Here is a 115343-nt window from a genome sequence, read left to right as displayed (position 1 = left end):
CCGACCAAACGTGTAATCACTTCATCGGGCGTCATGTTTTGCAGCGTTGAACTGTGTACCGTAAGGCCATCGCGCAGAATGGTGATGTGCTGGCATAGCGCAAAAATCTCTGCCATGCGATGGCTGATATAGACCACTGAAATACCTTGCGCCTGCAACTGGCGCACAATCGTAAACAGCGTTTGAGCCTCTGGTTCGGTTAGCGCGGCGGTGGGTTCATCCAGAATGAGCAGGCGACAATCCAGCGTCAGCGCTTTGGCGATCTCCACCAGTTGCTGCTGAGAGAGAGAAAGTTCACCCACTTTTTGAGTCACCGCTATCGGCGCGAGTCGATTCATCACCTGCTGCGCTTTATCACGTAGTACTTTATGCGGCATGAGCACGCCGCGCTGGCCAGCGGCATGCGCCATCCAAATGTTTTCATAAATGCTGATATCAGGACAAAGAGCAATTTCCTGATGTACCAGACCAATGCCAAGACTCTGTGCTTCACGTGGTGAGCGAATGGTCACGGCCTTGCCACACAGCAATATCTCGCCACCATCTGGACGCAAAATGCCATCAATAATGTTCATCAACGTTGATTTTCCAGCGCCATTCTCTCCGGCCAGCGCATGAATTTCTCCCGCGCGGAGCGTGAGATCTACCCCCTGTAAAGCCCGTACCGCGCCAAAACTTTTAGTGATGCCACGTAATTCCAATAGTGCTGTCATAATCGTCGCCTTACTCATTGATGCCTTTAGTGCCGCGGCGTTTCAGATAAGCATCCCAGCGGAAATCATCGGCGTTGTCTTTAGTCACCACCGCATAACCGTTATCAAGGATTGGGAAGGCAAAAGGATTGGTCCCGTTGCGTTTGGCATCATTCATCGGATCGATCAGTTCAGGATGAGCAGCAAGAAACAAGGTCATAAAACCCATATAGCCCTGGATGCCCTGATTTGGATTGATTGCGCCAAATACCTGACCGCTTTTAATCATATCCAGCACCTTAGCGTTGACATCCACGGTCATCACTTTCACTTTGCCGCCGTTTTCAGCCACTGCCTGCGCAGCACCAATCGCAGAGCTGGCTTCCGGCATAAAGATGCCTTTCAGATTGGGGTTCGCCTGCAACATTGAGAGTACGGCGTTATAGGCTTTCGAAGGGTCCTGATTCGTCGCAGCGCGTGCGACTAATTTGCTGTCAGGAAAAGCGGTTTTCATCTCATTAATAAACGCAGTGACACGCCTATCGTGATTATCCTGACCGGGGTTTTCCAGCACCGCAAATTCGGCACCTTTACCCATTGCTTTCCCTAGTTCGTCGGCTGCGGCTTTACCCTCACGGAAATTGTCTGAGGTGATATAAGCGACGCGTTTACTGTTAGGCGAATCGGCGGCAAACGTCACCACTGGAATGCCCATTTCAGCAGCACGATTAATGGGCTCAATAAAGGGGTCAGGATTCATCGGATGAAGAAAAATACCGGCGGGTTTTTGTGCCAGGATTTGTTCAAAGCTTGAGAGTTGCTGGTTAACGTCATAAGCGGGTGTGCCACCGTATACGGTCTTACAGCCCAGCTGATGCGCAGCCTGCTTGAACATTTCGTAAACCGGGAACCAATACTCTACGCCTGTCACCATCACGTTCATGTAGTAAGTTTCGCCGGGTTTACAGCGAAATTGAGGCGCATCCGCTGCTTGCGTGATGCTGGTGAAACTGCCCGCCATGAACAAACTGGCGAGTAGAACAGTGATTTTTTTCATGTTTATTCCCCGGAACTGACGCTGAATGTGTATGGCTCAGCCGTGACGACAAAACGCGGAAAAACGAGCCGGGGTTGACCTTGAAAATTATTTCTTATGCATGAAATAATTTTCAAAAGGTATAAAAGCTGGTGGGGAAAAGATCAAACGTTGGTTAATGAATTGTTTCTGACTTGTGAGTGCGTTCACTAATTGCGCAAGGGGCTCTTACCGCTTTACACATTTAGTGACGAAAGCTATTTACGCATCCAGCGCTGCAAACGTGCCAACTGGGACGTTCAGCCAGGAAAGAGGAAACCTGGCCTGCAGTGATAATAAAAATCGCATTCACCGTCAGGCTAATCACGATTGAACATCAATGCAAAATAGGAATTAATTAATGCTCATCACGTTTAGTGGATTACCCGGCACCGGCAAAAGCACCATTGCGCGCTTATTAGCGCAGCAGATCGGCGCGGTGTATTTACGCGTCGATACTATCGAACAGGCGTTGCGATCGGGTGAAGAGAGCGAGAAAGCGATCGGGCCGGAAGGATATTTCGTTATCTACGGATTGGCACGCGACAATTTGCTGCTCGGTTCCACAGTCATTACCGACTCGGTTAACGACCTGCAACTGATCCGCAACGCTTATCGCGATATCGCCTTGTTGAGCGGTGCGCCGCTGCTGGAAGTCGAAGTAATCTGTTCCGATCGTAACAAACATCGCTTTCGCGTCGAAAATCGCGCTTCCGATATTAAAGGTTTGAAGCTGCCGGATTGGCAGGCAGTTGAACAGCGCGAATATCAAGCCTGGGAGCGCGATCATGTGCAGCTTGATAGCGCCTTACTCTCGGCGCAGCAGTCCGTGGATGCCATTCTGCAAGCGCTGCATAAAACGTCACAATCCTGATCTTTCAGTGGTGGCGTAAAACGCGCCGCCACTTTCACCTGAAACCCATTCTTCGATCTTAATGTGATCAACCTCCGGATTCGGCGGTCGCATTATTGTTTATTGCTGCGCATTTGTTATGAATGAAGCTTACTTTAGTTTCGAATGAAAAGAACAAGTTAACGAATCGGAGCATGTCATGAATCATACTTTCACTTCATTGCAACAACCTGATGATTTCAAACATAACGTTCGCCTGTTGAAAAGGGTGTTAAGAGAGCAGATCGGCGATGTCGAAGGTCTGTTTGAACAAGTCAGAAGCAAAATCGTCAGCGAAATTGCAGCCGCTCGCGCGGAAGAGGCGCAAAACGGCAGCGCGTGGCCGCAGGTCAGCCAGCAGGATATTGCGGCAGGACGTATCACCGATGAGGTGAAGGATCATATTCGTCGGCGCGGTTGTGTGGTAGTGAAGCAGACATTCCCGCGCGATCAGGCGCTGGCCTGGGATGAATCAATGCTTAAGTACCTCGATGACAACGATTTCGACAGCGTCTACCAAGGGCCGGGCGATAACTTCTTCGGCAATCTTGATGCGTCACGTCCGGAAATCTATCCGATTTACTGGAGCGATGCGCAGATGTCAGCGCGTCAAAGCGAGGCAATGGCCCAGACGCAATCCTTCCTCAATCGCTTGTGGACGTTTGAGTCGCGCGGCACACGCTGGTTTGAACCTGACGTTAGCATCATTTATCCCGATCGTATTCGTCGTCGCTTGCCAGGCACCACCTCCAAAGGTCTTGGCGCGCACACCGATTCAGGCGCATTGGAGCGTTGGTTACTTCCAGCATATCAGCAGGTGTTCAGCAAAATTTTCACCAACCAGTTTGATCAATACGATCCCTGGGATGCGGCGCATCGCACTGAAGTGAATGAGTATCAATCGGGGACTACCACCAAGTGCTCGGTATTCCGTACCTTCCAGGGCTGGACCGCGCTGTCGGATATGCAGATTGGTCAGGGCTTGCTGCATGTGGTGCCGGTGCCGGAAGCGATGGCCTATTTGTTGCTGCGTCCGTTGTTGAAAGATGTACCGGAAGATGAGCTTTGCGGCGTTGCGCCGGGCAAAGTGCTGCCGGTTTCAGCGCAGTGGCATCCGGAATTGATTGAGGGCTTGTGTTCGATTCCCGCGCTGCAGGCTGGCGATTCGGTTTGGTGGCACTGCGATGTGATCCACTCGGTCGCGCCGGTAGAGGATCAGCAAGGCTGGGGCAATGTGATGTACATTCCCGCCGCACCGCTGTGTGAGAAAAATGCCGCATACGCGACAAAAGTGGCGCAGGCGCTGGCCAGCGGTGCGTCGCCTGGCGATTTCCCGCAGGAGGATTATGAAACGCAGTGGCGCGATCGCTTCACCCTCGACGCGCTGAATGCCAATGGTCGCCGCAGTCTGGGATTGGGCTAAATTTCTGGTAAGCTTGACAAAAATTTCACAGCAGCGGGTGTTATGAACGCACGTCATCAGCAGATTATCCAATTGGTCAGCGAGCGCGGCAGCGTCAGCGTAAATGAGCTGGCGCACACCACCGGCGTCTCAGAAGTGACGGTGCGTCAGGATCTCAATCTTCTGGAGAAAGGCGGCTTTCTGCGCCGCGTGCACGGTTCCGCCGTGGCGCCAGAAAGTGATGATGTTGGCGCGCGTATGCAAACCCGCTTCGCGGTGAAAAAGCGTCTGGCCGAGTACGCGGCGTCGCTGGTGAACAGCGGTGAAACGGTGTTTATCGAAGGCGGCAGTACTAACGCCTTGCTGGCGCGTGAACTGAGTGAACGCAACGATATCACCATCATTACCGTGAGCCATTACATCGCCGGATTGCTGCGCGAAAAGGGCGGCGATGTGATCATCCTTGGCGGCCTGTTCCAGAAAAGCAGTGAATCGGTGGTGGGGCCGCTGACGCGTCTGTGTATTCAGCACCTCAATTTCCACAAGGCGTTTATTGGGATTGATGGCTGGGATGCAGTCACCGGCTTTACCGGCCGCGATATGCTGCGCTGTGACGTGGTCAACGCCATCATGGAAAAGCCTACACACACCATCGCGCTGACGGATTCCTCAAAGTTTGGCCAGATTCATCCGTTTGCGCTGGCACCGCTTCAGCCGTTTAACCAACTGATCACCGATGCCGAACTGGAGGCGAGCTATCAAAAAGCGCTGCGTGAGAAGGGCGTGGAAGTGAGTTTGGTCTAGCTCACGCAATCAGCTATTCAAGTGAAAAAGGATTGATGAACTGCCTGTGCCACAAGCTTTCCCGATCCACCTTGCTCAAATCGGCTTCATCACAAACATGATGCCAATAGGTTTCAATCGACGTTTTTATCAGCATGAAATGCGCATGCGCGTCAGCGCGACTCAAAGCAAAGTGATGAGCGGCATCCAGGCAGCTGCTCATACGACTCAGATTATTGTTGCCACTAATCAACATCGCCTGCGAGGCTTCGTTGCCAGCACGACCTTGCGGGCAAATGTCATAAGCAGGCGTGAGACTGAAGCTGTTACCATCCCAAAAGGCGGCATGATTGCGGGCATGGTCATCGGTGTTGCCGCTGAGAATATTGAAGCAAAGCCGTTTATACAGCTCTAGCAAAGTCTCTTTGGGCGCGGCAAAACGTTGACGAATAATTTCAGCGAGTGTTTCGTAGCTGGCATAGCGCGCCAGCATATCGTCGAGTTCAAATAGGGTCAGCGCCGAAAGCATCACTTTTCGCGTCCATCCATCGGCTTTATGTTCGCGGTCAAAGCGCTCAATCATGATCACATCGCGTCCTGCTGCTTTGACTAACGTCACCGGAGCGACATGCAATCCTGCCAACTGCGCCAACCGCATCGCCAGGAATTCGCCTTTCACCACGTTCCAGATATCCGCACTGGCAGAAAATTTCGCGATGTATTTTTTTCCCTCGGCCTCGATCAGCGCTTTTGGCCGCGCGCCACCGATCGACGTCCCATGGAAAAGCGCCTGATCCAGTTCGGGTGTTAGCGGCACGCCTTTTTCAACCCGATCAGCCGACTCCAGTAATTCAGGAAGGGTGACATTTGCAGTTGAGCGCGGAATGTATTCCGTTGCTGAGTGCTGGAAATCCAGGGCACCAATGCGATCTGAACCGGACTCAATGAGATACGTCAGCTCATCGAGTATTCCGGTATCGACGTTCGCGCCTTTCCGTCCCATTCGACGGTTGATAATGACACGGCGTCCCCAGGCATCAGGTGCGCTGTCACGGATACATCCCGCAATGTTTAACCCATTCAGCGGCGGAATAACGCCAGTCCGCAGAGGAAGTTCATTGGGATTGAGCGGAATGCGGTTTTCTCGCTGCAGATAACTACGACCATAGTTAAAAAGCAGCGTATCGCCTTCAGCCTCAAGCCTGCCCGCCACCACTGGTGATGTTTCACCAGGCAGCCATATCCATACGTAAGCGTCTCTAAAACGCGCTTCAGAAGTCATCCTTCACCTTCCTGCTACTCTTTTTTTTACTGGTGTGTTTGGGTAACAGCTTGAGCTTTTCTTCAACACGATTTCGATGACTGACCAATGATGGCAAACTCACCTCTGCATCAAACAGGGGAATGCCCAATATGGCCGCAATCTCGAAATAACTGCCAATCTGACATTTCACGTCGCCTTGCTCAATGCGATGTAAAGTCCCACGCGAAATACCGGCTCTTTCTGCTAACTCAGATACTGGAATTTGCTTCTCGATACGTTCAGCACGAATCAAGGAAGCTAATAGTGCAATCGCTTCCTGAGCATAGCGTGAGGTGGGTGAAGTGATAGAAGCCATGACTTGTTCCATACAGGGTACCAATAAACGTAATTTGTACTATATATGGAACATCTTAGCCTGATGTGAAGGATTTTTTCAACGGCGCATAATGTCAGAGATGTTCACTGTGTAGTACCAATTACGCTTATTGGTACTACACAGTGAACATTTCATCATTGCAATTCAGCCCACCAATGCCTGCGCGGTGACCTCATCCGTGATCAAACCGGTCACCAGACCGCTGGCCAGCACTGCGCGAATCGCGGCGACCTTACTGGCGCCGCCCGCCAGGGCGACAATCTCTGCGCGATGCGAGAGATCGAGATCCACCGACAACGTGCGGGCCGTTAAGTTGGTGTGAATCATCTGTCCGTTGGCATCGAAGAAGTGGCCCAGCAGCTCGCCGACCGCGCCGGATGAGGAGATATCATTGATCTCCGCTTCATCAATCATGCCGGCTTCAACCAGCTGAGCCGCGGGTTCCACGGTGCCAATTCCCACCAGTTTGACTTCACTCTGCGCCGCCATGGCAAACACCTCGCTCACGCCGCGCTGCGCCAGTAACACTTCGCGATCTTCCTGGGTATTGGCAAAGAAAGGCACGGGCATCATGTAGGCCTGCGCACCGGTTTTCTCGGCGATGCGGTGCATAACGTCGTGAGGATTGAGCGCGTAGTTGCGGGTTAAACAGCCGAGCAGCGAGACAAAGCGCATATGCGGCGCATCAATACGTGGCAATTGATGGATGGCGGCGGAAAGGGTGCGACCATGCCCCAGACCTAAGGTGGTAGAAGGCGACGCGGTGATCAGGTTACGCAGGTAATCCGCGCCCGCCATGCCCAGCGCGCGCACCGGCAAGCCTTCTTCGCCAAGATCGGGGGCGACATGACAGAAGTTAAGCGCGAATTTCGCGCGCAGACGATCTTCTAGTGCGACGCAGGCGACGATATCACCATCAATCGACACCTTCACCGCGCCTTCCGCCACCATGCGCGCAATCATGCGGTGCGTTTTCACCGACGGCAGCCCGAGTCGTTTCGCCACTTCCGCCTGCGTTAAACCGCCGACGTAGTGCAGCCAGGCGGCGCGCAGCGCCAGAGATTCGTCGCGTTCAGTCGAGGTTGGTGCCGGTTTCATGGGTTGTCCTTTGGTTTATATGGTGCGCTTAAGCCCTCATCCCAACCGTCTCCCACAAGTGGGAGAAGGGGCCGATCGAGCAGCGTGCGCGGACAGTTCCCTCGCCCGCTTGCGGGAGAGAGTTAGGGTGAGGGTGAAACCGCGCACCTCACTCCGCCAAATGCAGATCCTGCACGCCGGTATCAATATGCCCGGCCCAGAAGGCGACGCTTTCGGCGATCTCCGCCACCACGTTGCTATCGGTTGGCTCGCGCTCTTTAAAGCTCAGCTCAAGGCAGATCTCATTATCCTGCGCTCCGCCGCGCGCCAGCGCGTCCAGCAGCGGCTGCGGCTGAATGCGGCCGCCGGCATTGTACTGCAATGTAAAAGGTCTGTGTCCGCCTTTATCCAGCATGCTCTGTTTAATATGGATAATCGGCGAGTAGCGCGGCACCGCTTCGGCCCACGCATAAGGATCGTAATCGCGCGGATCGGCGGAAGTGACATCGCCGTGATCGATATCCGCCATCATCCACATCGGCAGCGCCATTGAGGCAGCACTCAAACGCTGCTGTAGCGCCAGACAGGCCGGAATGGTTTCGCCAAACTCGCGGCCCACGCTCATGGGTTCCCAAAACAGGTATTTCAATCCGGCGGCTTTGGCGTGTTCGGCAACATCGGCCCAGCAATCAATGGCGATGTCGATCAGTGCGTCGCGGCGCGCAACATCGTTGAAATCCTGCTGGGTAAAGATGGCGAACTGCGAACCCACCGCGTCGCCGCCCAGCTCGGCGGTGATATCAGCGAAGGTTTTAAACCAGCCAACATAATAGCGGCGTACTTCGACATCAGGATGACCAAAATGGTTGAGGCGACCATAGGGTCCGGTCATGCCGGAGGTCACGCGCACGCCGGTGGCGCGTAGCGCCTGCTGCATCTTGCGCGTCATGCGCATGATGGTCGCAGCAGGCCAGCCGGGATTGATAAATTCATGGGTGAGCTGCACATCACGGATGCGGATCTGCTGCGCCACGGTGGTAATCAAATCCTGCGGGTCGGCAAAGCGGTTCACCAACGGATTAGTATTCAGTGACAGCGTTAACGGCATGATTCACCTCTTATCCGGCATGCGCACGCAGCGGCGCGGGAGCAGCAAAGGTGGCGTTGAACCACAGGGTGAAAGCCTGTTGCTGCGCGTCATCGAGGTGCAACTTATGCTTGGTGCGGCGCCACAACACATCCTCGGCCTGCTGCGCCCACTCGTTTTCCACCAGATAACGCACCTCGGCTTCGTACAGCTGCCCACCAAAATGGCGGCCAAGATCGCCCAGCGCATTGGCATGACCGATCAGCTTATCGATACGCGTGCCATACAGCCGCGCATAGTGTTTACGCAGCGCCTGCGGTAGCCACGGCCAGCGCGCTTTGACCTGCTCTAAGAAACTGTCGAAATCGGCGTGTGGCATATCGCCGCCCGGTAAGGTGGCGCCCCGCGTCCAGTCCGCGCCCATGTTGGGGAAGAACGGTGCCAGTTTCTGTATCGCGTGTTCAGCCAGCTTGCGGAAAGTGGTGATCTTGCCGCCAAACACATGCAGCAGCGGGGCGTTTTGTTGATCGTCGAGGTCAAACACGTAATCACGCGTCACCGCCGACGGATTGCCTTTGCCGTCATCAAACAGCGGACGCACGCCGGAGAAGCGCGTGATCACATCACTGGCGCGCAGTTTCACCTTGAAGTAGCGATTCACCACGTCGATCAGGTATTGCTGCTCGCTGTCGTCAGCGGTGACCGCTTCCGCTTTGCCTTGCCACGGAATATCGGTGGTGCCGATCAGCGCTTTATCGCCTTCATACGGGTTGATAAAGATCACCCGCTTGTCGGTGTTCTGCACCAGATACGCCTGCTGACCTTCCCAGAACTTCGGCACAATGATGTGCGAGCCTTTAACCAGCCGCACGTTGCGACTGCTTGTGGTGTGCGTGACCTGATTAACGATATCCAGCACCCACGGTCCGGCGGCGTTGACCAGCACTTTGGCAAACACGGTGCGTGAGGTACCGCTGGCATCCTGCAGGGTGATTTCCCACTTGCCGTTATGACGTGTCGCCGCTACGCAGCGGGTACGCGGCAGAATGGTGGCGCCGCGCTCGGCGGCATCCAGCGCATTCAGCGTCACCAGCCGCGCATCATCCACCCAGCAATCGGAGTACTCGAATCCTTTACTGTAACTGTCCAGCAGCGGCGCACCTTCAGGATCGCGGCGTAAATCCAGCGAACGCGTGCCCGGCAGTTTCTGACGGCCGCCAAGGTGGTCATAAAGAAACAGGCCAAGGCGTACCAGCCACGCCGGGCGATCGGTTGGGCTATGCGGCAAGACAAATCGCATCGGCCAGATGATATGCGGTGCGGCGTTGAGCAGCACTTCGCGCTCGATCAGCGCCTCACGCACCAGTCGAAACTCGTAATACTCCAGATAACGCAGCCCGCCGTGCACCAGCTTGCCGGAGCGCGATGAGGTGCCCTGCGCGAGGTCATCTTTCTCACACATCATTACCGACAATCCGCGACCGGCAGCGTCACGCGCGATACCGGCACCGTTGATACCGCCGCCAATCACAAACAGATCCAGCATGTGTTCACTCATGATTTACTCCTTAAAACTGTTTTAGCGCGTGCCAGGCGGCAGGAAGATCGTTACGCAGCTGCTGATAGGTGGGGAACAGCTGGTTGTAGCGCTGCATCAGTTCGCTCGCTGGCGCTTCGGGCGCATCCAGCAGCGGCATTACCCAGGTTTTGACGCAGCTCTCCATCGACGGATACGCGCCAATCGCCACCGCCGCCATCATCGCGGCACCGGCCGCTCCGGCTTCGTCGCGCTGGCTGATGCGCACCGGCGCACCAATGCAGGCAGATAAAATCTGGCGTAACGGCTGCGAACGCACCGCGCCGCCGGTTAAACGGATTTCTCCCGGCAAACTGCCCATCGCCTGATAGCAATCGCGCGCTGCAAAACCGATGCCTTCAATGACCGCCCGCACCAGATCGCCAAAATTGTGGGTGTAACTCAGGCCGGTAAAGCTGGCGCGCGCCTCGGCATTAACAAACGGTCCGCGCTCACCGGCAATCGAGATATACGGGTGATAGAGCAGGCTGCCGGGCTTCGCCGCGTTGAGCCAGCGATCGATATGTCCCACCAAACGGGCATGATCGATTTCACAGCCAAAGCTGTTAAGCAGATCGCTGGCGAGATTCAGCAACCAGTCGAGATTGAGCGTCGAGGCCATATTGGTTTGCACCTGCGTGACATAGCCCGGCCACGGCAGCGGGATCACGTAGCCGGTTTGTGCCGGATTCAGCCACACCTCATCAATGGTGACGCTGCGCAGATGTACGCCGGTCGAGCCAACAATCGAGCAGGCCGTATTGGCTTCGCCGGTGTGCACGCCTGCGCCAAGCGCGGTCATCGCCATATCGACATAACCGAGGCAGATTGGCGTGCCAGCCCGTAAACCGGTGGCCTGCGCGGCTTCCGCGGTTAACGGATGCGTGGTGTCTGTGCCTTCAATGATCTCCGGCAGCAGATGACGATGCTGTTCCAGCCCCAGCGCGGCAATCACCTGATCGTCATAGCGCTGGTGGCGGAAGTTGCCAAAGGTAAAGCTGGCCTCAGAGGGGTCGGTGGCGCGGATGCCGGTGAGATTGAGGTAGAGCCAATCTTTGCAGTGCAGCGCCACTTCGCTGTTAGCTAACAGCTCGGGATAGAAGTGATCCATGTGCGCCAACTGCGATCCCTGCTGACAGGTGTTGAGTCCGGTGCCGGTGGCGCGAAAGCGGGCGGCGGCTAACGGGTGCTGATTGAGTTTTTCAACCGTTGGTGCCGCGCGCGCATCCAGCCAGATCCAGGCATCGCCGACCGGCTGATTGTTGGCACCCACCAGCCAGCTGCCGTCGCCTTGCGCGGTGACGGCCATCGCAACCACCCGCGCGGCCAGGTTGTCGACACGCTCGCCCAGTTTGCGTATCGCCGTGACTGCATCCTGCCAGGTTTGGCTCATTGACTGCTGCGCTGCGCCGCCTTCGCTGCGGTAATAACGGTTACGCACCGATGCGCATGCCAGTTGCGTGCCTTCCAGATCAAACGCCACCGCTTTAACCACCGAGGTGCCGGAATCCAGACCCAGAATGATATCGCCACTGTCCACATACACCTCCGAAAGAAGAAGAGTTCAATTCATCGCCGCCAAAACCGAAAGGTGTTAACGGGCTGTGATGAATTTGCTAAATAATGTCTTACACCACTTCTCACTGAGATAACATATCAACTGTATTATTTTTCGATAAAACCAATAAATTTCACATGAAATAGCGATTGCGATCACGAATCAGGCGTCAAAACCTTACAGATTGAAATGAGATAACACGGCGAACAGGCTGATAAGGCGGGGTTTATTGCGCTTTGTGATGGGGCCGACATCAATTAAGCGATCCAGATCGCTCTCCTGAAAAAATTGCGCGTCACCTGTTGACAATTTAGTCACATCAGCACAATTCTCATCACACAAGTTATCACATTTATAACATTATCGGCGCGATTATCGCAGCTGATGTCAGTGAGAGGTCACGTTATGTCCGATGTCTCAATCCAGGCCCAGCAAATTTCCCGCAAGCGCGTCCAGCGTTACGCCACCCTCGGCGTGATGGTGATTGCGCTGATCGCGGCGATGGCGCTCGACACCAAGGTGGTAAAAATTGGCTCCGCCGAAGATGCGCAGGAGCAAGGCTTCTCGCCCGAGAGTTACGGCCAGAAAACCTTCCCGACCATCCAGCAGGATGTGGCATCACGCGCAGTAGACGCCAAAACGTTAGCCGATGCGCTGCAAACTAATCAGCAGGAAGCGGTGCAGAAATATGGCGTTGGCGCACCGCTGCCGGTCTTTGCCGTCAAGTTCTCCGGCGTGGTGCAAGCCGGGCAGATGGGCATCTTCCCGATGAAAATCGATGGATTAGCAGGTGATATGCAGGTGCGGCTGCAAACCGGTCCAGCGATCACTGGTACCGATCTGCGTGACGCTAACGGCAAGATCCAGTTCGGTGATTTCACGAACCAAATCGAATATCAAAATGCCGGCTCCGCCATCAATCGTGCGATGAAAAGCGCGGTGCTTGACAAGCTGGATCGTGATGCGTTGCCGGGAAAAACCGTGCAGGTGGTTGGCGTGTTCCGCTTACTCAACGCGAAAAACTGGATGGTGACGCCGGTCAGCTTGGAGGTGAAATGAAACCGTTCAACCTCAATCCCGCCTTGCTGAAAGGCGAAGTGATCCTGCAAGCGCGCAACGTCAGCAAAGTGTACGGCTCCACGCACGCGCTGAAGGGCGTCAATTTCGAAATTCGTCGTGGCGAAGTGACCACGCTGTTTGGTGAAAACGGCGCGGGTAAATCGACGCTGATGAAAATTTTGTCTGGTGTGATTACGCCAACAACCGGGGAAATCTTGCTACACGGCGAGGAGAAGACCTTTCGAGCCGCCACCGAAGCGCGTGACTGTGGCATCTCGATTATCCATCAGGAGCTGAATCTCGCGCCGAATATGAACGTGCGCGACAACATCTTTATGGGCCGCGAAATCATGAAGCCGGGCGGCGTCGATTATGCCGAAGAGGCGCGCGTGACGGCGCACCTGATGGCGGCGCTGGAGGAGGAGATCGATCCGCTGACGCCGGTGGAAAACCTGCGTCTGGGACAGCAGCAGATTGTGGAGATTGCCCGCGCGCTGTCGGTGAATTCGCAGATTCTGATCATGGATGAACCGACCTCGGCTCTGAGCGCGGCAGAAGTGGCGGTGCTATTTCAGGTGATCCGTGATTTAACCAGCCAAGGCGTCGCGATTGTCTATATCTCGCATCACCTGGAAGAGGCGCTGGAGATTACCGATCGGGCGGTGGTGCTGCGCGATGGCGTGATGACCGCCTATGCCAAACGCGATGAGATCGATCTCGAATGGATCGTGCGCAACATGGTGGGCGATCACTTTGATCTGGGATCGCCGCCGCAGGGCTACGACTTCGGGCTGCCGGCGCTAACGGTAAAAGATCTGACGCTGAAAAGTAAAACCGGCATTCGGCTGGTGGACAACTTATCGCTGGCGGTGCAAGCCGGGGAGATTGTCTGCATTTACGGGCTGATGGGCGCGGGGCGCACCGAGCTGCTGGAGTGCATCGCCGGACGTCTGCAGCAAAGCAGCGGTCACATTCTATTGCAGGACACCGATATCTCCGCGCTAACCATCTCACAACGCATTCAAATTGGGCTGGCGCTGGTGCCGGAAGATCGGCAGCGCGATGGCCTGGTACAAACCATGTCGGTGGGTGAAAACCTGTCGCTGGCCAGCATCGGCGACTTTGTACGCGGACTGGTGCTCTCCAGAAGCCGGGAAAAACAGCTGGTCAACGACAGCATTCGTAACGTGACGGTGAAAACCTCTGGCGGCGATGCGGCGATTGGATCGCTCTCCGGCGGCAATCAACAAAAAGTGGTGATCGGCAAAATGCTCGCCACCCGTCCCAAAGTGATACTGCTGGATGAGCCGAGCCGCGGCATCGACATCGGCGCTAAAGCGGAAGTGTTTCGCCTGCTGGCGGAGAACGCCAAAAAGGGGCTGGCGGTGGTGTATACCACTTCGGAAGTGGGCGAATGCCTGAGTATTGCCCATCGCATTGTGGTGATGAGCAAAGGGCGCATCTCCGCCATCTTCGACGCAAGCGTCAGTAAAGAACGCATTATGGCCGCTTCAGGCGAGTCTCTGGTGGCATGACATGAAAAGTGGAGCAAAAGGTATGACTGACAGAACCCAAACGCTGGACACGCCGCCGGTGGTCAACAAGAATAAAAGCGACAAGCAGCTGAATGTGGCGCGTCTGCTGCTGGAAGGGCGCGCGTTTATCGCGCTGCTGGTGATTATTGCTACCTTCTCCATGTTGTCGCCCAACTACTTTACCGGCGCTAACTTTCTCACCATGGCGTCGCACGTGGCGATCTTCGGTTTGCCAGCGATCGGCATGCTGCTGGTGATCCTCAACGGTGGCATTGATTTATCGGTGGGCTCCACGCTGGGTCTCGCTGGAGTGATGGCCGGATTTATGATGCAGGGCATCAACCTCGAAGCGCTCGGCGTGGTGCTCTATCTGCCGGTGTGGGCGGTGGCGATTTTGACGCTGGTGGTGGGCGCGCTGGTGGGATTAGTCAACGGCGTGCTGATCGCTTGGTTCCGCGTTCCGGCCTTCGTCGCCACGCTCGGCACCATGTATGTGGCGCGCGGCATTGCGCTGCTGATCACTAATGGTCTGACCTACAACAAACTCTCCGGCAGCGAAGCGCTGGGGAATACCGGCTTCGACTGGCTCGGTTTTAATCGCCTCTTCAATATCCCGGTTGGCGTGCTGGTGCTGGGCGTGGTGGCGCTGGCGTGTGGTTTCCTGCTTAGCCGCTCAGCGTTTGGTCGCTGGCTGTACGCGTCGGGTGGTAACGAACGTGCGGCCGATCTGTCAGGTGTGCCGGTGAAGCGCATCAAAATCAGCGTCTATGTGTTGTCTGGCGTCTGCGCGGCACTCGCCGGGCTGGTGCTCTCCTCACAGCTCACCTCGGCCGGCCCAACTGCTGGTACCACTTATGAACTGACTGCGATTGCGGCAGTGGTGATTGGTGGTGCGGCCCTGACCGGTGGACGCGGCAACGTGCGCGGCACGCTGCTTGGCGCGTTCGTGATTGGTTTTCTCTCTGATGGCCTGGTGATTATCGGCGTCTCTGCTTACTGGCAGACGGTGTTCACTGGTGCCGTGATCGTGCTGGCGGTATTGCTCAACACCTTGCAATACGGACGACGCGCTCGCTAACTCACGCGCGCTGTTTCAGCAGCGCGCGGATATCCGTAAAACCTGTACCCCAAATAATAACGGAGCACCAACTATGTTCACTAAACGTCTCTTCATCGCGGCTGCGGCTATGGCTATCACCACTTTTGCTGCACCCACCTGGGCAGATAACGGGTTAATGACCATCATCGTTAACGATCCTTCCAACCCTTACTGGCTAACGGAAGGCCAGGTAGCGCAGAAAGCGGCGGAAAAGCTGGGCTACAGCGCCAAAGTCAGTGCGCACAAAGGCGATACCAATACCGAAAGTCAACTGATTGATACGGCGATCACCAATAAATCGAAGGCGATTATTCTCGATCCGGCGAACGCCGATGGTTCGGTCGGCTCGGTGAAAAAGGCCATCGCCGCCAATATTCCGGTATTTATCATCAATGCCGAACTGAACCAGAGCGGGCTCGCCAAAGCGCAGTTGGTTTCTAACAACGCGCAGGGAGCGGCGGTTGGCGCAATGGAGTGGGTGAAGCAGGTGGGCGATAGTGCGAACTATGTCGAGCTGGTCGGCCCGCCGTCAGATAATAACGCCGCTACCCGCGCCAACGGTTTTGATACGGTGCTGTCGCAATATCCCACGCTGAAGAAAGTCGGTCAGGAAGTGGCTAACTGGGATCGCACACAAGGCTTCAACAAAATGCAGTCACTGCTGCAAGCCAATCCCAACATCAAAGGCGTGATCAGCGGCAACGACGAAATGGCGCTGGGCGCGATCGCTGCGTTGAAAGAAGCTGGCAAGCTGAATCAGATCAAAGTCGGCGGTTTTGACGGTTCACCGGATGCGGTTGACGCTGTGAAAGCCGGTACGCTGGCCTACACTGTGATGCAGCCGGTGGCGCAGTTCGCGCAGAAAGCGGTAGAGCAGGCGGATAGCTTCCTGAAAACCGGTAAGACCGGTGCGGCCTCCGAGAAGCAGCTGTTTGACTGCATCCTGATCACTAAAGAGAACGCCGGTAACTTTGCTTCACCGTTTGTTCTGAAGCAGTAAAAGTTGCGCAATAAATTGCGCCACTACGCTATGTGCGTTTTTTATAACAACCACCTTTGAAACGCACGTATTCGTAGCGGCGCGATTTATCACGCAGTGTAACGTTAGTCGCAATTTGCCAAAATCCGTATTAAACGCTGTAATGAGTGCCGAAAACGCTTCTCGCTTCACTTTCCCGGATGAAATATGGCGCATAACCCGCAGGACTCTTCACTTGGCGTATTTATGGCCGAAACCTTACCCAGCGATAGCCGCCAGGCGCGTCAACTGGCCCGTCGCCAGTTAATCGCCGAAGCGGTGATGGCAGAAGGGGCGATTCGCATCGAAGACATCACCGATCGCTTCGGCATCAGTTTGATGACCGCCCATCGTGATATCGACGAAATGGTTGAGCGTGGCCTGCTGCATAAATCGCGCGGCGTGGTGTCTGCGACGCCAACCAGCCTGGTTGAATCCAGCGATATCTATCGCGCCACGCGTCAGCTGGAGGAGAAACAGGCGATTGCCGATGTCGCCGCTACCTATCTCGAACCGGGACAGGCGATTTTCCTCGATGATTCCACCACCGTGCTGCAGATGGCGCGGCTGCTCTCGGCGCGCGCGCCGCTAACGGTAATCACCAATTCCCTGACCCTAATGAACGAGCTGCGCAATGGCCGCGATATCACTTTGATGGGCCTCGGCGGACAGTTCTATCACTGGTGCAATGCTTTTATGGGCCGCATGACGCGGGATGAAATTGCCAGCCTGCGCGCCGATGTTTTTTTCGTCAGCATGTCAGCGATTATCGATGATGCAGTGTTCCACCAATCCGCCGAAACGGTGGAGACTAAGCGCGCGATGTTTGATGCCGCGCAGAAGCGCATTCTGATGATGGATAACACCAAGTTTGAACGCCGGGCTTTGCACCGTTTTGCGCATCTGAGTGAATTTGATGTGGTAATTGTTAATCAGGGCACGCCGGTGCCTATTTTGCGACGGATGCAGGATTTAGGCGTAAATGTGGTGGTCGCCCCGGTGAAAATAAATCATTCGGTTAATGTCTGAAAAGGCGGGTACCTTAAATGGCGACCTTTATATGGCATGCCAATCTTTACATTAATTTAAATATATCCCGCCTCGTTGATTTTTTTTACTTTCTTTAATCTGCTCAGCGTCTTATTCGGGGATTTCCTGGTTATGTACGCTGCGTAGTGCTCTATGGTTATTATTCGGCCCTGGTTCAGAATAATGAGGTATCTGATGCTGATTAAACTTAAACGCACACGAACGCATGATGAGGACAGGAATCTGGCAATGTGGCTCGCCACGGCCGCCGGCGTGCTCAATGCAATCGCCTTGGGGGCGTTTGGCTTTTTCCCCTCGCATATGTCAGGTAATACCTCTCAATTATCCAGCGAAGTATCGAACGTTAATTTCCGTGATATCACCTTTTTAGCCACCATCCTGTTTGCCTTTGTTTGTGGTGCGGTCACGGCGAGAATGGTGGTGATCAGCGGATTAGCCAATGGCAATCGCATTATATTCTGCCAAATATTGTGGGTTGAAGGGCTGGCCTTAATAGCGTTATCGCTGTTTGAAATGTTCTTTTATTCGTCGGCCAACAACCGGGAAGTTATTGTCATTCTGGGCTTCCTGATGGGCGTGCATAATTCAACCTCTACGCAGTTATCCAATGGTCGCGTGCGCTCCACCCATATTACCGGCACGTTGACCGATGCCGGAATTTCGCTGGCATCGGTATTAGCCGCTCTGTTCCGCCGCGATCCGTCGAAACAACTCTCGGGCCAGAAACGTCAGCTGTGGACGCATCTGACCACGATATTTTCCTTCCTGATCGGCGGGATTGTCGGCCTGATGATGTTTAAACATCTAGGTTTCAAAGCCATGTCGATGGTCGGCGGCATACTGCTGATTGTTGCCACATTGGCGATGGTGAGAACGGTGGCACGGGTAAAGCGGGCGGCTTCCTGACATGATGGAGCGTGTGCAAGGCGGCGACTTTTTCGCCGCCTCGCTAGTGCCAGCCGCAAATAAGAATTTTTACCTTCCGTCTCATCATAAAACACCTTAAATTCACGCCGACGAGCAGTACCAGTCACAACAGATTGGGTATTTTAACAACAATCAAATAAACACTTTTGCATGCCATCTATTCATGGCAGTGAGGCTTTGTATGCTTTTAAAACGCAGCTGTAATATTGCTATTGTCGTACTGGTCATGTTTTCTGTTACCGCTTGTGGCATGTCGCATCGTGGCAGAAATACCGCGATTGGTGCCGGTGTTGGTGCGGTAGGCGGTGCGGTACTTACCGGTGGTAGCACCTTCGGTACATTGGGTGGCGCGGCGATCGGTGGTTTAATCGGACACGAAGTTAGCAGGTAAGGAAATATTCTCGCGTAACTATGAACTTTATTTCACTCTCATTTATGCTGCATAGGATATCAATACTGTTCCTATCGCAAAATGAGGTGATGACATGGAGTTCCACCGTAAAAACTGGCATGAGAAAGCCTTCGATTTAGCGAATCGAGGTATTTCACTTGATTCGCTGGGTGAGCATCAGGCTGCAGCCTGTTCATGGGGTGCAGCCGCTGAATTAGCCAAAGCGCATCTGCGAGATGACGATATCTATTTCTGGATTATGAGCGGCTATGGCGCAATATTAATCCAGTGTCAGCGCTATCAAGAAGCAATTGAAGCGGCGAAAGAAGCCCTCGACAGGGAAGCGCAACTCAACCAAATACTTTCCCGAATGACGCTTGCGCGTGCGCTCTATGCTCTGGGTGCAATTGATGGCGCAAAATTTTATTTTCAGCAAATTTATGATATGAAAGGTGATGGCATTTTTGCTGCTTTACCCGAATTCGAACACGCCACCCTGAAGGATTTAGTCCGTTTCAGGAAATAACCGGAGAGGCTTTCTCTCCGGTTATCCTTCAAAAAACCAGCTGGACTTTAGCCGCACGCTCTTTATCCGCCGCCAGCTCCAGTGCGGCATTACCGGCAGTCTTTGCGCTCCTGCGTTAAGGACCATCACCGGCAGGCACGGACCGGGAGTGGGTATCATCCCGTTTTCCTGTACCAGTTGGGTAAATTCAAGCGCTCTGCTAAGCCGCTTATTGTCGACGACCGCGCCCTGATCAATCTCTGAAAGCCGATCGTAAGTGGAGCAGGGAAGAGCAATGCCGTTTAGACGGGGTTCTTTTTTCCCGTCAGGGTAATGGTAGGCGTCTTGACGAGCAGAAGCTCCATGATTTGGCTGGTTGCATCATCACTATAGACCAGCAGCATGCAGGCAGGACCGCGTTCCTCAAACCAGCGGTGATCGCAGCCGTCGATCTGTATCAGCTCGCCAACGCAGGCGCGACGATAGCGCGGCTGCTGGATCCTCGGCGCACGCATTTTCCGGGGGATCCAGAGTCCGGCGCGAACCATCAGCTGACGCACGGTCTCTTTAGCCAGCACAACGTCATGGAGTTCGGCCAGCTTCTCGCAGGCGAGCGTCGGAACAAAGTCGGCGTAATTATCTCGAATGACGCCCAGAGCAAGTTCAGCAAGGCCAGGAACAAGCTGCCGATTACCGCGCAATCCACGGCGGCGGTTCGCCAGTGCCAGCGGCCCGGACTCGCGGTAACGCGCAAGCAGACGCCGGCAGTGGAGATCCGTAAGGCCAAGTCGTTGTGATGCAAGCGAAGTGGTGAGCCTGCCATCAATGACGTCCTGCAGGATCTTGAGGCGGTTAACTTCATTCATCGTAAAGCACTCCGAACCGTAAGCCGTCATCAGTTGCGTCCTCAGCCGGGAAACCCTGGAAAGAGGACGATAAAGCGGACATCTCAATATAGCCAGAGGCGGACATCCGAATTTAGCCGCTACAACCAAAGGGCGCATAATGTATATTATGTTAAATGAAGTATCTCATTGCGCACTTCAACCATTATCCGCTCATCACCTGCCTTCTTTCACCTCCGTCACCAACAATCCGTAACCCGCGATCATCCCGGCGACGGATTGTTGAACGCACGTTGCCGTTATCTGCGCCCTTTAATCACTGACGCCTTCCAGTTGAAATCACTGACTTCGCTCTCTTTCAACGATTCAGGTTTCTTCCTACGCGTTGGCGTTTTCTTTGCCTTTTCAGCCAGCGCTTTCTCTTTGGCCAGTTTCGTCGTCATAATCTGCTGCCGGGCTTCCGCCGTGAACTCTTTCTCTTTCTTTGCATCCGGCTCTTTGCCAGTGCGCTGGCGATACTTCTCCATCAATCCCTTAAACGCTTCTTCTACTGCAACGCGTTCACTGAGATTGAATTGATCGATGGAAATCATTTTCTTGTCGTTCATAGCGTACCGTCCAATAGTGATTTTCTGGCAACAAGTGTACAGCATTTACCGGCAATGAAGATCGCACCATTGCCGCTTGCGTGGCTTTCTTGTAACCTTTGCCGTCAACATTTTAAGGATTTCCTATGAACGATCATCGCTCCAAAGATCCCTTGCACGGCGTCACGCTTGAGATGCAAATTAATGCGCTGGTCGCCCATTATGGCTGGGCCGAACTGGGTAAACTCATCAATATCAACTGCTTCAAAAGCGATCCAAGCGTTAAATCGAGCCTGAAGTTTTTACGCCGCACACCCTGGGCACGCGCTGAGGTTGAAGCACTGTATCTGGATTCACTGGATGATTTTGCTGCGGATAAGGCAGATGATTCCGCGCCAAATCCCTGGACTATGGGCAAGGATCAGTAATTTCTGGCGACAAAACCGGCAGCGCTACGTGAATTCTCGGCAACTTCCACCCTGCTCTTTTTGCAGAATTCACGTAGCGACGTCATATCAACTCCTCCGTTCTATCCATTTCATAACTTCCCAACCTTGCCCGCGTCATCACATTTTCCAATGACCGATCGTATTGTAAGTTTTCATGCTGCATGACAATATCGCCACATGTATATACATGTACCACCAAGAGAAGCCACATCATACTAACAATAATTTCCCATCTTTAGCCGTTTTAGCGAGGAAACTATGTCAGCCGAATCACCTGCAGCAGATCACGCCGGCGCAGAGAAACAGCGCCTGTCAGAAACGCGATCCATTGATTACATTCCTCCGAGCGAACGCCACGGACATCCTTTCAGCCAGTTCACCTTGTGGTTTGGCGGCAATTTGCAAATCACCGCCATCGTAACCGGCGCACTGGCCGTGGTGTTGGGCGGCGATGTGGTGTGGTCGATCATCGGCTTGCTGGTTGGGCAAGTTGTGGGCGCGGCGATCATGTCACTGCATGCCATTCAGGGACCGCGTCTCGGATTGCCGCAAATGATCACCAGCCGCATGCAGTTTGGCGTATATGGTGCGGTGATTCCGTTGGTGTTGGTGTGCATCATGTATGTCGGATTCTCTGCCAGCGGCACGGTGTTGGCCGGACAGGCGCTCGCCAAACTGATTAATACCAGCAATGCGTCAGGCATGATCCTGTTCAGTGCGATTATCGTCGTCATCGCGGTGCTGGGATATCGCGTGATTCACAAGCTCGGTAAAGTAGCCAGCGTGATTGGCGTGCTTGCCTTTGTTTACCTGTTTATCACGTTGCTCTCAACCCATGATCTGTCCGCGGTGTGGCAGAACCAGCATTTCACGGTCGCTAACTTCCTGCTTGCGGTTTCGTTGTCGTCGTCATGGCAGATTGCATTTTGCCCGTATGTTTCTGACTATTCGCGCTATTTACCGGCTAACGTCTCAGCCAAAAAACTTTTCAGCTGCGTTTTCTTCGGCACGGTTTTAGGAACGCAGGCTTCAATGACGTTGGGTGTAATTGTCGCGGCGATTGTCGGTAAGGCTTTCTCTGGCAACGAGGTTGGCTATATTGTCAGTTTAGGCAGCAGCGCTACGATGGCGATGGTGATCTATTTTGCGATCTGCTTCGGCAAAATCACTTTCACCACGCTGAATGCTTACGGCAGCTTTATGTCACTCACCACCATTGTTTCTGGCTTCCGTCAGAAAACCGCATTAAGTCGTGGCGGCCGCATTCTGTTTGTGGTGTTGATGGTGACGATTTCTTGTGTGATTGCGCTGATTAGCGAACCCGCTTTCCTGAAATCATTCACCCATTTCCTGCTGTTTTTACTGGCCTTTTTTGTGCCGTGGAGCGCAATCAGCCTGACCGATTTCTACCTGATCACCAAAGGTAAAGTCGATGTACCGGCACTCTCCCAGCCCAACGGACGTTACGGTCGCTGGAACTGGGCGGGCATAATTGTCTACTTCTGCGGCGTGCTGGTACAGTTGCCGTTCATTGATAATCCACTGCATCACGGTTCGTTAACCTGGATTTTTGCCGGTAATGATGTGTCGTGGATTATTGGCTGGATTGTCACCGCACTGTTGTGGTCAGCCGCAAGAAAGGTCGATCGTCGAGGGACCTTGTCGCACTCTGTTTACCCCAATCAGTGACATTGTCACGCATATCATATTTATGAATCGCGCTCACAAGTGCTTGCAACTTTGAGCGCATTATCATTCAGCCAGCCCACCGCTACACTTTAACTAACGAGAAATATAAGCAACTGTAAGGCGCACCTGGTCGCCATTAATGGCAATCCTTAGGGATTATTTGTAACTCACCACCGTCACCCAATTGGCGTCACCGCCGGCCGGTGCTTCGCCAACGCGCTTTAGCGCCCCGCTTTCTTGATCAATGGCATAGCTGCCGGTCACCGCACTCTTTTCGCCGCTGGCAATCAACCAACGTCCGTCAGCGGTGATCGCGATGCCGCGCGGCTGTTTCTCGACTTGCCAGCTATCAATCAGCGTCAGTTTGCCGTCTGCTTTGTTAATCCGGTATCCGCTGATGGTGCTGCTGGTCCGCTCGCTGACATAGAGAAAACGGCCATCGGGCGTCAGATGAATATCGGCCGCCCAGATGCGCGGCGTGGTGTCGCTGTAGCCCGGCGGTCGCTCTTTGCCGTGTTGCAGTTGATATTTTTCCGCTACCGCATTCGGCGTCTCCGCCACTTTCACCAGCTCACCGCTGGCTTCACGACGAAACTGCGTGATGATGCCGCCCATCTCGCCGATGTTGTAGAGATAGCGATTATCCGGCGACAACACCGAATGGCGCGGTCCGTTTTCTGTCGCCGTTTTCACATAGCCGTTGCCTAACCCCGACAGTTCGCCTTCGGCGCTCAGTTTCAATTGCAGCACGCGGTCGGTGCCGAGATTGCCGACATAAGCCTGCTCGCCGCTCGCATCGACAATCACCGAGTGCGCGGCATGTCCGGTTTTGTAGCTGCCGACCGGCGGCGCCATCAGCTTGCCATCGTTATTGAGTCGGTAAACGTGCACCACATCGCCATCATAGGATGCACCCAGCAGAAAACGACCCTGCGGATCCGTGCTGATGTAGGGATAACTGGCCGCAGCGGATACGCTATTCAACTGGCTGAGATCGCCCGTTTTGCTGTCGATGTTCCAGCTCACCAGTTGCAGCGGTTTACTGCGAATCGCGGCGTACAGATGTTTATGATCGGCGCTCAACGCCATCGGCATCACCTTGCCGCCGGCCTGAGTGCGTCCCAATAGTTGCAATGCACCGGTTTGCTCATTCAGCGCGTAGCGCGCGATGGTGCCATCATCGGCTTCTGAAACGTAGACAAAAGTCTGCGCCAGCAACGGCGCGCTGGCGGCCAACGACGCTAATAGCGTTGCCGCGCGTAATAGGTTCTTCATGCTGCTTCCTTAGCGTACCAATGACGGACGTTTGGCGTCATAGCGCCAGTTATCGATCAAAAACTGCATCCCCAGCGCATCGTTGCGATTTTTATCCGGCAGCGCGTTATATAGCGCATGCGCCTGTTCGATGCGATCCATATCCAGCTCGATGCCCAATCCCGGCCCCGGCGGTAACTCCAGATAACCATCGCGGATCTGCGGCGGTTGACGCGTAAGCTGCTGACCATCCTGCCAAATCCAGTGCGTATCAAAGGCGGTTTGACGATCGCCAGGCGCGGCGGCACCCAGGTGCGCCACCATCGCCAGCGAAATATCAAAATGGTTATTGGAGTGGCAGCCGGTTGTCAGCCCCCATTCGTTGCACAGCTGCGCCACCACGTTGGCGTTACGCATCGTCCAGAAGTGCGGATCGGCGAGCGGAATATCAATGGCATTCAGTTGCAGCGCATGATGCAGCTGGCGCCAGTCGTTGGCGATCATATTAGTCGCGACCGGCACGCCGGTGGCGCGGCGAAACTCGGCCAGCGTTTCCCGACCGGAATAGCCTTGTTCAGCGCCACAAGGATCTTCCAGATACGGCACCTTTCCCGCCAGCTGCTTGCCAAAGCGAATCGCCTCATCCAGCGACCAACTGGCGTTAGGATCGACGGTGACGCGTGCTTCTGGGAAGCGCGCCAGTAGCGCTTCCACCGTTGCCACTTCCACTTCGCCTGCCTGCACGCCGCCTTTGAGCTTGAAGTCGCGGAAGCCGTATTGCTCAACTGCCGCTTCGGCCAGTCGCACCACGGCCTCGCTGTCCATCGCCGCTTCATGACGCAGACGGAACCAGCCTTCTTGCTCATGCTCCCCTGATCGATAGTGCATATTGGTGCGCTTGCGATCGGCGATGTAGAACAAATAGCCCAGCACCGGAATGCGGTCGCGCTGTTTACCGCTGGCGAGCAGGTCCGCTACCGGCAGGTTAAACAGCTTGCCCTGCAGATCCAGCAGCGCCGCTTCAATGGCGGCGGCGGCGTTATAAAACTTCTCCGGATTCATCTGCGGGATATGAATGTCGTTGGTGTGTGGGGTTTGTTGCTGACGTGCCTCGCTGCTGAACAACTGGCTCAGCGTCGCGTTGAGACGCAGCAGCGAACTGCCTTCAATCAGCGGGCGAAACTGTTCCAGCAACTGCAAGGTGGATGCATGACACGGCGTTTCGCCAACGCCGGTATGTCCGGCGGAATCGGTCAATATCACGATGATGCGCGTGAAGTAGCAGTTATGGGCGCCGCCAATGTTCAATAACATGCTGTCGTAGCCGGCAACCGGCACGATGCGCATCGATTTAATGACTGGACTGTCTGACATGGTTTCTCTCCGTGTGACCGAAAGCGGGTGGAACAGGTTTGCGACGCAGCAGCAAATAGAGTCCGGTAACCACAGACACGCTGGTTAGCGCGTAAAGTCCGCCGGTGGTGCTGCCGGTGTGCATTTCGAGGTAGCCGAATACCGTGGGCGCAAAGAAGCCACCGAGGTTGCCAATCGAGTTGATCAGCGCAATGCCGGGCGCGGCAATCGAGGCGGGTAATTCACTTTGCGGCATCGGCCAGAAGAACGCCGCGCTCACTTTGGATCCGATGCAGGCCACAATCATCGCCACAAAGCCAAACCACGGCGTACCCAGCGTGGCCATAAAGGTGCCGCACGCGGCGATCAGCATGGCGATGCCGAGCCCTTTGTCCAGTTTATCGCGATAGCGGTCGGTAGCTTTGCCGAGCAGAAACAGCGCGACGATAGCGAACAGCCACGGCACGGCGGTCAGCAATCCGGTTTCAAAGCTGTTGAAGCCCTGAATACGCTGAATGATTTGCGGCAGCCAGAACACTAACGTGTAGCCGGTCATGGTCATGGTGAAGAAGATCAGGCAGTAAGACAAAAGGCTGCGATCGCTGATCAAGCCCCAGCGGCCGTGTTTCACCGCGTGCTCTTCGCGCGCATCATCTTCCAGCGCTAACTGCTGCGCCAGCGCCTGTTTCTCGGCATCGCTCAACCATTTCGCGCCTTGCGGTTTGGATACCAGCACAAAGGCGGCCAGCAAGCCGATCACCATCGATCCGCCGCCTTCCACAAACATCACCCATTTCCAGCCCGCGATGCCGCCAACATCATGCATCATCAGAATGGCACCGGTGAGCGGACCGGAGAATAGAAAAGCGCTGGCGGTGGCGCTCAACACCAACGCGGTAGCTCGCCCTCGCCACGCATTCGGCACCCATTGACGAAAATAGAACAGCACGCCAGGGAAGAAGCCGGCTTCCGCCACGCCGAGCAGGAAACGCAGCAGATAGAAATGCAGCGGCGTACTCACAAAACCGGTAAGCACCACCACCATGCCCCACGTAATCATGATGCGCGTCAGCCACACGCGTGCGCCGAGTTTCTTCAGCATCATGTTGCTCGGCACTTCAAACAGCGCATAACCGATAAAGAACAGCCCCGCGCCTAAGCCGAAGGCGGCCGCACTAATGCCTGCATCCGTTTGCAGTTCGGCTTTTACGAAGCCAATGTTAGCCCGGTCAATCTGGTTCACAATTAACATCAGCGCCAGCATCGGAATGATGCGGCGGAAGAACTTGCCGATAGCCGAGGCGATATGCGCGTCATGATCGGGCGATAATACGTATTGTTGTTGTGTCATGCGTCACCTGTAGGGAGAAAAGCATCGCTATAGGTATACGCAGCAGAGTGTGGCCAGGTGTATGTGGCATTGCCCGAGACCGCTTAGGCAAATGCCCTATGATTGTTAAAATTCATGGTGTTATATTAATTCGCGTCGACAAGTTTACGCTTGGTTTGTGCGCTGGCTCACTACAGGCCCCGTGCCTGAGCATACCTCACATTAAACTGAGCGACTTTCGTTCGCCATAGGCTCAGATTGTTTCAGTTTTGCCGTGCGGCGACCGAGCAAAGGGCGCCTGGCCGCGCCCTCTGCACTCCCGGGCCTTGCGCCAGCCCAATCCGCCGCTGCGCGGTACCTTCAGTCATTCACGATTCCTGACGGACCGGCGCCGATTCGCTCCTGCTCAGCGCCGCCTCTCGCCGCATCCATGCGGCTCGCCCTGGAATCCCTCATTCGTTCAGCGGTTTGGGATGTCGCCTCAACACCCGCGCTGCTGCATCAATGCATTAATTTGACTCACCATCGCTATAAATCCCGTAGGGTCACCATTTATGGTGATCTGGTACACAAATGGCCCAGGTTCCATAAAGTGCTTTCTCAGAAGTTGTTATTTGAAGACATTCGGGTAGTTACAGCTATGAAAACTAAGATAATGTAGATAATTAATTTACCTGAAGGACAAATCCTCCCGATAAAGCAAGTAACTTCAAAAGTTACATATTGAAAATTCATGCAAGGATGAGGTCAATCCTCATCAAATAAAGTGTTTAGGTCTTCTAGCTGTGGAAATGAGAAATCAATGGCTGAAAGTTTCAATCCCAGTGACGTCAAATAAAGAGTAAATGCTTTCAACGATCCCGCGTAATGGCCGTTTTCAATCTGTGAAATAACCGTGCGATGAATGCCTGCACGCGTCGCAGCGTCGGCTTGAGTCCAACGGTTAGCCTTGCGCCTTTCCTGACATTTAGCGCCTATTGCTTGCAAACCAGGCAACATAAAACCTCTATTGTTGGTATATGATAACAATGTCTATATTTTTACCAAAATGTTATCATATAGCAACACTTAAGTTCTGCACAGGCGGCCTTAATGCCTTTTCCTCGTCTACACTTGCCTCACGTGGAAACGCTAATAGAGGTAAAAATGTCGCAATCTAATCAACGTAATCAAGCTTGGCTATTAGCCTCACGCCCGCATGGCGAACCGGTAAAAGAGAATTTCCGCCTGGTGGAGCAGCCCATTCCTGACGTGAAGGACGGCCAAATCCTGCTGCGCACGCTCTATTTGTCGCTTGACCCCTATATGCGCGGGCGCATGGATGACAGCAAATCTTATGCTGCACCTGCTGAACTCGACCAACCGATGGTTGGCGGCACGGTGAGCGAAGTGGTGGAATCTAAACACGCGGATTTCCAGCAAGGCGATGTGGTCCTCGCGCAAAGCGGCTGGCAAAGCTATGCGGTTTCGGACGGAAACGGCGTGGCGAAATTGGGCGATCTGCCCCATCCTTCCTGGGCGCTGGGCATTCTCGGTATGCCGGGCTTTACGGCCTATATGGGCTTGATGGATATCGGCCAGCCAAAACAGGGTGAAACCCTGGTGGTCGCGGCGGCTACCGGCCCGGTCGGTGCAACGGTGGGTCAGCTTGGCAAACTCAAAGGCTGCCATGTCGTCGGCGTTGCGGGGGGTGAAGAGAAGTGTCGTTATGCGATTGAGAAGCTCGGTTTCTCCGCCTGTATCGATCACCATCGTGACGACTTTGCGGAACAACTGGCGGCTGCCTGCCCGGACGGCATTGATATCTACTTCGAAAACGTTGGCGGTAAAGTGTTTGATGCCGTATTCCCGTTGCTGAACACCGCAGCGCGCGTGCCGGTGTGTGGCCTGGTTTCTGGTTACAGCAGCCGCGAATTACCGCCGGGCCCGGATCGCACCCCGCAAATCATGGGCGGCATTCTTAAACGTCGTATTCGCATGCAGGGCTTTATCATCTTCCAGGATTACGGCGATCGTTATCCTGAATTCCTCAAAGCGATGACGCCGCTGGTGGAGCAGCAAAAAATCCACTACCGCGAGCACATGATCGACGGGCTGGAAAATGCCCCGCAGGCGTTTTTCGATATGCTAAAAGGCAAAAACTTCGGTAAAACCGTGGTGAAAGTCGCGCAGTAAACCGTTGTGTTAACGCTATTTTTCACTTTGCATAGCCGCAATTGAGATATGGCGCGCGCTGAGCGCATGAGAAGATATTTTCCCTACATCGTCATTATCGGGAGTTCTCATGTCGCTCAGCCAAACCCACATCCTGAAGGTCAATTCCCAACAGCCTGAAGCACCCATTCCCTTACCTGCTGAACCGGCGCATATCATTCGTGATGATGCCGAAGCCATTGAGATTGCTCAACGTCTGGCCACAGAGTTTGCGCGTGACGCCGCACTGCGCGACCGCGAAGGCATCTTGCCGCTCAACGAATTGGATGCATTCTCACAAAGTGGCTTGTGGGCGATGGCGATCCCTAAAATCTATGGCGGCGCGGGCGTATCCTGGGTGACGGTGGCGAAAGTCATCGCCATCATTTCGGCGGCAGATTCCGCACTCGGTCAGCTACCGCAGAACCATTTAGCCGGCGTGGCGCATCTGGTGGCGGATGGCAGCGAGGCGCAGAAACAAGAACTACTGGGCGAAGTGCTGGCTGGCTTGCGCTGGGGCAACGCTTTCTCCGAGAAGAATTCGCGCACCGTCGCCGATTTCCAGACGCGTTTTCAGCGTGAAGGTGATGACGTGGTGATCAACGGCGAGAAATTCTACGCCACCGGCGCGCTGCTGGCGCATCGGATTCACGCAGTGGCGCTCGACGACCAGGATCGCGCGCATCTGATCGTGCTGGATCGCAACACGCCGGGCGTGACCATCATTAACAACTGGTCGAGCTTTGGTCAGCGCACCACGGCATCGGGCACCGTGCTACTGGAAAACGTGCGCGCCCCGCAATCCCGCGTGATCCCGGCTTATCAGGCGTTTGAGCGCCCGACTGCCGCCGGTCCGATTTCGCAGATTATTCAGGCGGCGGTGGATGTGGGCATTGCTCGCGGCACTGTTGAAGACACGCTGCATTTTGTGCGCGAGCGGTCACGTCCGTGGATTGATAGCGGCCAGGAGCGCGCATCCGATGATCACTTTACGCTGGCGGCAGTCGGGGATTTGAAAATTCGCCTGCACGCCGCTGAAGCCTTGCTGTGGCGCGCTGGCGAAGCGATTGATCTGGCGCTGCGGCAACCCGATGAAAGCACGGTTGCAGCAGCAACGGTTGCTACCGCTGAAGCCAAAGTGTTAACTACCGAAATCGCTATTCTGGCAGGTAACAAGCTGTTCGAACTGGCGGGTACGCGCTCAACGCTGCAGGAATTCAACCTCGATCGCCACTGGCGCAATGCGCGCACCCACACGTTGCACGATCCGGTGCGCTGGAAGTATTACCACGTTGGCAATTATTACCTCAATGGCACCCCGCCGCCGCGCCATGCCTGGAATTAATGGCGGCGAAAGCGTGCCGCTGGATGGTCAGCCGTGAGTCGCGGCTGACCAAACAACCGTTCGCGCAACGTCACGGCGTGCGCAGGCGTTTCGCGGATAAGCCCTCGGCTACGCAGCACCGGCATCACATGCTGGATAAAATCCTCAAAGCTACCGGGACTAATCGCCCACGCCAGATTGAAACCATCAACACCCGACTCCGCGGCAAACTGTTCCAGCTGATCGGCGATACTCTCCGGGCCGCCGATCAGCAGCGGATGCAAGCCGCCAATGCCGATGTAGCGCGCCGCATCACGCAGCGTCCAGCGTTTTTGATCGTCAATGCGCGTCAGGCTGGCTAAGGCTGAGCGACAGGCATCGGTTTCACGAAACGCCAGCGGCGTATCCAAATCCTCCTGTGACCAGTCGATACCGGTCCACGCAGAGAACAGCGCCAGCGCGGCCTCTTCGCTGATGTACTGCTGATAATCGCGATATTTAGCCTGCGCGGCTTCATCACTCTCTGCAGTGATCACCGTGATAGCCGTGACGAAACGCAGCGAAGCCGCATTGCGCCCTTGTGCTGCGGCTAACTGGCGAATGCGTTGGATATCCGCAGCAATGGCCTGCGGCGTAACGCCACCGAGAAATATCACTTCCGCGTTGCGTGCAGCGAATTGCGCCCCGCGACTGGAGGTTCCCGCCTGAAACAGCACCGGCGTGCGCTGCGGACTGGGCTCGCTTAGGTGCGCATCCGGTACCTGATACCAGCGCCCGGCATGCTTGATAGCATGCACTTTGGCCGGATCGCTATACACGCTGTTTTGCTTATCGCGCCGCACCGCGTCCTCTTCCCACGATCCTTCCCACAGCTTGCCGGTGATATCGAGAAACTCCTGCGCGCGATCGTAGCGTTCATCGTGCGGAATTTGCTGCGTCAGCCCCAGATTACGTGCCGCTGAATCCAGCATTGACGTCACCACATTCCAGGCGATGCGCCCGTTGCTCAGGTGATCAAGCGTGGTGAATTTGCGTGCCAGCAGATACGGCTGTTCGTAGGTGGTGGAAACGGTAATACCAAAGCCCAAATGTTGCGTCACCGCTGCCATTGCAGAAATCAGCAATAGTGGATCGTTAACCGGCATTTGTGTCGCCAGACGCAACGCCGCGTCCGGCTTGTTTTGCCACACGTCCAGCTGGCCCAGCGCATCGGCGATGAACAGCGCATCAAACCCGGCGCGATCCAGCTGTTGGGCAATATCGGTCCAGTAACGCAATTCGGTATAGCGATGAGCCTGATCCTGCGGATGCCGCCACAATCCTGCGGAGATGTGGCCCGGCACATTCATCATAAAACCAAACAGTAAAAACGGTGCCCGGCTCATCTTTGACCTCTCTCAGCTGTGACGACGCGCGCGCAGAGCCCCGACGGCCAGCACAATGAAAATTAATCCGCCGGTGGCGACCTGTTGCCAGTAAAAATTCCAGCCGACCAGCAGCAAGCCGTTGGCGATAAAGCTCAGCAGCACCACGCCAAGCAGCGTGCCTAACACATTGGGCCGACGTGATGGCGCGAAGGTGGCGCCAATAAAACTGGCACCAATCGCATTCAGCAGATAGGCATTGCCCGACAGCGGCACCCAGGCTTTGACGTTGGCCGCCAGAATCAAACCGACGATACCGGCAATCAACGCTGCGAGAATAAACGCCAGCGCAGTGAGTCGTTTCACTGGCACGCCCGAATGCTGCGCAACGCTGTACTGCTCGCCCATCACCCGCAATGAACGGCCGGTGGCGCTGCGATGCAGCAACTGATAGAGCGCCAGCGCTACCAGCAACAATAGCCACAACGGCAGCGGAATGCCGAGCAGCGCGCCGTGACCTATCGCCGAAAACCCATCGGGCAGTTTCTGGCTCAGCAGATAAACCGGTTGTCCGCCATTTGACGACAGCTGCTGCACGCTTTGTCCGATAAACAGCGTGCCAAGCGTGGCGAGAAACGGCTCCACGCCCAACTGTGTCACCAAAAAGGCGTTAAACACGCCAACCAGCAGCGCGGCAATTAATGCCGCGAACAGCGCCACTGGCAAACTGACCTGATGCAGCACCAGTGTCACCAAAACCAGACAGGCAATATCGATCGCCGTGCCCACCGAGAGATCAATCGCGCCAATGCGTGTCACCAACGTCATCGCCAGGGCGACGATCGCCAGCGGCGCGACGTTATTGAGCAACACACTGCGAATATTGGAGACAGTGGCAAAAGCGGGCGCCGCGACAATAAAGAACACGAGCAGCGCTACAAAGGTCAGCACGATGATGGCGCGCAGCCAGCCGGTCTGGCGCGGGCGTGGCGCGACAGGTGATAACAAAGAGTCAGACACCTTGCGTTCTCCTTGACTGGCGACGACGTAACAGCGCGGTTAACGCCACCACTAACAGGATCAACACGCCTTCGACGCCGTTTATCCAGTAACTTGAGACATTGATCAGCTGAAAGCCGTTGGCAATCAGGCTGAGAAATAGCGCGCTAATCAGTGCGCCGCCAAGTGTCGGCACCAGACGACGGGAAAACACCACGCCCAATAGCGCCGCCGCGATCACCATCAACAGATTGTCGTTGGCGCCAGGCGAACTGCCGCTTAGTAGCGACACCGACGCAATTGCCGCGATAGCCGCGCTGACGCCACACAACACGTAGCTCAAACCCTGATAGCGTTTAACGCCGATGCCCGCCGCATTCGCCGCCTGCGGATGGCTGCCCACCGCCTGCAAGCGCAGGCCAAAGGACGTCAGGCGGCTCAAGGCGATCACGCCAAACGCCAGCAGCAGAAACGACCAGCCCAGCCACGACACCGCTAGCGGACCGTTGCCTAACAACAGATTTTGCAGATCGCTGCTGGCTGACACCGAGGCGTTGCTGGTCAGCACCATTTCCAGGCCGATAGCGATATTCATGCTGGTGAGCGTTGTCAGCAGCGGCAAAATCCCCAGCCAGACAATCGCCAGCGCGTTAAACAAACCCACAGCCGCACCGGTTAACAGCGTCAGCAGCAAGGCAATCGCGATGGGCTGACCGGCGTTGAGCTGGCTGGCAAACACCGCCGCACTTAGGCCAAGGTTGGCGGCAATCGACAGATCAATGCCGCCGGTAATACCCTGCAAGCCGCCGCCGCTTAAAACCAGCGTTAAGCCAAGCGCCAGCGTGCCAACCACCGCGGTCTGCTGCAGCACGTTGCCAAGATTCATCACCGTAAGAAAAATCGGCGACAGCCAGGCAAAGACGGCTAAAACCAGCACAATAATCAGCAGCGAAACGTGTTGCAGCCACTGCTGACCGCGCACGCTGCGTGGCGCTGCAACCGGTGCAGATTGGGTAATATCACTCATGAAGCTCGCTCCGTTAACGCGCCGGTGCCCGAAGCCCAGGAGAGAATTTCCTGATGGCTGGTGTGCTGTGCCTCCAGCGTGGCGACATGTTCGCCGCGCGCCAGCACCATAATGCGATCGGCCAGCGTTTGCAGTTCGAGTAAATCGGTGGAGAACACCAGAATCAGGGCGCCATCATCAGCCAACTGCTGCAATGTGTGATAAATCGCCGCCTTAGCCGCAATATCAACGCCCACCGTGGGCTCATCCAGCAAATACAGGCGCGCACCGGTGTTTAACCATTTGGCCAGCACCGCTTTCTGTTGGTTGCCGCCCGAAAGCTGACGCAGCGCCGCCAGCTGCCCCGGCGTGCGAATATCCAGTTGCTGAATGTTCTTCGCCACCAGTTCGCTCTCCGCCTGACGCGAAACGCCACCCCAGCGCAGCAAGCGCTGCACCGTGGTTAAGGTGACATTGTCACGCAGTGACAGATCCAGCGCGACGCCGTTGGCGCGGCGATCCTCCGGTACAAAGGCGATACCGCGTTTCACTGCGGCATGCGGTGAAGCCGGCACGCCGCTCACTTCGCCCAGCGTAACCTTGCCGCTGACGCCGTTTTCCAGCCCGAACAGCGCGCGAATCAGCGCTTTACCGCCGGAACCTAACAAGCCGGTGATGCCGATGATTTCGCCTTGTCGGCCGGTGAACGACACACTGTGAAAACTGCCGGGCGCGCTGAGCGCAGTAACCTGCAGTACTTGCGCACCGGCGCGGCGCGAATGACGCGGTGCCAGTTCATGACGCGCGTCGCCTACCATCGCCGCGATCAGTGCCGCCGGTGATAGTTGATCTGCGTTGAACTGCGCCACGTCTTTGCCGTCACGTAGCACCGTGACGCGTTGGCACAGCTCCTGAATTTCATCGAGATAGTGCGAAACATAAAGCAGCGCGATGCCCTGCTGGCGCATGCGTTCAATTACCCGGAACAGCGCATGCACTTCATGGCGCGCCAGCGCGGCGGTCGGTTCATCCAGCACCACCACGCGCGGCGCGTTTTGCAGCACGCGACAGATTTGCACCAGTTGCTGCTCCGCCACGCTCAGCGTGGCGATCAACGCATCAGGATCGAGTTGCAAACCAAAGTGCTGCTGCAGCTGCTGCTCTGCCTGCTGGCGCATACGACGTCGCAGGATAAACGGCGTACCGGCTAAGCGCGGTTCGTTGCCAAGCCACAGCGCTTCCGCCACCGTTAGCGAGCCGGGCAACAATCGCTCCTGATGCACGATGGCGATGCCCTGGCGTTGCGCCTGCGCGGGCGTAGCGAGCGTAAGCGGCTGGCCATCCAGCTCGATGCTGCCGCGATCGGCGGCGTGGATGCCGCCTAACACTTTGATCAGCGTCGATTTACCCGCACCGTTATGGCCAATCAAGCCGTGAACTTCACCGGCATGCACGCTGAGCGACACCGATTGCAGCGCAGGCACGCCATCAAAGGCTTTGCTGATGGCATGCAGTTGCAGTAGTGGCGCGTTATTTACCATCCGTTTGACCCAGGGTTTTCTGCGCTTCGGCAGCGTTCTCTTTGGTCACCAGAATCGACGGCACATAGGTTGCGGGCGGCAACGAACGATCGCCAGCGAGGTATTTCGCTACGTTCTGCACCGCCGTTTGGCCAATCACATACGGCTGCTGCGCCACCACCGCTGCCGCGCTGGATTTGGGATCTTTAACCAGCGACACCACATCCGGGCTGCCATCCACCGCGTACGTTTTGATTTCGTTGCGTCCGGCAGCGTCTACCGCCTGCGTGGCGCCGATTTGCGGTACATCCCACGCCGCCCAAATCGCCTGCACTGAACCTTTCGGATATTTATTCAGTAATTGACTGATTTGCGCATACGCATCCTGCACGGTATTCGGGATGACATCGCGCAATTCAGGTTGGATAATTTTAATTTTCGGATACCACTTCAGCACGGCTTTTAACTGGTCGTAGCGCATTGCTACTACCGGCACGCCATAGAAACCGTTAAATACCAAAATATTGCCTTCGCCGCGCAGGTCATTTACCAGTTTTAACGCTAACTGTTCGCCAATATAAAAATTATCCGATGTGGTGACGTTAATACTGGATGGGCTGGCGGTATCGACGGTAAATAAAGGAATGCCCGCTTCGCGGATTTTTTTCAGCCAGGGTTCCAGCACCGACGCTGTGCCGAGGGTTTCAATGATGGCATCCGGTTTTTGCGCAATAAGCGTCTGAATCTGCGCAATTTGCTGCGACTCTTTACGCCCGCCATCCAGCGCAATCGGCGTTCCGCCAAGGCGCTTCACCTCATCGATTTGTCCCTGATAAGCTTTCAAATCCCAGTAGTGATCGGTACCCGCGACGGTGATGCCAATGCGTTTACCCGCCAGCGACGGAATCGGTTGATCCTCGGCGTGCGCCATTCCTGATAATAGTGATAGAGAAGCCAATAACAGACCTGCCAGGCGGTGCTTTTTCATTCTTAATATCCCTGGAAACAATAAAATAATGTTGTGTGACGCCTGTTATCTGGCGTGTGAAATAAAAATTATCACAGCCATTTTTTATCCATAATGCTATTTTCTCCTTAGGCTAGCTGGCGATTGGTAATAGCCAATACGCACTAGTTCGGTGCATTTTTTCCCGCTGCGCTTTGTCGGTTTTTTATGCACAGTTACGTAAAGATACTGGTAATCCATACAGATAAGGTTCAGGATGGTCACTCATCCTGGATTAGCACCCACGGCCATTCACCCTCTATCTGAGGGCTCGTAATGAACTTTTATTCAACTGAAACCGTTTGCGCCATTACCGGTGCTAACCGCGCCAATTTACGTCGCTGGTTGCGCGGTGGATTAATTTCTGAGAATCACGTCAATAAGGATTGGAGCCGACATCAGGTTGATGAAGTGCTCGCCATGATGGCATTGACCTCGGGTGGCGCCACGCTGTGGCAAATCTATCAAGGCCGACACTGCGGGCTCGATTACTCTTCGTCTGGTTGGGTGGCACGCCGCGGCGATCTGTTACGGCAGCTGGAGTTAGGCTCTGATCGAGAACTGGCGCGTACTGTGCGCAATCTGGCGGGCGACTACAGCAGCGACGATTTCGTCAATGTGCTGATGAAACCGCTCAACCGCTGGCTGCGTGATGATACGCGTCGCGGGGCATCACGCAGGTTAACGCGCTTTCATGAAGCGATCGTTCATCACAGCGACTGTGTAAAACGCGCTTCAGCTCGTCAGCAGCAGATGCCACTGTTACTGGAAGTGGTCAGCACCGGCGATGAAACGGAAGTGTGGCTGGAAGCCATTCGCCTTACCGGACAAGGGTTCTGCGTCGAGGTGGATCAAACCTCACAACCGATGCTGTACAGTTCAGAAAGCCGCCACGATCATCACCTGCTGTGGTGCGGTGCCGGGATCAGCCATGAACGCATGACCCAGTTCCAACGCGGATTACGCTCCGGTAAACCGGTGATGCTGAGCGGACCCGATCGCAGCGTTCATCCGGCTGTCGCTGAAGCCAGAGTCGCTTAGCCGGTGCTTTATGCACCGGTCTCATCGCTTATCCCATTCCGCACTTTGCTTATTCAAAAGAAGTAGTTAGCCACGGCAACAACGGTTAAGTCACATCACTCTCTCTTCTGCTACGCTCTCGCCTCCCAATCAGGAGGATCCATGAGTTCATTAATCGATATTTTCACCAGTCATAAAAGCGATCGCAGTTTTACCGACCTTCCCGTTGCGGATGCGGTGCTGGATCGCATCATTTCGGCCGCCTATCGCGCGCCAACCTCGGTGAACTCGCAGCAGGTCTCTTTGGTGGTGACGCGCGATGCTGAAAGACGCGCACAAATCTCCCAGATTGCTGGCGGTCAGCCGTGGATTGCCAAAGCGCCGGTGTTTATTACCCTGGTGCTGGATATGCATAAATCGCGTCTGGCGATGAACGCTATCGACCGCGAGCAGATCGCGCAGCAGAGCATCGAAAGCATTGTGTCGGGCTCAACCGATGTGGGTATTGCGTTGGGTTCTATCATGGCGGCAGCGCGTGCAGAAGGTTTGGGCATTGTGCCGATTGGCGGTATTCGTCGCGATGCGCAGGCGTTAATCCGCTTACTGGATTTGCCGGAATATACTTTCCCGGTTGCGGGCGTGGTGATTGGCCATGTCGATCAGCCTGCGCATCAGAAGCCGCGTCTGCCGCTGGCCACCTTCCGTCATGAAGAGCGCTATCAACGTGATGGACTGGAGCAACACATCGCTGCCTACAATCAGGAGATGGTGCAGCACTGGAAAAATACCGGACGTGAGGATGGCGAGAGCTGGAGTGAAAGCGTTAGCGGTTATTATCACAAGATTTACTTCCCGCACGTGCTGGACGCGCTGAAGAAGCAAGGGTTTGGCAACGACAAGTGACGGTTTTTCCCCGCGCGCTGTGCGCGGGGAAAGAGAATTAACGCCCTTTCTTCTTACGACCTGGCTGGGCGAAACGCTGGCGATTAGCCGGTTTTGCCCCCGCTTTCTCACCCGGTTTAGCGCCAACCGTCGCGGGCTTTTTCGCCGCGCTGGCGGGTTTCTTTTTCGCCTGCGTCTTCTGCGTTTTTTGATCTTCGGATGATGAGTCTTCAATCAGTTTGAACAGATCGATCAGCTCGTCATCGGTCAAATCGCGCCACTCGCCGAGCGGAATCCCTTTCAGGCTGACGTTCATGATGCGCGTACGTTCAAGCTTGGTCACTTCAAAGCCGAAGTGCTTGGTCATTCGACGAATCTGACGATTCAGCCCCTGAACCAGAATAATGCGGAAGACAAAGGTCGACTCTTTTTTAACTTTGCACTTTTTGGTGACGGTGCCGAGCATCGGTACGCCCGCGCCCATTCCGGCAATAAATTCATCGGTGATCGGTTTATCAACGGTGACCACATACTCTTTTTCGTGGTTATTACCGGCACGCAGAATTTTATTCACCAGATCGCCGTGGTTGGTGAGGAAAATCAGTCCCTGCGAATCTTTATCCAGGCGACCAATCGGGAACACGCGCTTGCTGTGATTAACGAAATCACCAATGTTGTCACGCTCACCCTCTTCCATGGTGGTGATGATGCCAACCGGTTTGTTCAGCGCAATCAGCACTAAATCTTCTTCGTCACGCGGCTCAATCAGCTGCCCGTTCACTTTGACTTCATCCCCTGCAAACACCTGCGCACCGACAGCAGCGCGTTTACCGTTTATGAAAACGTTGCCTTGCTCGATGTAACGATCGGCATCGCGGCGTGAGCAGATTCCGCTCTCGCTGATGTATTTGTTCAGGCGTGTGGATGAGTTAGGCAGCATGGTTCCTCCGAAAAAAAACGGACTATACAGCAACCTTGGGCGTTGGTTAAGCATCGCGACAATCATCAGCATTTCTCTTACCACGATATAACAGCACACTAACAATGTGGTTGTTGTCAGCGGATCGATCAGCGACAATTCGCACCCATCGTTTTTTCTTATGACAGAGTGATTCCGTAATGACAAATCAGCCATCGGTGACGTGGATAACCTCCGTGCGCACCTTTCTGGCCCGCCTTTGGCCTCATCCGTTACCGGGAGGCAGAAAGCAGATGGTCATCGCCAGCATTGGCGCGGGATTGGGTTTAATGATTACCAGCCTGACCAGCCACTGGCTGCTGGGTGAAGTGAATCTGTGGTTTGTCGCGCCGATGGGCGCTTCAGCAGTATTGCTGTTTGGTCTGCCGAACAGCCCGCTGGCGCAGCCGTGGTCAATTGTCGGCGGCAATCTGGTGGCGGGCGTTGTTGGCGTCACCACCGCGCTGTGGGTTCCCCATCCCGCGCTGGCGTGTGGTATCGCGGCCTGTGTGACGATCGCGTTGATGTTTCAACTGCGCTGTTTGCATCCACCGAGCGGCGCGGTGGCGCTGACCGCAATTTTGGGCGGTAACGGCGTCCAGCAACTGGGTTACCACTTTATTCTGACGCCGGTGCTGTTGAACTCGGTTTGCCTCGCGCTGCTGGCGTTGCTGTTTAACAATCTCGCCGGACGCCGTTACCCGCATCCGCTGGCGGCAACGGAAACCAAAGCGCCGCCTGTGGTGATCGACGTAGCGATTACGCGTGAAGACCTGCATCAGGCGCTGGAGAGCGGTGAAGTGCTGGATATCGATGAGGATGATTTGCAGCAGTTGCTCCAACGCGCCGAAGAGATTGCGACACTTCGTCAGCGCGGGCAGATGCCGGCATCATCATGAGTGGTCGCCATAAATGGCGACTCGACACCGTATTCTTTCACGATGACTTCATCGCCCTCAATTTCAACCACCGCAAACGGCACCTCTTCTGCCCCATCCAGCATCCCTTTGAGCGTATAGAAGCCTGTTTGACCGATGCGCGCAAAGCCGCCGCGATGATCGTGCCCAGAGAAACAGCATTGTATGTTGTAACTAGAAAGCAGCTCTGCCAGCGCGCTGCCGTTGAGTAAGTTGTGGCTGTTATGCGGCGCCAGCGGATAATGCCCAAACACCACCACTTTCTCCCCTTGCTGCTGGGCTTGCTGCAACTGCTGCTCAATCCACGCCATTTGCTGCGTTCCTACCGCACCGTTCCAGGGTTTCGCCTGCGGCTGCTGGCGCGCGGTCAGGTCCACCAGCATCGCCTCCGCCTGCTTGCGATCGTCACCGTTCTGCGTGTTGCAATAGAGGCTGATGTCGTTGCCGTCATAAACAATAAAACGCCAGCCCTGCAGCCCAAAGGCGTAATAGCTTTTGGGTAGCGCAGCGGCTTCGTTGAGATGCTGCGCGATGGTCTGCGCATCGTGATTACCCAGCACCACCGCATGTGGATGTTCGAGGCGATCGTAAATCGGCAATATCGCCGCGTAGCTGTTCCAGTCGCGATCGACTAAATCCCCCAGCGTAACGACAAAATCCAGCGGCTGCTGATTCAACACCGCAATCGCCTGCGGCAGCTTATGCAGCGCGTGACGATAGTAGAGATTTTTCGCCATATCGGCGTCGATGTCGGCATATTGCGGATCGGCAATCAAACCAAAACGCAGCGTGCTGCTCAGCGACGCGGAACGCACATCGGGCAAGGCATAGAGCTCGGCGACATCGCCCAGCAGTTCACGCTGCAGTTCAGTCAGCGGATGCGGATAAGACACGAAAAGCACTCCTTAGCGAATACCAGCACGCATAAACGATTGAATAAACTGACGCTGGAAGATCAGGAACAGCACTAACAGCGGCAACGTCGTCATTAACGTAGCAGCGCCAATCAACGCCCATTGCACGCCCTGCTCCGGCGCCGAGAACAGTTGCAGGCCCACGGTGAGCGGCCGCACGTTGACCGAATCGGTGATCACCAGCGGCCAGAGGAAATCATTCCAGTGGAAACTGATCGACACCAGCGCAAACGCCACATAGATCGGCTTCGCCAGCGGGATGTAAATCTTGCGCAGAATGTAAAAGCGGCTGGCACCTTCCACAATCGCCGCCTCTTCCAATACCAGCGGAATACTTTTAAAGGTCTGGCGTAGCAGAAAGATGGCGAAGGCCGAGGAGAAATACGGCAGCGCGATGCCGGTCAGCGTATCGCGGAAACCCAGCGCGCCGATGCTTTTGTAGTTATTCAGAATCAGCACGTCGGGGCTGATCATCAGCTGCAGCAAAATCAGCGCGAAGATCGCGCCGGAGAATTTCAGGCGGAAGCGCACTAATGCGTAAGCGGCCATGGTCGCCAGAATTAGCTGCACCACCACAATCATCAGCACCAGCAAGCTGGTATTGAGGAAGTAGCGACCAAAGGGCGCGGCGTGCCAGGCATTAACGAAGTTCTGTAAGGTCAGCGGCGAAAAAAGCGAAAAGCTCGCCTGATCGGATGCCGGATGAATCGCCACCCAGATCGCCACCAGAATCGGTAAAAACCACAGCAACGCGGCAAGCCCAATGCCCATATTCAGACACACGCGACCAAACGTGATTGTCGGCTTCATTGGTAATGAGCTCGCTTGTCCAGCAGGTTGAATTTAAGCAGCGCAATCGCGGCAAGGATCACCAGCAGCACCACCGTCATTGCCGCTGCGGCGGGCATATCCCAGAAGCTGAAGGCAGTGCGATAGATGTAGAACAGCAGCAGGCTACTGCTGTTATTCGGCCCGCCGTTGGTCATCGCGATCACCTGATCGACGATGCGAAACGCATTCATCGAGGCATTGATCAGCACAAATAGCGTGGTGGGCATCAGCAGCGGCCACTGCACGCGCCGGAAGAAATAGCGGCGTGACGCCCCTTCTATCTGCGCGGCTTCGCTGAGGCGCGGATCGATCTGCTGCAAAGCGGCGAGATAAAAGATCATAAAGAAGCCCGCTTCACGCCATACCGAAACCGCCATCAAACAGTACAAGGCACTACCCGGTTCGCCGAGCCAGTTCATCGCCGGCAGCGAAAACAGCGCCAGCAGCTTATTCAGCAAACCCAGCTGCGGCGTGTAGAAAAACAGCCACAGATTGGCGATGGCGATCATTGGCAGCAGCGAAGGAATAAAGAACGCAGTGCGCACCAGCGCATTGGCACGCATGTGACGATTGACCGCCAGCGCCATCAGCAGCGCCAGCGTTACCGCCAGCGGAATGGTGATCAACGCATACAGCAGGTTATTCCACAGCGACTGAATGAAGATGTCGTCATCCAGCAGCGCAAGATAGTTATCTAGCCCAACAAAATGGGCTGGACGACCGTTACGTGCTGCGCTGAACAGGCTTTCCCATACTGTCGCAACCGCCGGATAGTGCGTAAACAGCAGTAAAAAACTCAGTGCCGGTAAAATCAGCAGGTAGCCATACAGCTGCATCGACCATAACCGGGGACGACGAACCGGCGCGGCGGTGAGAATCGTGCTCGTCATTATTGATAAGACTTCAGCAGACGATCGGCTTGCTTCTGCGCGCCTTCCAGCGCTTCGGCTGGCGTTTTCGCCTGCGTCACCGCCGCTTCTACCGCGTGATTGAGCGCATCCTGAATCTGCACGCTGTTGTAAGTCGAGAGTTCTGGCTGCGCATACTTCAGCTGTTCACGCGCCACCAATGCCTGAGGAACCTCTTTAACGTAATCCTTCATCACCGTGGTATCCCATGCCGCCGGAGAGATCGCTACATAACCGGTGGCGATGCTCCAGCGCGCCGCCTGCTCGGGTGAGGTTACCCAACGGATAAACTCCATCGCCGCTTTCTGCTGTTCTGGCGAGGCATTTTTAAAGACATACAGGTTGCCGCCGCCGGTTGGGCTGCCGCGCTGGGTTTTCTCCGGCAGCATCGCCACACCGAACGGGAATTTCGCGTTATCACGCACGTTGGTCAGGTTGCCGGTGGTGGTCACCATCATGGCAGTTTTGCCGCTGATGAAGTCCTGCGGCGTGGTGCCCCACGCAATGGCACCCTTTGGCGACACGTCCTCTTTCTGGCCGAGATCGGTCAACCACTGCAGCGTTTCCACGTTGCCCGGCGTATTGAAGTGCACCGCTGTGCCTTTGCCGTTATCCAGGCGACCGCCGTTGGTGGCGGACAAGCCCTGGAAGTTCCAGTAGCCGTTTGGTGTGGACGGAATCTCGATGCCCCATTGGCTGACGCCGTTGGCATCTTTGATCGTGAGTTTCTTACTGAACTCGACCAGCTGCTGCCAGTTGGCCGGTGGCGTATCGGCATTCAAACCGGCTTTCTCAAACGCCCGTTTGTTCCAGTACATCACCACGGTTGAACGCTGGAACGGTACGCCCCACACTTTGCCGTCAATGTGACGCAGAAACGCCGGGTAGAAACCGTCGATCCATTTTTTGCCTTCCTCGCCCTGCGCTAAATCGCTGGCCGCCACAATCGCACCGGCATCAATCAGTGAATACGCTTCGATATCACCGATTACCGCCAGCTGCGGCGCGTTGCCACCACGAAAGGCGGTCAGCGCTTTGGTCACGGTGGTGGCGTAGTCACCGGTATACACCGGCTGAATGCTCACGTCCGGATGCACTTTCTGGAAATCCGCCACCAGCGAATCGACGGTGTGGCTCACTTTGCCACCCACCGCAATCGGGTAATACATTTGCAGCTTGACCGGTTCAGCCGCAAAAGCTGAGGTGGTGACGGCGAGGACTAATGCAGAAAGACGTGAATAACGAATCGCAGACATGATTTTCCCTTGGGCAAATGACAACGGTTAAACAGCGTATTTTTTCTGTGAAGCAAACATCTGTTGTTCTGCTGGCACGCAGCGCTTACCGCTCTCGCGATGAAACAGATATTGCCGCGCGGCGGACCACTGCAATCCCACTTCACTGCCATCGGTGAAGCGCTGCATGCCCGGCACTTTGATGGTCAGCGGTTCGCTGATGCCAGCAAGCAGGCACACCAGCAAGGTATCAGCGCCCATATATTCAGAACTGATCACCCGCGCGGTCAGCGCCGCCTGTTCTGCGGCTATCAGCTGGATATCTTCGGCACGCAATCCAAGGCTCAGCGGCGCGTCGCGGTATTCCACTACCGGCGCGGTGAGATGCAGCAGATAGTGATGCGCGCCATTGCGCTGCAGCGGCAGGATATTCATCGGCGGTGCGCCAATGAACTGTGCGGCAAACACGCTAGCGGGATTGTTGTAGAGATCGTCTGGCGTGCCGTGCTGTTCGATGTGGCCATCGTTGAGCAGGATAATGCTGTCGGCCATGCTCATCGCTTCAGTCTGATCGTGCGTGACGTACAGCATGGTCAAACCGAGTTTTTTCTGCAGCGCGCGGATTTCACGGCGCATGCTTTGCCGCAGCCTGGCGTCGAGGTTCGACAGCGGCTCATCCATTAAACACAGCGTGTTATTGGCGATCACCGCACGGCCCAGCGCCACGCGCTGCTGTTGTCCGCCGGAGAGCTGCGACGGCAAACGATCCAGCAGCTTATCCAGCTCCATCAGCTTGCTGACGTTATCAAGGCGTGCAGCAAAAGACTGTTTCTCCTCACCGCGCGCTTTCAAACCAAACAGCAGGTTTTCACGCACGTTAAGGTGGGGAAACAGCGCATAGGACTGAAACACCATCGATAGCTTGCGCTGCGACGGCGGCAGATGTGTGATGTCGGCGTGTTTAAAGTGGATCGCCCCGCGATCGGCTGTTTCCAGCCCGGCGATGGTGCGCAGCAGCGTCGATTTACCGCAGCCCGAAGGACCGAGCAGCGCGACAAACGCGCCTTCTGCCGCGTCGAAGCTGATGTCGTCCAGGGCGGTTTTCTCGCCCCAGGCTTTAGTGATGTGGTGAAGCGAAAGGTGGCTCATGCATCCGCAATCCAGAAATCAGAATGGCGGTAAGCTAGCGGAAGGAAATGAAGGTTTTATGTCATTGCGGTGACCGCGCGGTTAATCAGATGCGCAATGAATTGCGCTCTTATGACTTTCTACTGATTAAAATAGTGCTGATGCAAAATCGCAGCACCATCATCAATCGCTTTCATCAATATCTTTTCACTGGTGACCGCATCGCCGGCCTGTAACGCTTCCAGCAGGTGATCATAGTTATGATGCCCATTCACCACCTCGGCCGGCTGCGGATAGAGATAGTTAAAGCACGGACCGATCTGCACCCAAAGCTGTTCGATCAGCGCCTTCAGCGTTGGCATTTGCGCATAGCCATAGAGCGTAAAACGGAACGCGCGATTGGCTTCTAATGCCGCCTCGGCATCACCGCTTTGTTTGGCTTGCATAAAGCGCGTGCAGAGTTTTTTCAGCTCGGAAATCTGTTTTTTTCCCAAAAATGGCGTCGCCGCCCTCACCGCTAATCCTTCAAGCTGCTTACGAATTAGCGTAATCTCATCAAAGCGCTGGCGTGTCATTTCCGGCACCAGAAACGCCGCAGCTGGCGTGGCATCCAGCGCTCCGGCAGAAACCAGTCGCAATAATGCTTCGCGTACCGGCGTGATGCTGGTGCCAAGCTGCGCCGCCAGATCGCGCGTTACCAGCCGTGCACCAGGTTTTAACTTGCCAACAATCAGCGCGCTGCGCAGTGACGATTCCACCTGCGCGGTCAAACTCATGCGCTGCGCTTTATCCATTTCGATCATACGTTGAGGGCCTTCTACTGAAATTCGCAAATGGTAAGTTATTTTTAATGTTTTATTGCCAACTTGCCAGATTATAGGATATATCATGTATTACAAATAAGCACAGTCTTGATTCTGGCAGTATCCACTCTTTTCACTACCTTGCCGTTGGCAATTTTGGGAAACGTTATGAGATTACCTGCAGTGAAGTTTGCCACCACCGCGTTGCTATTTGCTCTGATGCCAGCCGTACAGGCAGCGGAACTGACCATTGGCCAACCCACGTCTGCCACGGCGATGGATCCCGGCTTTCTCAAAGAATCTGCCACCTTAGTTGACAACCTCTTCGATACCTTAGTGCGCCGCGCCGATGACATGTCATTACAGCCGGGCTTAGCCACTGAGTGGAAAGCGATTAACGACACCACCTGGCAATTTACCCTGCGCCAGGGCGTGAAATTTACCGATGGCGAGCCGGTGAACGCCGAAGCGGTGAAGTTCTCCATCGATCGTATTTTAGACCCCGCCAATCACGCACCGACGATTTCCTATATCCGCACCATCAAATCAGTGGACGTGATCAACGACTATCAGGTGCAGATCCACACCAACGGCCCGGATCCTCTGCTGCCCACGCGCATGAGCCGCTACCCGGCTTACATTGTGCCGCCAGCGTACGTGAAGAAAGTCGGCGCCAGCGAGTTCGCACGCAAACCGGTAGGCAGCGGCGCTTACAAGCTGGATAGCTTTATCCCGGATGAAAAAGTGGTGATGGTCGCCAATGAAACTTACTGGCGCGGCAAACCGGCGATTGATCGCGTTACCTGGCGTCCGATTCCCGAAGCCACCGCACGCCTCACCGCGCTGCTGACCGGCGAAGTGCAGCTGATTGAAAGCGTGCCTGCTGATTTAGTGCCCGCGCTGAAAAATCGCCCCAATGTCGAACTGGAACAGGTGAAAGGCGGCGGACTGACGATTTATCTCGGCCTTAAAGATGATGAGAAACCGCTGAGTGATGTGCGCGTCCGTCAGGCGCTTTCGCTGGCGTTAAACCGTCAGGCTTATACCCAACAGCTGCTGCACGGCTTTGGCACGCCAACCGGTACCATGGCCGGAGCCAATGACTTTGGTTATCTGGCGGTTCCAGCCACCGCGCAGGATGTGGCGAAAGCCAAATCGCTGCTGGCTGAAGCCGGTTACGCCAACGGCTTTACCCTGCGCTTCCAGGCGCCGCGCCGCTATATTGCCAGCGCCGATGTAGCCCAAGCCATCGTGCAGGATTTAGCCGCCATTGGCGTGAAAGCCGAGCTGGAGGTACCGGAATGGTCGGTTTACACCCAGCAGGTCGCGTCCCAGAAACAGGCTCCGATGTATATGCTGGCGTGGGGATCCACGCAGACGCTGGATGCCGATGCCGCGCTGTTCCCGATTCTGCGCAGCGGCGAGCCCTATTCCACCGTGCATGATGCAGAGCTGGATAAGCTGCTCGATCAAAGCCGCCAGATTGTCGATCCCGTTGCGCGCAAAAAAGTGTTAGAGCAGATTCAGCAACGCGTCGCGGAACAACAGCCGCTGCTGCCGCTGTACCGTGAAGATACCTTGTATGCGCACAGCACGTCGCTCAACTTCAAAGGCCGCGTCGATGCTCGCATCCCGCTGTTTGATCTGAGGCTGAAATGATTTCACCGGGCACCGTGCTGCAGCGCCGTCCGCGCCGCCTGATTTACGGCGATGCGGTGATCGGCAGCCTTTTGCTGATCGTGGTGATTGCCGCGTCGCTGCTCTCTCCGTGGCTGCCGTTGCCCGATGCCTTAAGTAACAATCTCAATGAGATGTTCCTGCCGCCGGGTTCGCCCGGTGCGCAAGCCACGCATTGGCTCGGCACCGATCAACTGGGCCGCGATCTGCTGGCGCGCATTCTCTCCGGGACGCGCTTGTCGCTACTGGTGGTGTTGGTCGCGGCGGCGATTGGCGCGGTGATTGGCGTCGCGCTCGGTATGATCGCCGGTTACGCCGGCGGTTGGGTTGATGCGCTGATCATGCGACTGATCGACATCCAGCTGGCGGTACCCTTTATTCTGTTGATTCTGCTGGTGATTGCGCTGATGGGCGCGTCACTGACCAACATCATTGTGATTATGGGCTGCACCAGCTGGGCGATTTATGCCCGTGTGGCGCGCGCCAAAACCTTAGAGATTCGGGAACTGGAATATATTCAGGCGGTGCGCGCCATGGGCTTTTCGCCGCTGCGCATACTGCTACGGCATATCCTGCCCAATCTGCTGACGCCGCTGGTGGTGTTGCTAACGCTGGATATCCCACGCCTGATCGTGCTCGAAGCCTCAGTGGGTTTTCTCGGTATGGGCATTCAGCCACCCACGCCAACGCTGGGCAACCTGATTGGCGAAGGTCGCTCTTACATGCTGCTGTCGCAATGGCTGGTGCTCTATCCCGGTTTGGTGATTGCAGCGCTGGTGATTGGCTGCAACCTGCTCGGCGATGCGCTGCTACGTCGCACGCATACAAGGCTGGATTAAGATGCTGAACATTCTGCTCAATCGCCTTGGCCAATCGGTATTAGTGCTGCTCGGCGTGTCGCTGCTGATTTTCTTTAGCCTGCACATGACGGGCGATCCGGCGGCACTGATGATGCCGCCCGGCTCCAGCCAGCAGGAGATCGATACTTTTCGTCATAGCATGGGCTTTGATCGTCCGCTGCTGTGGCAATACAGCCACTATCTTGGCGGCGTACTGCACGGGGATTTTGGTGAATCGCTGCGCTACAGCCAGCCGGTATTAGCGTTGATTGCCGAACGTCTGCCGGCGACGGCGCTGCTGGCGGTGAGTGCGCTGGCATGGAGTTCGCTGCTCGGTCTGCTGCTCGGCATTATCAGCGCCCTGCGGCCGCACAGCCTGTGGGATTTGTTATGCCGTCTGCTGGCCTTCTCCGGCCAGGCGATTCCGGTGTTCTGGCTCGGGCTGCTGCTGATTCTGCTGTTCAGCCTGAAGTTACAGTGGCTGCCCTCCAGCGGTTACGGCACTTTCGCCGCGCTGGTAATGCCGGCGCTCAGTCTGGGTGCGTTTTACATGAGCGCCGTGGCACGCCTGACGCGCGCCAGCCTGCTGGATGTGCTGCAACAGGATTATATCCGCACCGCGCGCGCCAAAGGGCTCAGCGCCTGGCGCATCGTGGTACGCCACGGTTTGCGTAACGCACTGATACCGGTGATCACCGTACAGGGCATGTATTTCGCCTCGCTGCTCGGCGGCGCACTGGTAACCGAGATTATTTTTGCCTGGCCCGGCATTGGTCGTCTGGCGATTCAGGCGATTCAAAACCGCGATTTCCCGCTGGTGCAGGCGATTGTGTTGCTCGCCGCCGTGGTGTTTGTAGCGATCAATTTGTTGATCGACCTGCTCTATCTGGTGCTGAACCCGAGGATTCGTTTATGAGTCGCCTTGACGCCACGCTTGAACTGCTGAGTGAACTGACGCGCTGGCCAAGCGTGGCCGGTCAGTTATCCTCGCAGCGCGGGTTGGCTGCCTGGCTGGAACAGTGGATGGTGGCGCAGCTGAATGCCGCGATCGTCTATCCGGTGGCGTCTCAAACCGATGATGTCCCGCCGCTGGTCCATGTACGCATCGATAACGGCAGCAGCAAAACCGTGGTGCTGTACAACATGTATGACGTAATGCCTGCGGATGATGCCGGCTGGGATGTGCCGCCGTTTGTCGGTGGCGTGTGTCACTGGGACGATCTCGGCGCGGTATTTGTCGGACGCGGTGCAGAGAACAATAAAGGCCCGGTCGCCGCCCTGCTGATTCTGCTACGCGAACTGCAGCAGAGCCAGCAGCTCGATTTTAATATCGAAATCCTGCTTGAAGGTGAAGAGGAAGTGGGCAGCGGCGCGCTGCGGCGTTATCTGGCGCAACAGCCTTGCCCGATTGCTCCCGCTGAAGCGGTGCTGTTTCCGTCACTGTGTGAATACGGTGGCGGCGCACCGCGCGTCTATCTCGGCTTTACCGGACTGGCCAGCGGACGCCTCAGCGTCACCGGCGGCGCATGGGGCGGACCGTCCTCCGCGATTCATGCCAGCAATGCCGGTTGGATCGCCAATCCGGCGTGGCGCTTAGTACAGGCATTAGATGCCATCGCGCCAGCAGAACACAGCGGCGTATTGGCGTGTCACGCCACGGACGATGAGGCGAATCAATTATTGGCGACCTTAGCCGCCGAATTCAGCATCGATGACGAACTGCAGTTCCGTCGCAGTCAGCGCCTGATGATCGCAGGCGACACGCTGAGCTGCCTGCAAACGCTGCTCGGCAGCGCGGTTTTAACGCTGGCGGAATTGCACAGCGATCCGCCGGGCGGACGCGGCGTCATCCCGTTCCGTGCCAGCGCGGAACTGGCGTTTCGCATCCCGCCGGGTTTCGATCAGGACGCGATGATTGCCGACGTGCAGCAGCGGCTGGCACAAGCCGATTTAGCCGGCAGCGAGCTGCACCTGTTTGATCGTTATCCCGGCGTGCGCTTTAGCCGCAGCGCCAGCGGCGTCGATGCCCTAATCGCCAGCTATCAAACGCTGGGCGCGGCACCGCAAATCTGGCCGTGGGCGCCGGGCTGTGCGCCCGCCTACGCTTTCGCGGCCGTCGCGCCCGCTTTCCTGATTGGCGGATTAGGCCACGGCGGCAACGCGCACGCCGTCAATGAGTTTGTCACGCTGGCGGGACTCGAACGCTTCCAGCAATCCATGAGCTTATGGCTCAACGCATTCAATGATTCGGCCATTGGCCGGGTCGCGCCTCACCAGGGAAACACCGCAGTACACAAAAATAAAGGTAGTAAATAATGAAATCAGTAGAAGAGTTTGAACGCGTTCCGCTCGGCTTCTTCCCCACTCCTCACGAGCCGCTGCCGCGGCTCAGTGAGGCACTTGGGATTACGCTGACGATCAAACGTGATGACTACAGTGGCTTCGGCGGCGGCGGCAACAAAGTCCGCAAGCTGGAGTATCTGATGGCGGAGGCCTGCAAAACAGGCGTGAATGTGGTGATCACCACCGGCGGGCATCAGTCGAACCACGCCCGCATGGTGGCTGCCGCCGCACGCAAGTTTGGTATGCGTCCGGTGCTGGTGTTGCGAGGCAATCCGCCCGCAAGCTGGCAGGGTAATCTGCTGCTGGATAAGCTGTTCGGGGCCGAGGTGCAGTTCCTCGATCCCGACGGCTATTTCAGCCAGATTGAAGGTGCGATGCAGGCGCACGCGGATGCGGCTCTCGCGCAAGGTGAAACCCCCATGATTATTCCGCTGGGTGGCGCAACGCCACTCGGCGCATTGGGTTATGTACGCGCAGTGGAAGAGTTAGCGGCGCAGCTGGCACCCAGCCAGATGCCCGCACCCGATTTCATCGTCGCGCCCACCGGTTCCGGCGGCACGCTGGCGGGATTGCATGTGGGCACGCGTCGCTATTGGCCCAATACTAAGGTGATTGGCGTGAGCGTCAGCGCCAAAGCCGACTGGTTCCAGCCACGCATTGCCGGCATGGCGCAGGATTGTGCCGATCTGCTGCAATGGCCGCAGCAGTGGCAGCCGGATGATATCTGGATTGAAGATGGTTATGTCGGTCAGGCGTACGGCGTGCCATCGGACGGCGGCATTGCCGCCATCTATCAACTCGCCCAACTGGAAGGCGTGCTGCTGGATCCGGTCTACACCGGCAAAGCGATGCACGGCCTGTTCTCGCTGGTCGAGCAAGGGCGCATTCCGCAGGGATCGCGCGTCACCTTCGTGCATTGTGGCGGTTCTCCGGCGCTTTATCCCTTCGCCGATCGCCTGCTGGAGCAGTAATGGAAGCCTTGTTGCGTGTACTGGATGAAGCCACCGTCGCGCAATTAGGCGGCGGGGATGTCGCTTTGGCGCTGGAAGACGTCAAAGCGGTGATTCAGCTGATGCGTCTTGGCGAAGCGCAGATGCCCGCCGAAAATCACATCGATCTCGGTACGCCGCTCGGTAAAGCGTATGCCTTACCGGCGCGCGTCGGCGGTAGCTACAATGCCGCAGGCGTGAAGTGGACGGCACATCGTCCACAGCGACCGGATGCGTTGCCCGCCGCCCTAGCCTTGACCCTGATTAACGATGCGCAGAGCGGCATTCCGCGCGGCTTGCTGGCCAGCGGGGCACTCACCGCGGCGCGCACTGCGGCGGTGAGCGCACTGGCGTTACAGCTGGCCGCACCGCGTCCGGTAAAACGCGTGCTGCTGCTCGGCGCCGGTTTACATGCTCAGGCGCATCTACGCATGCTGCAGCAGCTGTTTCCGCAGCTGGAACAGATTGGCGTGTGGAATCGTTCTCCTTTTAAACTCAGTGCGTTGCGCGAAGTGCAAATCGAAACCGATCTGCAGCTCGCTCTGGCGCAGCCTTATGACGCCGTGCTGACCTGTACCAGCGCCGACCAGCCGATTGTCGACGTCGCAGCGGTACGTCCCGGCAGGATCATTGTGCAGGTCGGTTATCACGAAGTGAGTTTTGCCGCCATCAAAGCCAGCAGCAAGGTGGTGGTGGATGCGTGGGGCGATTTTGCCCAGCGCAGCGCCAAAAGCCTGTTCCAGATGTTCCGCGCCGGGGAGTTTGCTGAGCAGGATGTGGCGGCTGATCTCGCCGCGCTACTGCTGGATCACTGGCGTCCACAGCACGATGACAGTGTCTATTTCTCCTCATTTGGCCTCAACGTGTTTGATATCGCCCTCGCCGCCCGCGTGTTGCAGGCCGCCGAGCACGACGAGCTCGGTTCGTTGCAGTCGCTGTTTTCAGGAGTCCTGCATGATCATTGATGTGCTTTCACTGCATCAGCGCCAGGCGCACGGCGAAGCGTTTCTGCTGATCGATGTCCGCGAATTTGCCGACTGGCAACGCGCCACCTTGCCTGGCGCGCAGCATTGTAACGTCTACGACTATTTTATTGAGGATTGCAGCGAGACAGGTTTAGCGGTGATGGCAGCCGAAGCCACCACCGCGCTGCAGCCGATGTTTACCGCGTATCCCAACGCCACGCCGGTGTTTTTTGAGCAGCAGGTTGGCATGCGTTCAGCGCGCGGCGCCTGGTTCGCATGGCTGCTCAAGCGTGATGATGCGCTGATTCTGGATGGCGGCGTCGATGCGTGGATTGCGGCAGGCTATGAACTCACGCCGGGATTGGGATTAAGCCGTACCGTGGCGCATCCACCTGCAGCCAACGCACCCGCGTGGAATCGCGAGCTGGTGTGCAGCCGTGAACAGGTACTAGCAGCGGATGGCATGGCGGTGATCAACGTGGATGCCCGTCGCCCCAGCGAGTTTGACGGCAGCTTTGCGCATGCCTGCTGCCAGCGCGCGGGACGGATTCCACATTCTCAGCTGCTGTTCTGGGAAGATGTCATCGCCAACGGCCATTTCTTATCAGCGCAGCAGATTGCCGCACGCGCCGCGGCGGCAGGACTGAGTAAAAACGCGAAGTTGCAGGTTTATTGCCATCGTGGTGCCCGCGCCGCCACGGTGTTGGCGGCGTTGAAACTGGCGGGCTATCCCCATGTTTCGGTGTACGTCGGTTCTTGGCACGAATGGGCTGAACATCACGAACTGCCGCTGTTACACGGCAGTTGATCGCAGCGCCAGCGCCTGCTGCACGTCGGGCGCAGCGGCGAGCAGCTGGCGGGTGTAATTGTCCTGTGGATGGTTAATCACGCTGGCGGTTGCGCCGGACTCCACAATCCTGCCGTGATACATCACCACCACGCGGTCGCACAACTGACGCACCGCGCCGAGATCGTGGCTGATAAACAGCACCGATAATCCCAGCTTGTGGCGCAGCGTATTAAACAGCGCCAGAATCTGCCCGCGCACCGATAAATCCAGCGCCGCTACCGCTTCATCCGCCACCAGCAGCTTCGGCTCCATCGCCAGCGCGCGCGCAATGGCAATACGCTGACGCTGGCCACCCGAGAACGCGCCCGGCAGACGGGTGGCATGTTCGGCCTTCAATCCCACCAACGCCAGCAGCTCTTTGACCCGCGCATCCACCGCCGCGCCTTTGCGCAGTTGCCAGACGCGCAGCGGTTCGGCGATCTGCTCACCAACCGGGATTTTCGGATTCAGGCTGGCATAAGGATCCTGGAAAATAATCTGCGTGTGGCGACGTAAGCTATGCAGTTGACGGCCCTGCAAATGCTGACCCTGAAAATGCACTTCGCCGCCATCCGCCGTAATCAGGCCAATCGCCGCACTGCCCAATGTGGTTTTACCGGAGCCGGATTCGCCAATCAGTCCGACAATTTCGCCCTGCGCAATCGACAGATTCGCCGGATGCAACACGGTTTGCCGTTTGGCCGGCCACAGCGGCATGCGGCGCGGCAGCGGATAGCTTTTACTGATGTCGCGCAGCACCAGCAGCGGCGGCTGTGCAACCGGCGCAGTCGCCTCGGGGATTTGCGCTGCCGAAGCAGCAATCAATTTGCGCGTGTAAGGATGCGTTGGCGCGCCGAGCGTACTCAGCACCGCACCCTGTTCAACCAGCTGCCCTTGCTGCATCACGCAGACGCGGTCGGCGTAGCGCGCCACTACCGAGAGATCGTGGGTGATCAACAAGATCCCCATGCCCATCTCCTGCTGCAACTCCTGCAACAGTGCCAGAATCTGCGCCTGAATAGTAACGTCCAGCGCGGTGGTCGGCTCATCGGCAATCAATAACTCCGGTTGACCGCTGATGGCGCTGGCGATCATCACCCGTTGCCGCATGCCACCCGACAGCTGATGAATATACTGCCGCGCGCGCTGCGCTGGATTGACGATGCCGACGCGATCCAGCAGCGCTATCGCTTCCTGCTGCGCCTGTTTCCAGCCAAACTGACGATGCCGCACCAGCACTTCGGCAATCTGTTCACCAATACGCAGCGTGGGATTCATGCTGGTCATCGGCTCCTGAAACACCGTGGCGATGCGGCAACCACGCAATTGCTGGGTTGTGCGCGCATCCAGCGGCTCGCCATTGAACACCACGCGGCCGCCACTCTGCTGCACGCCCGCCGGCAACAAACTCATCAGCGCCAGCGAGGTCAAGGTTTTGCCAGATCCCGATTCGCCAACTAACGCCAGGATTTCCTTGCGATCGAGATGAAAAGAGATGTTATCCACCAGCAAGCGCTGATCGTGAGTGTGCAGCGAGAGATTTTCAACCGAGAGCAAGCGCGCGTTAGTCATCAGGCAGGGATTCTCAACAAGGAAAAATACAGGATATATCCTGAACATAGCACGAACAAGACCGTTAAGTTATGGCACTGCGCGTGGCGGCATAAGGCTGTACGCCAGGTTTAAAATACGCCGTATTAACGGCGATGATCGCCGTTGAATCGTAAAATGATAAACTTTTTTGTATCATTGGTTTATATTATTTCATATCGACGGCAATAATCGCCGCCAGTTACATGATTCGCAAACGGGTGGCTTATGCTGAATGCTGAAAGTAGAAAGCGGCTGAGAAGCTTGATTCCTGCTGGCTTAATCGCGACGAAAACATGGCTGCAGGAGAACGATTTAAACCCGCACTTCATTGATAATGCAGTGAAGAGCGGCACGTTGATATCGCTTAAACCCGGTGTTTATATGCGTGAACCTGCACCTCTACTATGGAAAGGCGTGGTGACTTCGTTGCAAAGAATGCAGGAACATCCGGTTCATGTCGGCGGATTAACCGCTCTGGAGTTAGACGGTTTGGCGCACTATCAGTCGCGTGGCAAGTTAGCCAGTGTTCAGCTCTACTCGGCGGCGCCGATGCCGACCTGGTTAAACAAACTCGACATCAATACGCATTTTGATTACCACAGTACACGTAAAATCTGGCCAGAATCACTCATGCATGAGAAGAAATTCCTCCGCGAAGAGGTGTGGCATGACTCTTTGCCAGCCTTGCACTATTCCGGACCCGAAAAAGCCATGCTGGAAGTGTTAAACGACGTACCCAAAACGATCAGCTTTGAACATGCCGATCAACTTATGCAAGGACTCTCAACGCTGTCACCGCGTAAAATAGACGCACTTTTGCGAGCCTGCTCCAGTATTAAAGCAAAGCGATTATTTATGTGGCTGGCGGAAAGACATAATCATGCTTGGCTTAAACACCTGCATCCGGAGGCATATGATTTTGGCAGCGGAAAACGTGAACTTGCCAAAGCTGGCCGACTTGATAATAAGTGGAACATTACAGTGCCAAAGGAGATGTGATCGATGGACAGAACGAGTATCTATTATCGGCAGGTACAACTGCTGCTGCAAATTCTGCCATTGGTCTCTCTGCATAACTGCTTCGCCTTAAAAGGTGGAACAGCCATCAATCTTTTCATCCGGGAATTACCTCGTTTATCTGTGGATATCGATCTCGTGTTTTTACCAGCATTAGATCGCATCGCAGCATTAGCCGCGATAAAAAGGGCACTTGATGAAATTGCTGAAGAAATAAGCACCAAGCTGGTCGGCAGCAACGTTATTCGTTCTTATGAAGATAAAAATGATGCATTGCGACTGATCGTGAATCATGCAGGCGTGCAAATTAAAATTGAGTTATCGCCGGTGTTACGGGGAACCGTATATGAATCCAGAATAATGCAGGTCTGTGAATTGGTTGAAGATGAGTTTGGTTTTAGTGAAACCAACGTCGTTTCATTCGCCGACCTGTATGCAGGAAAGATTTGTGCAGCACTTGATCGTCAGCATCCCAGAGACTTGTTCGATGTCAAATTCCTGCTCGAAAATGAAGGCTTAACGGAGGCGCTCCGCAAAGCATTACTGGTTTATTTGATCAGTCACCCTCGCCCGCTTTCTGAACTGCTGCAACCACAGTTAAAAGACATTTCAGGCATCTATGATGGCGAATTTCGTAACATGGCGGAGATAGATGTGCCTCTGCAGGAACTTGAAGCAGCCAGACGTCATTTAATTGAAACGATTAATGCTGCAATTACAGATAAAGAGCGTAAGTTTCTCCTCTCTTTCAAAAATGGCCAACCCGATTGGTCGCTTCTTGAGTTATCGAATATCGATCAACTTCCTGCCGTTCGCTGGAAACTGCAAAATTTAGCGAATATGCCAAAATCCAAACATGTGGCGGCAGTTAATAAATTGAAGAGCGTTTTGAAAATTATTTAGCATTAGGCTTCATGCGCGGTAGTAAGATACGCTAACACCGCGCCGCTGCATTCATCCTTACGACTGACCATCATTAAATTCGCGGTTAATCTAAGTCATACGCCAGCGCAGACGTCGGTTCTGGATGATAGTCAGGCATATAGCCGACATCGAGCAGACCGTTGTTAATCGCCTCATAACAATGGTTGGCCGTTTAACTAAACCTTCTCCTGCGACAAACTCAGAATGGTGCGGATGTTCTGCGCGGTGGTGGCGATAATATCAATCGCGCCAGTGCGCAGTGCGCCGAGGATCGCCATCGCTTTGGTATTTTCCGCGGCAATGGCGATCACGCAGGGAATCTTGCGGAGTTCATCAATGCTCAGCCCAATGACGCGATCGTTCATCACGGTATCCACGTGCTGGCCCTGCGAATTAAAGAAGTCGTAGCCGGCGACATCGCCCGTCACGCCCTGATTAACGCTGGCGTCAATGATTTCGTGCGGCGTGAACCAGCCGAGTTTCACCATGTAGCTGTTTTCATTCATGTCGCCGATGCCCACCAGCGCCACATCCGCTTTGCGCGCGCGGTCCAGCGTCTCTTTGATGGTGCCGTTTTGCATAAACGCATCGCGCAACGCGCGGTTCTCAACATAAGCGGGCGCGTAAAGCGTTTCGCTGATGCCGCCGAACTTCTTCGCCAGACGACGGCTGATATGGTCGGCGTTAATGGCATCACCGGGACGATGCGTGCCGCCAATACCGCTGATAAACAGACAATTACGCGTCGGCACCTGGCCGGGATAATCGGCGACAGCGGCCACGTTGCGTCCTTGCCCAACGGCAACAATGGCGTCGTCTTTCAGCGACTGCGCTAAATGTGACGACACCAGCGCGGCGACCTGACGTCGCTGCTCTTCCTGATCGGGCTGATCGAGCGCTATCAGCGCACGTTGCAGTTGTGGGAAGCGATTTTGCAGCTGTTGTTCGAGGCGGGTGCTGAAGACGGGATGGTAGCGCACGTTGATTTCGACGATGCCCTCTTCGCGTGCGCGTTTGAGCAGCCGGCCGACTTTAATGCGGGAAATACCAAACTTACGCGCAATCTCCTCCTGGGTGATTTCGTCCTGATAATAGGCGACAGCTATTTCCGTCAGCAGCTCGGAGTCCTGAGAAAGCGTGTTTTTTTCCATCCGTAACCTGTCTTTTTGGGCGTTATATGAAGATGTTGCGACCACGCCATGTAGGGTGCGAATTGATGCGCACCAGGTCAACATAAATGGCGACCCTACAAAATGGGGCGAGATCTGACTTTGGCAGGGAGTTATATCATTGATACGACTCGCTTCGCCAGACCACAGCGCCGCGAGTCGATCGAGCGTCACGCTTAGCGCTTGATGGCGTCGATTTTCAGCATACGGGCAATCACGATATCCAGCTCTTTCTGATCGAAGATCTGTTTCCAGTCAGGTTTCACAATCTTCTCACGACCGTACTCCATGGCGATCATGCAGGCATCCGAGAACGGGTTGGTCGCGCGGAACGCCACGGCGAGCGCGATCTGAATATGGCCGTACAACATCGCTTTAGCCGCTTCTTCCGGCACGCCGCTGTGCTTCACGGTTTCATCCAGCGCCTCTTTCATAAACGCACCCACCATGCAGGCTACGGTTTCCACCAGCGTCGGTTCCAGATACGCCAGCTGCGTCACGGTGACCCAATGCACCTGCTCCACCGGGCCGTACATCACGCTGATCACCTTGCTCAGCTCGGCTTTCTGCTCATCAGAACCAGTTTCATAGGAAGCCGCCACGTGCTGAATCGCCGCGATACCACCGAAGGCATCGGCATGTTCTTCTTTGGTGTAACGCTCAAGGAATACCGACGGATGGCAAGGATGCGCCACCGCGTATTCAATACCATCACGATGGGCGATCAGATTGGCGTAGGCCGCCGCCGGATCCAGCGTCAGCAGAATCGCGCCCGGTTTCATCTGTGGCACCACGCCTTCAGACACTTTGCCCAGCACGATATCCGGCACCGCCAGAATCACCACGTCGCTCAATGGCACCACGAAGGCGGCATCAGAAAGTTCGCGCCCCTGCGCGCTCACCTGCTCTTGCGCCTTGGGTGAGTTCTCACAGTAAAACACCTGGTAATCGCTTTTCTGGAAGTTGGCAGAAATACGCATACCCATTTTGCCGCCCGCGCCAATCACGGTGATAGTTTTCAGTTGCACGCTCATGTTGTTACTCCTGATCTTGTTTACTACGTAAGAATTCAACGGTGCGGCGAGTCCATTCGGCTTCTCGCTCGCAGGTTACAGCGGCATCGTCTTGCCACGGCAACCAATGTTCGACGATTTGGTTAATGCCTTTATCCGCCGGGCGCACGCTGGCGATCATCCGGTCGTAATCCAGCAAGCCTTCGCCCATCGGGCAGCCGGCGAAGGTAAAGCCGATCCAGCCATCACGGCGCGTGAAGGCAAAGTCTTTGATGTGCAGATTGCCGACGCGCGCGGCGGTGTTGGCAATCACCTGCTCTGGCAGTTCGAGGCCGGCGACACAGTTGGCGGGATCGAGACACACGCCGAGCCACGGCGACAGGAACTTGTTGATCACTGACATCATCGCGCCGCTGTTCACCTGCTCGTATGTCTCCAGACAGAGACGCACCTGCTGGCGGGCAAAATCCGGCAACACCGCGCCAATCAGCTCGGCGGCTTCGTCGAGCGTGGGACGGTGATCGGCGGTGTAGAACATCGAGCGTATGACGCGCGCATCAAGGATCTCCGCCATGTGCAGATAACGACGCAGATGCGCAGTGCCGAGGCCGCGCGTGCCGAGTTCCAGCGTGATGCCGAGCGCATCAGCCTGCTGACGCAGCGTCAGCAGTTGTGCGTCAGTCCAGCTTTCAATCGCCGGATAATCGCAGATTTGAAACACCGACACATCCAGTTCGGCGGTCTGTTGCAGCATCTGCTCCAGCGTCAGCGGATGAGGGACTTTCGATGACATGCGCCAGAAAAAGGCGTAGGTACTGAGTCCGATACGGCTCATTAACAGCGCTCCTGAGCCAGCTCACTGGCTTCATCAATAATTTTTGCCAGCGCTTTGGGATCGTGGGCAAAGCGACCCAGAAACAGGCCATTTACGTCCGCGCCAAGGCGCTGAATCAGTCCCGGACCGGCACTGCCGCCGTAAATGATTTTCAGGGTGATGCCGGGCGGCGTGGCGAGCTGCTGCAATCCGGCGCACACGGCGCGGATGTAGCTGTCCGGTGCCGGTTGCGGCGCACCAATCGCCCACTGCGGTTCGTAGGCAAAGAACACCTCGCCCTTTAAGCCCTGCTGCGCTGACTCAGCCAGCGCTTCGGCCAGCTGCTGTTGGCACAGCGCGATTGCCTGCTGCGGTTCTGCCTGCACTTCTTCACCGATGCACAGCACCGGCGTGATGCCGTGACGCAGCGACATCGCCACTTTGGCGGCAATTTGCACTTTGTCTTCATGGAAATGACGACGGCGCTCGGCGTGACCAATTTCGGCCAGCGAGCAGCCTAACTCCTGCAACATACTGGCGCTGACTTCGCCGGTCCAGGCTCCGTTCTCGGCCTGGCAAACATCCTGAGCGCCCAAGCGCACCGGCGTGTCAGCGAAGATGGCTGCAACCGCCGGAATCGCCGGATAAGCCGGCAACACAAACAAGCCCACGTCGCCGTTTTTCACCGCAGCATGGTCGGCTAATGCCGCTACATCACGACACCATTGCAAGGTTTGCTGATAGCCGAAGTACATTTTTAAACTGACGCCGAGCCAGATTTTTGGCTGAGACATGCTTCAAGCTCCTTGTTCAGAGGCACTGTGTTCTTTTAGCAGATCGCCGACGGTATTGACGATTAATGCCAGCGAAATAGCTCCGGCATCCGGCGTGCCAACGCTTTTTTCTGCCAGCGGACGCGCACGCCCCATTTTTGGCACCAGCTGCGCGGTGTCCTGCGCAGCTTTATCAGCCACCTGCGCCGCCTTCAGCCAGGCGTCCGTTAACGACGCACCGGCGGCAACCGCCTCATTCAGGCTGTCGCTGAACGGCACCAGCACATCCACCATGGTTTTATCGCCAACGCGCGCTTTACCAAAGTGCATAATGCCTTCTTTTGCTTCACGTACGCCGGTGGCCACACGCTGTGCATCTGGTGTCTGACGATCGCCAAGCGCGGTACCCAATGCAGTAAGCGCCACGCCCCACAACGCGCCGGACGTGCCACCGGCTTTGTCGGCCCAGGCATCCGCCGCGCGGCACAGCAAGCTGCCCGCCCCGGCACCGCGCGCAGCGACTTCACGCGCTTTCTCAACCGCGCCCAGCACGCCGCGCTCCATGCCGATACCGTGGTCGCCGTCACCGGCCACCGCATCGATATCGCCAAGGCGTTCAGCGTTACGCTGTAACATTTCCGCCACGGATTCGAGCAACTGGAGTACGCGTTTCGCGCTCTCTTGCGATTCCGCGGTGGCTGCTGGCAAGGCTTCTTCCGTGCTTTCAATGCGCTCAGCGGCGCTTAACGGTTCGGCCACCAATACGCTGCCTTTGCGGTACGCTGGCGTATTGGTCGGCGCGCGCCACAAGGTTTCCAGCTGATCGTCCAGCCACATCAGCGTCAGTGACGCACCGGCCATATTGAAGCTGGTGACAAACTCGCCGACGTCCGGCTCAACCACCTGCAGGTTGGCGGCCTCCAGCAGTTGCGCGACGCGACGATAGACAACAAACAGCTCTTCATATTTCACCGAGCCCAGACCGTTGAGGATCACCGCCACGCGCTGACCTTCGGCCTGCGGGATATCGGCTGGCAGTTCATTGAGCAAGCGCTCCACGAAGATCTCGGCCAGCTCATCCGCACTCGGCATGTCGGTCTCTTTGATCCCCGGCTCGCCGTGAATGCCAAGTCCCAGCGCCATGCGCCCTTTTTCCACTTCGAACAGCGGATGCGAAGCGCCCGGCAGGCTGCAACCGGAAAACGCCACGCCAAACGTACGCGTGCGTTGATTCGCGTGCTGTGCCAGCTGCAGGACCTGCGATAAATCGTGACCCGCTTCAGCCGCGGCGCAGGCGGCTTTGAACACACAGAGATCGCCAGCCACACCGCGACGCTTCTCCAGCTCATCTTTACCCGCGCTGGAGATATCGTCGGTCACCGCCAGCACTTCGCAGGCGATACCTTCCGCCCGCAGACGCTCGCACGCCTGGCCGAAGTGCAGCACATCCCCGGCGTAGTTACCGAACATCAGCAACACGCCCGCGCCGTTATGGGCCGCACGCGCTACGTTGTAGATCTGCTGCGCTGATGGCGAAGCGAATAAGTTACCCATCGCCGCGCCGTGTGCCAGACCTTGTCCAACCAACCCGGCGAACGCCGGATAGTGACCGGACCCGCCGCCCACAATCACCGCCACCGTATTCGGCTGGCTGCGGGTGCTGCGCACCACGCCTCCGGTGACCTGACGGACTTTATCGGCGTTGGCGGCGACAAAGCCTTCGATAAGCTCAGCGGCAAAGGCTGAAGGTTGGTTAAACAGGTACGTCATATTAATGCTCCTGAGCTAAAGAGGTCGGCTGAGACGGCGAGCGACGGCGATTAAGTAACAGCATGAGGAACGCGGACAGCAGCATGAATCCACCCACCACAAACATCGGCAAGGCGTAGCTGTTGGTGGCGTCGTGCAGCGCGCCGGTGATGTAGCCCGCGGAGAAGCCCGCTACGTTTCCTAAGGTATTGATCAAAGCAATGGCTGCGGCGGCAGACGCGCCGGTCAGGAACTGCGTGGGTAAGGTCCAGAAATTCGGCAGTGCAGCGAAGATGGAGCTGGCGGTAATCGCAATCACCATAATGGTGGTGAACGGCGAATCCATATACAGCGCCAGCGGCACGCTGATGCCGCCTGCCAGCGCTGGAATGGCGATATGCCAGGTTTTGCAACCGCGACGCGTGGCATCTTTTGACCAGAAGAACATCACCACCGCCGCAATCAGGTACGGCACGCCGGTAATCAGCCCTTTCTGCATCACGTTAAAAGTGGTACCGAACTGCTGCTGGAAGCCCGCGATAATGGTTGGCAGGAAGAACGCCAGCGCATACAGGCCATAAATAAAGCCGAAGTAAATCAGGCACAGCATCCAGACGCGGCCGTTGCCCATCACCGAGCGCAGGCTGTGTTTTTGATGGCCCTGCTTCTGTTGATGCTCGGCTTCCAGTTCGGTGGTCAGCCAGGTTTTCTCTTCGGCGGTCAGCCACTTGGCCTGACGCGGCGAATCCACCAACCAGAACAGCGCGACGATACCAATCAAAATCGCGGGAATCGACACGCCCATAAACATCACGCGCCAGCCTTCCATGCCGAACAGGCCGTGCTGCTGAATCAGGGACGCGGCTAATGGCGCACCGAACACCACCGTTAGCGGCTGGGCAAGGTAGAACAGCGACAGAATTTTGCTGCGATGACGTCCCGGCACCCACATGCTGAGATAGAGAATCGCGCCTGGGAAGAAGCCAGCTTCGGCGATACCCAGCAGCAAACGCAGCGTATACAAGCCTTCCACACTGCTCACCCAGGTAAACAGCAGCGAGACAATGCCCCAGCTGATCATGATGCGCGCCAGCCAGCGACGCGCGCCGAACTTATGCAGCGCCAGGTTGCTTGGCACTTCCAGCAGAATGTAGCCAATAAAGAAGATGCCCGATGCCAGGCCAAACTGCAGTGCGGTGAGGCCGAGGTCTTGCGTCATGCCGTTGGGGCCGGCAAACGAAATCGCGGTGCGATCGAGGAAGTTGATAAAGAACATCAGCGCCACGAACGGCACTAAGCGCCAGGAGATTTTTCTGATGGTGGATTGTTCCACCGCTGTCATTGATGGTTGGTTCATAACGCACCTCCACGACGTGCGTGAGTGATCATTTCTTTATGTGGTGTTGACCAATCGCCAAAGAGGCGCTGGCTGCAGGAGTACTGAGAGGTACGGTGTAAATGACACATGTTCGAGTCCTCGATGGGTCTTCTTGTACATTGGTATAGTCATGCGAACATATGAACACTACACGGATAATTGTGCATCTCTCAACTGCAACACGTGAAAGTGTGAGCAGCCGCATAAGATTTGATTTTGGTCAATTTATCGGATTACTACGCCCATTCGCCGGCGCACAAGCGATTTCAATGGGTTCAATGAGGTATTCAGGCGCGATCCTGATAGCAATTCATATGAACAACCATTGAACATATGATTGAGTTTGTGGCAGGCTAACTATGAACATCTTCTCGCCTGCTGAACAAACGTGCAGGCGTCATTGCACACCCTGCTGGAGAACGACGATGAAAACTATCGCAATTGGCGCCGATGATGCGGCTATCGAATTGAAAAATGTGATTAAAAAGCTGCTGGAAGAGAAAGAGTATGTGGTGACGGATTACACCAATGACGCGCAAAACGACCGTCCGATGTATCCGGATGTGGCATTTGCGCTCGCCACCGCTATCCAGAAGAACGAATTTGAGCGCGGCATTCTGCTGTGCGGCACCGGCATCGGCGTGGCGATTGTCGCCAACAAGGTGGAAGGCGTGCGCGCGGCGCAGTGCCACGACACCTTCTCTGCCGAGCGTGCTCGCAAGAGCAACAACGCGCAGATCATGACCATGGGCGCGCGCGTCATTGGTCCTGAGCTGGCGAAGAACATCGTGAATGCCTGGCTGGCATCGGAGTTTGAAGGTGGCGGCTCAACTGCCAAAGTAGACAAGATCGGTTACTACGAACAAGTATCCCACGCTAAATAAGCGCCGATGTCGCACCTCTGGAGAACCTTATGTCTACACGCCGGGAAAGAGCCAACGCCATCCGCGCTTTGAGTATGGATGGCGTACAACAAGCCAATTCGGGGCATCCGGGCGCCCCGCTGGGCATGGCGGACATCGCTGAAGTGTTGTGGCTCGACTTTTTGCAGCACAATCCACGCAATCCTCACTGGGCTAACCGCGACCGCTTCGTGTTATCGAACGGTCACGGTTCGATGCTGATTTACAGCCTGTTGCACCTGAGCGGTTACGATTTGCCGCTCAGTGAATTAAAAAATTTTCGTCAGCTGCACTCCAAAACGCCGGGGCATCCTGAATACGGTTACACCGCAGGCGTTGAAACCACCACCGGCCCGCTGGGTCAGGGCATCGCTAACGCCGTCGGTTTTGCCATTGCCGAGCGCACGCTGGCGGCGCAGTTCAACCGTCCGGGACATGACATCGTAGACCATAACACCTACGTGTTTATGGGCGACGGCTGCATGATGGAAGGCATCTCACACGAAGTCTGCTCCATCGCCGGTACGCTGAAGCTGGGCAAACTGGTTGCCTTCTACGATGACAACGGCATCTCCATCGACGGTCACGTTGACGGCTGGTTCACCGACGACACCGCCAAACGCTTCGAAGCCTACGGCTGGCACGTGGTGCGCGGCGTGGACGGTCACGATGCGGACGCGATTAAGAAAGCGGTGGAAGAAGCCAAAGCGGTTTCCGACAAGCCTTCACTGCTGATGTGCAAAACCGTGATTGGCTTCGGTTCGCCAAACAAAGCCGGCACGCACGACTCGCACGGCGCGCCGCTGGGTGCCGATGAAATCGCGCTGACCCGCAAGCAGCTCGGCTGGAACCACGGTCCGTTTGAAATCCCTTCAGACATCTACGCGCAGTGGGATGCCAAAGAAGCCGGCCAGGCGAAGGAGTCCGCGTGGGACCAGAAGTTTGCCGCCTACGCCGCCGCGCATCCGGAGCTGGCTGCCGAGTTCAAACGTCGCGTGAACAATGAGCTGCCGGCGAACTGGGCCAGCGAGTCGCAGAAGTTCATCGAGCAGCTGCAGGCCAGTCCGGCGAAAATTGCCAGCCGTAAAGCCTCGCAGAACGCCATCGAAGCCTTTGGCAAAATCCTGCCGGAATATCTGGGCGGCTCCGCTGACCTGGCGCCGAGCAACCTCACCATGTGGTCCGGCTCGAAGCCAATCAACGAAGATGCGGCGGGCAACTACATCCATTACGGCGTGCGCGAGTTCGGTATGACCGCCATCGCCAACGGTATCGCGCTGCACGGCGGTTTCCTGCCGTACACCGCCACCTTCCTGATGTTCGTCGAGTACGCGCGCAACGCCGCACGCATGGCCGCGCTGATGAAAATCCGTCAGATCATGGTTTACACCCACGACTCGATTGGTCTGGGCGAAGATGGCCCGACGCACCAGCCGGTTGAGCAGATGGCCAGCCTGCGCGTGACGCCAAACATGAGCCTGTGGCGCCCGTGCGACCAGGTTGAGTCAGCGGTGGCGTGGAAGTACGCGATTGAACGCGTGGACGGCCCGTCGGCGCTGATCTTCTCGCGTCAGAACCTGGCGCAGCAGGATCGTAGCGCTGAGCAGTTGGCTAACGTGGCGCGCGGCGGTTACGTGTTGAAGGACAGCGAAGGTACGCCAGAGCTGATCCTGATCGCCACCGGTTCAGAAGTGGAACTGGCAGTGGCTGCGTTTGATCAGCTGACGGCGGAAGGCCGCAAGGTGCGCGTGGTGTCTATGCCATCCACCGACGCCTTCGACAAGCAGGACGCGGCGTACCGTGAATCCGTGCTGCCAAAAGCCGTTGCCGCACGCGTGGCGATTGAAGCGGGTATCGCGGATTACTGGTTCAAATACACCGGCCTAAACGGCGCGATCGTCGGCATGACCACCTTCGGTGAGTCAGCGCCTGCGGATCAGCTGTTCAAAGAGTTTGGTTTTACGGTTGAGAACGTGGTTAACACGGCGAGATCGGTTTTGTGATTTGAGGTCGCTAAATAGCGACCCAACAAAAGAAAAGGCGGCTCTGTTGAGTCGCCCTTTTTACTACGCGGTGATACGAATAATTTTTTGCGTCATGCTCATGGCGGAATCAAATGGGCCGGTATTGCGCACGATTTTCACCATCACGCTGGCGCCCACCCACAGCTGATACAGGCTTTCCGCCACACGGCTCGGTTTATCATCGATAGACAGCGAACCTTCCTCAACACCCGCTTCTAGCGCATGCGCCAGTCGCGCGATAATGCCGGCCGTGCCGGTCTGTAGCGTGCCGCGCATGCTATCCGAGAGATCGGCAACTTCCGCGCCCAGCTTCACCGCCAGACACTTGCCCTGACAATCGGAGAACGATTGCGATTCACGCCACAGCTGCCAGTAGTTCATCAGCCGCTGCGCCATCGTCAGGCCCGGCTCGCTCAAGGTCGCGTCTAGCTCAGCCAGATAATCATCGAAATAGCGCGCCAGCATATCCACGCCAAAAGCCTCTTTCGAGCTGAAGTAGTGATAGAACGAGCCTTTTGGCACACCGGCATCGGTGAGGATTTCATTTAATCCGACAGCCGAAAAACCCTTGCCGGCCATAATGCGTTGGCCAGTGGCAAGGATGTGATCGCGGATTTCATTGTTATGCAATTGGGATGTAGTCGTCATAGCGTTAGATTACCAAATACTAGACCAGTCGTCTAGGCGCTAAGCATGCGTTTACTGCTGCGATAAGGGAGGCGGACAGCGGTTCGCCTCCCGATGCGTTTATTGCGCCAGTTGCTTGATCAACTGTTGCGCCGTCTCTGCTGAAGACGTTGGGTTTTGTCCGGTAATCAGCAAACCATCGCTGACGACATAGGAACTCCAGTCCGCGCCTTTCGAATACAGACCGCCCTTCGCAATCAGTTCGTCTTCCACCAGGAAAGGCACCACCTGAGTCAGGCCGACCGCTTCCTCTTCGCTGTTGGTAAAACCGGTGACTTTACGGCCTGCTACCAGCGGGTTTCCTTGCGGGGTTTTGACGTGGCGCAGCACGCCCGGCGCATGACACACCAGTGCAACGTGCTTGTTGGCGGCCAGGAAGCCTTCGATCAGCGCGATTGAGTGCTGATCTTCTGCTAGATCCCAGAGCGGACCGTGACCGCCTGGGTAAAACACCGCGTCGAAATCGGCTGGCGATACGCTGTCCAGACGCACGGTGGCGGCGAGTTGCGCGGTTGCTGCTGCATCCGCTTCAAAGCGATGCGTGTGCTCCGTCTGAAAATCGGGCTCATTGCTTTTAGGATCTAACGGCGGGTTGCCCCCTTTCGGTGACGCCAGCGTGATTTCTGCGCCAGCATCTTTGAAGGCGTAGTAAGGCGCGGCCAGCTCTTCCAGCCAGAAACCGGTTTTGCGGCCGGTGTTACCCAATTGGTCGTGTGAGGTTAGAACCATCAGAATCTTCATCATCCATCTCCTGCTTGCTGGGTTTAAACTTCTAAACTAGACCAGTCGTCTAGCGCTTGAATTCAAAGTAACAGCTAATAGACCAGTCGTCTAGAGGTTAATTCATTTTATTATTGAAATGGAATGCGCTGCTGTTTCTTACCTTTCGATCCGCTTCAGCGTACTCTGTCCCGGTTTGCCCTTTCTCACGGAACCGAAAAAATCATGTCCACCCTACGATTACTCATTTCTGACTCACACGATCCCTGGTTCAACCTCGCAGTAGAAGAGTGTATTTTCCGCCAGATGCCGACAACGCAGCGCGTGCTGTTTCTCTGGCAGAATGCCGAAACCGTGGTTGTCGGTCGCGCCCAGAATCCGTGGAAAGAGTGCAACACGCGACGCATGGCGGAAGACGGCATCAAGCTGGCACGACGCAGCAGCGGCGGCGGCGCGGTATTTCACGATTTGGGCAACTGCTGCTTCACCTTTATGGCCGGTAAACCGGAATACGATAAGTCAGTCTCCACGGCGATTATCCTGCGCGCGCTGGAACAGCTCGGCATTCCGGCAACAGCCTCCGGTCGCAACGATATCGTGGTGAATGTAGATGGCGAAGTGCGCAAGATTTCCGGATCTGCTTACCGTGAAACGCCGGATCGCGGTTTTCATCACGGCACCTTTTTGATGAATGCTGATTTGTCGCGTCTCGCCGATTACCTCAATCCAGACATTAAAAAATTACAGGCGAAAGGCATTACCTCGGTGCGATCGCGCGTGGCCAACATTGCCGATTTGGTGCCAGGCATCAGCTTTGAGGCGATCTGCCATGAGGTGATTGCCGCTTATTTCGATTACTACCAGGAAGAGTGCGAGCCGGAGCATATTTCCCCGGCCGCACTGCCTGATTTGCCTGGTTTTGAAGAGCAGTTTGCGCGGCTAAGCAGCTGGGAATGGAATTTTGGTAACGCACCGGATTTCTCGCATCTGCTGAATGAGCGTTTTGTCTGGGGCGGCGTTGAGATCCACTTTGATGTCGAACGCGGCGTGATTTCTCGCTGCCAGATTTTCACCGACAGCCTGAACCCTTCGCCATTAGAAACGCTGGCGTTGCGTCTGCAGGGCGCGGTGTATCGACCTGAAACCGTATTGGCGCAATTAGCGCAGTTGAAAGCAGAATATCCTCAGCAGATGAATGAGCTGAGCGAGCTGGAAAACTGGCTGGTGGCGAGTGTGAGCTAAGCGTAAATTGGTCGCCATAAATGGCGACCAAACATTACTTATTCTTGGGCTGTGCGACTAAATCCGGTTCTTTGCCTACCAACATCAATGTCAGACTAAACGACATAATAAGCGCAATGGCGACGCCGGAAATGGCCCAGATAAAGTACGGGCCAATATAGGCCGGCAAACTGAATATACTGGAAAGAATATAGCCGTATAAACGCACGCCAAAGAAACCGATAAAGGCCGAAGCCAGCGCACTGGAAACCGTTGCCGCAATAAAGGCTTTTTTGTAGCGCGTTAGCACGCCAAACAACGCCGGTTCTGTAATGCCTAATAATGCTGAAATGGCGGCTGAAAGTGTGACCACTTTGTCCTGACGATTTTTAGTCAATTTCCAGATAGCAAATGTAGCTCCGGCAATCGACATATTTGCCATAAACATCATCGGCATCAACATGTCATAACCGCGATCGCTGAAATTCTGCAGCGCAATCGGTGTCATCGCGTGATGCATGCCGGTTAGCACCGCAACGGGGCGAATGGCACCGACAATTAAGCCAGCAAAGCTCGCTGAGATACTGAATAAGCCCTCAATAAACAGCGCCAAACCTTTGCCAAGCCAAATACCCATCGGGCCAATTACCACCAGCGCGGTTAATGCCGCCAGGAACAGCGTTAAGGTTGGGGTAAATACGGTTTTCAATACTTCCGGCATAATACGATCCACCCCGCGATGGATATAGCTGAGAGCCAGAATAGAGAAGATGACCGGGATAACGCTGGAAGCATAATTAAATACCGAAACCGGCAGCACGCCCATCAGCCAAAATGCGCTTACTGCGCCCTCCTGATGCGCCGCCAGCGATTTTGCCGCATCGATTAAAGAGGGATACATTAAACACGCCGCCACGGCTGCAGCTAAATACTCGTTGGTTTTAAATATTTTGGCGGCAGAGACCGCTAAAAAGAACGGCAGGAAATAGAACACGCCGCTGGCAATTAAATCAATCACCATCACCGTATCGCTTTTGGCCGAGACCAGCTGTAACGCCACTAATCCGGCCAGCAAACCTTTGATCATTCCGGCGCCAGCAATGGCGGGAACAATCGGGCCAAATACGCCCGAAACGGTATCCATAAACAGCGATACCAGGCTTTTGTGCGCTTTCTCGTTTTGCGCGGGCTGAACGCCGTCGTTATTTAATACCGGAACGATTTGCTCATACCAGCTATTGACCTTGGGCCCGATAATAATCTGGAATTGTTCACTCTGCATTTGCGCGCCCAATACGCCGGGCAAGGTTTTAATTTCGCTCTGGTTAACTTTATTGTCATCAATAAGGTCAAAGCGCAGACGCGTCATGCAATGCCAGACTTTATTGATATTATTCTTCCCACCCACTAAGTGGATTATATTTTTTATTACTTCCTGCGTTCCCATACGTGCTCCTGAGGGAAGAAAAACAGCCTGATGAAATCTGCACTGGATGGTAATAAATGACACTCAACAAAACAAACCAATAAATTATGACTGCGATCACAAAACCCGTTGCAACAGGGCCATTAAGTTTTAAAATAGCAAATTGGTCTGTTTTATCGCGATAAACACTCTTTTTTACTGACCAATATTTATTGGCTGAAAAAGGGTTTGCGTCTCAATAAAAACCCGGTAATGATACGCCAAAATAGCTTATCAACAGGCCTTGAAATTGAGCGCAGTCACTGCGCCACAGGAGTATTTCACGTGACCCCAACCCTCATTGAAAGTATTGAGTGTTTTATTACCCGCCCCGATCGCCATAACCTTATTACCGTACGTGTTACCACCAATAAAGGGATTACCGGTCACGGCTGCGCCACCTTTCAACAGCGTCCTTTGGCGGTAAAAACCATGGTGGATGAGTATCTGGTGCCGCTATTAGTTGGACGCGATGCCAACAATATTGAAGACCTGTGGCAGATGATGAACGTTAATGCCTATTGGCGTAACGGTCCGGTGACCAACAATGCCATTTCGGGCGTGGATATGGCGCTGTGGGATATTAAATCGCAGTTAGCCGATATGCCTTTATATCAGCTGTGGGGCGGCAAAGCGCGCGATGCGATTGCAGCTTACACCCATGCCAGCGGTGAAACGCTGGAGGAACTTTATACCTCCGTTGATAACGCCTTAGAGAAAGGCTATCGCCATATCCGCTGTCAGCTGGGCTTTTACGGCGGAACGCCGAAAGAACTCCACGCACCGGAAAATAGCACCTCCGGCGCTTACTACTCGCAGCAAGAGTACATGACGAATACGCTCGAGATGTTCCGCGCGTTGCGGGAGAAATACGGTCACTGTTTTGAAATATTGCATGACGTGCATGAGCGCTTATTCCCGCAGCAGGCCATTCAGCTGGTAAAACAGCTTGAGCCATATATGCCCTACTTCCTTGAGGATGTGCTCCCACCCGCGCAAACTGGCTGGCTAGCGCAGTTGCGTCAGCAAAGCGCGGTGCCGTTAGCGTTAGGCGAATTATTTAATAATCCCGCAGAATGGCACGAGTTAATTGTCAATCGTCGCATCGACTTTATTCGTTGTCACGTCTCGCAGATTGGTGGTATTACGCCGGCATTGAAACTGGCTGCACTGTGTCAGGCATTTGGTGTGCGACTGGCATGGCACGGACCGGGCGATATGACGCCGATTGGCGTGGCGGTTAATACACATCTGAATATTCACCTGCACAATGCTGCGATTCAGGAATTTATTCCACGCTCAACGCTGACGGATGCCATTTTCCCTGGCGCGCCGGAAATAAAAAATGGCTATCTCTATCCGCCGCAAGCATCAGGTATTGGCGTTGGCTTTGATCAGGCATTAGCGGAAAAATATCCGGTGGTTTATCGTCCGCATGAATGGACGCAGAGTCGCCTGCCAGACGGCACCATGCACACGCCATAAGTTAGCGCTGTTGCTGGCGGAAACGCAGATTATCCGGGTTATGCGGAATCAGATAGGTGCAGGTGTAATGAATATCAACGATGTCGCTGATTTCATACACCTGCCCGCCCTGCAAAATACCACGATTTATAATGTGCATCGCCGGACTGCCTTTTTTACAACCCAGTAGCGTCGCCTGTTCGCGGTTAACGCTAATCGCGCGATAGCTGGTGAGTAAATGTGAGATTTGGTAGCCTTTGGACAACACATATTGCTGTATCGAGCGCTCAATAACCTCACCGTTGAGATCGGTAAATAAGGTTGCGGGCATACGCGATATTTCAATTTGTACCGCCACATTATCGACATAGCGCAGGCGGGAAAACTCCCAGATAAAGGCGTTGTCGTTAATGGCAAATATCTGTTGCTCATCACTATCGGGGCGTCTTTTACGCAGGCTGAGTGAGCGGTAATGCATCTGATCAAAGCGCTTTTCGGTGATTGAATTATAAACCAGCGGGTTATTACGCACCGTTTCATTAATCCAGATACCTGATCCCTGCACGATACGTACCGCGCCGATACTCACCAGTTTCTCCAGCGCCTGGCGGATAGTGAAACGCGATACGCCATATTCTTCGGCCAGCTGGCGTTCAGGCGGTAATTTGCGTGGCGCGGAGGTATCTTCCTGATAGATCTTGCTCAGCAAATCCTGGGTAACGAACTCTTTCTTTTTCATTGAATTACCCTCCTCCGATGTTTTATCCGCAGATGATAGCACGATGTTATATGGAGGAAGGGTTAGGTGCCCATGAATGGCGGCTCTACAGGCTTTTCTGCACCAGAAACGCAATCAGCGTTGCATCCCGCTCGCCCATCAACGCTGGCAAAGCCTTGTTATCGCTGACGGAATCGCCTTTGTGCAAACGTTCATTATCCATACGCACAATGCCGTCCAGCACGCTGACCCAGCTGGAAAAGCCTGCACGCTGCGGCACATCCACCTGTTTGCCGCGCTCCAGTTTCAGGTCATAAATGTATACCGCCTGATTCAGCGCCAGTGGCGCCTCGCTGCCGTGCGGCCCTGCCAGTAACGTCCATGCGTTTAATGCCGCACCGTCCGCACGGGTAAAGGTATTGACCTGCGGCTCACCGCCGGTTTGCGCTGGATTAATGGTGGCCTGCAACATTTCGGTTTCGATAAAAGGCGCAGACTCGGCAAAGCGCATGCCGCTACCGGCACTCAGCAGCAGCGCGCGTTTGGCGTTAAGGGAGTGCGTTTCACCCTGCTCGGTGCTGTGCAGCAGCGAACCGCGCCAAACGTAGCTGAAAATCTCGCTATCCTGATGAGAATGCAGCGGGATAGTGGCATCCAGTTGCAGCGTCATTTGGTCGACAATCGCCAGCGGTCCAAACGCTTCACCGGGACGCTGACGGCGAATGGTGAAAGGACCATATTCAAACAGCTGATCGCGTTGGGCGCGCAGGATGTTCATGATGTTATTCCTTGATGATTTTTTCTGTCCACCATCATAGAGGTCTGAAAAATCATGAACAGCAGGCAAAACTGCTCGCTTGAATCAAAAAAACTGAACAACGCTACAGCGCCGAAATAATCAGGTTGGGTTAATGTTTTTATTCATCGCGAGTACAGCTTTAATTGCGTAAAATAGCCGCTTTATTCTGCGAGTGTAATAATCATGAACCGAAGCGAACAGATCCTGGCCGCCGCCGAGCAATGCATGCGGCTGAAAGGCTTTCACCAGACATCGATTCAGAATATTGCCAGCCAGGCCGACGTTAGTATTGGTTTAATTTATAAATACTATAAAAACAAAGAGGCGATCATTGAGGCATTAGTCACCAATGTGGTGCAGCGGATGATCACGCTACTCAATGCAGACTTTGAACGTATCGCGCATATGAAAGGACATTATCACGAAGCGGAGGATATTGTGCCGGCGGCAGTGGAAAACAGTATTATTCTGCTGATGGAAGTGTCATCTGAAGCCACGCGTAATAATCGCATCCAACAAATCATGCTCGATGCCTGGCATGATCTTAAAAATAATTTTATTGCTCAGGAGCAGACGCTGCACCCCGAGCAGGACGCCAATGCCATTCACACCCGCTTATATGTGATGTCGCTGATTATTGACGGCATTATTATTCGCCGCTGCATGAAGCAGCGCGATATGGCGCCGGGCTTTATGCCGTTTTTCAATGCGGTGGTGAATGATGTCTATCCGCACGGTGCGATGTAAATTCAGCCGAACAGATGCTGGCTGAGAACGCCGTTAACCCGCTGCATTTCACGTTGGTCCAGGTCGCTATCGCCGAAGGCGCGACAGGCGACGCCATCGACCAGCAGCAATAAAAATTGAATACGATTGGCGCGCTGTGTTGGATCGATATCAGGTTGTTGCGCGCGAAAAATAGCCGCTAACTCAGCAAGTAATAATTGCTCCTGATGGGCCAGAATGGTACGCACCGATTCATTACGCGACGCCTCAGAATACATTTCCAGTAATAATTTCCGGTCCTGACTCGGCCAATGATGCCAGAATGGCGAATCAGCGTTGATAATATCCTGAGTCGATTGTTGTGCGGGCAAGTGTTGTATTAAAAACAGGCGCCAGTTGTGCGCGATGCTTTTTATTGTTTCCATCACAATAAGCTCTTTACTGCTAAAGTAACGATATATTTGCCCTGCCCCTAACGCAGATTCACGGCTAATATCCGCCATGCTGGCGCCATGAAATCCGGAGCGACTAAAACAGACTTTCGCCGCAGAAATCACCTGCTGCTGACGCTGTAAGAGAAAATCGTCATGTTCAGAGTGACTCACATTGGCTCCGAAAAAGAATTTAGCTTTTATTCCCGTCATCATACGTGATGCGTTTCCGGTGATAAACCCAGACAATGTTTCCAATTCTTGCTTCCCCGCACGCAGGCCATGTAGCGACGCAATTTATTGCACGATAAATCGCGCCGCTACGAAAAGTGCAATTATTGCGCGCTCATTATTTCAGATTCTTTCAACGCCGTGCCGCCACCCATCACTTTATAGAAGGTGATCAAATTCAGGTAATAGGCTTGCTGCGTACTCACCAGATTGGTTCGGGCACTGTACAGCGTGCGCTGCGCGGTTAACGCATTGAGGTAGCTATCAACGCCGTTGCGGTAGCGCAGATCCGCCAGATGATAATAGGTTTGCGATGCCGCTACATTACGCTGCTGACTGCTGAGCTGATCGTTGATGGTGCCACGACGCGCCAGCGCATCCGCCACTTCCTGGAAGGCGGTTTGCACCGCTTTCTCATACGCCGCTACGTAATACTCCTTCTGTGCTTTGGTGTATTTCAGGTAAGAGACGTTGTAGCCGCCCTGGAAAATCGGCAGCGAAATGCTCGGCGCAAATGACCAAATGCCCGCCCCGTTTTTAAACAGCGTCGACAGATCGCTACTGCCGACGCCGCCGCTGCCCGTCAGCGTAATGCTCGGGAAGAAGTTGGCACGCGCCGCGCCGATACTGGCGTTGGCCGACTTGAGATTATGCTCGGCTTGCAACACATCAGGGCGATTCAGCAAGGCCTCCGATGAGACGCCCGCAGGCACCTCGCGCAGTGCGTTACCTATCGATTCAATGCTGTCAGGCAGCAGGTTATCCGGCACGCTGCGGCCCACCACCAAATCCAGCGCGTTTTTATCCTGCGCCACCAGCGTGCTGTAGCTGGCGACATCGGCCTGCGCGGATTGATAGGTGGTTTCCGCAGACGAGACATCCACCATTGAGGCGATACCATTTTCCATCTGCTTGCGCGTCACCTGCCACGATTGTCGCGCGCTCTCGGCGGTCTCTTTGGCAATTGCCAGATTGCTGCGATCGGCGGCGAGCTGCAGCCAGTAATCCACGGTGTTGTACAACACCGTCAGGCGCGTGCTGCGTGCGCCCTGCAGCGTGCCGAGATAGGTTTCATACTGCTCGCGCGTCAGGCTCTGGTTTTTGCCAAACAGATCGAGTTCAAACGAACTGACGCTGCCTTCTGCCGAATAACTGTTGCTGATGGCGGTTTGATTGCCTTCGCCTGTTAACGCGCGCGAACGCGTGCCGCTCACGCCGGCGCTAATAGCCGGGAACAGATTGGCCCGCTCTTCACCGTATTGCGCATGCGCGGATTTAACGCTGGCCACCGCTTCACGCAAGTCGCGGCTGCTATCCAGCGCCATCGCCACCACCTGGCGCAGTTGGGCGTCGAGCACATAATCCTGCCAGCTCAGGTCGCGGTAGTTGCTGGCTGGTGTGCCTTGCAATGAACGATAGGCTTCACCGCTCGGCATCTCGCTGCTGACCGCGCCTTGCGGGCGCTCATAGTGCGGATCGAGCGACACACAACCCGACAGCAGCGCGGGAACCAATACCATTAAGAGTTTTGCCGACATGTTATTCCCCCGCCTTGGCCACAGATGCATGATTATCGTCATGCGGTATCGCCGGGAACACGCGACGCACCAGAACAAAGAACAGCGGTACAAAGAAGATCGCCAGCAAGGTAGCGGTCAGCGTGCCGCCAATAATACCGGTACCAATCGCAATACGGCTATTGGCGCCCGCGCCGGTGGAAATCGCCAGTGGCAATACGCCAGCGGTAAATGCCAGCGAAGTCATAATGATGGGCCGCAGGCGCATCGATGCCGCGTGCGTCGCCGCCTTCACCAGGCTTTCCCCTTTGCGGTAATTGTCTTCGGCGAACTCAACGATCAGAATCGCGTTCTTCGCCGACAAGCCAATGATGGTTAACAGCGCCACCTGGAAGTAGACGTCGTTTTCCAGCCCGCGCAGGCTGATCGCCAGCAGCGAGCCGATCACCCCGAGCGGCACCACCATCATCACCGAGAACGGCACCGACCAGCTTTCATACAACGCCGCCAGGCACAGGAACACCACAATCAGCGAGATGCCATACAGCGACATCGCCTGGTTGCCGGAGAGTTTTTCCTGATAGGACAAGCCGCTCCACGCAAAAGTGGTGCCCGCCGGCAGCTTCGCCGCCAGTTTTTCCATCGCGCTGATCGCATCCCCGGAACTCTTGCCGGCCGCCGCCGAACCTTCGATTTCGTAGGACGCGAGGCCGTTATAACGAGACAGCACATCCGGGCCGTACGCCCACTCTGAGGAGGCAAACGACGCAAACGGCACCATGGTGGTATTGCTGTTGCTATCGCTGCCGCGCACGTACCAGCGATCGATATCTTCCGGCTTGCTGCGGAACTGCTGATCGCCCTGCATGTAAACCTTCTTCACGCGGCCACGATCGGTGAAGTCGTTGATGTAGCTGCCGCCAATCGCCGCGCTGAGCGTGTCGTTGATGTCGCTGATGGTGAGACCCAGCGACTGCGCTTTTTCATCGTCGATATTGACCTGCAGCTGCGGCAAATCCGGCAAGGTGTTGGCACGCACCGCGCTGAGCAGCGGATCCTGATTGGCTTCAGCAATCAGCTGATTGCGCATTTGCAGTAGCTGATCGCGCCCGGTGGCACCACGCGCCTGCAGCTCAAAGGTGAATCCGTCTGACTGCCCTAAACCGGACACCGACGGCGGCGACAGCACGAAGATCTGCGCATCACGAATGCTGGCAAGATTGGCCATGGCACGCGCGGCAATGGCATCGGCACTGTTTTCAGCACCTTTACGCTCGCTCCAGTTCTTCAGCGAGATAAAGCCAATCCCGGCGTTCTGGCCGCTGCCGGCAAAACTGAAGCCATTCACCAGCATACTGACGTTGATGTTGTCTTTTTCTTTGGTGGCGAAGTATTCCTGCACCTGACGACGAACCGCGCTGGTGCGGTTTTCCGTCGCGCCCGGTGCCAGCTGGTATTGCACCATGATATAGCCCTGATCCTCAGTCGGCAGGAAGCCGGTCGGCAAACGTATATACAGCACCGCGCAACCGATCAGCAGCACCGCGTAGAGCAGCAGATAGCGCACCGAACTGTGCAGCACATGACCCACGCCGTTGTGATAACGCGCCTGCACGCGCTCGTAACTGCGATTGAACCAGCCGAAAAAGCCCTTTTGACCGCCTTCTTCGTTGTGCGGTTTGAGCAGCGTGGCGCACAACGCCGGCGTCAACGTTAACGCCACGATCACCGACAGCACCATCGATGACACAATGGTGATGGAGAACTGACGATAGATAACGCCGGTTGAGCCGCTAAAGAAGGTCATCGGCAGAAACACCGCCGACAGCACCAGCGCGATACCAATCAGCGCGCCGGTGATCTCCTTCATCGATTTTTCAGTGGCCTGACGCGGCGGCAAACCCTCTTCGCGCATCACACGCTCGACGTTTTCCACCACTACGATTGCGTCATCCACTAACAGCCCAATGGCGAGCACCATGCCGAACATAGTTAAGGTGTTGATCGAGTACCCGAACAGTGACAGCACGCCAAAGGTTCCCAGCAGCACCACCGGCACGGCAATCGCCGGAATCAGCGTGGTGCGGATGTTCTGCAGAAACACGAACATCACGATCACCACCAGAATCACCGCCTCGATCAGGGTTTTCACCACCTCTTCAATCGAGATTTTCACGAAGTCGGTGCTGTCGAGCGGATACGCCACTTCATAGCCCGGCGGCATGCTGCTGCGGAACTCGTCGATGGTGGCTTTCACCTGTTCGGCGGTTGAAAGCGCATTGGCGCCGGACGCCAGCTGCACCGCAATCCCTGAAGCCGGGTGACCGTTCGCCAGCACGTTGGCGCTGTAATCCTCGTCACCCATTTCCACGCGAGCCACATCACTCAGATGCACCACCGATCCGTCGCTTTGGCTTTTCAGCACGATATTGCGGAACTGTTCCGGCGTTTGCAGACGTGAACGCGAACGCACGGTCGCCACCAGCTGCTGCTCTTTGCTGGCCGGTTGCGCGCCCAGCTGACCGGAGGAAACCTGGGTATTCTGGCTCTCCAGCGCGCTGGTCACATCGGACGGCATCAGCGAAAAGGAGGCGAGTTTGGCGGGATCGAGCCAGATGCGCATGGCGTATTCGGCACCAAACACCTGCACGCTACCGACGCCCGGCACGCGCGCCAGCGTATCTTCCATGTTGCTGACCATGTAGTCCGCCACATCGGCCGAGGTGCTTTGGTTGGTTTTATCGTACAGCGCCAGAATCAGCAGGAAGTCGCTTTGCGCCTTCTCCACCGTCACGCCTTGCGTGGTAACGGAGGTCGGCAAGCGGCTTTCGGCCTGCTGCACTTTGTTCTGCACCTGCACCTGCGCAATATCCGGATCGGTGCCCTGCTGGAAAGTGACGCTGATTTTTACCTGGCCGGTTGAGGCGGTGCTGGTGGAATCGAAATAGAGCAAGCCGTCGAGGCCGGTGAGCTGCTGCTCGATCACCTGCGTGACGCTGCTTTCCAGCGTTTCCGCCGACGCGCCGGTGTAAGTGGCCTGAATACTGATCTGCGGCGGTGCAACGTCGGGATACTGCGCAATCGGCAGGCTTTTAATGCTGAGCACGCCAAACATCATGATGCAGATGGCGATCACCCAGGCGAATACCGGGCGGCGAATAAAGAACTGAGCCAACATAATTACTGGCCTCCGCTGCGGGCGCTGTTTGGCGTCACTTCAACTGCTTTTACCGTCATCCCGGCCTGCACTTTGGCGGTGCCTTCGACAATCAGCTTGTCGCCGCTGTTTAAACCGCTGGTCACCAGCCAGGTGTTGCCGATAACCCGATCGGTCACCACTTCCCGGCTTTGCACTTTGTTCTCGTTATCCACCACCAGCGCCGTGGCGTTGCCCTTAGCATCACGCGTGATGCCCTGCTGCGGGGCCAGAATCGCATCCTTTTTAACGCCGTTAGTGACGCTGGCGCGCACATACATGCCCGGCAACAATTCATGCTGCGGATTAGGGAAAATGGCGCGCAGCGTAACGGTTCCGGTGGCTTCATCAACCGCCACTTCGGTCAGTTCCAGCTTGCCGGGATGATCGTAATTGCTGCCGTCTTCCAGTTTTACCGTTACTGGCACCACATCGCTGCTCTGCTGAAGGGAAGCCTGCTGACGCTTTAGTTTCAGCAGTTGCACGCTGGATTGCGTGAGATCGACATAGATCGGATCGAGCGCACGAATGGTCGCCAGCGCCGTGGTTTGCGCCGAGGTCACCAGCGCGCCCGGCGTCACTGACGAGATGCCGATGCGGCCAGAAATCGGTGCTTTGATTTGCGTGTAGTTGAGGTTGATGCGGGCGCTTTCGACGGCGGCACGATATTGATCAACCGACGCCACGTTCTGTTGATAGGTTGCCAGCGCATCGTCGGCATCCTGACGCGATACGCCGTTCTCTTTAACCAGCGCGCTATAGCGCGCAGATTTTAACTGGCTGCTTTTCACTAGCGCCTGCGCATTTTTCAACTGCGCAACGGCCTGATCGTAGCTGGCCTGATAGCTGGCTGCATCGATTTGATACAGTACCTGACCGGCTTTAACTTCGTCGCCTTCGGTAAACAGGCGCTTCTGGATGATACCGTCCACCTGCGGACGCACTTCCGACACCATGCTGCCCACCACGCGTCCGGTGAGTTGGCTATCGAGCGTCACCGACTCAGTTTGCAGCGTTTTCACGCCAACTTCGGTGGTCATGTCGCCCGCTGGCGGGGCGCTATTTTGGTCACAGGCGGCGAGCAATAACACCAGCCCGGCGATGGCCGTGCGCTGAAAATTCTTCATGAATAATCCTGTAGTGAACGTTCATTCTCAATATTGAGTCTACCAAATCGCGGATGTGGGCGTATGTCAGGAAAATGAAAAGAGCGCTCCTGAAAAGCGACAGCAGAATAGCGACCTCTTTGATTGAGGATTTTTAGGGGTTAAATCGCTATGGGTTACAAAGTGTTGCTAACGATAATGAGTTATAACCACTAATGCAAATGATTATTATTTACATGAAAGTAAACGTTAACCTGATGCGCGGTCTTGCATGCGCACCCTACGAAAAATTATGTACCACCTTTAACGCCAGCTGCGGGCTGGTTAATGGCTGACTACCGGCGCTAAACAGCCTGGACGCCGCCGCCATGGAAACCTGGGCCAGCGCCACATGATCTGCGCCCTGCTGTTTCCCGTCTGCCACCGCTTGCGCAATCATTTGCAGATACGCATCCTGATGACCCGCTTTGAACGCCGCCCATGCGCCAGGAATCAGCTGCACAACAGGATGCTGTTCAACCGGCAGCGTCGCTGGGCAAAACAGCGCGCGCGTCGCCGCCAGCGTGGATTCCGCCGCACACAGCACCAGAGATTTACCCGGCAAACGGTGCACCTCATCGGCCAGCATGCGATCGGTGCGATACACCGGGCAATCATGCCCTTGAACACAAAAACCATCGGCAACCGGACCCAGCGTCGAGCAGGTAATCAGAATCGCGTCGAACCACGGCGTCAGGCTGCGTAACAGCTGTTCCAGTTTGTGCTGCTGAGAAGCGGTCATGCCACCGGTCAGCTCGGCTTCCGCCAGCAAATGTGGCATCACAATATGACTCAGTGCGCCGTTGCTCATGCCCAATGAGTGCGCGGCGTCATCGAAAATAGCGATATTACTGGCGGCGGTATGCAGGCAGGCGATAGTCATAGAATTCCTGATCAGTGGCGTCTCTTAGGGATGCTCAATATAACCTGACAAAAACAAAAAAAGGCGCCACAGCGGGCGCCTTATTCTATTTCACTGCAATTACTTCAAACGGAATGCCACAACGCTGTCACCCGCCTGGGTGCCAAGCGAACCGTGACCGCCTGCGGCAATCACCACGTACTGCTTACCGTCTTTACCCATAAAGGTAGACGGCGTGGCTTGCGCACCGGCACTCAGCTCGGTCTGCCACAGCAGCTCGCCGGTGGTGCTGTCGTAGGCGCGGAAGAAGTTATCCGCAGTTGCACCGTGGAACACCAAATCCCCTGCGGTCAGCAATGGACCACCGTGCGCCACCATGCCCATCGGGAAGCCGATGGGGAAGCGGCCCGGCAGGAAGCTGGTCTTCAGGTTTTTGGTGACGCCCACGCGGCGCAGCCATTCGGTTTTACCGGTCTTCAGATCCACGCCCACCATGCGGCCCCAAGGCGGCGCTACACAGGGAATGCCGAGGCCTGACGCCATCTGCTGGATATGGATCGCGTAGTCACCGTGGAAGTTTTCGTTCCAGTATGGCGTGCCATCTTTGGTGAACAGGCGCTCGGTGGCGGTCTGCTCGGTGCGTTTGATCAGGTTGTACTTGTAGGCCAGGCGCACTGGCGCGGCAATCAGCATTTGACGCTGCGGATCAACCGCAACAGAACCCCAGTTGAACACACCAATGTTGCCAGGGAAGATCAGTGAACCGCCTTCCGTTGCTGGCGTCCACGGATTGCCATCATAGCGCAGGCTACGGAAATCCATGCGGCATGACATCTGGTCAAACGGCGTGATGCCCCACATTGACTTCTCGGTCAACGGCTGCGGGATGAAGTTCAGGCTGGAAACCGGCTGAGTCGCCGCAAATTTCTCACCCGCTACGCCACCTTCAGTCGAAACCTTCACCTGGTTTACCGGATACACCGGCTGGCCGGTAAGACGGTTCAGCACAAACAGGTTGCCGGTTTTGGTCGGCAGGATCACCACAGGCTGCTTCTGCCCTTGATAATCGATGTCCACCAGCGAAGGCTGTGACGGATTATCGCGGTCCCACAGATCGTGGTTGGAGCTCTGATAGCGCCATTTGAACGCACCGGTTTGCAGATCCAGCGCCACCAGCGCATCACGGAACTTCTCGGTGTTGCTGTTCGGATCGCGTTCAATGCCCACTTCATCCGGTGAAGCGTTACCAAACGGCACATAGACTACGCCATTTTTCAGGTCAGCACTCAGCGTGCCCCACGCCACTGGCGTGTCCTGCGGGTAGTTTTGACCGGCAGCAATTGGCGCGGTGTTATCCGGGTTAGCCGGATCAAAGTTCCACACCAGACGACCGCTTTGCACGTCATAGGCACGGATCACGCCTGACGGGTTGCCGCTGTTGAAGCCGTTATCCATCACGGAACCGCCAACGATCACCAGCTTGCCCGCCACCAGCGGTGCTGCGGTTTGCATCAGCGCATGTGGACGTACTTCACCCATGTTGGCGTGCAGATCAACCACACCGTTCTGACCGAAATCTGCGCACGGTTTACCGGTATCGGCATCCAGCGCAATCAGCTGCGCATCGGTGGTGGCGTTAAAGATACGCTTACGGCAGATGGCCGGATTTGCGGCGCTATCCTGTGCGGCAACCGGGGTTTCTTCGTAGTAGCTTACGCCGCGACAGGTCTGATGCTGCTGCAGGTAAGAGCGGTCTTTATTTGGCATAAATTTCCACTTCACCGCGCCGGTTTCCGGATCAAGCGCATGCACTTCGTTATGCGGCGTACAGAAATACAGCATACCGTTGGCTTTCAGCGGCGTAGCTTCGAAGGTGTATTCGGTGGCATCCGCATCCTGGCGCAAATCACCGGTGTGATAGGTCCATGCAACTTCGAGGTTTTTGACGTTGTCTTTGCTGATCTGATTCAGCGCCGAGAAACGCAGGCCGTCAGACGAACCACCGTACGCGGTCCAGTCGTTAGCGGCGCCCTGCTCGCTGTTTTGCTCGCGGGCAATGCTGATGGTGCCTTGCTGCGGAACCGGATCGTAGAAGCACAGACCAATCACCACCACGATCATGATAATCACGGTGCCGCCGAGGAAGGCGTGGAAACGGCGTTCACCGCGATACAGCGGTTTCACCACCCACGGCATCGCCAGCCACAGGCCGATCACGCCGAACAGGTCACCGCGTGGGATCCACTGCCATTTATCAAAGCCCACTTCCCAGATAATCCAGGCGAGCGTAATCCACATCAGCACCGCATAAAGCGCCAGCGCGCTGCGCTGGTTGCGGAACAGTAATATTGCGGTGATAAGTAATCCCACCGCCATCAGCGCATAGAAGGCGCTGCCGCCCAGCATCAACAGCTTGCCGCCCATGTACAGCAAGGCAATCGCCAGAATCGCGAGCACGATACTGGTTAATTTGTTAACCATGCTAATCCCTCAACCATATTCATCGAAAAACCTCAAAAATAACCCCACATAAAATCAACAGAATTTTAACTTACGTTACCGTTTAGTAAAAACCCGTTGCGAGGTGTGTCGTTAGCTCCGCTAATGAATGTAGTTTGGCTAATGGCTGCCAGCTACCGCCTGGTTCAATCTGTGACTGAAATCACGTTTCATTTTCGTTGAGAGAATTAATCATTAGTGAGGAAAATTCGCATTTTTTGATAACGAAAAATGGCGAGGATGCGCGATTTTGGGGGAATTTGCGCCTGAGACATAACCTTGCGCAGATTTGTTACTACGCCCGCTGTAGTAGAAAACTTACGCTGTTTTCTTTTTACCCGGGAAACGTTATGAAAATCACTTTATTAGCCAGCTCATTGTTGCTCCTCGCGGTAACTTCTCACGCTGCAACTGACCCACTGATCGTCGGCGATCAAAAAGGCAATGCTCGCGCGGTGATGTCCGCCGCTGGCGAGCTCAACAATGTGCCGTATGAAATCAAATGGTATGAGTTCCCCAACGCTGCGCCGCTGCTGGAGTCGCTCAACTCCCAGCATCTGGATGCCGGCTTAGTCGGCGATGGTCCGCTGTCGTTTGCCGTGGCCGCAGGCGCGCAGATCCGCGCCATTCAGGCATCGCAATATCTCGGCAATGCCATCCTGGTGAAAAAGGACAGCGCCCTGCACAGCATCGCCGACCTAAAAGGCAAGAAAGTGGCGACGGTAAAAGGATCGGCCGGGCAAAACATGGTGCTGAATGCGCTGCACGAAGCGGGTTTGCCCGACGACAGCGTCAATTTTGTCTTCACCACGCCGTCGGAAGCCACGCTGGCGCTGGATAATGGCGCGGTGGATGCGGTGGCAACCTGGGAACCTTATGTGTCCTTTGCCGTGGCGCAGTCCGGCGATCGCATCGCCATCGACGGCAAAAATTCGCCGGTTTCAAACTATCTGGTGGCGACCGATAGCGCCATCGCCAGCAAGCGTGAACAGCTCACGGACTTCCGCGAGCGCCTGATTCGCGCACGTGCGTGGGGCGTGGCGCATCCACAAGCCTACGCCAGCGAGATCGCCAAACTGCTGCGTCTGCCAGATGCGGTGGCGCTGAGTAAAGTACAGCGTGAAAACAACGCGCCGGTAGAAGATTACGCGTTGGTAGAGAAACGCCAGCAACTGGCGATTGATACCTTCACCCGTGGCGGCCTGATCAAACCCGGCTTAAAAGCCGACAAACTGGTGGATGCCTCCTTCTTCAACGTCAACGGAGCCGCCAAACCATGATGAATCTGGCGCTCTACCTCGACTCCGGCATTCATCAGGGCGGCTGGCGCCATCCCAATTCAGCTGCGACCGGCGGCAGTAACTGGCCGCTGTACCGCAAAATCGCCCAGCGCGCCGAAGACGCGAAGCTGGACATGATTTTTGTCGCGGACAAGCTGGCGATTGATGATGTTTACGGCGGGCATCTGGCGCACACCGTGCAGAATCGTCAGGTTGGCTGGTCTGAACCCTTAACATTATTAGCCGCGCTGGCGGCGGTGACTGACCACATCGGCCTTGGCGGCACGGTTTCCTCATCCTATTCGGTGCCTTACACCACCGCGCGTCAGCTGGCAAACATCGACCATATTAGCGGCGGGCGCGCAGCGTGGAATGTGGTTACCTCGCTGAGCCACGCCGAAGCGCGCAACTTTGGTCGCAGCGAGCACTTCTGCCATGAAGATCGCTATCGCCGCGCGGCCGAATTTATTGATGTCATGAAAGCGCTGTGGGACAGCTTTGAAGAGGACGCGCTGATTCTGGATAAAGCGCAGGCGCACTTTGCCGACCCGGCACGCTTCCATAGGCTTGATCATCAGGGTGAATCTTTCAACGTGCAGGGACCGCTTAATCTGCCGCGTCCGCCGCAAGGCCATCCGGTGGTGATTCAGGCTGGCGTATCGGAAGCCTTTATCGATCTGGCCGCGCAACAGGCGGAAGTGCTGTTTGTGGTGCAACCCAATCGGGAACGCGCGCAGCAGTTTTATCAAACCCTGAAACAGCGTGCGCTGCAGTATCAGCGTCAGCCCGATCAACTGCGCATTCTGCCCGGCATGGTGCCGATTGTCGGCAATACGCAGCGCGATGCCGAGGAGCGTGCGGCGTACCTGAAATCATTGATTACCGTGGAATCGGGCCTCAGCTTTGTTTCGGCCAGCATGAATATCGATCTTTCGCAGTACCCCATTGACGGGCCGGTGCCTGACCTGCGTGAAAAGATCACCGGCAGCAAAGGCCGTTTTCAATATGTGATCGCCAGCGCCATTGAGCAGAACCTGACACTGGGCGAGATGGCGAAACGCTACGCCGAGAGCTTGTCGTTCCCGGCACCGACCGGCACAGCGGATAGCATTGCGCAGCAGATGATTGACTGGTATCAGCATCAGGCCTGCGACGGTTTTGTCATTCTGCCCACCTACATTGACGAGAACGAAGATCGCTTCCTCGAACAGGTTGTCCCGCGCCTGCAGGCTGCGGGCGTCTTCCGCAGCGACTATCAACCGGGCACGCTGCGCGATCGTTTAGGCTTAGTAAAGCCGGAAAATCGCTTTAACCTTTCGTCATTAATTGAAATAACTTAATTAATCATTAATGCGCTGCTGCGATTATTCCTGGCAACAATTATCATAGCAGCGCGAATAAGTGCGGTTTTATTACAGTTTTATTTATTCCCTCTTCATTTAATCTTTTTTAAATTGATTAGCCATTGCGCCGCAATGACTTTTTGAGAGTTTCCTCAGCCTGTTATCCCGGATTAAGCGTGATATAAATCACGTAACTGCTCTGCGGCAAGGCCGCTAATAAAAAGAAGGTTATGATGATCAGCGCAGATTTCTTTTATCGTAAATTACGTTTTCCTTTTAAACTCACACACGCTGCTTTTAAGTTTCCGGTTGCCAATGCGCGAGCCCGGCAATATCAGGTGATGTCGCCTGAACAGTCCATCGACCTGCTGCTTAGCAACCACAATCTATCCATCAGCCGCTATGGCGACGGCGAACTGGAAATGACCTTGTTCAAGAATATCGGTTTTCAATCTTTTGATGAACGACTCTCTATTCGCCTTAAAGAGATATTACGGCGCGGAAGTCAGCCGAAAAATCCGTGTTTATTATGTATGCCCGATGCCTTTCGCGGCACCGCGAATATGCGTTTTGGTTCGGCCCTATTCTGGTTTTTTCATAAAGCGTTTTATTTTCGCCATTATGAAAGCTTATTAAAGAAAGATTACCGCTACGGCAATACCTCCGTTACGCGTCCCTATCACGATTATAAGGACAAGCAGCAGGCGGTTCGCGTGTTTAATAAGTTCAAGCAGCTGTTCAGCGATAAAAAGATATTAATTGTGGAAGGCAGCGGCACGCGTCTCGGCATCGGTAACGATCTGCTCGATGGCGCGCGGGAGATTAAACGCATCACCACGCTCAATCGCAACGCCTTCTCGGTCTACAAGGAGCTCTACAGCTCGGTGCTGGCGCACGCACGCGATTACGATATGGTGCTGATGTCGCTCGGCCCCACCGCCACGGTGCTGGCTTACGATCTCAGCCAGCATGGCATTCGCTGCATTGATACCGGCCACATTGATATCGAGTACGAATGGATGCGCAGTGCCGCGCGTGACAAGGTGCAGGTGGCCGGCAAGAACGTCAATGAAGTGGGCGTGTTACTCAGCGACGATGCGCGCGACGCCGACGATCATTATCGCCAGCAGATTTTGCTGCATGTCGGGTTGCCGCAGGAAGCGGTGCTATCGGCGATGGTAATGCATCCGCCGATCTAATCCACATCGCAAGTAATCGCAAAAATAGGGCATTTTGAGATTGCTTGCGATAACGCTGTTACCCTTCGCGCTTTTTCAGCCACTCCTGCAGCTTGCGCAGTGAAACAGGCGCCTGGTACACCGTTCCTTTCCCCTCCTTTAGTGGACGCAACAATCCCTGTTCGGTGAGGTTTTTCAGGCGCGCACGCGCGGTGTTATCCGCGATGCCGAGCCGCGATTTAATCCCGGCAGAGCTGAGTAACGAACCCGGCGCATTCAGCGCGATGGCCATGATATCCAGCTCACCTTTGGCTAAGGTCATATGCTCTTCCACCCACGTCACTAAACGCTCCCGCTCTTTGTGCAGCGTGGCGATTTGCTCGGTGAAGGCAGTCACCGCGCGCATCACCACTTCGCACTGAAACTGCACGAAATAGGTCAGATCCATCTCATCAGTTTCGCTGTAAAGATAGGAAATGCCGTACTTTACCGCCGCGGCTTTCAACAGCTTGCTGATGGAGATGTAGCGGAACGCGCTGTAACCGTGACGAATCAGATGATGATAGAACAGCCCGCGCGCGGTGCGCCCGTTGCCGTCATTGAAGGGATGAATGTAGCCGATAGCAAAGTGCAACACGCAGGCCACCAGCAAAGGATGCGTGCCCTGCTGCTCCAGCCAGGCAACTTCGGCGCATAACGCGTCCAGCAGGCTATTGAGCCGCTGATAATCCGGCGGCTGATGAATGATTTCGCCGTCGCGCCCGGCAACAAACACATCGTTATTGTCGCGCACGGCGCCGGGCCGATATTTTTCATCATTAATGCCGGCGCAGGCGATGTGATGAATTTCCAGAATATCGGCGCGCGTCAGCGGCGCGTCACCCAGCGTGGCAATGTGCTGCATCAAGCGCCAGTTGCCCATGATCATGCTTTCATCTTCGTTGCGCGGTGCACGCCCCACCGCCAGCAACTCCATCGCCACGCGCGAGGTGGTCGCCGAGCCTTCCAACTGGCTGGATGAAATCGCCTCTTCCATGATCAGCTGTGACATCAGGTAAGAAGCCGCGTCCTCATTCGTTGGTTCGCCGTTGCGCGCAAAGGTCATACGATCGACTGTCGACATCGCTGCCGTGATTTTGGCCGTGAGATTACAGGTCACGGTTTGATCGGCGATCACAAAGTGCTGCGCGCTGCTGCGGCGCTTGAATTTCAGTGCGCTCCACACTTTCTCACGCGTCTGACTATCACTGACACGACGATATAACTCATCGAAATGCAGATAGCGCTCATCCCACTCGGCATGACTGGCGAGGAGCGAATTAATCTCGCTGATACTCAGCGAATCAATAAGTTGAGCGGGTGGGCGGCGCAGCTTCATCTCAAGCAATCTCAAAAACAGGGTATTTTGAGTTTACTTGAGATTCGCTGCGACGACAAATGGCGCTTGCAGCGGAGTTAGCTGCCGTGCCGCTGGCAAAATGCGCGGAGATCGGAGGACTGAAAATCGGCCAGATTCGCCATCAGCTTCTCCAGCGGCCAGTTCCACCAGGCAATCGCCTGCAGTTGCGCGGCAATATCCGCCGCGAAACGTGCACGGATCACTTTGGCTGGCACGCCACCGACAATGGTGTATGGCGGCACCTCTTTCGTCACCACCGCACCGGCCGCCAGCACCGCGCCGTCACCCACCGCCACGCCCGGCAGTACGATCACGCCATGGCCAATCCACACATCATTGCCAATAATCACGCGATCGGCGCGACGCTCGGCAAAGAAGCCATTATCGCGCTCCGCCTGCGCATCGTAGTATTCCGGACAGTAGGTGAAACGGTGCTGCGAGGCGCGATCCATCGGATGATTGGGTGCGCCAATCCGTACATGATTGGCAATGGCGGTAAAGCGTCCGATTTGCGCATCGGCGACGCAGCAATGCTCTCCCAGATAGGAGAAGTCGCCCAGTTCGCTGTATTCGATATAGGTTTCGGCCAGCACTTCACATTGCGCGCCAATCTGGGTTTCGCGCATGCGCACGCTGGGATCGATAACAGTGTGTTGCAGTTTTGTCGGTTGCACAGCAGCAAGTGCCATAATGAAAGCTCCGTGTGGTCAGATGTCTGGATGACCGGTTGCGACTGGGCAACCGCGAGCGACAACACTACAGCGGCAAAATGACACTAATGCTATTGTGCGTATCTGTTTCAGGCGATTCGAGGAAAAGGAATGAGAACACCGTGGTCAATACTGGCGCTGTTATGGTCAGCCGGACAGGCATCCGCCGCGCTGCCCGCCGACATCAAAGCCGGTGATATTGTGCAAGTGCAGTTAGCGCAACTCCATCCGACGCGGGCTGCGATTGGCTATCGTCAGCTGGATTACAAACAGCATCGTTATGAAGCCGAACCGAAAAAGCTGTTCGATGATTATTGCGAAAGCATGGGGCAGAAAGGCGTTGATAAATTTGACAGTAAATCACGTCTCTCGCAGCCCAGCAGCTTCAGCTGTAAAGCGCCGGTCGGCAGCGAACCGGGGCCGATGAAAACGGCGGTGATTGCGCCGGATAACGTGCTGTACCTTACCGATGGTCATCATACTTTCAGCAATTTCGCCGATATCGGCGGTCTTAACACGCCGGTGCAGGTGCGCATCACCGATGACTTCCGCAGCCTGAAAACCATGTCCGCCTTTTGGCAAAAAATGGAAACGGCACATCTGGTATGGCTGGATACGCCTGCTGGCAAAATTAAACCGGATGCGCTGCCGAAAGAGTTGGGCCGCCAGCATATGCAGAATGATGAATATCGCTCGCTGGTCTATTTCGTGCGCGATATTGGCTTTGAGAAGGAGCAGAATCCGCCGCCGTTCCTCGAGTTCTACTGGGGCAAATGGCTGGAAACGCAGCTGCCGCTGAAGAACTTTGACCTCAATAACCGCAACGGTTACGCCAAAGCGCTGGAAACCATCGCTGAGAAGATGACCAGCGTGCCGAAAGACACGGTGATTGCGCACAGCGATAGCGGCCCGCTGACGGCGGATCGGTTAGGTGCACGCAAGAAAGTGAATGAGAAGAAGCTGGAGAAGCTGGTCTCCGACAAGGGCAAACTGACGTGGGCTTTTGCGCAATAATCGCGTGGTCGCCATTCATGGCGACCCATTTACCCATCAGCGCCCTTTCAGCGTTAAACCAATTCGCAGTTTTTCACATCCGCCGATGGCGCCAGCAGATTTTTATCAAATTCGCGCAGTGCCACGCCATCACGAATACGCATCGGCCAGTCGGGATTGGCCAGCGCGCTTTTGCCTATCGACACATAATCCGCGCCCTGCTCCAGCGCCTGCGCCGCCGTGCTGGCATCACTTAACGCGCCATTGGCGATAATCGGCAATTTCGGTGCCGCCTGGCGCGCAATTTGCACCAGTGACAGCGGCGAATCGGCAAACGCCGGTTGCAGCGCGTCATATTCAGTCAGATGCAGATAATCCACGCCGGCCTCAGCAATCGCGGCGAATACCAGGCGCGCGCCCGCTTCGCCTTCCCGCCATTTGTGATGAAAATCATTCACTTTGCCCTGTGAGAGGCGAACTCCCAGCGTAACATCCTTGCCTACGCGCTGGCGCACCGCGGCAATCACCGCCAGCGTCAGAGACAAACGCGCCACGATATCGCCGCCCCAGCGATCGCTGCGCTGATTGGTGTAATCGGTAAAGAACTGGTCAAGCAGATAGCCGTTAGCGCCATGAATTTCGATGCCATCAAAACCCGCTTCGCCGACTGCCCGCGCCGCAGTGTGCGCAAAGCTGTCGATCACCTGCTGGATCTGCTCTTCATTCATTTCGCGTGGCAGCGGATAGGCGCCATGACCGTGATAGAAACCGAGTTGTTCCCCGCGCGGCTGCACCGCTGAGGGCGCGAGCGTGTCCGGTCGATAGATATTGCCCTGCGATATCGCCCCGGCATGCATCAACTGCGCAATGATTTTGCCGCCATGCTGATGCACCCGATCGGTGATCGCGCGCCAGCCGGCGCTCTGTTTAGCGTTAATCAGCCCCGCCTGAAACGCATAGGTTTGCGACCAGGCTTCATCGATATAGATGCCTTCGGTGATGATGGCGCTAAAGCCGCCGCGCACGAAGCGCTGATAGTAGTGCTGCATACGTTCGCCCGGTATGCCGTCAACGCTGGCGGAGATGCGCGTCATGGGCGCCACCATAATGCGATTCTTCAGCGCCAGCCGGTTCAGTGTGCCGCTCTGAAAAAGATGTTTATCACTCATATTGCTCTCTGGATGCGGATTATCTACAGAGCGCAGTATATTCGGTCGCCACAGGGACAAAAATGGCCGATGATGATACGTCTGTATAACGGAAATCGTTACAATGAACTCAAAAGATGTTGAGGTGTTCCTGATGGTCACCCAGACGCGCAGCCTGACGCAGGCCGCGCGGCGACTGAACACCACGCCGATGACGGTCTCACGCCGACTCGCCTCGCTGGAAGAAGATCTCGGCGTGCGCCTGCTGCATCGCACCACCCGCGCCATTGCGTTAACTGATGAAGGTGAAGAGTTTCTGCCCTATGCCAAAACCCTGACAGAAACCGAACAGAGCGCGCGCAGTTTGTTCTCGCCGAATAAACAGGGCGCCACCGGCCAGCTGCGCATCACCGCACCTTCTGGTTTTGGCCGCCGCACCATTATTCCGTTGCTGCCCGCGCTGATGGCGGAGAATCCCGAACTGAAGATCGATTTCCAGCTCAGCGATAACGTCACCGATATTGTTGGGCTGGGCTACGATGTCGCCATTCGCATCGCCCCGCTGCGGGATTCGCGCTTAGTCGCGCAGCGGCTGGCGGATAATCCGCGCGTGCTCTGTGCTTCTCCAGACTATCTGGCGCGCTTCGGCACGCCAAAACTGCTGGCCGATTTGCATCAGCATAACTGCCTACGCTTATCCGGCGTGCCGCAATGGAGTTTTATAGTCGACGACCATATTTCCAGTGTCAGCGTTGAGGGCCGTTTTAGCGGCAGCAATGTGGAAGGCGTGCGTACCTTATGCGTAGCGGGCAGCGGCATCGCCCAGCTCTCTGCGTGGGATGTGCAGCAAGAGTTGGCGGCAGGTGAACTGACTGAGATTACCTTGCGAGATGCTCAACCGCAGCTGCTCGGCGTCTGGGCGCTATTTCCCACCGCACGGCATCTGCCAACGCGCGTCACGGTTTTTCTAAACGCCCTAAAACAGGCGATGGCACGTTAATTCAGAAAATGTGAATGGCGAATCAGGGGCAAAATCTGGATGCGGAAGAGGTGGGACTAACCGCGAAGAAAATTAAAATCGACGCATTTCCTGAACTGATTCTGGCAGGAAAGATCAGCGACGCGACAACGGTTACCGCGTTTCTGTTGGCGCGGGCGAAAGGGTTAATCGACTGATCTCTCTGCTTTATTCCAGGTGCGCATGAATGCGCACCCTACGAATACAACATCGATGTAGTGCCGCCATTCAGGGCGACCGATTACTCCGCAGCAATATCCGCTAACACCGCTTCTGCCTGCGCCTTATCCACCGCCACGCCATCAATAAACAGCTGACGCTGTTCGCTCGGCGGCAGCATAATCTTCAGCGTCTGCCAGGCTGGCTGGAAGCTACCTTTGCGCTGGAAGTTAAGGTGAATCGCCTCAGCATCGCTGCGCATTTTCCAGTTGAGCCACAGCGCATTGCCCTGCTGATAAGCCCAGCTTTCGCCATCATCCTCAAACAGCACACCGTGGCTAACCCCTTTGCCTTTCAGCGGGAACAGCTGCAAGGTGCGGCGATCGTCAGTTTTAGTGTCAACATGACGCAGGCGCTCGCTGAGCGGTAAGCCCGCTCCGGCACGCACCAGCATCGGCTGGGTTTCCAGCGGAGCCGCCAGCGTGATCCATTGACCGCCGCTGAACCATTGCTGGGTAGCGAAGTCATACCAGCCAGTTTGGTTGTCGGGCAGCCACAGACGACGCTCGCGCTGGCCGGGTTCGACCACGCTGGCCACCAGCAGATCGCGGCCCAGCATAAACTCATCGCACTCGGCGAACGTCTGCGCATCCTGTTCATGATCGAGGAAAGTCGGACGCAGCATCGGTTCATCGTCAGCATGCGCCTGCCACAGTAACGTATAGAGGTAAGGCAGCAGACGATAACGCAGTTCAATCGCGGCGCGGATCGCAGGCGTAGCCGCCGGATACATCCAGGGTTCATTGACGGTGTGATCGTCATTCCACGAGTGAATGGTGAAACGCGGATGCATCACGCCGTTTTGTACCCAGCGCACAAACAGTTCTGCATCTGGTTTATCGCCGGAGAAGCCACCGACGTCGTGCCCTACGTTGTACAAACCGGACAGGCTCATACCCAATCCCATGCGGATGTTGTAACGCAACGTGGTCCAGTTGGTGCGGTTATCGCCGCTCCAGGTTTGCACATAGCGCTGCATCCCGGCGCAACCCGAACGGGAAATCAGGAAAGGACGTTTTTCCGGCGCGAAGCGCTGTTGCGCTTCCATCGAGGCGCGCATCATCAGCAGCGGCATCACCGGGCGAATGTGTTTGATGGCAATTGGCGTGCCGAAACCGTGGCAACGCGCTTCGCCGTCCCACACTTCATATTCGTTATTATCGTTCCAGGTGGAATCGATGCCCTTTTCCAGCAGCTGTTTGGTGACGTTTTCCTGCCACCAGGCGACGGCTTGCGGATGGGTAAAATCGAGATGTGAACCTTCGTCATCCCAGAACACCGAACATTCAGGCGCATCTTCTTCGGAGTCACGGATAAACAGCCCTTGTTCCGCCACTTCGTTATAACGCGGATGATCCTGTAACAGACACGGTTTGATATTGGCGGCGAGGCGCAAGCCGGCGTCGTGAAACGCCTGGCTCATCACCTCCGGCTGCGGCACTTTGTCGTAGTTCCAGTTGAATACGTAGCGCTTGTTGTTAATTGAGGTGTAGCCGGACGAGAGCTGGAATGAATCGCACGGAATATCGTGCTCTTCGCAGAGACGAATGAAGTTCATCAGCTGATGTTGTGCATCCGGCGCATCGGTGTAATGCATGGTTGAACCACTGTAGCCAAGGCTCCATTTCGGGCCGAACAGCGTTTTACCTGTGAGACGCACGAAGGCTTTGGTGACATCCAGCACCTTGTCACCGACAAACAGGTAATAGTCGATATCACCGCTTTCCGCCTGCCAGCGGCGATACGGTTTGTGATAGTTATCGAGTTCATTACCCAGATCAAACCAGCTGCTGCTGAGGTTATCGTAATAGAGACCAAAGCTAACATCGGTACGACGGGTGATGGTAAACGGCACATGCTTGTACAGCGGATCGGTGGAGGCCGCGTTGTAGCCCATCGCATCAAGGTTACGCATCTCATAGCGCTGGCCATTACGCTGCAAATCGCCGGTTTTCTCGCCCAGACCATAATAGCGATCGTCATTCATGCGGCACTGATAGTGCGCCACGCCATCGCCGTGCGCGTTGATTTGATAAGCGCTGGTTGGGCGGTCGCAGGTCAGCAGCTGCCATGCGCCGTGGCTGTCGCAATATTGCCACTCCAGCGCCAGCGGTTGATGGACGATCACCCGCAGCTTATCGGTGGCCACCACCAGCGTGTCGCCCTCTTCTTCCAGCGTGAACGATGGCAAGGTGAATCCGGCCAGGCTGTCACGCTGACGCCCTTCCCACGGCACATCACTTTCTGGCGCGATGCTCCAGGTGCGATCGAGGCTGTATGCGCCATGACGTTTAATCGCCACGCGGAACATGCCCGTTTCCAGCACATACAGACACAGCGTGTGTTTGCCGTCGACGGTTAACGCCACGTGGTGTGCATCGGAACCGGCTAATGACCAATTTTTTAACGTTTTCATCGTTACCTACTTTTTCATGCGCGCTGGGCGCGACGTTCAGCAATAAAAGCAATCAGGAATACCGCGCCAATCAGGTCGAAGAAGCCCATGGCGACAAACAGCGGATTAAAGCCAATGGTGTCGGCGGTAACGCCGATCAGCAGTGAGAACAGGAAGCTGGAGATCCAGGCGAACGAGCCGCGCATGCCGTTGACGGTGGCCATCTGGCCTTTATCAAACTTCTCCACCACCAGCGCGCTCAGCATGCAGGAGATGATCTGATGGCCGAAACCACCAATCGAGATCAGCGCAATCGCTACGTAAGGATCTTTAGTGACCGCGACCAGCGCCAGCGACAGCATCAGGAAAGCGCCCGTCACCGAACTCGCCACCACGGAATTAACCTGGGTAAAACCAAAGATTTTGGTGTAGAGCCGCGTCAGATAGCCGCTGGCCGCGCTGCCTAAATCGGCGGCGAGGAACGGCAGCCAGGCGAACATAGCAATCTGCTTCAGATCCATACCCAGCTCTTTCGCCAGATAGAGCGGCACCCAGAAGCTCAGCACGCCCCAGGCAGGTTCAGCCATAAAGGCGGGAATGGCGATGCCGTAAAAACGTTTGTTTTTCGACACGGTTTTCAGCGCGGTAAAGAACGGCAGTTTCACTGCTGGCGGTTCGTTATCCTGACGAATAAATTCCAGTTCCGAGGCCTGCAGATTGGGATGCTGCTCCGGATCGCGATAGAACAACCACCACAGCACCACCCAACCCAACGCCAGGCAGCCGGTGAACAGGAACGCGCCCTGCCAGCCAAAGGAAGCGTGTGCAAAGTAGATAATCGGCGGTGCCAGCATCGCGCCAAGCGAGAAACCCACGCCCGCCCATCCGGCGGCGATAGGACGCTCTTTTTTCGGGAACCATTCGCCAATCACTTTGGCGTTAGCGGGCGTGGCAGCTGCTTCAGCGCCGCCCATGACAAAACGCAGGATAGCCAGATGCACCCAACTGGCCGCGCCAGCGTGGAACAAACAGGCGACGGCCCAAATGGTGGCGCAGATCAGGAAGCCGACTTTCAGGCCAATAACGTCGATCAGCCAGCCGCAAATCGGTTGAAAGAAGGTATACGCCAGCTGGAAGGCGCCGACGATCCAGGAATATTGTTCGGTGGTGATGTTGAGGCTGGTTTTGAGCTCCGGTGCCAGCAAGCCCAACGAGTTACGGGTGATGTAGTTGACCGTGACGCCTGCTAAGAACAGCACCAATACCCACCAGCGCAGATTGCGCAAGGTGCGTTTGGTGCCTGCGGCGGTTATCCCTGGGTTTAAACTGCGGTTCATCTGATTCTCCGTTAGTGAGTCATTTCTAACCATCCGCCAGGAGTGAACCACAGTTGCGAAAAGTGGTCGCCAGATTGATGTCGCAAATGTGATCTGGTTAACCAAAATCACTTGCCAGGTTGACTTAACCCCGTAAAGAGCAGAGTTTTAATCCGGAATCGCGTAGTTATTATCTGATGTAATGCGCTAATAAAGAATATTGGTCAACCAATAGTGAGTGAGGTAACAACATGAAGCAGACCTGGCGCTGGTACGGCCCCAACGATCCTGTCTCTCTGTCCGATGCGCGCCAGGCGGGCGCAACCGGCATCGTCACCGCACTGCACCACATCCCTAATGGCGAAGTGTGGTCAGTCGACGAAATCATGCAGCGCAAGGCGCTGGTGGAAGCCGCCGGTTTGGTGTGGTCGGTGGTGGAGAGCGTGCCGATTCATGAAGAGATTAAAACCGGCAGCGGCCGCTGCCAGCACTGGATCAGCAATTATCAGCAGTCGCTGCGCAACCTGGCGCAGTGCGGCATTAAAACCGTGTGCTACAACTTCATGCCGATCCTTGACTGGACGCGCACCGATCTCGAATATCTGCTGCCGGATGGCGCGAAAGCCCTGCGTTTTGATCAGATTGAGTTCGCGGTGTTTGAACTGCACATTCTGCAGCGTCCCGGCGCGGAGCAGGATTACAGTGCGCAAGAGATCGCCGAGGCTGCTGAACGCTTTGCAACGATGAGTGAAGAGCACCGTAACCGCCTGATGCGCAACATCATCGCCGGTTTGCCGGGTGCGGAGGAAGGCTACACGCTGGATCAATTCCGTGCCCAGCTGGCGCGTTATCAAGGTATCGGTAAGGCCGAGCTGCGAGAGAATTTTGCCACCTTCCTGCGCGCCATTGTCGCGGTTGCGGAAGAAGTGGGCGTACGCATGGCGGTACATCCGGACGATCCGCCACGCCCAATTCTCGGCTTACCGCGCATCGTTTCCAACGCCGACGATCTGCAATGGATGATCGATACCGTCAGCAGCCCCGCCAACGGTTTCACCATGTGTACCGGCTCGTACGGCGTGCTGGCAGAGAATGATTTAGCCGAAATGGTCAAGCGCTTCGGCCCACGAATCTACTTCGCGCATTTGCGCTCCACCAAGCGGGAAGAGAACCCCAACAGCTTCCACGAAGCCGCGCATTTGGGTGGCGATGTCGATATGTTTGCGGTGATCAAGGCGATTGCCGAAGAGGAGCAGCGACGTAAAGCCGCGGGGGAGGAAGATTTGATTCCAATGCGTCCCGACCACGGCCACCAGATGCTGGATGACCTGAAGAAGAAAACCAATCCCGGCTACTCGGCGATCGGTCGCCTGAAAGGATTGGCGGAAATTCGCGGCGTCGAATTGGCGATCCACCGCGCCTATTTTGCTCAGGAAGCCCACTAATGCGCTTTATGGATGAAGATTTTCTGCTGCAGAGCGATATCGCGCGGCGCTTGTACCACGACTTCGCTGCGGATATGCCAATCTACGATTATCACTGTCACCTCAATCCGCAGGAGATTGCTGAAGATCGTCGCTTCGACAACCTCGGCCAAATCTGGCTGGAAGGCGATCACTACAAATGGCGCGCGCTGCGTGCCGCGGGCGTCGATGAGTCGTTGATTACCGGCAAGAGCACCAGCGACTACGACAAGTATCTCGCCTGGGCGCAAACGGTGCCAAAAACCCTCGGTAACCCGCTCTATCACTGGACGCACCTTGAACTGCGGCGCCCGTTTGGCATCACCGATACGCTGTTTGGCCCGGACACCGCGCCTGCGATCTGGCAGCGCTGCGCGGAACAGCTGGCGACGCCGGAATTTTCCGCGCGCGGCATCATGCGCCAGATGAAGGTGCGCATGGTCGGCACCACCGACGATCCGGTTGATTCACTGCACTATCACCGTCAAATCGCCGATGACCGCAGCTTTGATATTGACGTTGCGCCGAGCTGGCGTCCGGACAAGGTCTTCAAAATCGAGCTGGAGGGTTTTGTCGACTATCTTGCTCGTCTGGAAGCCGCCGCCGATGTCGCCATCGACAGCTTCGAGGCGCTACGCCGCGCGCTGTTACGACGCCTTGACCACTTCTCCGCCCACGGTTGTCGCGCCTCAGACCACGGTATTGAAACCCTGCGCTTTGCGCCGGTGCCGGACGACCGCGTGCTCGATACGATTTTGGCGAAACGTCGCCGTGGCGATGCGCTGGATGAATTGGAAATCGCCCAGTTCAGCAGCGCGGTGTTGGTGTGGCTCGGCAGCGAATATGCGCGACGCGGCTGGGTAATGCAGCTGCACATCGGCGCGATCCGTAACAACAGCACGCGCATGTTCCGCCAGCTCGGGCCAGACAGCGGGTTTGATTCGATTGGCGATAACAATATTGCCTGGCCGCTGGCGCGCCTGCTGGATGCGATGGACCTCAACGATCAGCTGCCGAAAACCATTCTCTATTGCCTCAATCCGCGCGATAACGAAGTGCTGGCTACTATGGCGGGCAACTTCCAGGGCGCGGGTATTGCTGGCAAGGTGCAGTTCGGTTCAGGCTGGTGGTTCAACGATCAGCGCGACGGCATGCTGCGTCAGCTGGAGCAACTGTCGCAAATCGGCTTACTCAGCCAGTTTGTCGGTATGCTGACCGATTCACGCAGCTTCCTCTCCTACACGCGCCACGAATACTTCCGCCGTATTCTGTGCAATCTGCTGGCGCAGTGGGTGAAAGACGGCATTGTGCCGCACGATGAGCCGATGCTCGGCAACATGCTGCGCGACATCTGCTTTAACAATGCCGAACGCTATTTCGCGCTGAAAGCCCAGTGATGGTGGCCAGGTCACTGCACGCCGTGACCAGGCCGATTCTTATTCGCTATGCTATAGTGCGCGTCTCTGAGTGAGGCTGTATCAGAGGTTGTGAATCCTTTAACACACAGAAAAGAGCACGATGAAAACTCAAACTTCAGCACAGCGCCCTTATCAGGAAGTCGGGGAAATGCTCCGCCAGATGATCACGCAAAAGCAGTATGCGGTGGGCGAACGGCTGCCGCCGGAGCGCGAACTCGCCGCGCTATTGAATGTGACGCGTACGCTGGTGCGTGAAGCGCTGATTATGCTGGAGCTGGAAGGATTAATTGAGGTACGTCGTGGTGCGGGCATCTATGTGATTCACGATTCGCCGCAGCAACCTGTTTCGCTTCACAAAGCCAGCAACGATGCCGGACCGTTCGAGATGTTGCAGGCGCGTCAGCTGCTGGAGAGCAATATTGCCGAGTTCGCCGCGCTGCAGGCGACGCGTGAAGACATCATGAAGATGCGCCAGGCGCTGGAGCTGGAAGAGAAAGAGCTGGCGTCGGGTTCGGTCAACCAAAGTGAAAACGGCGATCGCAATTTCCATCTGGCGATTGCCGAAGCCACCCACAACAGCATGCTGGTTGAGCTGTTTAAGCAATCCTGGCAGTGGCGTGAAGATAACGTGATGTGGAGCCAACTGCATCGCCATCTGGTCAACAACGATTACCGCAAAAAGTGGCTCGACGATCACAAAAAAATCCTCGCGACGCTGATCAAAAAAGACGCGCGCGCCGCCAAGCTGGCGATGTGGCAACACCTTGAAAATGTGAAACAGCGGCTGCTGGAGTTCTCAGACGTTGATGATATTGATTTCGATGGTTATCTGTTTGAGTCATGGCCGCTGTACGCCACCCATAATCCGCCAAACTAATTTGCGTTTACGGCTTACCTTGTAAGGCTAATTACCGATAGCACACATTGAAGCGGCGCAATTCATTGCGCGCTAAATCGCGCCGCTACGGAAGGTGTGGTGATTCGGTTCGGCGCTTAACTGATCGGCATTACGCCATCCAGGGCGACCTTACAACATCAACTCACCACACTTAATGCCTGATCCTTTGCCAAAAAGAACGGCCTTAAATACGCCACGCTATTCGACAGCGGCAAAATTTCATCGCTGAGCTGAATGCCGATGGTTTCCCGCAGATAACGGCGGCGGGTTTCGATGCGCTGCCACAGCGCCGGATAATTAGAACGGATGTCGCTTTGCAGCGCCGCATCGGCCAGCACCACGCACTCTTCGGCGCTGGCACCGTTGTAGCCCGGCACCGACGGGATGATGTCAATTTGCAGCATCATGCCGCTCTTGAGCAATTCGGTGGACTGATGATAAATCGGCGACGACATCCACTCTTCGTCCGCCACCAGATGTCCCGGATTGAGGTGCCAGCCAAAACGGGCCTTCGGCAAAACCTGCTCGATAAGCTGATACAGCTCGCCACCGCTCATGCCGCAGCGAATGTTTTCCAGCCAGGCCACCACGGCTGAGAAATAGGGTTTGGCGATGCGCTCCAGATAATCTTGCTGGCCTGGCGGCAGCTCACTTTGATCGGCAATGACGAAGCCGCTGCGGCTGGAGAGTCCGCCTTTGAAGGCGGTGGTTAGCGAGAGCGGATCGCCGCGCTGCACTTTTTTGTCGGTGGGATAGAGGTTCGCTTTGTCGAAACGGTTGCCGGTGGCGACGATAGTCACCACCGTGTTGCATTGCCCTTCGGCGTGCAGTAACGCGCCCAATTCTGTTTCACGCACGCCCACCTCGATGGCATTCAGCGCCTCCAGCATGCACTTTGACGCGAGGTTTGCGCCATATTCGTAATGGGCGATTTCATTGGCATTGCAGGTGGTGCGCGCGCCGTTATCGCCAATAAACAAGTGGATGGCATTTTCTAACATGGCGTCATCGTTTAGCGTGCGCTGAATGGCATCGACAATAAAGTACGGCAGATCAAACATCGCACGCCCATTGCCGGCGGCGGGCGTAAACATCTTCCAGCCCACCAGCCCGACTTTATGGCCGTTCGCTAAGCCAGCATCTTTGAAGAGGCTTTCCAGCGGCACTTCATTGTCCATGGGCTGATTGGGAAGCGAGAAGTACGGCGTGTGCAGCAGCGCGGCCGCTGTGCGTGAAAAGCGCGCCATTTTCAGGTTTTCGTTGCCCAGCACCAGCGTGCAAGCTCCGGAGTGATTCAGCAGCAGCAATCCCTCTTCGAAACGCGGGATAAATCCGCTCAGATATTCGAAATTGCCGCCGTGTTCCTTGTCGGCATAGATCACCAGCCAGTCAAAACCCTCGCGCTGCATGCCCGCCAGCAGCGCGTTCTTGCGCTGCACAAGCGTATCATCGGTGAGAAAAACCGGTTCAACGTCGCTGAACGTCATCGGCGCGGTAATCGGCCCGAACGTGATTGCCATGATGCACTTCCTCGCATTACAGAATGAGATGAGGATAGTCGCGTTTTTAGCGCAGCGGATTTTGATCCACGCGAAAAAAGGCGGAGGGGTGAGCTCCGCCTTGTCTCAAGTTCCAGTCAGTGTGCCTGACCGGTCAGTTGCAAAAGGGCAACGATGATTTGAAGAATGATGCGGACGATGTCCAGCAGCAATCGAACAAGTTCCATCACTTTCCTTCTCCTCTGAGAGGAGCGCGCCTTTCAGCTGCCGGGGCTTTGACTCCACCCGCCGACCGCCTAAGCACAATTGTGAGGAGTGCTGAGCGGCTCTCATTGTAAAAGCCACAGGCCAGCACCACCTGAAACCTGCCGGGATTTAACTATCCGCGCCCCTGGAGTCATCAGAAAAACAATGAGGCTTCGCTCGTCACTCAACACCTGTATAACCATACAGTATTATGGCAAAACTTGAAATATCTCGCCGCACATTTTATTATCGCTGTTGTGAGGAGTGCTGAGCACCCCGTTCGCGGCGCGGTTACCAGCCGTTTAGCGAACATAAAAAAAAGGATTTGGCTTAATGCCAAATCCTTTTTTATTACCTGCGATTAATTATCTGGCGGAACTGATACGCCAAATGGTATTTCCCGCATCATCGGCAATTAATACGCCGCCCTGCCGATCGGTGGCTAAACCAACCGGCAAACCGCGCACCTGCTTCTGATCGTCGGTGAGGAAACCAGTCACCACCGGCTGTGGTTGTCCCACCGGTTTCCCATTCTCGAATTTCACCCACACCACCTGATAGCCGTTGAGCGGCGTGCGGTTCCAGCTGCCGTGTTCGCTGATAAACGCCCCGCCGCGATACTGCGGCATATTATCCGCGCCGTAGAACAACAGACCGAGCGGTGCGACGTGCGAACTCAGGGCGTAATCCGGCTTAATCGCCTTCTCTACCAGATCCGGCCTCTGCGGCTGCGCGCGCTCATCCACGTGCTGGCCATAATAGCTGTACGGCCAGCCGTAGAAGCCTTTGTCCTGCACCGACGTCATGTAATCCGGCACTAAATCAGAACCGATCTCGTCGCGCTCATTCACAATCGCCCACAGCTTGCCGCTCTGCGGCTCCCACTGCAATCCGGTGGGATTGCGCAGGCCGCTGGCATAAATCCGGCTGGCACCGCTGGCCGCATCCACTTCCAGCACCGCCGCACGGCGATACTCATCGCCAATGCCGTTTTCCGTCACGTTACTGTTCGAACCCACGCCAACGTACAGCTTGCTGCCGTCGGGGCTGGCGAGCAGCGATTTGGTCCAGTGATGATTAATCGGCCCGCCCGGCAGCTCGGTCACTTCCACCGGTGGGGTGCGGATCTCGGTTTGCCCGGTTTCATACGGGAATTTCACCAGGCTATCGGCGTTCGCCACATACAGCGTGTTGCCCACCAGCTGCATACCAAACGGCGCCGTCAGGTTATCGATAAAGCGATGTTGCTCCCATTTGCCGTTAACGTTACGCAGCAAGGTGATGCGATTACCGCCCTCGCCGCCCTTGCCAGACGCTTTCTGCACAATGCCCATAATCAGCTGCTTCGGTGCGGTGGTCGGTTTCGGTGTGCCATTGGATTCCGCCACCAGCACATCATTGTTCGGCAGCACCAGCACCTGACGCGGATGCTGCAGGTTATCGGCAATCTTTTCGATCTTTAACCCATCCGCCACTTTCGGCATTTCACCGGCTTTCCACGGCGTGCCTTCCGGCACCTGCATCGGCGGCATAAAGAAGTTCTGCGCCTGCGGCAGTTCAGGATTCGCACCGATTTGCTTTTGAGGATCGATCAACGCTCCGTCGTCACAGGCGCTGAGCAGCATCGCGATGGCTACCGCACTGAGTAAGTGTTTCATACGCGACCTCCTTGCGTGCGACGTTCGCGCAACACCAGCTGCACGTTAGCGATCAGCAGCAGCGCCACCACCAGCGTCGACAGCGTGATGCCCAGTGGCACCACCGCGTAAGCATCGCGACTGTGAATAAAGGCATTCACCACCGCCAGCACGATCGCCAGTAGCGACAGCCAGAAATGGGTTTTCTCGTTCGGCCGCGCGCCGCGGAATAAATAAACCAAACTGATTAAACGTGGCAGGATGGCCAGCACCAGACCGATAGTGATTAGCCAACTGGCGGATTTGGTCCACATGATGACGAAGGTTTGCAAATAGAGGATATCGAAAAACCAGGCGGCGACAAAAAAGCCCAGCGGCAACGGTTCCAGCAGCGTATACAACGTCACACCGAACACCGATCTTCCTGAGGTATGAAACATTACTCTCTCCCTTACCGTATTATTGTCAGATGGTGCACGCGTTTCGCTTTTATAAAACAACGTGCAGCCACCTGTGAAATATTAGTAAAGATAAACAGTAACGTTTAACACTTATCTAACACACTCTAACTTAAGACTTATCTGCCGGCAGGCTTACCCAATAACCCGGTTGATAAGGCAAGGGCAGAAACTTTTCATGAAACTCACGGAACGTGGCGTCCGGATCGAGATCGGCAAACAATTCAGGATGCAGCCACTTCGCCAGCGCCTGAATCGCGACAAACTGATACGGGCTGTCGTAGAACTGATGCCAGATGGCATGCGCGTTACCGTTGTGCGCCACCGGCAGTGTTTTGAAGGCATCACGCATCATTAGCAGGCGTAAACGCGCCGTCGCTTCTTTCACATCCGCACCGGGCCCCACGCCAACCCATTTACCCACGGTGTTGTAGTTTTTCCAGTTCGCGCCTGTCACCACCACCACATCGGGACGGCTGGCGATGATCTGCTCGGGATTGAGTGTGCCGAACGTGCCTGGAATCAACGCTTTGGCGATGTTGCTGCCGCCCGCCAGTTCTACCATCTGACCAAAGTTCTCGTTACCGAACGACATGCAGCACTCGTCGCTGTAGCCGCCAGCACGATCAATCATCACTTTCGGGCGCGTGCCGTTAAAGTTTTTCAGGCGATCGGTTACCTTTTCGATTTGCGCACGGCGGAACGCCACAATCTCTTCGGCGCGCTGCGGATTGTTCACCAACTCGCCCATGATGCGGATGCTTTGCTCAGCATGTTCCATCGGCTTCTCGCGGAAGTCGATAAACACCACCGGCACGCCCACCGCTTGTAACTTCTCGATCAGCTTGCCTTCGTCGGTCGCGGCTTTGGATTCGAGGTTCATCAGCACCAAATCGGGCTTCAGCGTCAGCGCCTGTTCGACGTTAAAGGTGCCATCTTTGGCGCCACCAAAGGTCGGCAGCTTTTTGATCTGCGGATATTTCTTTTCATACGCCATATAGCCGTCGTAGTCGGCTTTATGGAAATCGTCACGCCAGCCCACCACGCGCTGGAACGGCGCAGCGGTGTCAAACGCCGCCAGCAAGTACATCTGACGCCCTTCGCCGAGAATGATGCGTTTAGACTCCTCCTTGACCTCGACCTGTCGTCCAGCCACATCGGTAATGGTTTTAGCCGCAGCGTGCCCCGCCACCGCCAGTAATCCCAGTGCTATCAGCCATGATTTCATTTATTACACCTAGAATGATAATGATTATTATTTAAATTTCGCGGCGTCACTATTACCTGGCTGACAGCAAATGAAAAGCCCCGGAGACACATTTTTTTACATTCCCCGCGCTTTTTCCCACTGTGCAATCGCTCACAAAATGCCCTTCATTCGTGAAAAACCTCACAGCTTACCGGGCAAATGCCCAATTAATCGCCGCGCTATCCCGCGCTTTGGCTAATGCGTAAACAAAATGTGAACGCTAAATTACAAAATGAAACGACGTTTTATTTTTTATGTTAATACCCAGTTGGGCAAGCCACTGAGTTGAAGGAGGAGTTACCGTGAAGATCAGTGCCATTGATGTCACCCTGTTTAGCTACCCCACGCGGCGCGTCTCTGACAGCGCCGGACATTCGCATCCCGGTGCAGAGACCGATGCCCAAATGGCGCTGCTGACCATCACCAGCGAAGATGGCGATTGCGGCTACGCGTTTGCCCCCGCCGAAGTGATTCGTCCGCACGTGGTGAACGCCTTCTTCCGCAAAGTGCTGATTGGGCAAAATGCCTTTGATCGCGAGCGTCTGTGGCAGGATCTGGTGCACTGGCAGCGCGGTAGCGCCCATCAGCTCACCGAACGCGCGTTATCGGCGGTGGAACAGGCGCTGTGGGATTTGATTGGTCGCAAGCTCAAACAACCGGTCCACAAACTGCTTGGCGGTTATCGCGAGAAAATTCCCGCTTACGGCAGCACCATGTGCGGCGATGAGCTGGAAGGCGGTTTATCCACGCCCGATGAATACGCGCAGTTTGCCGAAAAACTGGTCGCGCGCGGTTATCAGGCCATCAAACTGCACACCTGGATGCCGCCGGTTTCGTTCGCGCCCAGCACCCTAATGGACATCAAAGCCTGCGCCGCGGTGCGCGAAGCGGTCGGCCCGGACATCGCCCTGATGCTCGACGGCTATCACTGGTACAGCCGCAGCGAGGCGCTCTCCATCGGCAAAGCGCTGGAAAAACTCAATTTCGCCTGGTTCGAAGAGCCGATGGAAGAGGAAAGCATGGCGTCATACGCGTGGCTGGCGGAAAACCTCAGCATTGACGTGCTCGGCCCGGAAAGTCTCGGCGGCAAACACCACAGCCGCGCCGATTGGGTGCGCGCTGGTGCCTGCGACATTCTACGCGCTGGCGCTAACGGCGTCGGCGGCATCTCAGCCACCATGAAGGTCGCCAGCCTGGCCGAAGCCTTTGGTATGGATTGCGAAGTACACGGCAACGGTGCCGCCAGCATCGCGGTGGTCGGCGCTATCCGCAACTGCCGCTGGTACGAACGCGGTCTACTGCATCCGTTCCTCGATTACGAACAGCCGCCGGCCTATCTCAACGCGCTGGTCGATCCCATGGACGCAGAGGGTTTTGTCCATCTGCCAACGCGTCCCGGACTTGGGGAGGACATCAATTTCGCGTGGATTGAGACACACACGCTAAATCGCTGGTAAGCGCCCAACACAAGCAGTACGGCATAAAAACGATAAACCTCTGACCTGCTGGACTTTGCTTATGAACCTGATGAACCCCTGCAGAGCGTGGTGCGCCGCGCTGCTGCTGCTCACCTGTAGCCCATCGATGCTGGCGGCCACGCCAGACGACCAGCTGATTGTGGGCATGAACATGAATAACCTGCTCACGCTCGATCCCGCCGCCATGACCGGCAACGAAGTGGTCGGCATTGTCGTCAATCTCTATGACGGTTTAGTCGAGTTAGATCCGCAACAGCTCACCAACGTGCGCCCGGCGCTGGCGGAGCGCTGGGAGATCAGCCCCGACAATCGTCAACTCACCTTTCATCTGCGTGACAATGTTACCTTCCACTCCGGCAATCCGTTGAGCAGCGCCGATGTAATCTGGTCGATGCGTCGCGTGCTGCACCTGAATCTGGCACAGGCCTCGGTATGGAAATCTTACGGTTTCAGCAAAGAGAACGTGGATCAGATGATCAGCGCGCCGGATGCGCACACGGTAGTGATTCGCCTGCCCAAGCCTAACGATCCCAAGCTGGTGCTCTATTCGCTGGCGGCGCTCGGCAGCATGGTGGTACTCGACAGTAAAACCGTGCAGGCGCAGGCGGTGAATAACGACTGGGGCAATCGCTGGCTCACCACCCACGAAGCGGGTTCCGGACCGTTCCGCCTGGATGTGTGGCAGGCCAAAGATGTGCTGCGCATCAGCCGCGATGCCCACTACTGGCGCGGTGCGCCGAAGCTGACGCGTGTGGTGTTCCGTCATCTGCAGGAGTCGCAAACCTTGCGTCTGATGATGGAGAAAGGCGACCTCGATATTGCCAGCAACATGGCGATCCCCGATGTAAAAGCGCTGCGCCACGATCCCGACCTCACCATCGACGCGGTACAAAAAGGCACGATTTATTACCTGGCGATGAGCATGAAGGACGATCACTTCGCCCATCCGCAGGTACGCGAAGCGCTGCGTTATCTGGTGGATTATCAGGGGATTAACAAAACGCTGATGGCCGGTTACGGCACGCTGCATCAGCGGCCAATTCAAGCCGGCATGCCGGCAACGCTGCCCGATCCTGGCTACAAGCTGGATGTGCCGCGCGCCAAAGCCTTGCTGGCCGCCGCCGGTTATCCCAACGGGTTTGATACCACGCTGCGCGTGCTGGCCGATCAGCCGTTCCTCAATGTCGCCATCGCGATTCAGTCCACGCTGATGCAGGGCGGCATTCGCGCCAAAATCATTACCGGCACCGGTAACCAGATCTACGGTGCGATGCGCGATCGTCAGTTCAATCTGCTGGTCGGGCGCGGCGGCAGCGGCGTGGAGCCGCATCCGCACTCCAGCCTGCGCGCGCTGGTGTACAACCCCAACAACGCCGACAGCGCGCGCCTCACCAATTTTCAGGGCTGGCGCACCGGTTTTTATGACGCGCAGCTGAACAGCATGATCGATAAAGCGCTGCTGGAGCGCGATGTAAAACAGCAGCAGCAGGATTACTTCGCTATCCAGCAGCGCTACGACCAGCTGATTCCGGCGCTGATGCCGATCTCGCAAATGACCGATTCGGTGGTGGTGAATAATCGGGTGCAGGATTACGTGCCGCATCCGTCGGCCACCACTTTCCTGCGTGACGTATGGAAAACGCCAGACAGCCTGGCGGGAGGTGCGCAATGAAGCTGACAAAAAGCCACTGGCGGCGCCTGCGTAGCCGCACCGTTCAGGTGGCGATCACGCTGTTTGGCCTGCTGTTGCTGACCTTCTTTATTGGTCGCGTGATGCCGCTCGATCCGGTGCTGGCGATTGTCGGACCGGATGCCGATCACAATACGTATCAGCAGGTTTATCACCAACTCGGCTTCGATAAACCGCTGTGGGTGCAGTTTGGTATCTATCTGCAAGGCCTGCTGCACGGCAACCTCGGGCTGGCGCTACTGACCGGGCAGCCGGTGATCAACGATATCCTGCGCGTCTTCCCGGCCACGGTAGAACTGGCGACGCTGGCCATTGCGATTGGTACCGGCCTCGGCGTCCCGCTGGGCGTGTGGGCCGCCGCACGCCGCAACAGCGTGATTGACTATCTGGTGCGCATCATCAGCCTGGCGGGTTACTCCACGCCGATTTTCTGGGTGGGCATGGTGGGTCTGCTGTTGTTTTATGCCCATCTCGGCTGGGTCGGCGGCGCGGGCCGTGTTGATTTCAGTCTCGATGGCATTGTGCCGCGTCGCACCGGTTTTCTGCTGATCGATGCCTTGCTGGTGGGCGACTTCACGGTGTTCAGCAATGCACTTAATCATCTGATTCTGCCTGCCTCCCTGCTCGGCTTTCACTCGCTGGCTTACATCAGCCGCATGACGCGCAGCTTTATGCTGGCGCAACTGTCGCAGGAGTTCATTTTGACGGCGCGGGTGAAAGGACTCAGCGAATGGCAGGTGATTTGGCAGCACGCGTTCCGCAATATTCTGGTGCAGCTGCTCACGGTGGTGGCGCTGGCGTACGGCTCGCTGCTGGAAGGCGCGGTGCTGATTGAAACCGTGTTCTCATGGCCCGGTTTTGGTTCCTATCTCACCGGCAGTTTGATGCTCGGCGATATGAATGCGGTGATGGGCTGCGTGCTGGTGGTCGGCCTGATTTTCGTGCTGCTCAATCTTCTCTCTGACCTGCTCTATCAGGTGTTCGATCCGAGGACCAAAGTATGACGATTTCTCTCGATACGCCGTTAGCCAGCCAGACGCGCGAACGGCTGGCGCGCTGTCGCCGCACCGGCGCGCGCATCGGCCATTTTCTCGGGCAAATGGCGCGCAACCCGCTAACCGCAATTGGCGGCGGCATCATTTTGCTGCTGCTGGTGGTGGCGCTGTTCGCACCCTGGATCGCGCCCTACCATCCGCTGATTCAGGATCTCAACAACGCGCTGACGCCGCCCAACGCGCAGCACTGGTTTGGCACCGATGAATTTGGCCGCGACATTTTCAGCCGTCTGGTGTGGGGCGCGCGCATCACGCTGTATATCGTGCTGCTGGTGTCGATCACCGTGGGTCCGCTGGGCTTGCTGCTCGGCGTCACCGCCGGTTACTTCGGCGGCAAAGTGGATAGCGTGTTGATGCGCGTCACCGACATCTTCATCTCCTTTCCTAGCCTGGTGCTGGCGCTGGCGTTTGTCGCCGCGCTCGGTCCGGGGCTGGAGCATGTGGTGATCGCCATTACGCTCACCGCCTGGCCGCCGATTGCCCGCCTGGCGCGCGCTGAAGCACTGTCGCTGCGTCAGGCCGACTTTGTCTCCGCGGTGCGCTTACAGGGCGCCTCGTCACTGCGCATTTTGTGGAAACACATTGTGCCGCTGTGCCTGCCTTCGGTGATTATCCGCATCACCATGAATATGGCGGGCATCATTCTCACCGCTGCCGGACTAGGTTTTCTCGGTTTGGGCGCGCAGCCGCCGGATCCGGAATGGGGCGCGATGATCGCCAGCGGCCGCACATACATGCTGGAGTGTTGGTGGGTGGTGACGGTGCCAGGTCTGGCGATTCTGATCAACAGCTTAGCGTTCAACTTCTTAGGAGATGGCTTACGTGACATCCTCGATCCCCGCAGCGAATAGCGCTGCACCGTTGCTCGACGTGCAGGATTTACAGGTCAATTTCGTCAATGGCCGGCTGGTGACGCCCGCCGTGCGCGGTATCTCCTTCCAGTTGGGCAAGGAGAAACTGGCGATTGTGGGTGAATCCGGTTCCGGCAAATCCACCGTTGGCCGCGCGCTGTTACAGCTGCATCCGCGCAGCGCGCAGGTCACGGCACAGCGCATGCAGTTTGGTGACGTGGACCTGCTGCGTGCCACGCCGGCGCAGATGCGCGCCATTCGCGGCAAGCGCATCTCCATGATTATGCAGGATCCGAAATATTCGCTGAATCCGGTGGTGCGCGTGGGTGAGCAGATTGCTGAAGCCTGGCGCAGTCATCATCCCGGCCAGCGCGAGGTTGCGCGGCAGCGGGCAATGGAGATGCTCGACGTGGTGCAGGTGCGCGATCCGGGCCGCATCTATCAATGTTATCCGCATGAAATTTCCGGTGGTCAGGGCCAGCGCGTGATGATCGCCATGATGCTGATTACCGAGCCTGAGCTGCTGATTGCCGACGAACCCACTTCGGCGCTGGATGTTTCGGTGCGTTTGCAGGTGCTGGCGCTGCTGGATGATTTAGTGAAACAGCGCGGTCTGGGGCTGATTTTTATCAGTCACGACATCAATCTGGTGCGGCGTTTCTGTGACCGCGTGCTGGTGATGTATGCCGGGCGCGTGGTGGAGTCGCTGGCGGCCAGCGAACTCGCTCAGGCGCAGCATCCCTATACGCAAGGCCTCCTCGCTGCACTGCCCGATATGGATCAGCGTCGAGCGCGTCTGCCGGTGCTGCAACGTCAGGCCAGCTGGCTGCAACCCTAAGGAGCAATGATGAACGAGATGATCCGCGTAAGTAATCTCAACCTCAGTTTTGGTGAGGAGGAGCGACGTAATCAGGTGCTGTTCGACGTCAATTTGTCGATTCATCAGGGTGAAATCTTTGGCCTGGTTGGCGAATCCGGATCGGGCAAAACCACGGTGCTGAAGTGCCTCGCCGGGCTGTTCACCCACTGGCACGGCGAGCTGGCGATTGATGGCGTGCCGCTGGCGCATCGTATCGCACGCGAGCGCTGCCGCAGCGTGCAGATGGTGTTTCAGGATCCGTACGGATCGCTGCATCCACGCCACACCATCGGCGATATTCTCGAGGAGCCGCTGCAGATTCACGGCATCGGCCAGCGTCAGCAGCGCGTTATCGCCATGCTGGAGAAAGTTGGCCTCAATCGCGCGTGGCAAACCCGCTATCCGCACCAACTTTCTGGCGGTCAGCGCCAGCGCGTTGCCATCGCCCGCGCGCTGATTCTCGAACCGCGCGTATTGCTATTGGATGAACCGACCTCGGCGCTGGATGTCTCGGTGCAAGCCGAGATCCTCAATCTGCTTAGTGATCTGCAGCAGCAGGAGAAGCTGACCTACTTGATGGTGACGCACGATCTCGGCGTGGTGGCGCATCTGTGCCATCGCGTGGCGGTGATGCAACACGGCAAAGTGCTGGAGACGCTGGATGTCGATGCGCTGGTGCACAATCGCGCGCAGGTGGCGTATACGCAGATGCTGGTGGATGCGAGCCGGCAGGATAACGGGATTTTAGCGTAGGGTCGCCATTCATGGTGACCACTTTACCAGGTGCGCATAAATGCGCACCCTACGAACATCATGGGGGAATTACTGCGTCAGTTCACGCACAAAACCCACGATCTCCTGATTCTGCCCATGTTCAAACAGGCAATGCTGCAGGCGCGGGCCGCTCACGGCGGTCTTCACCAGCTCAGGATCGATGGCGCGCAGTGAATCGAGGTAATTCTCTTTCAGCAGCGCCGCTTTCACTTCGTTCAGAATGCCCGCATTACGCACCTGCGGCTCTTTGCGCTCTGGCGGGTAGCCGTGCCCTTTTTCACCGGTAAAGGCTTTTTCGAAGATAAAGCGCAGGTTTAGTTCCGCGCCCCAGCCGAAACCTTTGGCGAACGGCAGCGACAGCGCATTGCCGTTGTTGATTTGCGCAAACAGGTAGGCATCCGCCGGATCGATGCAGTAGCCGCACACCACGCCGGGATGCAGGTTCAGCGACATCAACGCGCCCTGGCCGGTGCCGCAACCGGCTACCACGAAGTCCACCGCTTTGCTGTTAAGCAGTACGTTGGCCATGATGCCGAGGTGAATATAGGTAAGATGGTGATCCTGTTCGTCGCTCATACCGACGTTAAACACCTGATGCCCGAGCGGTTGCGCCACAGACTGAAGCTCTTTCAACACCGTTGCGTTCTTCGCAGCCTGGCTGTTTTCCATCATCAAAGCGATTTTCATGATCCATCCTCAGATTAAATTGAAACACCGTTTCATTTTAATCAAAGAACGTTAAAATGCAGCCTTTAAATGCCTTTTTGACTGTGAGTTAAGTCACATATTGACGATGCAACCTGCAAGGAGAAATCATGTTTATCTTTAAAAGCGCAACCCGACTGGACGATTTAGGCAACGGCGTAACGCGCCGAATACTGGCGCACGGCGGCACCCTGATGGCGGTGGAAGTCACCTTTGAGCAGGGTGCTGTCGGTCCGCTGCATCACCATCCGCATGAGCAGCTCACCTATGTGCTGTCCGGACGTTTTGCCTTCACCATTGATGGCGTGACAAAAGAAGTCAGCGCCGGCGATACGCTGTATAAAGCGCCGAATATTGTGCACGGCTGCGTGTGTCTGGAAGCGGGCGTACTGTTGGATACCTTTACGCCACAACGCGAGGATTTTCTGGCGGCACCGTAACGTGCCGCCAGAACGATTAGCGGGAAGCCCACCAAAGTCGCAGTTTCAGCCCCCAACCGCTGGTCCAGCCGCTGCTGGTGCTGATGACTTTGCCCTGATGCAGCACGATAAAGGTCGGCGTGGCGTTGATATCCCAGCGCTGGCCGATCGCCCCGCTCTCATCATTGATCGCCACGCCTTGCAGCCCTTTTTTCTCCAGCCAGGTAGCCACGCGCGCGTCACTGCCGGAACGCAGCGCCACGCTCACCACCTTGTCACCTTCCTGACTCATCGCCGCTACGGTTGGCGTGGTGAGTTTGCACACGCCGCACCAGGTTGCCCAGACGTACACCAGCAGTGGCCGATGCTGACTGAGTTCCGCCAGATTCACCTCGCCTTGCAGCGAGGTCAGCGGTTGTTGCGCCAGGTCGGCAGGCAGCTGCGGTGCCCGCAGCCAATCCATGCCCCACAGCGCTGCCGCGACAATCAGCACCAGTAGCAGCGCCTCACGCAGCCAGCGCTTTAATCGACTCATTGCTTCGCCTGCAGCGCGCCTTTCACTGCCGCTTCCAGCTGCTCATACGGCACCGCGCCGCTGATCATCTGGTCGCCCACCAGCGTGGCTGGCGTGCCCTGAACGCCGAGCTGCTGCGCCAGCGTCAAGTTGCTGTTGATGGTATCGAGGCTCACTTTGCTTGGCTCTTTCAGCTTGATGCCGGTTTTCTCCAGCGCCGCGTCGATGCTGGCGTTATCGTGATTGCCCTTTTTCGCCATCAAACGCTCATGCAGCTTCAGGAAGTTTTTCGGCTGTTGCTCCCACACGGTTAGCGCCAGACGCGCCGAGGTGAGAGAGGTTTCAGCACGGTACGGCAGCGGTTTGATCACCACCGCTACCTGCGGATAAGCCTTAATCAGTTTTTCGATATCGGCTTCAAACTTCTTGCAGAACACGCAGTTGTAATCGGTGAAATAGACCAGCGTCAGCGCCGGTTTTTCAGCGCCAATGCGCGGTGAACCGGCGTCGTTGAACAGCGCATCGTGGTTTTTCTTCACCATCTGCGCCACCACGTTTTGCTGCTGTTGCG

Annotated in this window: 103 protein-coding genes and 1 pseudogene (2 of these 104 running past the window's edge); 48 read left to right on the top strand and 56 right to left on the bottom strand. The window is 55.9% G+C overall.

All coding sequences use genetic code 11. The features are described 5' to 3' along the window. Both ACVLVH_RS04325 and ACVLVH_RS04320 read right to left on the bottom strand, forming a co-directional pair. Positions 1-713: the 5' portion of a sugar ABC transporter ATP-binding protein gene (locus tag ACVLVH_RS04325; protein ID WP_192411820.1), read on the bottom strand. 796 nt of this gene lie to the left of the window's left edge; the window shows 713 of its 1509 coding nt (coding positions 1-713); the start codon lies at positions 711-713; the stop codon falls past the left edge of the window. Between the two features lie 10 nt (positions 714-723). Further along, positions 724-1749, bottom strand: coding sequence for a substrate-binding domain-containing protein (locus ACVLVH_RS04320; RefSeq protein WP_101764375.1), 1026 nt, complete (start codon positions 1747-1749; stop codon positions 724-726). Between the two features lie 379 nt (positions 1750-2128). Here ACVLVH_RS04320 and ACVLVH_RS04315 point away from each other — a divergent pair, with 379 nt between their 5' ends. The 3 genes from ACVLVH_RS04315 to ACVLVH_RS04305 all read left to right on the top strand — a co-directional run bounded on the left by ACVLVH_RS04315 (position 2129) and on the right by ACVLVH_RS04305 (position 4865). Further along, entirely contained in the window at positions 2129-2641 is a 513-nt protein-coding gene (locus ACVLVH_RS04315; protein WP_192411821.1) for a P-loop nucleotide/nucleoside kinase family protein, read from the top strand. Positions 2642-2819: 178 nt separating this feature from the next. Further along, the gene (locus ACVLVH_RS04310) at positions 2820-4082 is read left to right on the top strand and encodes a DUF1479 domain-containing protein (protein WP_192411822.1); all 1263 of its coding nucleotides are present in this window, start codon (positions 2820-2822) and stop codon (positions 4080-4082) included. Between the two features lie 42 nt (positions 4083-4124). Further along, entirely contained in the window at positions 4125-4865 is a 741-nt protein-coding gene (locus tag ACVLVH_RS04305; RefSeq protein ID WP_192411823.1) for a DeoR/GlpR family DNA-binding transcription regulator, read from the top strand. Between the two features lie 13 nt (positions 4866-4878). On the opposite strand, the gene ACVLVH_RS04300 is transcribed toward ACVLVH_RS04305, so the two are convergent. The 6 genes from ACVLVH_RS04300 to ACVLVH_RS04275 all read right to left on the bottom strand — a co-directional run bounded on the left by ACVLVH_RS04300 (position 4879) and on the right by ACVLVH_RS04275 (position 11764). Continuing rightward, a complete protein-coding gene (locus ACVLVH_RS04300; RefSeq protein WP_192411824.1) occupies positions 4879-6126 on the bottom strand; it encodes a type II toxin-antitoxin system HipA family toxin in 1248 nt (415 codons plus the stop codon). Next, positions 6116-6463 (bottom strand): helix-turn-helix domain-containing protein, encoded by a 348-nt coding sequence (locus ACVLVH_RS04295; RefSeq protein WP_110866164.1) that lies wholly within the window; start codon positions 6461-6463, stop codon positions 6116-6118. Before ACVLVH_RS04295 ends, ACVLVH_RS04300 begins: the two co-directional genes overlap by 11 nt. Before the next feature lie 165 nt (positions 6464-6628). Continuing rightward, positions 6629-7582: a sugar-binding transcriptional regulator gene (locus tag ACVLVH_RS04290; RefSeq protein WP_192411825.1), complete on the bottom strand. Its 954-nt coding sequence runs from the start codon at positions 7580-7582 to the stop codon at positions 6629-6631. Positions 7583-7730: 148 nt separating this feature from the next. Continuing rightward, complete coding sequence (locus ACVLVH_RS04285) at positions 7731-8669, bottom strand: sugar phosphate isomerase/epimerase family protein (protein ID WP_192411826.1); 939 nt, start codon at positions 8667-8669, stop codon at positions 7731-7733. Positions 8670-8679: 10 nt separating this feature from the next. Beyond that, positions 8680-10206: a glycerol-3-phosphate dehydrogenase gene (locus ACVLVH_RS04280; RefSeq protein ID WP_192411827.1), complete on the bottom strand. Its 1527-nt coding sequence runs from the start codon at positions 10204-10206 to the stop codon at positions 8680-8682. Between the two features lie 10 nt (positions 10207-10216). Continuing rightward, positions 10217-11764 carry an FGGY-family carbohydrate kinase gene (locus ACVLVH_RS04275; protein ID WP_312463816.1) on the bottom strand — a complete coding sequence of 516 codons (1548 nt, stop codon included), beginning with the start codon at positions 11762-11764 and terminating at the stop codon, positions 10217-10219. Between the two features lie 423 nt (positions 11765-12187). Here ACVLVH_RS04275 and ACVLVH_RS04270 point away from each other — a divergent pair, with 423 nt between their 5' ends. From ACVLVH_RS04270 to ACVLVH_RS04235, 8 genes are all read left to right on the top strand, one after another. Continuing rightward, positions 12188-12841: a DUF2291 domain-containing protein gene (locus tag ACVLVH_RS04270; protein WP_312463815.1), complete on the top strand. Its 654-nt coding sequence runs from the start codon at positions 12188-12190 to the stop codon at positions 12839-12841. Continuing rightward, positions 12838-14376 carry a sugar ABC transporter ATP-binding protein gene (locus ACVLVH_RS04265; protein WP_312463814.1) on the top strand — a complete coding sequence of 513 codons (1539 nt, stop codon included), beginning with the start codon at positions 12838-12840 and terminating at the stop codon, positions 14374-14376. Before ACVLVH_RS04270 ends, ACVLVH_RS04265 begins: the two co-directional genes overlap by 4 nt. Before the next feature lie 22 nt (positions 14377-14398). Then, complete coding sequence (locus tag ACVLVH_RS04260; RefSeq protein ID WP_312463813.1) at positions 14399-15454, top strand: ABC transporter permease; 1056 nt, start codon at positions 14399-14401, stop codon at positions 15452-15454. A gap of 73 nt (positions 15455-15527) precedes the next feature. After that, positions 15528-16475, top strand: coding sequence for a D-ribose ABC transporter substrate-binding protein (locus tag ACVLVH_RS04255; protein WP_101764388.1), 948 nt, complete (start codon positions 15528-15530; stop codon positions 16473-16475). Positions 16476-16661: 186 nt separating this feature from the next. Next, positions 16662-17522 carry a DeoR/GlpR family DNA-binding transcription regulator gene (locus ACVLVH_RS04250; RefSeq protein ID WP_277974873.1) on the top strand — a complete coding sequence of 287 codons (861 nt, stop codon included), beginning with the start codon at positions 16662-16664 and terminating at the stop codon, positions 17520-17522. A 195-nt stretch (positions 17523-17717) separates the two neighbouring features. Next, positions 17718-18449 (top strand): YoaK family protein, encoded by a 732-nt coding sequence (locus tag ACVLVH_RS04245; RefSeq protein ID WP_192411833.1) that lies wholly within the window; start codon positions 17718-17720, stop codon positions 18447-18449. Positions 18450-18651: 202 nt separating this feature from the next. Continuing rightward, complete coding sequence (locus ACVLVH_RS04240) at positions 18652-18861, top strand: YMGG-like glycine zipper-containing protein (protein ID WP_061718879.1); 210 nt, start codon at positions 18652-18654, stop codon at positions 18859-18861. A 94-nt stretch (positions 18862-18955) separates the two neighbouring features. After that, complete coding sequence (locus ACVLVH_RS04235) at positions 18956-19387, top strand: hypothetical protein (RefSeq protein ID WP_192411834.1); 432 nt, start codon at positions 18956-18958, stop codon at positions 19385-19387. A gap of 118 nt (positions 19388-19505) precedes the next feature. On the opposite strand, the pseudogene ACVLVH_RS04230 reads toward ACVLVH_RS04235, so the two are convergent. Next, positions 19506-20262, bottom strand: a pseudogene (locus tag ACVLVH_RS04230) (helix-turn-helix domain-containing protein); the annotation flags it as partial. Between the two features lie 248 nt (positions 20263-20510). Beyond that, positions 20511-20819: a hypothetical protein gene (locus tag ACVLVH_RS04225; RefSeq protein WP_110866151.1), complete on the bottom strand. Its 309-nt coding sequence runs from the start codon at positions 20817-20819 to the stop codon at positions 20511-20513. Between the two features lie 125 nt (positions 20820-20944). Here ACVLVH_RS04225 and ACVLVH_RS04220 point away from each other — a divergent pair, with 125 nt between their 5' ends. Together ACVLVH_RS04220 and ACVLVH_RS04215 are read left to right on the top strand one after the other, a co-directional pair. Beyond that, positions 20945-21226, top strand: a complete 282-nt coding sequence (locus ACVLVH_RS04220) for a VF530 family protein (protein WP_110866150.1) — start codon at positions 20945-20947, stop codon at positions 21224-21226. A 279-nt stretch (positions 21227-21505) separates the two neighbouring features. Continuing rightward, complete coding sequence (locus tag ACVLVH_RS04215) at positions 21506-22936, top strand: purine-cytosine permease family protein (RefSeq protein WP_192411835.1); 1431 nt, start codon at positions 21506-21508, stop codon at positions 22934-22936. 156 nt (positions 22937-23092) lie between these two features. Here the strand turns inward: ACVLVH_RS04215 and ACVLVH_RS04210 are convergent, their stop codons facing one another. From ACVLVH_RS04210 to ACVLVH_RS04195, 4 genes are all read right to left on the bottom strand, one after another. Further along, positions 23093-24211, bottom strand: coding sequence for a lactonase family protein (locus tag ACVLVH_RS04210; protein WP_312463812.1), 1119 nt, complete (start codon positions 24209-24211; stop codon positions 23093-23095). Positions 24212-24220: 9 nt separating this feature from the next. Further along, entirely contained in the window at positions 24221-25564 is a 1344-nt protein-coding gene (locus ACVLVH_RS04205) for an enolase C-terminal domain-like protein (RefSeq protein ID WP_192411837.1), read from the bottom strand. Further along, positions 25542-26894 (bottom strand): MFS transporter, encoded by a 1353-nt coding sequence (locus tag ACVLVH_RS04200; protein ID WP_192411838.1) that lies wholly within the window; start codon positions 26892-26894, stop codon positions 25542-25544. The genes ACVLVH_RS04205 and ACVLVH_RS04200 overlap by 23 nt, the downstream gene beginning before the upstream one ends. 726 nt (positions 26895-27620) lie before the next feature. Then, on the bottom strand, positions 27621-27872 hold the full coding sequence (locus ACVLVH_RS04195; protein ID WP_192411839.1) for a helix-turn-helix domain-containing protein: 252 nt from the start codon (positions 27870-27872) through the stop codon (positions 27621-27623). A 147-nt stretch (positions 27873-28019) separates the two neighbouring features. Between ACVLVH_RS04195 and curA the strand changes: the two genes are divergently transcribed. After that, complete coding sequence (curA, locus tag ACVLVH_RS04190) at positions 28020-29048, top strand: NADPH-dependent curcumin/dihydrocurcumin reductase (RefSeq protein WP_192411840.1); 1029 nt, start codon at positions 28020-28022, stop codon at positions 29046-29048. Positions 29049-29157: 109 nt separating this feature from the next. Next, on the top strand, positions 29158-30411 hold the full coding sequence (locus ACVLVH_RS04185; protein WP_312463810.1) for an SfnB family sulfur acquisition oxidoreductase: 1254 nt from the start codon (positions 29158-29160) through the stop codon (positions 30409-30411). Here the strand turns inward: ACVLVH_RS04185 and ACVLVH_RS04180 are convergent. Genes ACVLVH_RS04180 through ACVLVH_RS04160 form a run of 5 tightly spaced genes read right to left on the bottom strand, consistent with a single transcriptional unit; the run spans position 30408 to position 36267 of the window. Further along, complete coding sequence (locus tag ACVLVH_RS04180; RefSeq protein ID WP_498948827.1) at positions 30408-31775, bottom strand: LLM class flavin-dependent oxidoreductase; 1368 nt, start codon at positions 31773-31775, stop codon at positions 30408-30410. The two genes, ACVLVH_RS04185 and ACVLVH_RS04180, sit on opposite strands and share 4 nt — an antisense overlap. 12 nt (positions 31776-31787) lie before the next feature. Further along, positions 31788-32774, bottom strand: a complete 987-nt coding sequence (locus tag ACVLVH_RS04175) for an ABC transporter permease (protein ID WP_277974868.1) — start codon at positions 32772-32774, stop codon at positions 31788-31790. Beyond that, positions 32767-33780: an ABC transporter permease gene (locus ACVLVH_RS04170; RefSeq protein ID WP_498948825.1), complete on the bottom strand. Its 1014-nt coding sequence runs from the start codon at positions 33778-33780 to the stop codon at positions 32767-32769. Before ACVLVH_RS04170 ends, ACVLVH_RS04175 begins: the two co-directional genes overlap by 8 nt. After that, complete coding sequence (locus ACVLVH_RS04165; RefSeq protein WP_312463807.1) at positions 33777-35300, bottom strand: sugar ABC transporter ATP-binding protein; 1524 nt, start codon at positions 35298-35300, stop codon at positions 33777-33779. The genes ACVLVH_RS04170 and ACVLVH_RS04165 overlap by 4 nt, the downstream gene beginning before the upstream one ends. Further along, positions 35290-36267, bottom strand: coding sequence for a sugar ABC transporter substrate-binding protein (locus ACVLVH_RS04160; RefSeq protein ID WP_101764408.1), 978 nt, complete (start codon positions 36265-36267; stop codon positions 35290-35292). The genes ACVLVH_RS04165 and ACVLVH_RS04160 overlap by 11 nt, the downstream gene beginning before the upstream one ends. 294 nt (positions 36268-36561) lie before the next feature. On the opposite strand from ACVLVH_RS04160, the gene ACVLVH_RS04155 reads away from it, so the two are divergent. Further along, positions 36562-37326, top strand: coding sequence for a hypothetical protein (locus ACVLVH_RS04155; protein WP_110866144.1), 765 nt, complete (start codon positions 36562-36564; stop codon positions 37324-37326). Between the two features lie 141 nt (positions 37327-37467). Beyond that, positions 37468-38208 (top strand): nitroreductase family protein, encoded by a 741-nt coding sequence (locus ACVLVH_RS04150; RefSeq protein ID WP_101764410.1) that lies wholly within the window; start codon positions 37468-37470, stop codon positions 38206-38208. Positions 38209-38245: 37 nt separating this feature from the next. On the opposite strand, the gene rluF is transcribed toward ACVLVH_RS04150, so the two are convergent. Beyond that, a complete protein-coding gene (gene rluF / locus ACVLVH_RS04145) occupies positions 38246-39127 on the bottom strand; it encodes a 23S rRNA pseudouridine(2604) synthase RluF (RefSeq protein WP_101764411.1) in 882 nt (293 codons plus the stop codon). A 179-nt stretch (positions 39128-39306) separates the two neighbouring features. Between rluF and ACVLVH_RS04140 the strand changes: the two genes are divergently transcribed. After that, positions 39307-40044: an HPP family protein gene (locus tag ACVLVH_RS04140; protein WP_312463805.1), complete on the top strand. Its 738-nt coding sequence runs from the start codon at positions 39307-39309 to the stop codon at positions 40042-40044. Here ACVLVH_RS04140 and ACVLVH_RS04135 read toward each other — a convergent pair. The 6 genes from ACVLVH_RS04135 to ACVLVH_RS04110 all read right to left on the bottom strand — a co-directional run bounded on the left by ACVLVH_RS04135 (position 40014) and on the right by ACVLVH_RS04110 (position 45881). After that, a complete protein-coding gene (locus ACVLVH_RS04135) occupies positions 40014-40955 on the bottom strand; it encodes a metallophosphoesterase (protein WP_498948824.1) in 942 nt (313 codons plus the stop codon). The two genes, ACVLVH_RS04140 and ACVLVH_RS04135, sit on opposite strands and share 31 nt — an antisense overlap. A 12-nt stretch (positions 40956-40967) precedes the next feature. Next, positions 40968-41786, bottom strand: coding sequence for a carbohydrate ABC transporter permease (locus tag ACVLVH_RS04130; RefSeq protein WP_312463803.1), 819 nt, complete (start codon positions 41784-41786; stop codon positions 40968-40970). Then, the gene (locus ACVLVH_RS04125; protein ID WP_312463802.1) at positions 41783-42697 is read right to left on the bottom strand and encodes a carbohydrate ABC transporter permease; all 915 of its coding nucleotides are present in this window, start codon (positions 42695-42697) and stop codon (positions 41783-41785) included. Before ACVLVH_RS04125 ends, ACVLVH_RS04130 begins: the two co-directional genes overlap by 4 nt. Continuing rightward, a complete protein-coding gene (locus ACVLVH_RS04120; protein ID WP_312463801.1) occupies positions 42697-43971 on the bottom strand; it encodes an ABC transporter substrate-binding protein in 1275 nt (424 codons plus the stop codon). Before ACVLVH_RS04120 ends, ACVLVH_RS04125 begins: the two co-directional genes overlap by 1 nt. 27 nt (positions 43972-43998) lie before the next feature. Beyond that, the gene (locus ACVLVH_RS04115; RefSeq protein ID WP_312463800.1) at positions 43999-45099 is read right to left on the bottom strand and encodes an ABC transporter ATP-binding protein; all 1101 of its coding nucleotides are present in this window, start codon (positions 45097-45099) and stop codon (positions 43999-44001) included. 119 nt (positions 45100-45218) lie between these two features. Continuing rightward, positions 45219-45881 carry a GntR family transcriptional regulator gene (locus ACVLVH_RS04110; protein WP_312463799.1) on the bottom strand — a complete coding sequence of 221 codons (663 nt, stop codon included), beginning with the start codon at positions 45879-45881 and terminating at the stop codon, positions 45219-45221. A 168-nt stretch (positions 45882-46049) separates the two neighbouring features. Between ACVLVH_RS04110 and ACVLVH_RS04105 the strand changes: the two genes are divergently transcribed. Genes ACVLVH_RS04105 through ACVLVH_RS04075 form a run of 7 tightly spaced genes read left to right on the top strand, consistent with a single transcriptional unit; the run spans position 46050 to position 53502 of the window. Further along, on the top strand, positions 46050-47540 hold the full coding sequence (locus ACVLVH_RS04105; protein WP_312463798.1) for an ABC transporter substrate-binding protein: 1491 nt from the start codon (positions 46050-46052) through the stop codon (positions 47538-47540). Next, positions 47537-48397, top strand: coding sequence for an ABC transporter permease (locus tag ACVLVH_RS04100; protein ID WP_312463797.1), 861 nt, complete (start codon positions 47537-47539; stop codon positions 48395-48397). Before ACVLVH_RS04105 ends, ACVLVH_RS04100 begins: the two co-directional genes overlap by 4 nt. A gap of 1 nt (position 48398) precedes the next feature. Then, entirely contained in the window at positions 48399-49313 is a 915-nt protein-coding gene (locus tag ACVLVH_RS04095; protein ID WP_110866134.1) for an ABC transporter permease, read from the top strand. Continuing rightward, complete coding sequence (locus ACVLVH_RS04090; protein ID WP_192233829.1) at positions 49310-50713, top strand: M20 family metallopeptidase; 1404 nt, start codon at positions 49310-49312, stop codon at positions 50711-50713. Before ACVLVH_RS04095 ends, ACVLVH_RS04090 begins: the two co-directional genes overlap by 4 nt. After that, on the top strand, positions 50713-51711 hold the full coding sequence (locus ACVLVH_RS04085; RefSeq protein ID WP_312463791.1) for a 1-aminocyclopropane-1-carboxylate deaminase/D-cysteine desulfhydrase: 999 nt from the start codon (positions 50713-50715) through the stop codon (positions 51709-51711). The genes ACVLVH_RS04090 and ACVLVH_RS04085 overlap by 1 nt, the downstream gene beginning before the upstream one ends. Continuing rightward, a complete protein-coding gene (locus tag ACVLVH_RS04080; protein ID WP_498948821.1) occupies positions 51711-52694 on the top strand; it encodes an ornithine cyclodeaminase in 984 nt (327 codons plus the stop codon). Before ACVLVH_RS04085 ends, ACVLVH_RS04080 begins: the two co-directional genes overlap by 1 nt. Next, on the top strand, positions 52684-53502 hold the full coding sequence (locus ACVLVH_RS04075) for a sulfurtransferase (protein ID WP_498948820.1): 819 nt from the start codon (positions 52684-52686) through the stop codon (positions 53500-53502). The genes ACVLVH_RS04080 and ACVLVH_RS04075 overlap by 11 nt, the downstream gene beginning before the upstream one ends. Here ACVLVH_RS04075 and ACVLVH_RS04070 read toward each other — a convergent pair. Continuing rightward, positions 53488-55095 carry a dipeptide ABC transporter ATP-binding protein gene (locus ACVLVH_RS04070; protein WP_498948818.1) on the bottom strand — a complete coding sequence of 536 codons (1608 nt, stop codon included), beginning with the start codon at positions 55093-55095 and terminating at the stop codon, positions 53488-53490. The two genes, ACVLVH_RS04075 and ACVLVH_RS04070, sit on opposite strands and share 15 nt — an antisense overlap. 246 nt (positions 55096-55341) lie before the next feature. Here ACVLVH_RS04070 and ACVLVH_RS04065 point away from each other — a divergent pair, with 246 nt between their 5' ends. Next, positions 55342-56115, top strand: coding sequence for a type IV toxin-antitoxin system AbiEi family antitoxin domain-containing protein (locus tag ACVLVH_RS04065; RefSeq protein ID WP_312464837.1), 774 nt, complete (start codon positions 55342-55344; stop codon positions 56113-56115). A 3-nt stretch (positions 56116-56118) separates the two neighbouring features. After that, positions 56119-57036: a nucleotidyl transferase AbiEii/AbiGii toxin family protein gene (locus tag ACVLVH_RS04060; protein WP_312464836.1), complete on the top strand. Its 918-nt coding sequence runs from the start codon at positions 56119-56121 to the stop codon at positions 57034-57036. Between the two features lie 197 nt (positions 57037-57233). Here the strand turns inward: ACVLVH_RS04060 and ACVLVH_RS04055 are convergent, their stop codons facing one another. The 6 genes from ACVLVH_RS04055 to ACVLVH_RS04030 form a co-directional block, all read right to left on the bottom strand. Next, positions 57234-58208 (bottom strand): sugar-binding transcriptional regulator, encoded by a 975-nt coding sequence (locus ACVLVH_RS04055; RefSeq protein ID WP_008104043.1) that lies wholly within the window; start codon positions 58206-58208, stop codon positions 57234-57236. Between the two features lie 194 nt (positions 58209-58402). Next, positions 58403-59260 carry a phosphogluconate dehydrogenase C-terminal domain-containing protein gene (locus ACVLVH_RS04050; protein ID WP_277974856.1) on the bottom strand — a complete coding sequence of 286 codons (858 nt, stop codon included), beginning with the start codon at positions 59258-59260 and terminating at the stop codon, positions 58403-58405. 4 nt (positions 59261-59264) lie between these two features. After that, positions 59265-60074 (bottom strand): sugar phosphate isomerase/epimerase family protein, encoded by an 810-nt coding sequence (locus tag ACVLVH_RS04045; protein WP_210080639.1) that lies wholly within the window; start codon positions 60072-60074, stop codon positions 59265-59267. Beyond that, complete coding sequence (locus ACVLVH_RS04040) at positions 60074-60847, bottom strand: triose-phosphate isomerase family protein (protein WP_277974855.1); 774 nt, start codon at positions 60845-60847, stop codon at positions 60074-60076. The genes ACVLVH_RS04045 and ACVLVH_RS04040 overlap by 1 nt, the downstream gene beginning before the upstream one ends. Positions 60848-60850: 3 nt before the next feature. Then, positions 60851-62596 carry a dihydroxyacetone kinase family protein gene (locus ACVLVH_RS04035; RefSeq protein WP_277974854.1) on the bottom strand — a complete coding sequence of 582 codons (1746 nt, stop codon included), beginning with the start codon at positions 62594-62596 and terminating at the stop codon, positions 60851-60853. A gap of 1 nt (position 62597) precedes the next feature. Then, the gene (locus ACVLVH_RS04030; RefSeq protein WP_101764431.1) at positions 62598-63932 is read right to left on the bottom strand and encodes an MFS transporter; all 1335 of its coding nucleotides are present in this window, start codon (positions 63930-63932) and stop codon (positions 62598-62600) included. Between the two features lie 446 nt (positions 63933-64378). On the opposite strand from ACVLVH_RS04030, the gene ACVLVH_RS04025 reads away from it, so the two are divergent. Next, positions 64379-64837, top strand: coding sequence for an RpiB/LacA/LacB family sugar-phosphate isomerase (locus ACVLVH_RS04025; RefSeq protein ID WP_101764432.1), 459 nt, complete (start codon positions 64379-64381; stop codon positions 64835-64837). Between the two features lie 29 nt (positions 64838-64866). After that, positions 64867-66858 (top strand): transketolase, encoded by a 1992-nt coding sequence (gene tkt, locus ACVLVH_RS04020; RefSeq protein ID WP_462062903.1) that lies wholly within the window; start codon positions 64867-64869, stop codon positions 66856-66858. Positions 66859-66921: 63 nt separating this feature from the next. Here tkt and ACVLVH_RS04015 read toward each other — a convergent pair whose 3' ends face one another. After that, positions 66922-67527 carry a TetR/AcrR family transcriptional regulator gene (locus tag ACVLVH_RS04015; protein ID WP_309834696.1) on the bottom strand — a complete coding sequence of 202 codons (606 nt, stop codon included), beginning with the start codon at positions 67525-67527 and terminating at the stop codon, positions 66922-66924. Positions 67528-67626: 99 nt separating this feature from the next. Continuing rightward, positions 67627-68307 carry a type 1 glutamine amidotransferase domain-containing protein gene (locus tag ACVLVH_RS04010; RefSeq protein ID WP_309836674.1) on the bottom strand — a complete coding sequence of 227 codons (681 nt, stop codon included), beginning with the start codon at positions 68305-68307 and terminating at the stop codon, positions 67627-67629. A gap of 204 nt (positions 68308-68511) precedes the next feature. On the opposite strand from ACVLVH_RS04010, the gene lplA reads away from it, so the two are divergent. After that, positions 68512-69528 (top strand): lipoate--protein ligase, encoded by a 1017-nt coding sequence (lplA, locus tag ACVLVH_RS04005; RefSeq protein WP_192411863.1) that lies wholly within the window; start codon positions 68512-68514, stop codon positions 69526-69528. 34 nt (positions 69529-69562) lie between these two features. On the opposite strand, the gene ACVLVH_RS04000 is transcribed toward lplA, so the two are convergent. Then, positions 69563-70954: a PTS transporter subunit EIIC gene (locus ACVLVH_RS04000; RefSeq protein WP_192411864.1), complete on the bottom strand. Its 1392-nt coding sequence runs from the start codon at positions 70952-70954 to the stop codon at positions 69563-69565. 303 nt (positions 70955-71257) lie between these two features. Here ACVLVH_RS04000 and ACVLVH_RS03995 point away from each other — a divergent pair, with 303 nt between their 5' ends. After that, complete coding sequence (locus ACVLVH_RS03995) at positions 71258-72457, top strand: enolase C-terminal domain-like protein (RefSeq protein ID WP_192411865.1); 1200 nt, start codon at positions 71258-71260, stop codon at positions 72455-72457. 1 nt (position 72458) lies between these two features. On the opposite strand, the gene ACVLVH_RS03990 is transcribed toward ACVLVH_RS03995, so the two are convergent. Next, a complete protein-coding gene (locus ACVLVH_RS03990; protein WP_192411866.1) occupies positions 72459-73175 on the bottom strand; it encodes a GntR family transcriptional regulator in 717 nt (238 codons plus the stop codon). A gap of 85 nt (positions 73176-73260) precedes the next feature. Continuing rightward, on the bottom strand, positions 73261-73932 hold the full coding sequence (locus tag ACVLVH_RS03985) for a pirin family protein (RefSeq protein WP_192411867.1): 672 nt from the start codon (positions 73930-73932) through the stop codon (positions 73261-73263). Positions 73933-74136: 204 nt separating this feature from the next. On the opposite strand from ACVLVH_RS03985, the gene ACVLVH_RS03980 reads away from it, so the two are divergent. After that, positions 74137-74700, top strand: coding sequence for a TetR/AcrR family transcriptional regulator (locus ACVLVH_RS03980; RefSeq protein WP_192411868.1), 564 nt, complete (start codon positions 74137-74139; stop codon positions 74698-74700). Between the two features lie 2 nt (positions 74701-74702). Here ACVLVH_RS03980 and ACVLVH_RS03975 read toward each other — a convergent pair whose 3' ends face one another. The 6 genes from ACVLVH_RS03975 to ACVLVH_RS03950 all read right to left on the bottom strand — a co-directional run bounded on the left by ACVLVH_RS03975 (position 74703) and on the right by ACVLVH_RS03950 (position 84542). Beyond that, positions 74703-75368, bottom strand: a complete 666-nt coding sequence (locus ACVLVH_RS03975; protein WP_225614357.1) for a TetR/AcrR family transcriptional regulator — start codon at positions 75366-75368, stop codon at positions 74703-74705. Between the two features lie 77 nt (positions 75369-75445). Then, the gene (locus tag ACVLVH_RS03970; protein ID WP_192411869.1) at positions 75446-76879 is read right to left on the bottom strand and encodes an efflux transporter outer membrane subunit; all 1434 of its coding nucleotides are present in this window, start codon (positions 76877-76879) and stop codon (positions 75446-75448) included. Position 76880: 1 nt separating this feature from the next. Further along, complete coding sequence (locus ACVLVH_RS03965) at positions 76881-80036, bottom strand: efflux RND transporter permease subunit (protein ID WP_498948813.1); 3156 nt, start codon at positions 80034-80036, stop codon at positions 76881-76883. Positions 80037-80038: 2 nt separating this feature from the next. After that, positions 80039-81181 carry an efflux RND transporter periplasmic adaptor subunit gene (locus ACVLVH_RS03960; protein ID WP_137385759.1) on the bottom strand — a complete coding sequence of 381 codons (1143 nt, stop codon included), beginning with the start codon at positions 81179-81181 and terminating at the stop codon, positions 80039-80041. A 259-nt stretch (positions 81182-81440) separates the two neighbouring features. Next, positions 81441-82082: a glutamate racemase gene (locus ACVLVH_RS03955; RefSeq protein WP_192411872.1), complete on the bottom strand. Its 642-nt coding sequence runs from the start codon at positions 82080-82082 to the stop codon at positions 81441-81443. A gap of 99 nt (positions 82083-82181) precedes the next feature. Beyond that, positions 82182-84542: a membrane-bound PQQ-dependent dehydrogenase, glucose/quinate/shikimate family gene (locus ACVLVH_RS03950; protein ID WP_192411873.1), complete on the bottom strand. Its 2361-nt coding sequence runs from the start codon at positions 84540-84542 to the stop codon at positions 82182-82184. Between the two features lie 368 nt (positions 84543-84910). On the opposite strand from ACVLVH_RS03950, the gene ACVLVH_RS03945 reads away from it, so the two are divergent. From ACVLVH_RS03945 to ACVLVH_RS03935, 3 genes are all read left to right on the top strand, one after another. After that, the gene (locus ACVLVH_RS03945) at positions 84911-85840 is read left to right on the top strand and encodes an ABC transporter substrate-binding protein (RefSeq protein ID WP_192411874.1); all 930 of its coding nucleotides are present in this window, start codon (positions 84911-84913) and stop codon (positions 85838-85840) included. Next, entirely contained in the window at positions 85837-87180 is a 1344-nt protein-coding gene (locus ACVLVH_RS03940) for an NtaA/DmoA family FMN-dependent monooxygenase (RefSeq protein WP_192411875.1), read from the top strand. The genes ACVLVH_RS03945 and ACVLVH_RS03940 overlap by 4 nt, the downstream gene beginning before the upstream one ends. Positions 87181-87416: 236 nt before the next feature. Continuing rightward, a complete protein-coding gene (locus ACVLVH_RS03935; RefSeq protein ID WP_498949047.1) occupies positions 87417-88382 on the top strand; it encodes a GT-D fold domain-containing glycosyltransferase in 966 nt (321 codons plus the stop codon). A 58-nt stretch (positions 88383-88440) separates the two neighbouring features. Here the strand turns inward: ACVLVH_RS03935 and ACVLVH_RS03930 are convergent, their stop codons facing one another. Both ACVLVH_RS03930 and ACVLVH_RS03925 read right to left on the bottom strand, forming a co-directional pair. Then, positions 88441-89739, bottom strand: coding sequence for a Fic family protein (locus ACVLVH_RS03930; protein ID WP_192411876.1), 1299 nt, complete (start codon positions 89737-89739; stop codon positions 88441-88443). 77 nt (positions 89740-89816) lie between these two features. Further along, the gene (locus ACVLVH_RS03925) at positions 89817-90449 is read right to left on the bottom strand and encodes a DapH/DapD/GlmU-related protein (protein WP_192411877.1); all 633 of its coding nucleotides are present in this window, start codon (positions 90447-90449) and stop codon (positions 89817-89819) included. Positions 90450-90581: 132 nt separating this feature from the next. Here ACVLVH_RS03925 and ACVLVH_RS03920 point away from each other — a divergent pair, with 132 nt between their 5' ends. Beyond that, the gene (locus ACVLVH_RS03920; protein ID WP_498948809.1) at positions 90582-91484 is read left to right on the top strand and encodes a ParB/Srx family N-terminal domain-containing protein; all 903 of its coding nucleotides are present in this window, start codon (positions 90582-90584) and stop codon (positions 91482-91484) included. 53 nt (positions 91485-91537) lie between these two features. On the opposite strand, the gene ACVLVH_RS03915 is transcribed toward ACVLVH_RS03920, so the two are convergent. After that, complete coding sequence (locus ACVLVH_RS03915; RefSeq protein ID WP_192411879.1) at positions 91538-92632, bottom strand: oxidoreductase; 1095 nt, start codon at positions 92630-92632, stop codon at positions 91538-91540. Positions 92633-92735: 103 nt separating this feature from the next. Between ACVLVH_RS03915 and ACVLVH_RS03910 the strand changes: the two genes are divergently transcribed. After that, the gene (locus ACVLVH_RS03910; protein WP_192411880.1) at positions 92736-93611 is read left to right on the top strand and encodes a LysR family transcriptional regulator; all 876 of its coding nucleotides are present in this window, start codon (positions 92736-92738) and stop codon (positions 93609-93611) included. Positions 93612-93625: 14 nt separating this feature from the next. Then, on the top strand, positions 93626-93787 hold the full coding sequence (locus ACVLVH_RS03905) for an NUDIX hydrolase (RefSeq protein WP_225614358.1): 162 nt from the start codon (positions 93626-93628) through the stop codon (positions 93785-93787). An 83-nt stretch (positions 93788-93870) separates the two neighbouring features. Here ACVLVH_RS03905 and ACVLVH_RS03900 read toward each other — a convergent pair whose 3' ends face one another. Together ACVLVH_RS03900 and ACVLVH_RS03895 are read right to left on the bottom strand one after the other, a co-directional pair. Next, positions 93871-96264, bottom strand: coding sequence for a glycoside hydrolase family 31 protein (locus ACVLVH_RS03900; RefSeq protein WP_498948806.1), 2394 nt, complete (start codon positions 96262-96264; stop codon positions 93871-93873). A 14-nt stretch (positions 96265-96278) separates the two neighbouring features. Beyond that, complete coding sequence (locus ACVLVH_RS03895) at positions 96279-97580, bottom strand: MFS transporter (RefSeq protein ID WP_110866104.1); 1302 nt, start codon at positions 97578-97580, stop codon at positions 96279-96281. 230 nt (positions 97581-97810) lie between these two features. Here ACVLVH_RS03895 and uxuA point away from each other — a divergent pair, with 230 nt between their 5' ends. From uxuA to uxuR, 3 genes are all read left to right on the top strand, one after another. Beyond that, entirely contained in the window at positions 97811-99004 is a 1194-nt protein-coding gene (gene uxuA / locus ACVLVH_RS03890) for a mannonate dehydratase (protein ID WP_498948805.1), read from the top strand. After that, the gene (gene uxaC / locus ACVLVH_RS03885; RefSeq protein WP_498948804.1) at positions 99004-100419 is read left to right on the top strand and encodes a glucuronate isomerase; all 1416 of its coding nucleotides are present in this window, start codon (positions 99004-99006) and stop codon (positions 100417-100419) included. The genes uxuA and uxaC overlap by 1 nt, the downstream gene beginning before the upstream one ends. A gap of 121 nt (positions 100420-100540) precedes the next feature. Then, a complete protein-coding gene (gene uxuR / locus ACVLVH_RS03880) occupies positions 100541-101317 on the top strand; it encodes a Uxu operon transcriptional regulator (RefSeq protein WP_498948803.1) in 777 nt (258 codons plus the stop codon). Between the two features lie 158 nt (positions 101318-101475). Here the strand turns inward: uxuR and ACVLVH_RS03875 are convergent, their stop codons facing one another. From ACVLVH_RS03875 to ACVLVH_RS03860, 4 genes are all read right to left on the bottom strand, one after another. After that, entirely contained in the window at positions 101476-102858 is a 1383-nt protein-coding gene (locus ACVLVH_RS03875; RefSeq protein ID WP_498948802.1) for a M24 family metallopeptidase, read from the bottom strand. 590 nt (positions 102859-103448) lie between these two features. Further along, complete coding sequence (locus ACVLVH_RS03870; protein ID WP_498948800.1) at positions 103449-104741, bottom strand: PQQ-dependent sugar dehydrogenase; 1293 nt, start codon at positions 104739-104741, stop codon at positions 103449-103451. Continuing rightward, entirely contained in the window at positions 104738-105160 is a 423-nt protein-coding gene (locus ACVLVH_RS03865) for a DUF2231 domain-containing protein (RefSeq protein ID WP_192411885.1), read from the bottom strand. The genes ACVLVH_RS03870 and ACVLVH_RS03865 overlap by 4 nt, the downstream gene beginning before the upstream one ends. Positions 105161-105290: 130 nt before the next feature. Continuing rightward, positions 105291-106406, bottom strand: coding sequence for an ABC transporter substrate-binding protein (locus ACVLVH_RS03860; RefSeq protein ID WP_192233767.1), 1116 nt, complete (start codon positions 106404-106406; stop codon positions 105291-105293). 323 nt (positions 106407-106729) lie between these two features. Here ACVLVH_RS03860 and ACVLVH_RS03855 point away from each other — a divergent pair, with 323 nt between their 5' ends. The 6 genes from ACVLVH_RS03855 to ACVLVH_RS03830 all read left to right on the top strand — a co-directional run bounded on the left by ACVLVH_RS03855 (position 106730) and on the right by ACVLVH_RS03830 (position 113113). Beyond that, positions 106730-107884, top strand: a complete 1155-nt coding sequence (locus ACVLVH_RS03855) for a mandelate racemase family protein (protein ID WP_498948799.1) — start codon at positions 106730-106732, stop codon at positions 107882-107884. Between the two features lie 61 nt (positions 107885-107945). Beyond that, positions 107946-109577 (top strand): ABC transporter substrate-binding protein, encoded by a 1632-nt coding sequence (locus tag ACVLVH_RS03850; protein ID WP_498948797.1) that lies wholly within the window; start codon positions 107946-107948, stop codon positions 109575-109577. Then, positions 109574-110599 (top strand): ABC transporter permease, encoded by a 1026-nt coding sequence (locus ACVLVH_RS03845; RefSeq protein ID WP_498948796.1) that lies wholly within the window; start codon positions 109574-109576, stop codon positions 110597-110599. Before ACVLVH_RS03850 ends, ACVLVH_RS03845 begins: the two co-directional genes overlap by 4 nt. Further along, entirely contained in the window at positions 110596-111501 is a 906-nt protein-coding gene (locus tag ACVLVH_RS03840; protein WP_101764467.1) for an ABC transporter permease, read from the top strand. The genes ACVLVH_RS03845 and ACVLVH_RS03840 overlap by 4 nt, the downstream gene beginning before the upstream one ends. Continuing rightward, the gene (locus ACVLVH_RS03835) at positions 111473-112339 is read left to right on the top strand and encodes an ABC transporter ATP-binding protein (protein ID WP_354466068.1); all 867 of its coding nucleotides are present in this window, start codon (positions 111473-111475) and stop codon (positions 112337-112339) included. Before ACVLVH_RS03840 ends, ACVLVH_RS03835 begins: the two co-directional genes overlap by 29 nt. Positions 112340-112357: 18 nt before the next feature. Then, positions 112358-113113: an ABC transporter ATP-binding protein gene (locus tag ACVLVH_RS03830; protein WP_498949046.1), complete on the top strand. Its 756-nt coding sequence runs from the start codon at positions 112358-112360 to the stop codon at positions 113111-113113. Between the two features lie 69 nt (positions 113114-113182). On the opposite strand, the gene ACVLVH_RS03825 is transcribed toward ACVLVH_RS03830, so the two are convergent. Next, on the bottom strand, positions 113183-113821 hold the full coding sequence (locus tag ACVLVH_RS03825) for an RpiB/LacA/LacB family sugar-phosphate isomerase (protein ID WP_008110061.1): 639 nt from the start codon (positions 113819-113821) through the stop codon (positions 113183-113185). A gap of 128 nt (positions 113822-113949) precedes the next feature. On the opposite strand from ACVLVH_RS03825, the gene ACVLVH_RS03820 reads away from it, so the two are divergent. Next, positions 113950-114279, top strand: coding sequence for a cupin domain-containing protein (locus tag ACVLVH_RS03820; RefSeq protein WP_217546719.1), 330 nt, complete (start codon positions 113950-113952; stop codon positions 114277-114279). Between the two features lie 16 nt (positions 114280-114295). Here the strand turns inward: ACVLVH_RS03820 and ACVLVH_RS03815 are convergent, their stop codons facing one another. Both ACVLVH_RS03815 and ACVLVH_RS03810 read right to left on the bottom strand, forming a co-directional pair. Continuing rightward, positions 114296-114793, bottom strand: coding sequence for a protein disulfide oxidoreductase (locus ACVLVH_RS03815; RefSeq protein WP_137385736.1), 498 nt, complete (start codon positions 114791-114793; stop codon positions 114296-114298). Beyond that, on the bottom strand, positions 114790-115343 hold the 3' portion of the coding sequence (locus tag ACVLVH_RS03810; protein WP_110866094.1) for a DsbA family protein. It continues 169 nt past the right edge of the window; 554 of the gene's 723 nt are visible here — the last part of the coding sequence; its start codon lies beyond the right edge, outside the window; it ends in the stop codon at positions 114790-114792. Before ACVLVH_RS03810 ends, ACVLVH_RS03815 begins: the two co-directional genes overlap by 4 nt.

This window comes from Kluyvera sp. 1366, from assembly GCF_054823405.1.
Note: the sequence above shows the minus strand (reverse complement) of the source record. Positions and strands in the feature narration are given on the sequence as shown.

Excerpts from the sequence above, each read along its gene's own strand:
- ACVLVH_RS04320 (WP_101764375.1), bottom strand. The coding sequence starts at position 1,749 with ATGAAAAAAATCACTGTTCTACTCGCCAGTTTGTTCATGGCGGGCAGT.
- ACVLVH_RS04315 (WP_192411821.1), top strand. The coding sequence starts at position 2,129 with ATGCTCATCACGTTTAGTGGATTACCCGGCACCGGCAAAAGCACCATT.
- ACVLVH_RS04310 (WP_192411822.1), top strand. The coding sequence starts at position 2,820 with ATGAATCATACTTTCACTTCATTGCAACAACCTGATGATTTCAAACAT.
- ACVLVH_RS04305 (WP_192411823.1), top strand. The coding sequence starts at position 4,125 with ATGAACGCACGTCATCAGCAGATTATCCAATTGGTCAGCGAGCGCGGC.
- ACVLVH_RS04300 (WP_192411824.1), bottom strand. The coding sequence starts at position 6,126 with ATGACTTCTGAAGCGCGTTTTAGAGACGCTTACGTATGGATATGGCTG.
- ACVLVH_RS04295 (WP_110866164.1), bottom strand. The coding sequence starts at position 6,463 with ATGGCTTCTATCACTTCACCCACCTCACGCTATGCTCAGGAAGCGATT.
- ACVLVH_RS04290 (WP_192411825.1), bottom strand. The coding sequence starts at position 7,582 with ATGAAACCGGCACCAACCTCGACTGAACGCGACGAATCTCTGGCGCTG.
- ACVLVH_RS04285 (WP_192411826.1), bottom strand. The coding sequence starts at position 8,669 with ATGCCGTTAACGCTGTCACTGAATACTAATCCGTTGGTGAACCGCTTT.
- ACVLVH_RS04280 (WP_192411827.1), bottom strand. The coding sequence starts at position 10,206 with ATGAGTGAACACATGCTGGATCTGTTTGTGATTGGCGGCGGTATCAAC.
- ACVLVH_RS04270 (WP_312463815.1), top strand. The coding sequence starts at position 12,188 with ATGTCCGATGTCTCAATCCAGGCCCAGCAAATTTCCCGCAAGCGCGTC.
- ACVLVH_RS04265 (WP_312463814.1), top strand. The coding sequence starts at position 12,838 with ATGAAACCGTTCAACCTCAATCCCGCCTTGCTGAAAGGCGAAGTGATC.
- ACVLVH_RS04260 (WP_312463813.1), top strand. The coding sequence starts at position 14,399 with ATGACTGACAGAACCCAAACGCTGGACACGCCGCCGGTGGTCAACAAG.
- ACVLVH_RS04255 (WP_101764388.1), top strand. The coding sequence starts at position 15,528 with ATGTTCACTAAACGTCTCTTCATCGCGGCTGCGGCTATGGCTATCACC.
- ACVLVH_RS04250 (WP_277974873.1), top strand. The coding sequence starts at position 16,662 with ATGGCGCATAACCCGCAGGACTCTTCACTTGGCGTATTTATGGCCGAA.
- ACVLVH_RS04245 (WP_192411833.1), top strand. The coding sequence starts at position 17,718 with ATGCTGATTAAACTTAAACGCACACGAACGCATGATGAGGACAGGAAT.
- ACVLVH_RS04240 (WP_061718879.1), top strand. The coding sequence starts at position 18,652 with ATGCTTTTAAAACGCAGCTGTAATATTGCTATTGTCGTACTGGTCATG.
- ACVLVH_RS04235 (WP_192411834.1), top strand. The coding sequence starts at position 18,956 with ATGGAGTTCCACCGTAAAAACTGGCATGAGAAAGCCTTCGATTTAGCG.
- ACVLVH_RS04225 (WP_110866151.1), bottom strand. The coding sequence starts at position 20,819 with ATGAACGACAAGAAAATGATTTCCATCGATCAATTCAATCTCAGTGAA.
- ACVLVH_RS04220 (WP_110866150.1), top strand. The coding sequence starts at position 20,945 with ATGAACGATCATCGCTCCAAAGATCCCTTGCACGGCGTCACGCTTGAG.
- ACVLVH_RS04215 (WP_192411835.1), top strand. The coding sequence starts at position 21,506 with ATGTCAGCCGAATCACCTGCAGCAGATCACGCCGGCGCAGAGAAACAG.
- ACVLVH_RS04210 (WP_312463812.1), bottom strand. The coding sequence starts at position 24,211 with ATGAAGAACCTATTACGCGCGGCAACGCTATTAGCGTCGTTGGCCGCC.
- ACVLVH_RS04205 (WP_192411837.1), bottom strand. The coding sequence starts at position 25,564 with ATGTCAGACAGTCCAGTCATTAAATCGATGCGCATCGTGCCGGTTGCC.
- ACVLVH_RS04200 (WP_192411838.1), bottom strand. The coding sequence starts at position 26,894 with ATGACACAACAACAATACGTATTATCGCCCGATCATGACGCGCATATC.
- ACVLVH_RS04195 (WP_192411839.1), bottom strand. The coding sequence starts at position 27,872 with ATGTTGCCTGGTTTGCAAGCAATAGGCGCTAAATGTCAGGAAAGGCGC.
- curA (WP_192411840.1), top strand. The coding sequence starts at position 28,020 with ATGTCGCAATCTAATCAACGTAATCAAGCTTGGCTATTAGCCTCACGC.
- ACVLVH_RS04185 (WP_312463810.1), top strand. The coding sequence starts at position 29,158 with ATGTCGCTCAGCCAAACCCACATCCTGAAGGTCAATTCCCAACAGCCT.
- ACVLVH_RS04180 (WP_498948827.1), bottom strand. The coding sequence starts at position 31,775 with ATGAGCCGGGCACCGTTTTTACTGTTTGGTTTTATGATGAATGTGCCG.
- ACVLVH_RS04170 (WP_498948825.1), bottom strand. The coding sequence starts at position 33,780 with ATGAGTGATATTACCCAATCTGCACCGGTTGCAGCGCCACGCAGCGTG.
- ACVLVH_RS04165 (WP_312463807.1), bottom strand. The coding sequence starts at position 35,300 with ATGGTAAATAACGCGCCACTACTGCAACTGCATGCCATCAGCAAAGCC.
- ACVLVH_RS04160 (WP_101764408.1), bottom strand. The coding sequence starts at position 36,267 with ATGAAAAAGCACCGCCTGGCAGGTCTGTTATTGGCTTCTCTATCACTA.
- ACVLVH_RS04155 (WP_110866144.1), top strand. The coding sequence starts at position 36,562 with ATGAACTTTTATTCAACTGAAACCGTTTGCGCCATTACCGGTGCTAAC.
- ACVLVH_RS04150 (WP_101764410.1), top strand. The coding sequence starts at position 37,468 with ATGAGTTCATTAATCGATATTTTCACCAGTCATAAAAGCGATCGCAGT.
- rluF (WP_101764411.1), bottom strand. The coding sequence starts at position 39,127 with ATGCTGCCTAACTCATCCACACGCCTGAACAAATACATCAGCGAGAGC.
- ACVLVH_RS04140 (WP_312463805.1), top strand. The coding sequence starts at position 39,307 with ATGACAAATCAGCCATCGGTGACGTGGATAACCTCCGTGCGCACCTTT.
- ACVLVH_RS04130 (WP_312463803.1), bottom strand. The coding sequence starts at position 41,786 with ATGAAGCCGACAATCACGTTTGGTCGCGTGTGTCTGAATATGGGCATT.
- ACVLVH_RS04125 (WP_312463802.1), bottom strand. The coding sequence starts at position 42,697 with ATGACGAGCACGATTCTCACCGCCGCGCCGGTTCGTCGTCCCCGGTTA.
- ACVLVH_RS04120 (WP_312463801.1), bottom strand. The coding sequence starts at position 43,971 with ATGTCTGCGATTCGTTATTCACGTCTTTCTGCATTAGTCCTCGCCGTC.
- ACVLVH_RS04115 (WP_312463800.1), bottom strand. The coding sequence starts at position 45,099 with ATGAGCCACCTTTCGCTTCACCACATCACTAAAGCCTGGGGCGAGAAA.
- ACVLVH_RS04110 (WP_312463799.1), bottom strand. The coding sequence starts at position 45,881 with ATGATCGAAATGGATAAAGCGCAGCGCATGAGTTTGACCGCGCAGGTG.
- ACVLVH_RS04105 (WP_312463798.1), top strand. The coding sequence starts at position 46,050 with ATGAGATTACCTGCAGTGAAGTTTGCCACCACCGCGTTGCTATTTGCT.
- ACVLVH_RS04100 (WP_312463797.1), top strand. The coding sequence starts at position 47,537 with ATGATTTCACCGGGCACCGTGCTGCAGCGCCGTCCGCGCCGCCTGATT.
- ACVLVH_RS04095 (WP_110866134.1), top strand. The coding sequence starts at position 48,399 with ATGCTGAACATTCTGCTCAATCGCCTTGGCCAATCGGTATTAGTGCTG.
- ACVLVH_RS04090 (WP_192233829.1), top strand. The coding sequence starts at position 49,310 with ATGAGTCGCCTTGACGCCACGCTTGAACTGCTGAGTGAACTGACGCGC.
- ACVLVH_RS04085 (WP_312463791.1), top strand. The coding sequence starts at position 50,713 with ATGAAATCAGTAGAAGAGTTTGAACGCGTTCCGCTCGGCTTCTTCCCC.
- ACVLVH_RS04080 (WP_498948821.1), top strand. The coding sequence starts at position 51,711 with ATGGAAGCCTTGTTGCGTGTACTGGATGAAGCCACCGTCGCGCAATTA.
- ACVLVH_RS04075 (WP_498948820.1), top strand. The coding sequence starts at position 52,684 with ATGATCATTGATGTGCTTTCACTGCATCAGCGCCAGGCGCACGGCGAA.
- ACVLVH_RS04070 (WP_498948818.1), bottom strand. The coding sequence starts at position 55,095 with ATGACTAACGCGCGCTTGCTCTCGGTTGAAAATCTCTCGCTGCACACT.
- ACVLVH_RS04065 (WP_312464837.1), top strand. The coding sequence starts at position 55,342 with ATGCTGAATGCTGAAAGTAGAAAGCGGCTGAGAAGCTTGATTCCTGCT.
- ACVLVH_RS04060 (WP_312464836.1), top strand. The coding sequence starts at position 56,119 with ATGGACAGAACGAGTATCTATTATCGGCAGGTACAACTGCTGCTGCAA.
- ACVLVH_RS04055 (WP_008104043.1), bottom strand. The coding sequence starts at position 58,208 with ATGGAAAAAAACACGCTTTCTCAGGACTCCGAGCTGCTGACGGAAATA.
- ACVLVH_RS04050 (WP_277974856.1), bottom strand. The coding sequence starts at position 59,260 with ATGAGCGTGCAACTGAAAACTATCACCGTGATTGGCGCGGGCGGCAAA.
- ACVLVH_RS04045 (WP_210080639.1), bottom strand. The coding sequence starts at position 60,074 with ATGAGCCGTATCGGACTCAGTACCTACGCCTTTTTCTGGCGCATGTCA.
- ACVLVH_RS04040 (WP_277974855.1), bottom strand. The coding sequence starts at position 60,847 with ATGTCTCAGCCAAAAATCTGGCTCGGCGTCAGTTTAAAAATGTACTTC.
- ACVLVH_RS04035 (WP_277974854.1), bottom strand. The coding sequence starts at position 62,596 with ATGACGTACCTGTTTAACCAACCTTCAGCCTTTGCCGCTGAGCTTATC.
- ACVLVH_RS04030 (WP_101764431.1), bottom strand. The coding sequence starts at position 63,932 with ATGAACCAACCATCAATGACAGCGGTGGAACAATCCACCATCAGAAAA.
- ACVLVH_RS04025 (WP_101764432.1), top strand. The coding sequence starts at position 64,379 with ATGAAAACTATCGCAATTGGCGCCGATGATGCGGCTATCGAATTGAAA.
- tkt (WP_462062903.1), top strand. The coding sequence starts at position 64,867 with ATGTCTACACGCCGGGAAAGAGCCAACGCCATCCGCGCTTTGAGTATG.
- ACVLVH_RS04015 (WP_309834696.1), bottom strand. The coding sequence starts at position 67,527 with ATGACGACTACATCCCAATTGCATAACAATGAAATCCGCGATCACATC.
- ACVLVH_RS04010 (WP_309836674.1), bottom strand. The coding sequence starts at position 68,307 with ATGAAGATTCTGATGGTTCTAACCTCACACGACCAATTGGGTAACACC.
- lplA (WP_192411863.1), top strand. The coding sequence starts at position 68,512 with ATGTCCACCCTACGATTACTCATTTCTGACTCACACGATCCCTGGTTC.
- ACVLVH_RS04000 (WP_192411864.1), bottom strand. The coding sequence starts at position 70,954 with ATGGGAACGCAGGAAGTAATAAAAAATATAATCCACTTAGTGGGTGGG.
- ACVLVH_RS03990 (WP_192411866.1), bottom strand. The coding sequence starts at position 73,175 with ATGAAAAAGAAAGAGTTCGTTACCCAGGATTTGCTGAGCAAGATCTAT.
- ACVLVH_RS03985 (WP_192411867.1), bottom strand. The coding sequence starts at position 73,932 with ATGAACATCCTGCGCGCCCAACGCGATCAGCTGTTTGAATATGGTCCT.
- ACVLVH_RS03980 (WP_192411868.1), top strand. The coding sequence starts at position 74,137 with ATGAACCGAAGCGAACAGATCCTGGCCGCCGCCGAGCAATGCATGCGG.
- ACVLVH_RS03970 (WP_192411869.1), bottom strand. The coding sequence starts at position 76,879 with ATGTCGGCAAAACTCTTAATGGTATTGGTTCCCGCGCTGCTGTCGGGT.
- ACVLVH_RS03965 (WP_498948813.1), bottom strand. The coding sequence starts at position 80,036 with ATGTTGGCTCAGTTCTTTATTCGCCGCCCGGTATTCGCCTGGGTGATC.
- ACVLVH_RS03960 (WP_137385759.1), bottom strand. The coding sequence starts at position 81,181 with ATGAAGAATTTTCAGCGCACGGCCATCGCCGGGCTGGTGTTATTGCTC.
- ACVLVH_RS03955 (WP_192411872.1), bottom strand. The coding sequence starts at position 82,082 with ATGACTATCGCCTGCCTGCATACCGCCGCCAGTAATATCGCTATTTTC.
- ACVLVH_RS03950 (WP_192411873.1), bottom strand. The coding sequence starts at position 84,542 with ATGGTTAACAAATTAACCAGTATCGTGCTCGCGATTCTGGCGATTGCC.
- ACVLVH_RS03945 (WP_192411874.1), top strand. The coding sequence starts at position 84,911 with ATGAAAATCACTTTATTAGCCAGCTCATTGTTGCTCCTCGCGGTAACT.
- ACVLVH_RS03940 (WP_192411875.1), top strand. The coding sequence starts at position 85,837 with ATGATGAATCTGGCGCTCTACCTCGACTCCGGCATTCATCAGGGCGGC.
- ACVLVH_RS03935 (WP_498949047.1), top strand. The coding sequence starts at position 87,417 with ATGATCAGCGCAGATTTCTTTTATCGTAAATTACGTTTTCCTTTTAAA.
- ACVLVH_RS03930 (WP_192411876.1), bottom strand. The coding sequence starts at position 89,739 with ATGAAGCTGCGCCGCCCACCCGCTCAACTTATTGATTCGCTGAGTATC.
- ACVLVH_RS03925 (WP_192411877.1), bottom strand. The coding sequence starts at position 90,449 with ATGGCACTTGCTGCTGTGCAACCGACAAAACTGCAACACACTGTTATC.
- ACVLVH_RS03920 (WP_498948809.1), top strand. The coding sequence starts at position 90,582 with ATGAGAACACCGTGGTCAATACTGGCGCTGTTATGGTCAGCCGGACAG.
- ACVLVH_RS03915 (WP_192411879.1), bottom strand. The coding sequence starts at position 92,632 with ATGAGTGATAAACATCTTTTTCAGAGCGGCACACTGAACCGGCTGGCG.
- ACVLVH_RS03910 (WP_192411880.1), top strand. The coding sequence starts at position 92,736 with ATGAACTCAAAAGATGTTGAGGTGTTCCTGATGGTCACCCAGACGCGC.
- ACVLVH_RS03905 (WP_225614358.1), top strand. The coding sequence starts at position 93,626 with ATGGCGAATCAGGGGCAAAATCTGGATGCGGAAGAGGTGGGACTAACC.
- ACVLVH_RS03900 (WP_498948806.1), bottom strand. The coding sequence starts at position 96,264 with ATGAAAACGTTAAAAAATTGGTCATTAGCCGGTTCCGATGCACACCAC.
- ACVLVH_RS03895 (WP_110866104.1), bottom strand. The coding sequence starts at position 97,580 with ATGAACCGCAGTTTAAACCCAGGGATAACCGCCGCAGGCACCAAACGC.
- uxuA (WP_498948805.1), top strand. The coding sequence starts at position 97,811 with ATGAAGCAGACCTGGCGCTGGTACGGCCCCAACGATCCTGTCTCTCTG.
- uxaC (WP_498948804.1), top strand. The coding sequence starts at position 99,004 with ATGCGCTTTATGGATGAAGATTTTCTGCTGCAGAGCGATATCGCGCGG.
- uxuR (WP_498948803.1), top strand. The coding sequence starts at position 100,541 with ATGAAAACTCAAACTTCAGCACAGCGCCCTTATCAGGAAGTCGGGGAA.
- ACVLVH_RS03875 (WP_498948802.1), bottom strand. The coding sequence starts at position 102,858 with ATGGCAATCACGTTCGGGCCGATTACCGCGCCGATGACGTTCAGCGAC.
- ACVLVH_RS03870 (WP_498948800.1), bottom strand. The coding sequence starts at position 104,741 with ATGAAACACTTACTCAGTGCGGTAGCCATCGCGATGCTGCTCAGCGCC.
- ACVLVH_RS03865 (WP_192411885.1), bottom strand. The coding sequence starts at position 105,160 with ATGTTTCATACCTCAGGAAGATCGGTGTTCGGTGTGACGTTGTATACG.
- ACVLVH_RS03860 (WP_192233767.1), bottom strand. The coding sequence starts at position 106,406 with ATGAAATCATGGCTGATAGCACTGGGATTACTGGCGGTGGCGGGGCAC.
- ACVLVH_RS03850 (WP_498948797.1), top strand. The coding sequence starts at position 107,946 with ATGAACCTGATGAACCCCTGCAGAGCGTGGTGCGCCGCGCTGCTGCTG.
- ACVLVH_RS03845 (WP_498948796.1), top strand. The coding sequence starts at position 109,574 with ATGAAGCTGACAAAAAGCCACTGGCGGCGCCTGCGTAGCCGCACCGTT.
- ACVLVH_RS03840 (WP_101764467.1), top strand. The coding sequence starts at position 110,596 with ATGACGATTTCTCTCGATACGCCGTTAGCCAGCCAGACGCGCGAACGG.
- ACVLVH_RS03830 (WP_498949046.1), top strand. The coding sequence starts at position 112,358 with ATGATCCGCGTAAGTAATCTCAACCTCAGTTTTGGTGAGGAGGAGCGA.
- ACVLVH_RS03825 (WP_008110061.1), bottom strand. The coding sequence starts at position 113,821 with ATGAAAATCGCTTTGATGATGGAAAACAGCCAGGCTGCGAAGAACGCA.
- ACVLVH_RS03820 (WP_217546719.1), top strand. The coding sequence starts at position 113,950 with ATGTTTATCTTTAAAAGCGCAACCCGACTGGACGATTTAGGCAACGGC.
- ACVLVH_RS03815 (WP_137385736.1), bottom strand. The coding sequence starts at position 114,793 with ATGAGTCGATTAAAGCGCTGGCTGCGTGAGGCGCTGCTACTGGTGCTG.